Below are 110576 nucleotides of genomic sequence, written 5' to 3' on the forward strand. Positions count from 1 at the left end.
AAAAAAGAAGAAAAAAAGGAACCACCACAACAACAAGCACAAACCACCCCCCTCGCCATGCCCTCCCCCCCCCCCCCCCCCCCCCCCCCCCCCCCCCTGTTTCCCCCCCCTCCCCCCCCCCCCCCCCCCCCCCCCCCCAGGCCGGGGGACAGGGCGGGACGCCGAGGGGGCGGCTCCCCGCCCGTCGGCGGAGGCGGGCGGCTCAGATCATCAGGATGATGCGGCCGGGCCGGTGACCCGCCTCCGCGCGGCGATGGGCCTCCGCGGCCGCCTCCAGGGGCATGACGTCGGCCACCCGGGTGGTCAGCTCGCGGTCCGCGACCTTCTGCAGGCTCTCCCTGAGCCGGACGATGTCCGGCTGGGCCCGCACGGTCTCGACGCGGATGTCCCGCTCGGGGACCGGGACCCGGTCGGGGGCGAGGGCGAGGAAGACGCCGTCGTCCCGCAGCACCGGGAGGAGCGCCTCGCCGACCAGGGCGCCGTCGAAGATCGCGTGGACCCGGTCCGGGTCGCTCTCCAGCACCCGGGCGACGACCTCCTCCGGGGTGCCGCGGGTGATGACGTGATCGGCGCCGAGGACCCTCAGCTCGCTCTCGTCGCCCTCGTGGACGACGGCCACCACCCGCAGGCCGGAGGCCGAGGCGTACTGGACGGCCAGACGGCCCACCACCGCGCTGGCGCCGGTCACGAGCAGGGTCGCGCCCGGCGGGAGCGTGAGGCGGTCCAGCCCCTGCTGCGCCGTGGCGGAGGCCAGGGGGAGCGAGGCGGCGACCGTGAACTCCACGTCGTCCGGGACCGGGGCCAGCCACTCCGGGGCGACCCGCACGATCTCCGCGTAGGTGCCCTCGCCCGTCAGCTCCGTGTACCAGGGCACGAATCCGGCCACACGGGTGCCGGGCTCCAGCCCCGGCACGGGATCGAGCAGCTTGCCCGCGAAGTCCGTCCCCAGCACGAAGGGAGGAGTGAGGGCGCCGACCGCGTCGGCGTAGTGGCCGGCGCGGATGCGCAGGTCGGCCTGATTGACGCCCGCGGCCTTCAGACGGACCCGCACCCGGCCGGGGACGTCACCGGCCTCCGGTTCGGGCCGGCGGGCCATCCTGAGGACCTCAGGTCCACCGTAGGCGGTCACTTCGACGACACGCATGGGGTACTCCTCAGACGGAAGGCCCCCTCGTCGCCATTACACCCACGCTCCACACCCCCGGCAACTCTGGTGACCCACCCGCGCACGACGGGCCGGGAGATCGAGCACGCCTGTACCTGGGGCGGCCGCCGGCCGACTCCCTGACCACCCGCTTCCTCACCTACCTCGTCCGGGGCGGCGGCCAGGACGTCGTCCTGACCCACGGCCACCTGCCCTGCGCCACCCCCAAGGGGCTGCGGATCTGCGGAGACGGCTGAGGCCCCGTCTGGCATGCTCTGACGACGTGGAGCCATTGAGCGCGGAAGACCCGGTCGGCATCGGCCCGTTCCGACTGATCGGCCGCCTCGGCGTCGGGGGCATGGGCCGGGTGTTCCTGGCGCGTTCGGCGGGCGGGCGGACGGTCGCGGTGAAGGTGGTGCACGCGGAGCTGGCCGCCCAGGACGAGTTCCGGCGCCGCTTCGCCCGCGAGGTCGCCGCGCTGGAGCGGGTCGGGGGCACCGGCACCGCGCCCGTGCTGGGCTCGGACACCGCCGCCGCGTCCCCGTGGGTGGCGATCGGGTACGTGCCGGGGCCGTCGCTGCGGACCGTGGTCGGCGACGAGTTCGGGCCGCTGCCGCCGACGACCGTACGGTCCCTCGCCTCGGGTCTCGCCCGCGCCCTCGTCCACATCCACGACGCCGGGCTCGTCCACCGCGACCTCAAGCCCTCCAACGTGCTGCTGACCGTCGACGGCCCCCGGGTCATCGACTTCGGCATCGCCCGCGCCGTCGACACGGTCGCCGACGGCGGCGGCCTGACCAGTACCGGGGCCGTCGTCGGATCGCCCGGCTTCATGTCCCCCGAGCAGGTGCGCGGCGAGCACCTCACACCGGCGTCGGACGTCTTCTGCCTCGGCTCGGTCCTCGTCTACGCGGCGACCGGCCGGGCCCCCTTCGGAACGGCGGACAGCGGCGTCCACGCGACCATGTTCCGCATCGCCCACGACGAACCCGACCTGACGGACCTCCCGCCCGAGCTCTCCGGACTGATCCGGGCCTGCCTCTCCAAGGATCCGGAGGCCCGCCCCTCGGCGGCGGAGATCGCCGAGACCCTCCCGGTCGCCGACCCCTGGCTCCCGGCGGACGTCCTCGCCCCCATCGGCCGCCACGCGGCCCGGCTCCTGGAGGCCGAGGGCAGCGCCCCGGCGTCCGAGACTCCCCCGCCGTCCGCCCCGGCCTCCGCCTCCGGCGCGGGCACGGCCGCGACCACCCCCTCGGCTGCCGCGCCCCGGCGGCGCGGCCGCACCGTGCTGCTCGCCGCCGTCACGGCCCTGGCGGTCGCGGCGGCGGCCGGCGTCGCGTCCACGTACTGGCCCCGCGGCGGCGGGTCCGGCGGCACCGGCGGCCACAAGAACGGCGGCACCAGCGGCGGCCCCGCACCCGGGATCGTGCCGGCCGCCTTCCTCGGCGCCTGGGAGGGCGTCCTGAAGGGCTCGGCGGACGTCCCGTACGAGACCCGCAGGATCGAGGTCACCCAGGGGCCCGCCGGGGCCAGGGCGGCCGTCTACACCCACGTCACCGGGGAACAGCTCTGCATCGGCCGGGCCACCCTGGTCTCCGCCACCGACGGCGAACTCGTCCTCGGCGAGGCGGAGATCACCGCGAGCGTCCCCGCCCAGCGCTGCACCCCGGCGGCCCGCCAGACCCTCACGCTGCGTTCGACCGACGTCGTCGAGTGGGGTTCCGGCGTCGCCAAGGGCACCTTCCGCCGGGTCGAGGCCGGCACGGACGTCGTCCCCGCCGCGTACGTGGGGACCTGGAAGCAGGCGCCCGACACCCTGACCCAGCCCGAGCCCGACCGCTGGTCCTACCGGCTCATCGTCACCCAGGGCCCGGTCGGCGCACCGCTCGTCCGCTTCGAGCAGTCGTACCCGCGCATGGACGACCAGGGCAACCTCCTCGCCGACGACGTCGACTGCGCCTCCACCGCCCTCGTCGGCGGCGCCGGCTCCCTCCTCGTCATCGGCCCCGAGACCCGCGACCCCGACACCTGGGACTCCGACTGCGCCGAGAACGGCTCCAGCAACCTCCGCATCGTCCGCCACCAGGGCAAGGAACGCCTCCAGGTCTACGGCATGAGCGCGGACGGCGAACCGGCGGAGTTCGTCCGCGACTAGGGCGTCCCGTCCGGGTGGGAGGGGACGACCCACGCGGCCCCTCCCGGAGCGGAGGGGACCCCGGGCCGCCCCTCCCGGAGCGGGAGGGGACGGTCCGGTCCGCTCAGCGGGCGAGGAGGTCGAGCGCGGCCCGCACGGAGTCCAGGAGCGGCTGGCCGACCGCGCCGACGGTGGCGGCGATCGCCGCCAGGGCCATCAGCGAGCGGCGCCGGGCCGTCGGCTCGGCGGCCGGCCCGCCGGCGAGGACCGGGAGCGCGTCGTCGAGGGACGCGCGGTCCTCCTCCGGCACCTCCTCCCGCAGCGCCCGCGCCAGTGCCACGACGGCCCGCAGCGTCTCCTCCAGGGTGGGCGGCGGGGCGTGATGGTGGTGGACGATGCCGTGGTTGCCCTGACCGCCGTGCATGTTGACCACGTCGCCGTAGTGGTGGTCCCCCGCGTTCACTTGGACACCCCCGTGTTGCCGCTGCCGCCGTACATGTTCACCGAGTCCCCGAAGAAGTAGTTGCCGTAGTTGGTGACGGCGAGCGTGGACACCGTGGCGCGGAGCTCGGCGTCCGGCTTGTCGATCGCCTCGGCGATCTCGTGGACGAGCCGCTCCAGGTGCTCGCGCCTGCCGGTCACCAGGGCCGTGGACCGCCCGTTCGTCTCGACCGCGAGGACGTCGTGGGACTGGGCGAAGACGACGGAGATCATGTCGACGACGAAGTAGATCAGCGCGCCCACGACGAGGACCTGGACGAAGCCGAGGATGTCGTCGATGTCGCTGCCGCCCGACCCGTACCCGTCGGACGAGTCGGTGAAGCTCATGAGGATCAGGAGCAGGAAGACGGTGGTCCCGCCCCGCTTCAGGAAGCGGACGAACGCCTCGCCCCGGCGGGGCCGGAGCACGAAGGTGTGGACGCGGACGATGTTCTCCAGCGGATAGGCGCCCCCGTGCACCCAGAGCAGCCGCTTGCTGATGACCAGACCGTGCCCGGACGGCGGAACGGCCGGGGCGGCGAGTGCGCGCTCCGGCTCGTTCCACGGCCGCGATGCCCGGGCACCCCGCGCCGCGGGGGGCGTCGGGACCGCGGAATCCGGCGGTGGGCTCGACGCGGCCGGCGGACGATTCGGCTTCGGTGGCGGCGTTCCGTTCGTTCCCATGAGTCCCCCCGAGATGGAACCACTACGACGTGCCCCTCATTACGCAGCCGAACCACCTTTCCCACAAGGCGAGTTCAGGACGCCTGTGCGGCGACCTCGGAGGCCGCGTGGGCGTAGGCGCGGACGAGGGGGCGGGGGTCGTCGGCGCGCCAGGCGAGGGCGAAGCGGCTGGGGGAGACGCCGTGGACGGGGCGGGTGACGACGCCGTCGCGGGTGAGCAGGGGGGCGTTGCCGGCGGCGACCAGGCAGATGCCGAGGCCGCCGACGAGGGCCTCGTAGGTCTCGTCGGCGCTGGCGATCTCGCCGCCGATGACCGGCGGGCGTCCGCCGCGGGCGTCCACGGCCAGCCAGTGGTCGCGGAGTTCGGGGCCGCTGGCCGGCAGGGCGAGGAAGGGCTCGTCGAGGAGGTCGTCGAGGCGCAGGGTGGTGCGGGCGGCCAGTGGATGGGTCTCCGGGAGGGCCACCAGCCGGGGTTCGGTGGCCACCACGACCCAGCGGAAGCGCTCCGCGCCGGCCAGCGGGAGCCAGACGAACGCCACGTCGCTGGTCCCGTCGGCGAGGCCGGCCGTGGGGTCCTCCCAGCCGACCTGGCGCAGTTTCAGCCGGGCCTCGGGGTGGCCGCCGGTGAAGCGGGAGCGGATCGCGGGCAGCAGTCCGCCCCGCCCGGGGCTGGTGCTCATGCCGACGACGACCGTGCTCTCCGCGGCCTCCCGGGCGCGGCGCACGGCCTCGTGGCCCTCCTGCCAGGCGGCGATCGTGGCGCGGGCGTGCGGCACCAGGGCCGTACCGACGGGGGTGAGGGCGACGCCCTGCCGGTCGCGGTCGAAGAGGGCGGCGCCCAGCTGCCGTTCCAGCGCCCGGATCTGTTTGCTCAGCGCGGGCTGCGAGACGTAGAGCCGCTCGGCCGCGCGGGTGAAGTGGAGCTCCTCGGCGACCGCGAGGAAGTAGCGCAGATCCCGCCCGTGCACATCCATAGCCATGGGTTATCACGGGAGATCTTGGACGGGCAAAGCCCTTGCGGCGCAAGCTTGTTGTGTCACCGAGCAGCATCCACGAGGGGGAGTACGCACATGAGCAAGGTCTGGCTGGTCACGGGTGCCAACAGCGGTTTCGGGCGCGCCTTCGCCGAGGCCGCGGTCGCGGCCGGCGACGTCGTGGTCGCCGCCGCCCGCCGCACCGAGACGCTGGACGACCTGGTCGCCGCCCACCCGGACCAGGTGGACGCGGTCGCCCTGGACGTGACGGACGCCGTCGCGGTCGACCGGGTCGTGGCGACGGCGGTCGAGCGCCACGGGCGCATCGACGTCCTGGTCAACAACGCGGGCCGCACCCACGTCGGTTCGGTCGAGGAGACGGACGACGCCGAGCTGCGGTCCCTCTTCGACGTCCACGTCTTCGGCCCCGCGGCCCTCGCCCGGGCCGTCCTGCCGCACATGCGGGCCCGCCGTTCCGGCGCGATCGTGCAGCTCAGCAGCGTCGGCGGGCAGATGTCGATGGCCGGGTTCGGCGCCTACAGCGCGACCAAGTTCGCCCTGGAGGGCATGTCGGAGGCGCTGGCGGCCGAGGTCGGCCCGCTGGGGGTGAAGGTTCTGATCGTGGAGCCCGGCGCCTTCCGCACGGGCCTCTTCGGCAACCACAGCCTCAGCGGGGACGGCATCGCCGACTACGCCGACACCGTCGGCGCGACCCGCGCCTTCGTCGAGACCGGTGGCGGCACCCAGGCCGGCGACCCGGCGAAGGCCGTGGCGGCGGTCGTCCGGGCGCTCGAAGCGGAGGAGACCCCGCTGCGGCTCGCGCTGGGCGACGACTCGATCGACACGATCCTCGCCCACCTGGACCAGGTCCGCGCCGACGTCACCGCCTGGGAGAAGGTCGGCCGCGACACCAGGGTGTCCTGACGCGTCGGGCCCCGGACGCGACCGTGCTCCCTCCCCCGGATCGGTCCGGGGGAGGGAGCACGGCGTGGTGCGCGGTGCGTGCCGCGCGAGGACGTCCTAGAGGAACGAGTTGATCTCGATCGTCTCGGTGCGGCCGGGGCCGACGCCGATCGCGGAGATCGGGGCGCCCGACATCTCCTCCAGGGCCTTCACGTACGCCTGCGCGTTCTTCGGCAGGTCGGCGAAGGTCTGCGCCTTGGTGATGTCCTCGGACCAGCCCGGCAGCATCTCGTAGATCGGCTTCGCGTGGTGGAAGTCGGTCTGCGAGTAGGGCAGCTCCTCGACGCGCTTGCCGTCGATCTCGTACGCGACGCAGACCGGGATCTGCTCCCAGCCGGTCAGCACGTCCAGCTTGGTGAGGAAGAAGTCGGTCAGGCCGTTCACGCGGGTGGCGTAGCGGGCGATGACCGCGTCGAACCAGCCGCAGCGGCGGTCACGGCCGGTGGTGACGCCCCGCTCGCCGCCGATGCGGCGCAGCGCCTCGCCGTCCTCGTCGAACAGCTCCGTCGGGAACGGGCCGGCGCCGACACGGGTCGTGTAGGCCTTGAGGATGCCGATGACCCGGCTGATCTTCGTCGGGCCCACGCCGGCGCCGGTGCAGGCGCCGCCCGCGGTCGGGTTCGAGGAGGTGACGAAGGGGTACGTGCCGTGGTCGACGTCGAGCAGGGTGCCCTGGCCGCCCTCGAAGAGCACGACCTTGTCGTCGTCGAGCGCCTTGTTGAGGATCAGCGTCGTGTCGGCGACGAAGGGCTTGATCTGCTCCGCGTACTGGAGCATCTCCTCGACGATCTGCTCGGCCTGGATCGCGCGGCGGTTGTAGAGCTTGGCCAGGAGCTGGTTCTTGCCCTCCAGCGCCGCCTCGACCTTCTGCTCGAGGATCGACTCGTCGTAGAGGTCCTGGACCCGGATGCCGACGCGGTTGATCTTGTCGGCGTAGGTCGGGCCGATGCCGCGCCCGGTGGTGCCGATCTTGCGCTTGCCGAGGAACCGTTCCGTCACCTTGTCGAGGGTGACGTTGTACGGGGTGATCAGGTGGGCGTTGCCGCTGATCAGGAGCTTCGACGTGTCGACGCCTCGCTCGTTCAGTCCGCTCAGCTCGGAGAGCAGGACCGCCGGGTCGACGACGACTCCGTTTCCGATCACCGGGGTACACCCCGGCGAGAGGATTCCGGAAGGGAGAAGATGCAGCGCGTACTTCTGGTCGCCGACGACGACGGTGTGGCCGGCGTTGTTGCCGCCCTGGTAACGCACTACATAGTCAACGGATCCACCGAGGAGGTCGGTGGCCTTTCCCTTGCCCTCGTCACCCCACTGAGCACCGAGCAGCACAAGTGCGGGCACAGGCGTACACCCCTTCCGGGTGGGGCATGTCCAAGGTCAGGGGGCGTACGCCGCCTCACCGGTGTGCCCCGGAATAGACGAAGCCCCTGGCGCAATAGCGCAAGGGGCTCTTGCACAAAGATGCTACCCGAGGAAGGACCGAGGTGTCGGATCACGACCAGCTGCTGGTCATCGTCGACCCGGTCGCCCGCCGATGTGACGGCGAGTCCGTGCGGATCGCGAAAGATGTCCTGTCCGCGGGCGCGGAGGCGAAGATCTGCCTGCCGGACGGCCCGGAGGAATTCTCCCGCGCCCTGGCCAGGCGCGGTTCCCGGCGCCCCGTGGTGCTCGGCGACGACCGGGCGCTGCTGCGCACGGTGACGCTCCTGCACCGGGAGCGGGAGCTCTCCGGGTCCGCCCTCTCCCTCGTCCCGATCGGCCCGCCGGACGCCCGCGAGGTGGCCCACGCGCTCGGCGTGCCGCGCTCCACGCCGGAGGCGGCCCGGGCGGTCCTGGACGGGTCGGTCCGCCGCCTGGACCTGCTCGTCGACGACAGCGACGGCGTGGTCCTCGGCGACCTGCTGGTGCCGGCCGCCCCCGCGCTGTCCTCGGCGGCCCCGTCGGTCTGGGGCACCTGCCGCTCCCTCGTCCGCACCCTGGTCCGCCCGGCGCCCACCGCCCTCGCGGTCCGCACCCACCGGCTGCGCGTGGAGGCGGACGGGGTGCTCCTCGCCGACGTGGACGATCCGGTGGAGGGGCTGACGGTCCGCTCCGCCGCCGGTACCGCCCGGGTGACCGTCCGCCCGTCGGCCGCGCCGGCGCGGCACGCCTCCGCCCGCACGCTCACGGTGTCCGGCCCCGACTTCCGCTACCGCGCCGACGGCCGGCTCTCCGGTCCCGTCCGCCGCCGCACCTGGACCGTCCGCCCCGCCGCCTGGGGGCTGACCCTGCCCCGCGACCCGGCCCGGGAGCGGCTCACGACGCCCTGACCCCGCCGTCGGGCGGGTCAGACCTCCACGAGGAGCTCGTCGAAGCCGCGGATGACGTAGCCGGGCTTCCGGACGGGTTCGGCGGTCAGGCGGAGGGCGGGGGCCTGCCTCAGGAGTTCGCCGAAGACGGCGGTGAGTTCGAGGCGGGCGAGCGGGGCGCCGAGGCAGTAGTGGATGCCGGCGCCGAAGGTGAGGTGGGGGTTGTCGGCCCGTTCGAGGTCGAGGACGTCCGCGGTGGGGCCGAAGCGGGCGGGGTCGCGGTTGGCGGAGCCGAAGAGCAGGGCGACCTCGGAGCCGCGCGGGACGACCTGGCCGCCGAGCTCGATGTCGTCGAGGACCCAGCGCTCGAACATCTGGAGCGGGGTGTCGTACCGCAGAAGTTCTTCCACAGCTGTGGACAACTTTTCGGGACGCGGACGGACGCCCTGCGCGAGGAGGGTGTGCCAGCCGTTGACCGTGGTGTTCACGGTGGCCTCGTGGCCGGCGTTCAGGAGGAGCACGCAGGTGGAGACCGTCTCCTGCTCGGAGAGACCCTCGACCGCGATCAGGGACGAGAGGAGGTCCGCGCCCGGTTCCCGGCGCCGCCGGGCGATCAGCTCCCGCAGGTAGGCGGAGAACTCGACGGACGCCTGGACCGCCCGCCGGGCCGTCCCGGCCGAGGGGTTCAGCTCGAACATCCCGCAGATCGCCGCCGACCAGGGCCGCAGCATGCCGCGCTCCTCGTCGTCCTCCGGGACGCCCAGCATCTCCGCGATCACCGCGACCGGCAGGGGTTCGGCGACGGCGGACAGCAGGTCCCCGCCGCCCTCGGCCACCAGATCGCCGACCAGGCCGGCGGCCAGCCGCCGTACCGTCGGGGCCAGGTCCTCCACGGTCCGCGGCGTGAACGCCTTCGAGACGAGCCGCCGGATCCGGCCGTGGTCGGCCCCCTCCAGATCCAGCAGCCCGTGGTCGTTGAGCGTGTGGAACGGCTCGTACGCGGCGTCCGGGGCCTCCCGGCCGAACTCCTCGTGCGTGAAGCGGTGGGTGTACGTCCGGCCCAGCCGCCGGTCCCGCAGGAGCGCCGAGACGTCCTCGTGGTGCGGGATCAGCCACTGCCGCGTCGGCGCGTACCAGTGGGCGCGGCCGGCGGCGCGCAGCTCCGCGTAGGCGGGGTAGGGATCGGCGACGAACTGAGGCGACCAGGGGTCGAAGGCGGCGTCCATGACCGGACGCTACCCGCGCCGGTCCCCGGCACCACTCCCCTGCGCGCCCCGCGGCGGTCCCGGGGCCGGTCAGCCGCCGACCCGGACCAGACCCGCCTCGTAGGCGAAGACCGCCGCCTGCGTGCGGTCGCGCAGGCCCAGCTTCACCAGGATCCGGCTGACGTGCGTCTTGATCGTCGACTCGGCGACGACGAGGTGCTCGGCGATCTCGGCGTTCGACAGGCCCTGGGCGATGAGGACGAGGACCTCCGTCTCCCGCTCGGTCAGCTCGCCGATCTGCGCCATCGCGGGCGGGCGCGGCGCGCTGCCCGGCGCCTTGGCGAACTCGTTGATGAGCCGCTTGGTGACGGTCGGCGCGAGGAGCGCCTCGCCGGCCGCGACGACCCGCACGCCGTCGGCGAGCTGCCGGGCCGAGGCGTCCTTGAGCAGGAAGCCGGAGGCTCCGGCCCGCAGCGCCTGGTAGACGTACTCGTCGAGGTCGAAGGTGGTCAGGACGAGGACCTTGGCGTCCGCGTCGGCGGCGACGATCTCCCGGGTGGCGTCGATGCCGTTCAGCTCGGGCATCCGGATGTCCATCAGGACGACGTCGGGGCGGAGGGCGGCGACCTGGGCGATGGCCTCGCGGCCGTTGACCGCCTCGCCGACGACCTCGATGTCCGGCATCGCGCCGAGCAGGACCGAGAAGCCCTCGCGGACCATCATCTGGTCGTCGACGATCAGGACCTTGATGCTCATTCCGCGTTCTCCCCGCGGCTCACGGGGACGAAGGCCGTCACCTCGTAGCCGCCGTCGTCGGTCGCCTCGGCCGTCATCTCCCCGCCGAGCATCGTCACCCGCTCCCGCATGCCGGTGATGCCGTGGCCGGCGCCCGGCGAGGGCTTGACGAGACCGCGCGCGGGGCCGTTGGCGATGCGCAGGCCGAGGCCGCCGAGGACGTAGCTGACCTCGACCTTCGCCGCCGCGCCGGGGGCGTGCCGCAGCACGTTCGACAGGGCCTCCTGGACAATCCGGTACGCGGAGAGCTCCACGCCCTGCGGCAGCTCGCGCACGGCGCCGGTGACCGTCTTCTCGACGTCGAGGCCGGCCTCGGCGACGTTGCGGATCAGCGCGTCCAGGTCGCCGAGGGTCGGCTGCGGGGCGTCGGGCGCCTCGTAGTCCTCGGCCCGGACGACGCCGAGGATGCGGCGCAGCTCGGTGAGGGCGGCGACGGCGTTCTCGCGGATGGTGAGGAAGGCCTGCTCCAGCTCCGGCGGCGGGTTCTCGACGCGGTAGGGCGCGGCCTCGGCCTGGATGGCGACCACCGACATGTGGTGGGCGACGACGTCGTGGAGCTCGCGGGCGATGGTGGTGCGCTCCTCCAGGACGGTCCGCCGGGAGATCTCCTGGGCGGTGACGGTCTGCTGCGCGGTGACCTCGCGGTCGGCCTGGCGGCGGACCTGGAAGACGGTGACGGTGAGCAGGACCATCGCCGACACGAAGATCATGGGGAACGCGTCGCTGCCGCCTCCGCCGCCGAGGAACATCTCGGCGAAGAGGGCGTAGCCGGCCGTCGCGATCCACATCCACAGCGCGGTGCGGGGCCGGGTGCGGGCGGCGACGACGCCGAGGATCACCAGGTGCGCGGCGAAGGAGTTCGCCGCCCAGGGGAAGCCGCTGCCGAAGCCGCCGACGGCCCCGATGAACGGCGCCGACGCGAGGGAGGCCCAGAAGGCGAGGACCGGGCGGACCAGGGTGAGCAGCACGATCGCGGGCGGCACGCAGGTCGCGACCAGCGAGATCGGGCCGAAGCCGCTGTGGACGCGCTCGTAGCCGATCAGGAAGACGATCATCGCCAGGAAGCCGACGACCGCGTGCGGGAACAGGCCGGCGGACTCCCGTATGCGTGAGGGCAGGAAGCGGGCCGGGCCGCCGGTCACGTCCGCGCGTGGCATCGGCCGGTAGGCGAAGGCGTCGTGGAGGAGTTCCTGGCGCAGCCCTCCGAGCGCCACCTGCACCAGGCGGAACTCGGGGCTGCGGCTCGTCTCGGAGAGCGGTGTCTGGGTCACGAGAACAACGGTACGGGGGGAGACGGACGGGGTCGTCCGGCTCCGTACGGATCCTCCCGGGTCCCCCTTGAGGAGGAGGGGGGCGCCGGAGCGCCCCCCTCCGGGGCTCAGGCGAGGTGGTTGAACGTGGTGCCCTCGCCGGCGTAGACCGTGGTGGTCTGGCGGCCGAGGGGGGCGGTGGGGCTGCCGGTGGCGGGGTAGACCGTGGCGCCGGCGGGGCCGTAGGCGACCAGGTCGGGGCGGCCGTCGGCGGTGACGTCGCCGGCGCCGACGAGGTGGGTGAACCCGCCCCATCCGGCGCTGATCCGCACGCGGGCGGAGAAGGTGCCGGCGCCGTTTCCGGGGTAGAGCCACAGCACGCCGGCGGTGTCCCGGGCGAGGAGGTCGCCCGCGGCGGTGCCGGTGACGTCGCCGACGGCGGTGATCTGGTCGAAGCCGTTCCAGCCGGCGCCGAGCCGGGTGCGGGCGGAGTAGGGCGCGGACCAGCTGCCGGTGGCCTTGTAGAGCCACATGACGCCGGCGGTGTCGGTGGCCACGAGGTCGGGCCGCCCGTCGCCGGTGAGGTCGCTGCCGGCGGCGAACTTGTTGTAGCCCTGCCAGCCCGCGCTGATCCTGACGCGGGTGTCGAAGGTCCCGTCGCCCTTGCCGAGGTAGCTCCACAGCACGCCGGCGGTGTCGCGGGCGATGAGGTCGCCCGCGGGCCCTCCGGCGAGGTTCCCGGCGGCCTCGATCTGGTTGTAGATCTGCCAGCCGGCTCCCAGGCGGGTGCGCCGGGCGGGGACGATCTGGCCGTCCACGGGACGGTCCCGCAGGTCGTCGCGCCACAGGACGCCCGCGGCGTCGCGGGCGAGGAGGTCGGTGGCGCCGTTGTCGTCGTAGTCGTGCGGGTTGGCCGTGCGGGTGACGTTCATGAGCCAGCCCTGGTAGGCGGGCTCGCCGGCGCCGCCCGGGAGCGTCGCCTCGGCCTCCACGCCGTACCTGCCGTTCGGCGCGTCCACGCCGTCGATGACGCCGTCCCAGTCGAAGGAGAACAGGGTGCCGGACGCCGGCGCGGTCAGGCGCTTGGTGAACTCCTTGCCCGTGGCGATGTGCGTGAGCGTGACGTCCAGGTAGGCGTCGGCGCGCGACAGCGTCCAGCCCAGGGTCACCTTGCCGCCGGTCTTGTCGAGGTCGACCGCGTCGGGGACGTGGACCTGCTCGATCGCCAGCGGCTTCTCCGCCGGAGGCGGGCCCGTCTCCGCGACCTTGGTGACCTTCGGGGTGCCGTCCGCGGCGGCCGCGATGCGGAACAGCCCCTCGCCCTCGGCGCCTCGGCTGCCGCCCAGCACGGCGGAGCCGTCGGCGGCGGCCACCGCGAAGCCCGAGGCGGAGATGCCGAGTTCACGGATCTCGCCGTCGGCCAGGGAGACGGCCCGGGCGGGCTTGGAGGGGTTGCCGTAGACGAGCCAGGAGCCGACGAGCTGGTGGTACCACTGGTCACCGCGGGGGCCCAGGACGGTCTTCTTCTCCTCGCGCGTCGCGCGGTCGACGGAGGTGACGTAGAGGCCGGTGCCGGCGGCGTAGTCCACCCAGGCGACGTGCGAGGCGGAGCCCATCAGGGTGGTGAAGTCGTATCCGGACTCGACGGAGGCGTACGTCTCCGTCACCGCGCCGGTCGCCACGTCGATCAGGGCCCTGCCGCCGGTCCGGGCGTTCGCCGGGCCCGTCGAGTAGCCGACGAGGACGGAGCCGTCCTGGACCTGCTCGCCGACGAACTCGGCGGCGTCGGCGGGCAGTCCGGAGACCTCGTGGGTCTCCGTCGCGGCGCCGTTCCTGCTCACGACGTGCAGTGCGGTCGTGCCGTCGCCCTTCGTCAGCTGCGCGAGGACGGCGGCCGGGCCCAGCGCGGTCACGTAGGTGCCGTTCAGCGGGCGGAGGTCGATGGCCACGCCCGGGGCGGCCGGGTCCGCCATGTCCTTCAGCGTCAGGGACCGCATCTGGAGGGTCCAGCCGTCGTCGCCGAGGACGACCACGTCGCCGCCGCCCAGGACGGCGGCGCCGTTCTCGGGCTCCTGGATCCAGGTCGGGGCGCTTCCGTCGTACGGCGTCCACAGCGCCTTCCGCTCGCCGTCGCCGAAGACGTGGCTGAGGAAGCCGGTGGTGCCCGCGCCCGCCAGCGACCCGCCCTCGGGGAAGACGGGCAGGCCCTCGGCCTCGGCGGCCGGTGCCGGGGCCGGGGCGGTGGCGGCGAAGGCGGCCGGGGCGGCGGCCAGGGTGCCGGCGCCGAGCGCGGTGACGGCGAGGACGGCGGTCACGGCGGAGGCGAGACGGATGCCGGAGAGACGGGACTGCAAGGTGAAACCCCCACGGGAAGATCGGACACGGGAGAGCCGTGCCTGATGAGACTCGCGACCGGTCCCCAGGGTTGTACGCGCACCCGACATGCGTTCGATCCCGGGTCCGGGCGGGCCGTACCGCTAGAAGGCCAGCTGGGCGATCTCCTCCGCGACGACCGCGCAGGCGTCGGCGGCCGGGTCGATGAGGGGGAAGTGGCCGACCTCCTCCAGGAAGGTGAGGCCGGTCTCCTCGCCCGCCTTGCCGGCGGCCTCCGCGTACGCCTCGGCGACGGCGCGGGGGACGACGAGGTCCTCTCGGCCGTGGACGACGGTGGTCGCGATGCCGGTCGGCAGGAGGCGGGAAGGATCGGCGAGGGCGGCGCGCGCCTCGAACTCGGCCGGATCGCCCAGCAGTTCACCGACGGCTCCGCCGCACACCCCGAGTTCCACCGCGCGGCCGAAGTGGGCGATCGGGGCGAGCGCGACGACCCCGCGGACGGCCGGCGGGGCGGGGAGGTGCCAGGGCGCGCCGGCGGGCAGGCCGTGCCGGGCGGCTGCCCACAGCGCGAGGTGGCCGCCCGCCGAGTGGCCGGTGAGGACCACGCGGCCGACGTCGGCCTGCGGCAGGTGGGCCGCGGCCAGTTCCGGGACGGCGTCGAGCGCGGCGGCGACGTCGTCGAAGGTCTCGGGCCAGCGGCCGGCGACCGGGGCGGTGCCGCCCTGGCGGGGGATGTCACTGCCGCGCCGGTACTCGACGTTCGCCACGGCGAAGCCCCGGCGGGCCAGGAAGTCCACGAAGGGGGTCAGGTGCTGCCGGTCGTACGGGGCGCGCCAGGCGCCGCCGTGCAGGGCGACCACGAGGGGCGCCCGGGTGCTCCCGTCGCGCGGGGCGTAGAAGTCGATCACCTGGTCCGGGTGGTCGCCGTACGCGGCGGAGGCGTCCGGGGGGACGGCCGGGTGCGAGAACGCCGACGCCTCTTCGGCGGCATCACGCGCGGCGGGGTCCGGCATGCTGTTCCACCCTCTCGGATACGCGGCCGCGTCGGCCTGATCTGCGGGGACGGTACCAGCACCGGAGCCCCCGCAGACCAGGTGATCGACGGGCGGTCGATCGAGGCCGGACGCCCGCTACGCGGGGAGGTCGGCCAGGACCTCCGCGAGGACCCTCGCGGCCCTCTCCGCGTCGGCGAAGCCGACGTACAGCGGCGTGAAGCCGAACCGCAGCACGTCCGGGCGGCGGAGGTCGCCGACCACCCCGCGGCGGATGAGCTCGGCCATGACGGCCGGGGCCCCGGCGCACCGCAGGGCGACCTGGCTGCCCCGCTCGCCGTGCTCCTCGGGCGTCGCGGACTCGACCCGGCCCGCGGGGACGTACGCCCGCACGCACTCCAGGAAGAAGTCCGTCAGCGCCAGGGACTTGGCCCGCACGTCCTCGACGTCGACGCCGTCCCAGACGTCCAGCGCCGATTCGAGGGCCAGCATCGACAGGATGTCCGGGGTGCCGACCCGGCCCCGCACGGCCCCCTCGGCCGCCGTGTAGCCGGGGGTCATCGCGAACGGGTCGGCGTGCGAGTTCCAGCCGGGCAGCGGCGAGTCGAAGGCGGCCTGGTGGCGCTCGGCGACGTACAGGTACGCGGGCGAACCGGGGCCGCCGTTCAGGTACTTGTAGGTGCAGCCGACGGCCAGGTCGACGCCGTGGGCGTCCAGCCCGACGGGCAGGGCGCCCGCGCTGTGGCACAGGTCCCAGACGGCGAGCGCGCCCGCCGCGTGGAGGGCGGCGGTGATGCCGGGCAGGTCCTGGAGCCGGCCGCTGCGGTAGTCGACGTGGTTGACGAGCGCGGCGGCCGTGCGCGGACCGGCCGCGCCGGGGATCGCGGCGGGGTCGACGGGCACGATCCGGTGCCCGGTCATCCGCGCCGCCGACTCCGCGATGTATCCGTCCGTGGGGAAGGTCGTCGCGTCGACGAGGATCTCGTCGCGGTCGTCCCCGGCGAGCCGGGCCGCGGCGACGACGGCCTTGAAGACGTTCACGCTGGTCGAGTCGCCGACGACGATCCGGCCGGGGGCGGCGCCGACGATCGGCGCGATCCGGTCGCCGATCCGCTCGGGCGCGGTCCACCAGCCGGACTCGTCCCAGGAGCGGATGCGCAGCTCGCCCCACTCGCGGGTGATGACGTCGGCCATGCGGGCCGGGACGTGGGCGGGCAGCGCGCCGAGGGAGTTGCCGTCGAGGTAGACGGTGCCGGCGTCGAGGGTGAACTTCTCGCGGTGCTTGCCCAGCCCGTCGGCGGCGTCGAGCTCCAGCGCCCTTCCGAGGAGGTCAGACATGGCTGCGGGCCGTCCAGAGCTCGGGGAACACGTTCTTCTGGGCGCGCTTCTCCAGCCAGGCCACGCCGGCCGAGCCGCCGGTGCCGGTCTTGGCTCCCATCGCGCGCCGGGTCGCGACCAGGTGGTCGTTGCGCCAGCGCCAGACGAGCTCGGCGACGTCGCTGAGGGCCTCGCCGAGGCGGACGAGTTCGCCGTTCTGGTCGGCGTCGGCGTAGATCCCGGCCCAGACCGCCTCGACCTCGGGGGAGGGCTCGTACCGCTGCGACAGGTCGCGGCCGAGGACGCCGGCCGGCACGGGCAGTCCGCGGCGGGCCAGGAACGCGAGGACCTCGTCGTACAGGCTGGGCTCGTGGAGCGCCTTCTCCAGCTCGGCGTGGACGCGGGGCGCGCCCCGGTGCGGGACGAGCATGGAGGCGGCCTTGTCGCCGAGCAGGAACTCCATCCGCCGGTACATCGCCGACTGGAAGCCGGAGCCCTCGCCGAGCGCGGCGCGGTAGGCGTTGAACTGGGCGGGGGTGAGCTGGGCCAGCGGCCGCCAGGAGTGGTTGAGCGCCTCCAGCTCGCGCACGGAGCGCTTGAGCGCGTCCATCGCGACGGGGACGCGGTCCTCGCGCAGGGCGCGGCTCGCGGTCTCCCATTCGTGGACGATCACCGTGAACCACAACTCCATGACCTGGGTGGTGACCAGGAAGACCATCTCGCCCGGGTCGTCCGAGCGGAGGTGCTGGAGGTGGGTGAGGACGTCCGCCTGGACGTAGTCCTCGTACGGCGTGGTACCCGCGAAGTCGAGGTTCGGGTCGTCTGCGACCGAACCGGCTCCGGCATCGGGGAAGGTGGACATTGCTGTCTCCTCGATACGTACTACCGGGTAGCGGTCTGCTCCTCCGTGCGGCACGTCGTCCGGCACGGGAGCCCCGGTCCCCTCGGGAGGCGTGCTGCGTCGCGCGCCGTCCCAAGCGCATCATGACACGATCGGACCAGTGATGTAGGTCCCGTCTTCGTTATACGGAAACGCGTTCGAGCGACAGCCGTGGAGACCCTTGATCTGCTGCATCATCGCCGGGGCGGGCCTGCCCGGACCCGGGCAGCCCAGATGGGCGCGGAGTCCTGTCTCGTGGCCGACCTCGTGGTTGATGATCAGGTGCCGGTACTCCTCCGGCGGCCCCGCGAAGGTCGGCGAGCCCAGCATCCACCGCCTGAGGTTCACCACGACGCCGTCGGTGGTCTCGCAGTTCAGCTCGCCGTGGGTCCGCAGCCCCTGGCGGAGGCAGAGCGCGTCCGCGGTGTCCGGGGTGGCGATCCGGATGACGAAGTCGGCGTTCTCCGACACCAGCTGGAAGCGGCCGCGGCCGTGCGCGGCCCAGCTGCGCGGATGGGCCAGGATCCGCTGGATCTCGGCGGCCGTCTCCTGCGCCGACAGGGCGATGCCGTTCTCGACCTGGACCCGGTAGCGGCGCAGGGTGCCGCTCGTGCCGGTCGGCGCCCCGGTGGACTGCGCGGTGGTGAAGGTCCCGGCACCGGACCGCGGCACCGCGGGCTTCTTCGAGGCGGTGCGCCGCGGGGTGGCGGTCGCCGTCGGACGCGGCACGGGCGCCGGCGGAGGCGTGGACCTGGGCGGCACGGGCCTCGCCGGGGGCGCCGGCTGCCCCGTACGGGTGGGCGGCGGGGCGGTCGGCCGGGCGCTCTCGGCCTCCGCCGTCCGGACGGCCGCCGGGGCCGCGGCCTTCCCGTCCGGCGTGTCGTCGAAGTCGGCGAGGGCGGCCCCCGCTCCGAGCACGACGGTCATCAGGACCATGGCGGGCAGCCCGATCCGGGTGCCCGACCGGTGCGTCCCGCCCCTGCGCCGCCGTCCGGCGGGTACGGCTCGTCTCCCCACGACAGACTTCCCCCTCGGTCCTGCGGTTCCGGGGATCGTACCGGGGACGTCGAACGCCCTTTCCCCCGTGCGGGGGAAAGGGCGCGCGAGCGGGGCGGGCGGAGGTCAGCCGAGCGTCTCGGCCGCCGTCTCCGAGGAGTCCCGCAGGAAGGTGGAGCAGCGCTCGTACTCGTCCTTCTCGCCGATCTCGCCGGCTGCGCGGGCCAGGGCGTGCAGGGCGCGCAGGAAGCCGCGGTTCGGCTCGTGCTCCCACGGCACCGGGCCGTGGCCCTTCCAGCCGTTGCGGCGCAGGGCGTCCAGGCCGCGGTGGTAGCCGGTCCGGGCGTAGGCGTACGACTCGACGACCGAGCCGCGCTCGTAGGCGTCGTCGGCGAGCCGGGCCCAGGCGAGCGAGGAGGTCGGGTACTTCGCGGCGACGTCCGCCGGCGCCGTGCCGTTCGCGAGCAGCTCGCGCGGCCCCGGGTCGTCGGGCAGGTGGGTGGGGGCCGGTCCCCCCAGGAGGTTCTCGTGGATGGCCATGAGCCCAGTCTGCCTCAGGCCGCGGGCCCCCGGCCCCGCTCCCCCGGCTCTCCGGAGCGCCTCGGCTCCCCCGGGTCCAGCGGCGGCGAGGTCACGCCGCAGTGCACCCGGCACTCGGGGTGGCAGCCGGCGCGCGGGGCCGGCGTCCGCAGGGTCGTCCAGGCGATGACCGCGCCCGCCACCAGCAGCGCGGCGCACATCGGCATCGCCCGCCGGAAGGTCTCCCCGAACTCCTCCGCCGAGCGGTACGACTCCGGTCCCATCCCGGCGAGCAGCGGCAGCGCGGCCACCGCGAGGAGTCCCGCCGCGCGGGCCGCCGCGTTGTTGATCCCGCTGGCGAGCCCCGCCCGGGCCACGTCCACCGAGGCGAGGACGGTCGCGGTCAGCGGTGCGACCAGCGTCGTCATGCCGAGCCCGAGCACCAGCAGGGCCGGCAGCACGTCCTGGACGTAGTCGGCGTCCTCGCCCACCCGCAGCATCAGCAGCATCCCGGCGGCGCACAGCAGCGGGCCGACCGTGAGCGGGATGCGGGGGCCGATCCGCTCGCCCAGCTCGCCGGACCTGGCCGACAGCAGCAGCATCAGCACGGTCGTCGGCAGCAGGGCCGTGCCGGCGGCGAGCGCCGAGTAGCCGGAGACGACCTGGAGCTGGAGCGCGGCCAGGAAGAAGAACCCGCCGAAGGCCGCGTAGACGCAGAGGGTGACGACGTTGACGGCGGTGAAGAGCCGCGAGCGGAAGATCGACGGCGGCGTCATCGCCGACTCGCCGCGCCGCCGCTCCACCACCACGAACCCGGCCCCCACCAGGACGCCGGCCGCCCCGGCCCACCACGCCTCGCCGATCAGCGCGTAGGTGACGAGGGCGAGCGCCGCCGCGCCGAGGACGGCTCCGAGCACGTCGAAGCGGCCGTGCGCCGTCTCGTCCCGGGACTCCGGGACGTGCCGGAGGGCGACCGGCACGCAGACGGCGGCGAGCGGCACGTTGAGCAGGAACACCCACCGCCAGCCCGGTCCGTCCACCAGCCAGCCCCCGACGAACGGCCCGATGGCCGCGCCCACCCCGCCGAAGCCGGACCACAGCCCGACCGCCCTGGCCCGGTCGTCCTCGTGGAAGCTGGCCTGGATGAGCGCGAGCGAGCCGGGGGTGAGGAGCGCGCCGCCCACTCCCTGGAGGGCGCGGGCCGCGATCAGCACCCCGGTGTCGGGGGCGAGCCCGCACAGCAGCGAGGCGATCGCGAACCACACCACGCCGATCACGAAGACCTTCCGGCGGCCGTAGCGGTCGCCGAGCGCCCCGCCGAGCAGGATCAGCCCGGCGAGGGTCAGCATGTAGGCGTTGACGGTCCACTGGAGCGCGCCGAGGTCGGCGTCCAGGTCCTCGCCGATGTGGGGCAGGGCGACGTTGACGACGGTGGAGTCGAGCAACGCCATCCCGGACCCGAGCACGGTCGTGAACACGATCCACCGGCCCGTGGCCGAGGCCATCCGCACGTCCCGCACACCCATGCCTGCATGGTCCCGCGAAGCGCCCGCCCCCGCCCATCGAACGCCGCCGGGGGCCGCGGGGCGCGGCGCCCGGCCGGCCGGGGCACGCCGGGCCCTCCCGCACGGCCGGGCGGCGGCTCCGTCAGACCCCGCGCGACCGGGCGGCTCCGTCGGCCCCCGCACGGCCGGGCGGCTCCGTCAGGCCGTGCGCAGCCGGTTCGCCGCGCGGACGAGCGCGTCCACGCCCCGCTCGGCCTTGTCGCGGGGGCAGCCCACGTTGAGGCGGACGAAGCCGGGGGTGCCGTAGACCCCTCCGGGCATGATGGCGACCTTCTCGACCGCCACCAGCTCCTCCTGGAGCCGGGCCTCCTCGATCCCCAGCGGCCGCAGGTCGATCCAGGCGAGGTAGCCGGCCTGCGGGGGCGTCCAGTCGACCTCGGGAAGGCCGGCCGCGAGCCGCTCCCGGACCGTGGACATGGTGCCCGCGACGTAGCCGCGCAGGGCGTCCAGCCAGGGGGCGCCCTGCCGGTAGGCGGCGATGTGGGCGGTCAGGGAGAGCACGGCGGGCGAGGCGAGTCCCTCGCCCGTCTCCATCCGCCGGATGAAGGCCGTGCGCTCGTCGGGGTCGCCGATCAGCCCGTACGAGCCGGACAGCGCCGGGAAGTTGAACGCCTTGGTGCCGGAGGTGACCAGGGCCCAGCGGTGGCCCCGGCCCGGCTCGGCGACCCGGGTCCAGGGGATGTGGCGGTGGCCGTCGGTGGTCAGGTCGGCGTGGATCTCGTCGCTGACGACGGCCGCTCCGTGGCGCTCGGCCAGCCGGGCGAACGTGGCCAGTTCCTCCTCGGTCCACACCCGGCCGGTCGGGTTGTGCGGGGAGCAGAGCAGCAGCATCCGGCTGTCCGGGCGGGCCAGCTCCCGTTCGAGGGCGTCGAGGTCTCCGAGGGGGACGCCGCGCAGCTCGCGGCCGAGCCCGGTGACGGCCTTGCGGAAGCCGTCGTAGGTGGGGGTGTGCACGACGACGCCGTCGCCGGGCTCCGTCCACATCTGCACCAGCTGGGAGATCTGGCTGAGCACCGAGGGCGCGTAGACCAGGGTGTCGGTGTCGATGTCGGTGGCGAACCGGGTCGCGTACCAGTGGCGGATCGCCTCGCGGAAGCCGCCGAGCCGCCAGTCGGTGTAGCCGAAGACGCCGTGGTCGACCCGCTCGCGGAGGGCGTCGAGCACCTCCGGCGGGGAGGCGAAGTCCATGTCGGAGATGGTGAACGGAAGCAGGTCGGAGACGCCGAAGCGGTCCGCGATGCCGTCCCACTGGACCGACCAGGTGCCGCGCCGGTCTGTCTCTCGGTCGAAGTCGTACATCAGGCCCCTCTGTCGGTCGACGCACGAGGGCCCGGCACCTCGGGAGGTACCGGGCCCTGCGCGCTCACGATGACTGCGTTACTTCAGCTTCGTGCCGGTCGAGCGCAGCGCGGCGCACGCCTCGGTCACGCGGACGGCCATGCCGGCCTCGGCCAGCTTGCCCCAGGTGCGCGGGTCGTAGGTCGACTTCACGCCCACCTCGCCGTCGACCTTCAGGACGCCGTCGTAGTTCTTGAACATGTGGTTCGCCACCGGACGCGTGAAGGCGTACTGCGTGTCGGTGTCGAGGTTCATCTTCACGACGCCGTTCTCCAGCGCGGTGGCGATCTCCTCGGCCGTGGAGCCCGAGCCGCCGTGGAAGACGAAGTCGAACGGGGAGGCCTTGCCGAACTTCTCCGAGACACCCGCCTGGAGGTCCTTGAGGAGCTCGGGGCGGAGCACGACGTTGCCCGGCTTGTAGACGCCGTGGACGTTGCCGAAGGACGCGGCGAGCAGGTAGCGGCCCTTCTCGCCCAGGCCGAGGGCCTCGGCGGTGCGGATCGCGTCGTCGACGGTGGTGTACAGCTCGTCGTTGATCTCGTGGGTGACGCCGTCCTCCTCGCCACCGGTCGGGGTGATCTCGACCTCAAGGATGATCTTGGCGGCGGCGGCCTTCGCGAGCAGCTCCTGGCCGATGGCCAGGTTGTCCGCGAGGGTCTCGGCGGAGCCGTCCCACATGTGCGACTGGAACAGCGGGTTCTCGCCGCGGGCGACGCGCTCGGCGGAGACGTCGAGCAGCGGACGGACGTAGCCGTCCAGCTTGTCCTTCGGGCAGTGGTCGGTGTGGAGGGCGACCGTGATGTCGTACTTCGCGGCGACGATGTGCGCGAACTCGGCCAGGGCAACGGCGCCCGTGACCATGTCCTTGTTGTACTGACCGCCCAGGAACTCGGCTCCGCCGGTCGAGATCTGGATGATGCCGTCGCTCTCGGCCTCAGCGAAGCCGCGCAGGGCGGCGTGCAGGGTCTGGGACGAGGTCACATTGATGGCCGGGTAGGCGAACTTGCCTGCCTTCGCCCGGTCGAGCATCTCGTTGTAGACCTCGGGGGTTGCGATGGGCATTCGTCCGCTCCTTGTGATGTGCGGGGTGTGTGCGTTTCTGTCCCTGACCTGGGGGCGACGTCATCGTCGACCCCATCCTTTCAGACTCTCGTCCGGGCTCCCATGGGCACGGCACGGCAAGGGGCGGGGTGTTTCACGTGAAACACCCCGCCCCTGAGTAAAAGTGCAGGTCAGAACCGTTTACGCCCCGGTCCAGGACCTAAGTCACGACTTCGCGGCGGTTACGCCAGGTCGAGATCGGCCAGCTGGTAGCCCGTGAGGTAGGTCAGACCGGCCCCGGCGATGGCCTCGGCGGCGCCCCGGTCCACGATCGTGGCGACGGCGACGACCTCGCCGCCGGCCTCGCGTACGGCCTCGACGGCCGTCAGCGGCGAGCCGCCGGTGGTCGAGGTGTCCTCGACCACGAGGCAGCGACGGCCCTTGACGTCGGTGCCCTCGATCCGGCGCTGCATGCCGTGCGCCTTCTGTGCCTTGCGCACGACGAACGCGTCGAGGCGCTCACCGCGTGCGGCGGAGGCGTGCAGCATGGAGGTCGCGACCGGGTCGGCGCCCAGCGTCAGCCCGCCGACGCAGTCGAACTCAAGGTCGGCGGTCAGGTCGAGCATGACCTGACCGACCATCGGCGCGGCCTCGCCGTCCAGCGTGATCCGGCGCAGGTCGATGTAGTAGTCGGCTTCCAGACCCGACGAGAGGGTCACCTTGCCGTGCACCACGGCCTTGTCCTTGATCTGCTGGAGCAGCTCAGCGCGTACGTCAGTCATGGTCAGCAGCTTAGAGCCGTCGCCAGCTCCAGACGCTCTCGACCTCCAGGGGGTCGATCGGGGTGACGAGGCGCGGGTGGGTGTTGAGGCCGTTGGGCGGGCCGGACTGCGGCTCGACGCAGACCGCCTCGGCCGGCTCGTCGTAGATGACGACCCACTCGGCGCGGCTGGTGACCTTCAGTTCCAGCTCGTCCGGCCAGGTCAGGGTGGTGTCGACGCCTCCGGGCATGCCGAAGCAGTCGTCCCAGGGGCCGGGGAGGGGGTCGATCCGCCGGCCGGTGGGGAGGTGGTCCTCGCCGCGCTCCTCCTGCCAGGCGGGGGCGAAGTCCAGCGTCACGTCCTGGCCGCCTTGGCCGAGGTTGCGCAGGAACCAGGGGTGCCAGCCGGCCTGGGCGGGGAACGAGTCGTCGTAGGTCTCGACGCCGAAGCGGAGGGTGAGCGCGTCCTCGGTCAGCTCGAAGACCTGGGTGACCCGGCCCTGGTAGGGCCAGGGGTCGCCGAGGTCGCAGGTGAACACGGCCTCGCCCGCCGAGGTCCGGGCGGTCTTCCAGGCCACGTCGCGGACGGTGCCGTGGATGGCGTGCGGGGCCGCGTTGACCGGCAGCCGGTGGGTGGTGGCGCCGTTGCGGAAGACGCCGTTCCCGGTCCGGCCGCACCAGGGCACCATCGGGAAGCTCCCGAACCGCTCGCCCTGCCGCAGCACCTCGGTGCCGCCGATGCGCAGGCTCTCGATCCGGCACCCGTGCTCGGGGTTGATGGTCAACTCGGCGTCGCCCGCCGTCAGTCGCGTCTGCATCGTCACGCCCCGACCCTAGCCGCGATGGGAGCGTTTCACCGACGGCGGCGCAGGGCCCGTCCGACGACGACGGCGGAGGCCAGGGCGAGCGCCGCGGCGGGGGCGATCCAGCGCAGGGTGGCGCCCGCGCTCGTCGCCTCGGGCGCGGGCACGGGGGCGTACCGGCCGCGCGGCGGAGCGTGGTCGACCTCCTCGGCGCTCCGCCCGATCATGGTGCGGCGGGCGTGGGCGGCCTCGGCGGCGGGCTGCGGGGCGGGGAACTCGATCGGCGTCTCGCCGAACTCCTCGTCGAGGAGCGGGTCGAGCGCGGGCGGCGGGACGGGGGTGTCGAACACGGCGGCGTGGCCGGGCTCCTCGACACCGTCGTCGACCCCGTCGTCATCGTCGGCCGCGCTCCGGGCGCCGCCTTCGGCCCGAGCGTCGGAGCCGGGGCCGGACGCCGCCGCGGGGTCCGACTCGGGGCCGGGAGAGGATGCGGGGCCGGACGCCGCCTCGGGGTCCAACTCGGACTCGGGGGCGGATGCAGGGGCGGATGCGGCCTCGGGGTCGGGGGCGGACGCGGCACCCGTTCCGGCGCCTGCGGAGGCGGCGTCGCGCTCGTCCGCGTCGCCCGGTTCCTCCGCCAGGGCGGCCAGCGCCTCCACGAACTTGTCCAGCAGCCTGGCGCCCGCCAGGGACCGCGCCCCGTCCGACGCCTCGGCGAGCCGGCCCTCGGCCGTGAGGGCGCCCGTGAAGCTCAGGCTGGTGCCCTCGTCCACCGGAGTGAGGACCACGGTGAGCGACAGCTCGGCGGCGCCCTTGCCGCGGACCTCGCTGCCCTGGCCCTCGTAGGTGATGGCACCGTCGCGCTCGACGACCTTCAGGGCGCCGCGGTAGGTGATGGTGTTGCCGCCGACCCGGACCTTGAGCCGTCCCGTGAGGGGGCCCGCCGCCGCGTCGGCGTCGCGCTGGAGGCCGGGTACGCAGCGCACCACCCGGGCCGGGTCCGTGAGCGTCGCACGCAGGGCCTCGGCCGGGACGGGGACGAACACCTCATGCTCCATGGAAGCCGAGCCTACTCAGGCCGGGGCGCGTCGTCGCCTGTTTCACCTTGGGCGCGCGCCCCCGTCCGCCGTCTCAGGAGCCGTACCGGGGGTGGACGAGCGTGGAGGGCGGCAGCGCGGGCCCGCGGGTCCGCTCGGCGCGGCGGGCCGCGCTCGCCAGGGTGTCGGGGGCGAGGGAGCGCAGCCGGGGCGCGTCGGGGGCGAGCCCGAGGACGGGCGGCCGGTCGCCGGGCCGCGCGAGGAGGAAGCCCCAGTCCCCCGGCCCCCGGCCGGCGCCGCTGGTGCGGTCGGCGCGGTCGGGTCCGGCGGCGAAGCCGGGGGTGCGGCCGCTCGCGCTGTAGGGGCGGGTCGCGAAGCCCGCGGCGCGCAGGGTGGCGTCCACGGTCCAGTAGGTGCGGGGGCGGTCGGCGGCCGATCCGGCGTGGACGGCGAACCGCCCGGTGTCGGTGAGGACGCGGGCGGCCAGTCCGTAGAACTCCTCGGAGTAGAGCTTGGTGCTGGGGGTGATGCCGGGGTCGGGCAGGTCGGAGATCACCACGTCGTACCGTTCCTGCGGACGGTCGGCGGCGGCCCGCAGCCAGCCGAACGCGTCCGCGTGGACCACCCGGACGCGCGGGTCGCGGAACGCCTGGGCGTTGAGCGCGGCGAGGGCGGGGTCCGTCCGGGCGAGGCGCACGACGCCGGGGTCGAGTTCGACGACGGTGACGGCGCGGACCCCCCGGTAGCGCAGGACCTCGCGGGCGGCGAGGCCGTCCCCGCCGCCGACGATCAGCACGCGCCGGTGCCGGCCCGTCATCGCGGGGTGGACCAGGGCCTCGTGGAAGCGGTACTCGTCCCGGCCGGCGACGCGGAGCCGCCCGTCGAGGAAGAGGTCGGGCGGCCCCTCGCGGCCGCCCGTCACGACGATCTCCTGGAGATCGGTGTGGACGGCGACCCGGACGCGGTCCCCGTAGACGGCGCGGCGCGCGGCCTGCTCGAAGTCGTCGACGAGGACGGTCGCGGTGGCGAGGACGGCGAGGACGCAGACGTTGACCGTCAGGAGCAGGGCGCGGGAGCGGCGGGTGAGGTCGTGGCGGAAGACCCAGAGGACGAGGCCGCCGCCCGCCACCGCGTTGACGGCGCCGGTGACGAGCGCGCCGGTGAGCTGGCCGAGCCAGGGCAGCAGCAGGAACGGGAAGGCGAGGCCGCCCACCAGCGCGCCCACGTAGTCGGCGGCGAAGAGGTCGGCGACCGTCCCGGCCGCGTCGTCCGGGTCGCCGAGCGCGGCCTTGCGGCCGGCCCGGCCGGGGCGGTCCCCGGGGTCGGAAGAACGATCCGCCTGCCCGGACCGGCCGGCCCGCTGTATCAGCGACATGAGGAGCGGGATCTCCGCGCCGATGAGCACTCCGATGGCGAGCGAGAACGCCACCAGGACGTACCGCGACTCGCCCAGCCAGGCGAAGGCCGCGTACAGCACCATCGCCGAGCAGCCGCCGATCAGCGCGAGCCCGGCCTCGACCAGGCCGAAGCCGACGGCGGCCCGGCAGCGGAGCCGCTTGGCGAGCAGCGAGCCGACACCCATCGCGAAGACCATGACGGAGAGCACGACGGATGCCTGGGTGACCGAGTCGCCGATCAAGTACGAGGCGAGCGCGACCAGTTCCAGTTCGTAGACCAGTCCGCAGGCCGCGCAGACGAACACCACCGCGAGGACCGGGAAGCGGACCGTCTCGCGCGGCCGCGCGGGCCGCCGCTCGGGCGGCCGACGCGCCCTCGTGGGTGGCATGGTCACGGTCGGCTCGATCATGACCGTAACGCTACGTCACGACTGACGGACCCCTTGTCACCCACACGAGTGCATCTGGGGCTCCAGGAGGGCGTATCAGAGCGTGGCGGGCATACGTGCGCCGATCCGGGTCCTGGTCACCACCAACTGCCCCTCCTGGGGGTAGGCGTGCCAGGTGCGCCACCGCACCTGGCCCTCGTGACGCTGCGCCAGCATCGCCGTGAAGGCGTGCGGGGAGCCGGGGAAGGTCCCCGCCAGCCCGTGGGGGTGGTCGGCGACGAGCGCGAGCAGTTCCTGGGCGCGGCCCGCGAAGGAGCCCGTCGAGAGCGTCTCGACGCGCGCGGCGAATTCGTACTCCCATTCGCCGACGTGCTTGGAGACGCCGAGCGGCAGCGGTGTGCTGCTGCCCGGCATGCAGGCCACGGTCTCGGAACAGCTGCGGCCGTCCTCTTCGAGGAGGACCTGATGGGAGGCGCCGAGCAGCCGCAACTGGAGCTTGGCGCCGGAGAGTTCGAGGTCGAGCACGGCGAGGGCGGGCAGCGGCTCGCGTCCGAGGGCCCAGGCCAGGTCGGATGCGCGCGTGTCGGTGTAGGTGGTCTTCAGGGTGGTGAGCATGGGTCGGCTCCGCAAACACGGTTTGACGGGTGGGCCGGGGGCGCCCCGGAGAGGGTCCAACGGGAGTGGGGGATCGCCGGCTCGGTTCCACACACGGTCCGAGGGCTGTCTCTGTCAGGAGCGAGAGAACCACGGACGCCGGGCGACACGCAGCGTTTTTACCCAACTTGCCGTGTTTTCCAACCCCTTCGGGGAACCCACAGTTCAATTGTTCAATCAGAATCGATCGAGATGTCGGCACGTAATGCCAATGTCACGTGCCTCCGGAGCCGTCGGGCGCGGCCGCGGTACCGGCGCGCGCCCCCTTCGCGACCCCGGGCGGTCAGCTGCCGCCGCCGCAGCCGCCTCCCCCGCATCCCGAGCCGCAGGAGCTTCCGCCCCCGCCGCAGCCGCCGCCACTGCCGCCGCTGTCGGCCCAGCCGCCCCGCTTCCGGCCGCCGCGCCCCTTGGCGCGCCCCCGGCCCCGGACGGCGGAGACCAGGCCGATGACGACCAGGGCCCCCATGACCACGATGACGATGTCCATCCGTACTACCCCCGTTCTTCTGTGCGAGGGGGATGCCCTCTACGGGCCCCCGTCAAAGCGGACTTGAGCGAATCGAGAGCTTCAGCTGCACGACGACGACGAGCACGAGGAGGACGAGCAGGAGGAGCTCGAACACGAGGAGGACGAGCAGGAGAACGAGGACGTCGAGCAGGACGAGGAGGACGAGGAAGAGGAGGACGACGAGGAGGACGTGGAGGAGGCCGAGCCCGCCCACCAGCTGTCCCCGCCGCCGGACCGCGCCGCGCCGCCCAGCGACCGCGCGACGACCCACACCACGATCGCGATCACGACCGCGATCCCGAGGATGAAGAGTGCGATGTTCATGCCAGGGCGATCCCCCCGGCGGAACACCGTCAAAGCGCACTTGAGCAACTCCAGAGCTTCCCCCCAGGATGGCCGTCATGACACGACCGCTGCTCAACCGCCGGCTCGCCGAGTTCGGGACGACGATCTTCGCCGAGATGTCCGCGCTCGCCGCGCGGACCGGGTCGATCAACCTCGGCCAGGGCTTCCCCGACACCGACGGCCCGGAGGAGGTCAGGGAGGCCGCGGTCCGGGCGCTGCGGGACGGCCGCGGCAACCAGTACCCGCCCGGCCCCGGCGTCCCCGAACTGCGGACCGCGATCGCCGACCACCAGCGGGAGCGGTACGGCCTGGAGTACGACCCCGAGACGGAGGTGCTGGTCACCGCGGGCGCCACCGAGGCCATCGCGGCGGCCCTGCTCGCCCTCGTGGAGCCGGGCGACGAGGTGATCGCCCTGGAGCCGTACTACGACTCGTACGCGGCGTGCGTCGCGATGGCGGGCGGCACCCGCGTCCCGGTCACCCTCCGCCCGCACGAGGGCGCCTACGTGCTGGACCTGGACGAGCTGCGGGCCGCCGTCACCGACCGGACCCGGCTGATCCTCCTCAACACCCCGCACAACCCCACCGGCACCGTCCTCAGCCGCGCCGAGCTGACCGCGATCGCCGAGCTGGCGGTCGAGCGGGACCTGCTCGTCGTCACCGACGAGGTCTACGAGCACCTGGTGTTCGACGGCGCCGCGCACGTGCCGATCGCCACCCTGCCCGGCATGCGCGAGCGGACGGTCACCATCGGCTCCAGCGGCAAGACGTTCTCGTTCACCGGCTGGAAGGTCGGCTGGGTCACCGCGAGCCCCGCCCTGACCTCCGCCGTCCGCTCGGCCAAGCAGTTCCTGACGTACGTGTCGGCGGGCCCCTTCCAGTACGCGATCGCCGAGGCGCTCCGGCTCCCGGCCGCCTACTTCGACGGCCTGCGCGCCGACCTCCAGGCCAAGCGGGACCTGCTGGTCGAGGGACTCGCCCAGGCCGGCTTCGAGGTCTACCGGCCCGCCGGCACCTACTTCGTCACCACCAACATCCGCCCGCTCGGCGCCGAGGACGGCTTCGCCTTCTGCCGCTCCCTGCCCGAACGCGCCGGCGTCGTCGCCATCCCGAACGCCGTCTTCTACGACCACCGCGAGGCCGGCGCCCCCTTCGTCCGCTTCGCGTTCTGCAAGAAGACCGAGGTCCTGGAGGAGGCGGTCTCCCGCCTCAAGCGCCTGGGCTGACCGCGGGCCCCCCGCCCCCGGACGACGAGAGCCCGGCCCCCGCGAAGGGGGCCGGGCTCTCGGGGCGGGGCGGGGAGGCTCAGGCCTCGTCGTCGCCCGCGGCCTTGTCCTCGGGGGACTCCAGGCCGAACTGCTCCACGATCCACTTGTCGAACTCGATGGAGGCGCGGACCCAGCTGACCGTGGAGGACACGAAGTGCTCCAGGGCGACGCCGGTGCCGATCAGCATCTGGGCCTCGCCGATGAGGCGGAGGGTGGCGGAGCCGTCCTCCTCCTCGTGCAGGTGGGTGTAGACCTTGGGCCACAGGGTGCGGCGGTTCCAGTCGTCGATCGCGTCGAGGATCTTCGCGCGGTCGTCGGCGGAGTGCGGGCGGTCGTAGAACGTCCGGACCGAGAAGACCTGCTGCTCGTCCTCGCCGCGGAACATGAAGTAGGTGCGGAACTCCTCCCACGGCGCCGCGAGGTCACCCTCGTCGTCGACGACGTACTTCAGCTCCATCTGCTCGAGGAGCTGCTTGACGAGGTCCTGGTCGGGGACGACGGGGCCCGCCGGTCCTGCTGCCTGAGGCTGGGGCTGGCCCCCGAAATTCGGAATCGAGGACGGGTCGATGCTCACCGTGTATTTCCCTTCGTACGGATGCCGCCATCCTCTCCCATGCCGGGCGGTACGTGGCAAGCCCCGCCGCCCGCGATCCGCTGCGGGCTGACAAGATCTGGTGCCCATGGGGGAGGAAACGGAGAAGAACGCGAGGCCGGTGCGGCCGCGCGCGCGGACCTGGGTCTGGGTGACGGTGCTCGTGACGCTCTTCTGCGGCGGGCCGGCGGCCCTGCTCGCCTGGTTCGTTGCGGGCCTGGACGAGGTCGGGATGCCGGAGCCGGCCCCCTGCCCGGAGGTCATGTCCTTCGCCCGTGGCGGTCTCCCGGCGGACGCCAGGGACGCCCGGTGCACCGAGGCCCACTTCCAGGACACGACGGTCGGGGCCGAGTTCCGGATGCCGCGCTCCGGGGTCGGGGCGTGGCTGGAAGCGACCTACCCGACGGGTGTGCCGCACGTCGGCTGCGAGGAGGCCCGGTGCGTGGACGTCTCGTACGACGACGCGCTCGTCGTGCGCGTCCGGGTCACGTACGAGGACGGGACCACCGCCCTCGTACGCGTCGAGGCCTTCGACCTCTGAGCTACCGGACCGGGCCCACGATCAGCCCGTCCCCGACGCGGTCCACCCGGACCGTGTCGCCGTCGACGACCTCGCCGGCGAGGATCTCCCTGGCGAGCCGGTCGCCGATCGCCGTCTGGATGAGGCGGCGCAGCGGCCGCGCGCCGTACGCGGGGTCGTTGCCCTCCTCGGCGAGCCACTCCAGGGCCTCCGGGGTGACGTCCAGGGCGAGCCGCCGCTCGGCGAGCCGCTTGCCGAGCCGGTCGATCTGCAGCTGCGCGATCCGGCCCAGCTCGGCCCGGTCGAGGGCGGAGAAGACGACCAGGTCGTCGAGCCGGTTGAGGAACTCGGGCTTGAAGCTGGCCCGGACGACGTCGAGGACCTGCTGCTTCTTCACGTCCTCCGAGGTCGACGGGTCGACCAGGTACGGACTGCCGAGGTTGGACGTCAGGATCAGGAGGGTGTTGCGGAAGTCCACCGTCCGGCCCTGGCCGTCGGTGAGCCGTCCGTCGTCCAGGACCTGGAGCAGGACGTCGAAGACCTCCGGGTGCGCCTTCTCCACCTCGTCGAGCAGGACCACGCTGTACGGGCGGCGGCGGACCGCCTCCGTGAGCTGGCCGCCCTCCTCGTAGCCGACGTAGCCGGGGGGCGCGCCGACGAGCCGGGCGACGGAGTGCTTCTCGCCGTACTCCGACATGTCGATGCGGATCATGGCCCGCTCGTCGTCGAAGAGGAAGTCGGCGAGTGCCTTCGCCAGCTCGGTCTTGCCGACGCCGGTCGGGCCGAGGAAGAGGAAGGAGCCGGTGGGCCGGTCGGGGTCGGCGATGCCCGCGCGGGTGCGGCGCACGGCGTCGGAGACGGCCCGGACGGCCTCGGACTGGCCGATCAGGCGCCTGCCGAGCTCGTCCTCCATGCGCAGCAGCTTCTGCGTCTCGCCCTCCAGGAGGCGGCCGGCGGGGATGCCGGTCCAGGCGCCGACGACGTCCGCGATGTCGTCCGGTCCCACCTCCTCCTTCACCATCGTGTCCTTGCTGGCCTCCTGCTGGGCCTCGGCCTCGCTGGCGGCCTCCAGCTCCCGCTCCAGGCCCGGGATCTCCCCGTAGAGCAGCTGGGAGGCGGTGTCGAAGTCGCCGTCGCGCTGGGCGCGCTCGGCGCGGCCGCGGGCCTCGTCGAGGCGTTCCTTGAGCTCGCCGACCCGGTTGAGGGACTGCTTCTCCTTCTCCCAGCGGGCGGTGAGGCCGCGGAGCTCCTCCTCGCGGTCGGCGAGGTCGCGCCGCAGCTTCTCCAGCCGCTGCTTGCTGGCCGCGTCCGTCTCGTTCTTCAGGGCCAGCTCCTCCATGCGGAGCCGGTCCACGGAGCGCTGGAGCTCGTCGATCTCGACGGGCGAGGAGTCGATCTCCATGCGGAGCCGGGAGGCGGCCTCGTCGACGAGGTCGATGGCCTTGTCGGGGAGGAAGCGGGAGGTGATGTACCGGTCGGAGAGGGTCGCGGCGGCCACCAGCGCGGAGTCGTTGATCTGCACCTTGTGGTGGGCCTCGTACCGGCCCTTCAGTCCGCGCAGGATCGCGACGGTGTCCTCGACGGTCGGCTCGGCGACCAGGACCTGCTGGAAGCGGCGCTCCAGGGCGGGGTCCTTCTCGATCCGCTCGCGGTACTCGTCGAGGGTGGTCGCGCCGACCATGCGGAGCTCGCCGCGGGCCAGCATCGGCTTCAGCATGTTGCCGGCGTCCATGGCGGAGTCGCCGCCGGCGCCCGCGCCGACGACGGTGTGCAGCTCGTCGATGAAGGTGATGATCTGGCCGTCGCTCTCCTTGATCTCGGAGAGGACGGTCTTCAGGCGCTCCTCGAACTCGCCGCGGTACTTGGCGCCCGCGACCATCGCGCCGAGGTCGAGCGAGACCAGCCGCTTGTTCTTCAGCGACTCGGGCACGTCGCCCTTCACGATCCGCTGGGCGAGTCCCTCGACGACGGCGGTCTTGCCGACGCCGGGCTCGCCGATGAGGACCGGGTTGTTCTTGGTGCGACGGGACAGCACCTGCACGACGCGGCGGATCTCGTGGTCGCGGCCGATGACCGGGTCCAGCTTGCCCTCGCGCGCGGCGGCGGTGAAGTCCGTGCCGAACTTCTCCAGCGCCTTGTACTGCCCTTCCGGGTCGGGTGTGGTCACCCGGCGTCCTCCCCTGCTCTTCTCGAACGCGTCGAGCAGCCTGGAAGCGCTCGCGCCCTGCCCGTCGAGGATCTCACCGGCCCGGCCGCCCTTGTCGGCGATGCCGACGAGGAGGTGCTCGGTGGAGAGGTAGTCGTCGCCGAGCTCCTTGGCCCGCCTGTCGGCGTCGGCGATGACCGCGAGGAACTCGCGGTCGGGCTGCGGGGGCGCGACCGTGGACCCCGTGATGCTCGGCAGACCGGCGAGGAGCCGCTCCGCGCCGGCGCGCACGACCGCCTGGTCGGCCTCGGCGGCGGCGAGCAGGTCGGTGATGTTCTCGTTGTCCTGACCGGTCAGCAGCGCGAGCAGCAGATGGGCGGGGGTCAGGTCGGCGTGTCCCGCGGACACGGCGCGGCTGCTCGCCGCGTTGATCGCGTCCCGGCTCCGGTTGGTCAGTTCGGCGTCCACGTGCGGTGCTCCTCCTGGGTTCTCGTGGGTCCTCTCCTCTATGACTTCTCCAGGGTACACAAAGTTGAGTCGAATGCGCTCAAGTTGTCGGAGGGAGCTCCGCCCCGGGTAGTTTCCGGGCATGGCCACAGACCCGAGGAACCCTTCCGACGCGTACATCGGCTTCTGGCGCGAGTACCACATGAGCACCCTGACCACCCCGCGCCCGGACGGCACCCCGCACGTCGTGGCGGTCGGCGTCACGTACGACCCCGGGGCCGGGTACGCGCGCGTGATCACCAACAGGCACAGCCGGAAGGTCGCCAACGTCCTGGCGGCGGGCGAGGAGGGCGCGCGGGTCGCGGTCTGCCAGGTCGACAAGGGGCGGTGGGCCACCCTGGAGGGCGTCGCCCGCATCCGCACCGAGCCGGAGGTCGTCGCGGACGCCGTCGCCCGCTACGCCGAGCGGTACGGCCGCACGCCGGCCCCGAACCCGGACCGGGTCGTCATCGAGATCGCCCTCACCCGGGCGATGGGGCGCGCCTGAGGAGACGCGGACGCCCGCGCCCCGGAAGGGCGCGGGCAGCACAGCGGCGCCATCGCGTTTCAGGTCCGCGATGGCGCCGCTGTGTGGGGGAAGTGCCTGAGCGATCTACAACGACGGGGGAATCGCTCAGGCACTGCGGGGGGTGGCGGTGATGGTCTCGGGTTCGATCAGCTGGTGGTCCCGCTGGTCGAGGTTGACGAAGATCATGCCGTACCGGATGGCACAGCGGATCGGCTGCGGTGCGCCTCGGGGGCGGCGCAGGCAGCGGTAGGCACGGACGTCCTCGTCCTGCTCCCGTGCCACGACGATGGGCTCTCCGAAGAGGGTGACCTTCAGCGCGTCGCCACGGTGGGGGATGGCCGTGGCGAGGTCGACGAAGTGCCATCCGGACCGGTAGGCCGAAGCCATCTCCCGGCGGAACCTGGGGTCGTCCGGCGGGACGCTCATGCTTCCGCGTCCGCCGGGGCGGAGTCCCACACCGGGTCGGTGACCTTCGCCGGGGCGACGTCCCACACCGGGTCGATGGAACGCGCCGGGGCGACGTCCCACACCGGGTCGGGGCGACCCGCCGGCGCGATGTCCCACACCGGGTCGATCGGGGCTGCGACGACCTGGGCGGGCGCGCTGTCCCACACCGGGTCGCTGACGGCCAGCGCTCCTACTGCCGCCGCCCCAATGAAGACGGAAGCAAGTATCGAGCGAAGCATTTTCCTGGACATGAGCGGCTTCGACCTCACTTGATGGTTTCCTCTCCCCCGCGTACTAGACGATGGCTCACTCTTTGCGCGCACACCACCAGGGCAATGCATCATGTTCCTGAAAAGCAGGATCCTGGGGGGTGTGCAAATGGCGCAAAATCACATAGATGGGCCACATCCTCACGGGCATGTCGACCTCTGTGCAGCCGGATCGGACTTGTACGCACGTGCGTTGCGCATCGGGCGAATCACACGGAGTGAGGCAGAAGCCACACCGTGCCTCATGGACCTCGACCTGCTCCATGTCGACCCCGACGATCCGGCCTGGCTCCGTCCGGTCCCGCCGTCCGCGGCCCTCGCACGGCTCGTCCACCCTCTGGAACGCGAGATCCAGGAGCGGCGTTCCCTGGCCATGGGGCTGTCCAGCACGTTCGAGCAGTTCATGGCGATCAGCGCGCAGGACCCCTCGACCACCCACGCCATCACCGTCCTCGAAGGCATCCACCGCATCGACGCGGTCCTGAGCCGGGCCACGGCCGAGTGCTCGAAGGAGCTGCTCACCGTCCAGCCGGGGGGCGCGCGGAGCGAACACACCCTCAACACCGCGCTCAACCGGATCCAGCCACTGCTGGACCGCGGCGTCCACGTCCGCACGCTCTACCAGCACACCGCCCGGCACAGCCCCGGCATGCAGGTCTACCTCGAACAGGCGGGCATGGACCGGCTCCAGGTCCGCACCCTGGAGGAGAGCATCGAGCGGCTCATCATCATCGACCGCTCGGTGGCCCTGATCCCCGCGCGCCAGGACCGGCAGGTCGCCCTGGAGCTGCGGCACCCGGGACTCGTCGAGTACCTGGCCTCCGTCTTCGAGCAGTCCTGGGCGCGGGCCACCCCGTTCGGCGAGCAGCTGCCCAACGCCCAGCCCCGGGACGGGATCAGCGGCGTGCAGCACTCCATCGCCAAGCTCCTCGTCGAGGGCCACGTCGACGAGGCCATCGCCCGCAGGCTCGGCATGAACGTGCGGACCTGCCGCGCCCACATCGCCAAGCTCGCCACCGCGCTCGGCAGCGGCAGCCGCGCCCAGCTCGGCTACCTCATCGCCCAGTCCGGCATCCTCGAACGGGACGACTGACCACCGTGTACGTACAGATCGACCTCGACGGCCCCGCGGGGACGCTGCGGGTCTCCGGCCACGGCCTGCCCGTCGTGGAGCTCGTCCGGGACCCGGGGACCCCCGCGGACGCCCACACGCCCATCGGAAGCCGCCGGAGGGCCCTCCTGGCGCTCCGCGTGGACGGGGTGCCCGCGACCCTCAGGCCGGCCCGGGGACGGCTGCTGCGGCGCTCCTACCGGGTCGACGCCCGCGTCGGCGGCGTCCGGTACCGGCTGATCCCCTGCGGGTACGCGGACAGCGCCCTCTCCCGTGACGGCCGCCGGATCGGCACCCTCCAGTCGTCCGGCGACGGCCGGGTCATGGACGAGTGGAACGGCACGCCCGAACCCCTCGACCGCGTCGTCGGCACCGCCCTCGCCGCCGGCTTCGGGACCGGGGCGGCGCCCTGGTGGGAGACGGTCGGCGACATCGTGGGCGAACTGATCCCCTGACGCGCGCGAGGCCCCGTCCACGGCTGTGGACGGGGCCTCGACGGGAGCGCGGAGGACTACTCGCCGCGCTTGGGACGCCACACCACCAGGGCACTGGCCTGCTGCACGTCCTGGTACGGCACGAGGTCGCGCCGGTAGGAGGCGTGCACCTGGGCCTCGCGCTGGCGCATCGCCGCCGCCGCGCCGTCGACCGCGGCCGACAGCTCGGCGATCCGGCTCTGCAACGCCGCGACCTGGTTCTCCAGTTCGATGATGCGCTTGATTCCGGCCAGATTGATGCCCTCGTCCTGCGACAGCTGCTGCACCTGGCGGAGCAGCTCGATGTCGCGGGCCGAGTAGCGCCGGCCCCGCCCGGCCGTGCGGTCCGGGGAGACCAGGCCGAGGCGGTCGTACTGCCGCAGGGTCTGCGGGTGCAGACCGGAGAGCTGGGCCGCCACCGAGATGACGTACACCGGCGACTCGTCGGTCAGTTCGTACGGATTGCGTCGGCGTCCGTCCATCGGGTCACGCTCCCTTCGCGGCCTGGAACAGCTCCGCCCGGGGGTCCTCGGAGGCGGTCGCCTCGCGGTAGGTCTCCAGGGCCTCGCGTGCCTTGTCGTCCAGTTCCTTCGGCACCGCGACCTCGACCGTGACGAGGAGGTCGCCCCGGGTGCCGTCCTTGCGGACCGCGCCCTTGCCCCGGGCGCGCATGGTCAGACCGTTCGCCGAGCCCGCGGGCAGCTTGAGGGTGACCGCGGGGCCGCCGAGGGTCGGGACCCTGATCTCGCCGCCGAGGGCCGCCTCCGCGAAGGAGACCGGCACCGTGACGGTGAGGTTGTCGTCCTTGCGGCCGAAGACCGGGTGGGCGTCGACGTGCACGACGACGTACAGGTCGCCGTTCTGCCCGCCGCGCTCGCCCGGCGCTCCCTTGCCGCGCAGCCGGATCTTCTGGCCGTCGGAGACGCCCGCCGGGATGCGGACCTGCATGGTGCGGGAGGACTTGGCCCGCCCGCTGCCCTTGCAGACCTCGCAGGGGTTCTCGGCGATGAGGCCGCGGCCCTTGCAGTCCACGCAGGGGTCGGTGAGCGAGAAGCCGCCGCCGCTGCCGCGCGAGACCTGTCCGGTGCCGACGCAGGTCGGGCACACCCGGGGCGTGCCGTTCTTGTCGCCGGTGCCCGAACAGGCGGTGCACGGCTGCTGGCTGGACATCCGCAGCGGTACGGTCGCGCCCTCGATGGCCTCGGTGAAGCTGAGGGTCACCTCGGACTCGACGTCCTGGCCGCGCCGCGGCTGGGTGCGCGTGCCCCCGGCCGCCCCGCGGTTGAACAGGCCGCCGAAGACGTCCCCGATGCCGCCGCCACCGCCGCCGAAGCCGCCGCCCGCGCCGCCCTGGGCGCCCCCGAAGAGGTCGCCCAGGTCGAAGTTGAACGAGCCGCCGCCGGGTCCGCCGGCGCGGAAGCCGCCGTTGCCGAAGAGCGCGCGGGCCTCGTCGTACTCCTTGCGCTTCTTGGGGTCACCGAGGATGTCGTTGGCCTCGGAGATCTCCTTGAAGCGCTCCTCGGCCTTGGTGTCGCCCTTGTTGGCGTCCGGATGGTTCTCGCGGGCGAGCTTCCGGTACGCCTTCTTGATCTCGGCCTCGGTGGCGTCCTTGGGGACGCCGAGGACCTTGTAGTAGTCCTTCTCGACGAAGTCCTTCGTGCTCATCGACGTCCCTCCTTCCGGACGATCGTTGCGTCACCCCTCGTCGGGGGCACCGCTCTCCTCGTCGGCCGACTTCTTCTCGTCCTTGGCCGGGGCCGCGCCCGGCTGGGGCTCGGCGACGGCCACGCGGGCGGGCCGGATGGTCCGCTCGCCGATCCGGTACCCCGGCTGCAGGATCGCCACGCAGGTCGTCTCGGTGACGTCCGGCGCGTACGAGTGCATCAGGGCCTCGTGGATCGTCGGGTCGAAGGGCTCGCCCTCCTTGCCGAACTGCTGCAGACCCATCTTGGCGACGACGGTCTCCAGCGATTCGGCCACCGACTTGAACCCGCCCACGAGCTCGCCGTGGTCCCGGGCCCGGCCGACGTCGTCGAGCACCGGGAGCAGCTCGCTCAGGAGGCTCGCGACGGCGATCTCCTTCACGGTGATCCGGTCCCGCTCCACGCGGCGGCGGTAGTTCTGGTACTCGGCCTGGAGCCGCTGGAGGTCCGCGGTGCGCTCGTCGAGCGCGGAACGGACCTGGTCCAGCTGGGCGGTGAGGCCCGCGGCGGCGGCCGGCTTCTGGTCGCTTGCGTCCCCGGCCGGGGCCGTCGAGTCCTCCTTGGCGGAGTTCTCGACGGCCTCGGCGGCGTCGTCAGGGGTGGCGCCGGAGGGGACGTCGGACTTCTCCTCGAAGCCCGGGGTCTCCTCGGTCACGCCTGACCGCCCTTCTTGGGCTCGTCGTCGATGATCTCGGCGTCGACGACGTCGTCGTCGGCCTGGGCCTGGCCGGCACCGGCGTCGCCGGCGGCCTGGGCGCCCTGGGCGTCGGCGTACAGCGCCTGGCCGAGCTTCTGGGAGACGGCCGCGACCTTCTCGGTGGCGGTGCGGATCTCCGCGGTGTCCTCGCCCTTGAGCTTCTCCTTCAGCTCGCCGAGCGCGGCCTCGACCTCGGCCTTGACGTCGCCGGGGACCTTGTCCTCGTTGTCCTTGAGGAACTTCTCCGTCTGGTAGACGAGCTGCTCGCCCTGGTTGCGGGACTCGGCGGCCTCGCGGCGACGGTGGTCCTCGTCCGCGTACTGCTCGGCCTCCTGGCGCATCCGGTCGACCTCGTCCTTCGGCAGCGAGGAGCCGCCGGTGACGGTCATCTTCTGCTCCTTGCCCGTGCCCAGGTCCTTCGCGGTCACGTGCATGATGCCGTTGGCGTCGATGTCGAAGGCGACCTCGATCTGCGGGACGCCGCGCGGCGCCGGCGGCAGACCGGTCAGCTCGAACATGCCGAGCTTCTTGTTGTACGCCGCGATCTCGCGCTCGCCCTGGTAGACCTGGATCTGCACGGACGGCTGGTTGTCCTCGGCCGTCGTGAAGATCTCGGACCGCTTGGTCGGGATCGTGGTGTTGCGCTCGATGAGCTTGGTCATGATGCCGCCCTTGGTCTCGATGCCGAGGGACAGCGGGGTCACGTCGAGGAGCAGGACGTCCTTGACCTCACCCTTGAGGACACCGGCCTGGAGGGCGGCGCCGATGGCGACGACCTCGTCCGGGTTGACGCCCTTGTTGGCGTCCTGACCGCCGGTCAGCTCCTTGACGAGCTCGGCGACGGCCGGCATGCGGGTCGAACCGCCGACGAGGACGACGTGGTCGATCTCGGAGAGGTTGATGCCCGCGTCCTTGATGACGTTGTGGAACGGCACCTTGCAGCGGTCGAGCAGGTCCGAGGTCAGCTGCTGGAACTGGGCGCGCGTGAGCTTCTCGTCCAGGTGCAGCGGGCCCTCGGCGGAGGCCGTGATGTACGGCAGGTTGATGGAGGTCTCGGTCGAGGACGAGAGCTCGATCTTCGCCTTCTCGGCGGCCTCGCGCAGACGCTGGAGCGCCATCTTGTCCTTGGCGAGGTCCACGCCGTGGCCGTTCTGGAACTGCGTCACCAGGTAGTCGACGACGCGCTGGTCCCAGTCGTCGCCACCGAGGTGGTTGTCACCGTTGGTGGCCTTCACCTCGACGACGCCGTCGCCGATCTCCAGGAGGGACACGTCGAAGGTGCCGCCACCGAGGTCGAAGACGAGGATCGTCTGGTCGTCCTTGTCGAGGCCGTACGCCAGGGCGGCGGCGGTCGGCTCGTTGACGATGCGCAGGACGTTGAGGCCCGCGATCTCGCCGGCCTCCTTGGTCGCCTGGCGCTCGGAGTCGTTGAAGTACGCCGGGACGGTGATGACCGCGTCGACGACCTTCTCGCCCAGGTAGGCCTCGGCGTCGCGCTTCAGCTTCTGCAGGATGAAGGCGCTCATCTGCTGCGGGTTGAAGTTCTTGCCGTCGATCTCGATCTTCCAGTCGGTGCCCATGTGGCGCTTGACCGACCGGATGGTCCTGTCGACGTTGGTGACGGCCTGGCGCTTGGCCACCTCGCCGACGAGCACCTCGCCGTTCTTCGCGAAGGCGACGACGGACGGCGTGGTCCTGGCGCCCTCGGCGTTGGTGATGACGGTGGGCTCGCCGCCTTCCAGAACGCTGACGACGGAGTTTGTCGTGCCCAGGTCGATGCCGACCGCACGTGCCATTTCGATTCCTCCAGCTGACGTACTTGAGTGGATCTGACTCAAGGATGCACGACGACGCCGATCGCGTCAACAGACCTGAGTGGAGTCGACTCAACTCTTCGCCTGCAATCTCACTCAAAGGACGGTCGGGAGCGCGTCGATGCCGGACCGGACGGGGTGCGGCGTGAGAGAGTCCGGATGCCCGTGACCGGGCAAAGCAGGCATATCCCACGAATATCCCATGATTCCTTTCGGATCTCGTCGGAGCACGGAGGCAGGGCGCATGACGGCGAAGCGCACGCTCGACCTGACGGGCGGAGTCACCCTCCTCGCCCTCCTCTCACCCCTGGTCCTCGCCGTCGCCCTCTCGGTCGCGCTCGGTTCGGCCACCCCGGGCCGCGGGGTGCTGCGCCGGCGGACGGTGGCGGGGCTCGACGGCCGGCCCTTCACGATGCTGACCTTCCGCACGAGGAGCCCGCTGGCCGCGCTGCCGCTGCTGCTGCACGTCGTCACCGGCCGGATGTCGCTGGTCGGGCCGTGCCCCCTGACCCCGGCCCACCGCGAGTGCGCGGGCGAGGGCCGCCGCCGTCTCTCGGTGCGCCCCGGACTCACCGGCCCCTGGCAGATCAGCGGACGCTCGGAGCTGCCGTGGGAGGAGCGCGAGCTCCTGGACCTCCACTACGTGGACCACCACTGGCTCGGAATGGACCTGGCGATCCTGGCGCGTACGCTTCCAGCAGTACGCAGGCGTCGCGCGGCAAGGTTTGCCTGAGCGACACACATCACCGCGAGCGCCGCTACAGCGCGGGGCCGCGACCGGGTAATCTCAGCAGGAACTCAATAAGTTACCGCTTAGTAGGCCCGCCCGAGGAGCCCTTCATGCAACTCGCCGCGATCATCGTGTCGATCGCCATCACGGTGGTGGCCGTCGCGCTGTTCGGCCGCGCCACCGTGCAGATCTACCGCTTCGTGCGGCTCGGTCAGCCGGTGCCCGCCGGCACGCGCACCGGTGACCCGAAGCAGCGCACCATCACCCTGGTCAAGGAGTTCCTCGGCCACACCAGGATGAACCGATGGGGCATCGTCGGCTTCGCGCACTGGTTCGTGGCGGTGGGCTTCTTCTCGCTGCTCCTCACGATCGTGAACGCCTTCGGCCAGCTCTTCCAGGCCGACTGGCTGATCCCGATCATCGGCGACTGGCTGCCGTACGAGATCTTCACCGAGTTCCTCGGCCTGATGACGGTCCTCGGCATCGTCACCCTCATCGTGATCCGCCAGCTCAGCAAGCCGACCAAGGCGGGCCGCAAGTCCCGCTTCGCCGGCTCCAAGACCGGCCAGGCGTACTTCGTCGAGGCCGTCATCCTGATCGTCGGCGTCTGCATCATGACGCTGCGCGCCCTGGAGGGCGTCCAGCACCACGTGACGGGCTGGGAGCCCGGCTTCTTCGCCTCGTACCCGCTGATCGCGCTCCTCGACGGCCTGGACCTGAGCACGATCCAGTACCTCACCTACTTCTTCGCGTGCCTCAAGATCGTCACGTCCTTCACCTGGATGATCACGGTCTCGCTCAACACCAACATGGGCGTCGCCTGGCACCGCTTCCTCGGCTTCCCGAACATCTGGTTCAAGCGCAACGCCGACGGCTCCACCGCCCTGGGCGCGCTCCAGCCGATGACGACGGCCGGCAAGGAGATCGACTGGGAGGACCCGGCCGAGGACGCCGTCTTCGGCGTCTCCCAGGTCGAGCAGTTCTCCTGGAAGGGCATCCTCGACTTCTCCACCTGCACCGAGTGCGGCCGCTGCCAGTCGCAGTGCCCCGCCTGGAACACCGGCAAGCCGCTCTCCCCGAAGCTCCTCATCATGTCGCTGCGCGACCACGCGCACGCCAAGGCGCCGTACCTGCTCGCCGGCGGCGGCAAGGACATGGAGGGCAACGAGAAGGCCACCGAGGAGCAGCTGAAGGACGTCCCCGCCTCCGCGATCGCCGAGGCCGAGCGCCCGCTCATCGGCACCGCCGAGGAGAACGGCGTCATCGACCCCGACGTCCTGTGGTCCTGCACCACCTGCGGCGCCTGCGTCGAGCAGTGCCCGGTCGACATCGAGCACATCGACCACATCGTCGACATGCGCCGCTACCAGGTGATGATCGAGTCCGCGTTCCCGTCCGAGGCGGGCACGATGCTCAAGAACCTGGAGAAGAAGGGCAACCCCTGGGGCCTGGCCAAGAAGCAGCGCGTCGAGTGGACCAAGGAGGTCGACTTCGAGGTCCCGATCATCGGGAAGGACGCGGAGGACCTCTCCGAGTTCGACTACCTCTACTGGGTCGGCTGCGCCGGCGCCCTGGAGGACCGGGCCAAGAAGACCACCAAGGCCTTCGCGGAACTGCTGCACATGGCGGGCGTCAAGTTCGCGATCATGGGCGGCGACGAGAAGTGCACCGGTGACTCCCCCCGCCGCCTGGGCAACGAGCCGCTGTTCCAGCAGCTGGCCCAGGAGAACGTCGCGATGCTGAACATGGCGTTCGGCGAGTCCCTCGACGAGGACGGGGGGGTGGACGAGTCGACGAAGAAGCCGAAGTCGGCCAAGAAGATCGTCTCGACCTGCCCGCACTGCTTCAACACCATCGCCAACGAGTACCCGCAGCTCGGCGGCGAGTACGAGGTCATCCACCACACCCAGCTGCTCCAGCACCTCATCGACGAGGGCAAGCTGGTCCCGGTGACCCCGGTCGAGGGCCTCATCACCTACCACGACCCCTGCTACCTGGGCCGGCACAACAAGGTCTACACGCCGCCGCGCGAGATCATGTCCGCCGTCCCCGGCCTGCGCCAGCAGGAGATGCACCGCCACAAGGAGCGCGGCTTCTGCTGCGGCGCCGGCGGCGCGCGGATGTGGATGGAGGAGCGGATCGGCAAGCGCATCAACAACGAGCGCGTCGACGAGGCCCTGTCCCTCAACCCGGACATCGTCTCCACCGCCTGCCCGTTCTGCCTCGTCATGCTGACCGACTCGGTCAACGGCAAGAAGAACGACGGCAAGGCCAAGGAGTCCGTCACGGTCGTGGACGTGGCCCAGCTGCTCCTGGAGTCGGTGAAGGCCCCGGTGGAGCCGGAGGAGCCGGCCGTCGAGCCGGAGCCGGAGCCCGCCTCGTAAGGTCCCGCACGTGAGAAGGGCCGCCCCGCGTCGATCGCGGGGCGGCCCTTTCCGTCTGCTCAGCGGTGCCGGGACACCAGCCGGCCGTGGAAGTCGTAGGTCCCGCTCGCGCCGCCGGGGACGGAGAGCGTGACGTAGGGCCGGCCGTCCTTGCCGGCGAAGAAGGTCGCGGTGTGGCCGTCGGGCAGCTTCACGACCTTGGGCGCCTGCTTCTGGGGCGCGGGCTTCGGGGCGGGCTTGGGCGCGGGCTTCGGGGCGGGCTTGGGCGCGGGCGCCCGGTCCGGCCAGGAGGAGACCGTGCCGTCCGGCCGCAGGACGACGTGCAGCCCGTTGATCTCCCCGTAGGCAGGCTGCCCGTCGGTGCTGGTCAGGGTGGTGAGCAGGGAGCCGCCGCCGTAGAGGTCGGCGGAGAAGCGGCCGGGCCCGTCCTGGTAGACCTTGGCGAGCGAGCCGTCCGCGAGGTCGACGTTCCGCCAGAAGACCGCCTGGTCGCTCCCGGCCGGGGCGGGCGCCGGGTCCCGGTCCGGCCCGTCGGCGGCGAACGCCCCGGCGGCGGGCAGGAGCAGGGCGGCGGCCGCCCCGGTGGCGACGGCGGCGGTACGGACGGAACGACGGGTGACACGCATCGGAAGGACTCCTTGCTCGGGTCGTTGACATCACCGAAGCTACGAGGCCCGTATTGAGGTGATACGTCGGATTCGTAACAGCCCCCCGACGCCTCCCGCACGACCGCGTCACGACCGCGGGGACCCCGGTCCGGCCCGCCCGGCATCCCCTAGGGGATGTCACAGCTCAGTGGCAAGGACCGGCCGGATGAGGGTGTGCACGGCCGGAGCGGGTACGTTCGACGACGTGGCTGGATTCAGGAACGGACGCGGCCGGGACAACCGCCCCCCGCAACAACAACCGCAGCAGGCTCCGTACGGGTACAACGCGGCCCCGCCGCCGTACCCGCAGCAGCAGTGGCAGCAGCCCCCGCAGGGGCAGCCGTACGGGCAGCGGGGACAGCACGGGCAGCAGGGTGAGCAGCCCTACGGCGAGCCGGAGTACTTCGGCGACCCCTACGGCCGTCAGCAGCACCCGCAGGACGCCGCGGCGAACAACCCGGGCCACACCCAGATGTTCAGCGTCGACGACCCGTACGCCCAGGGCGGACCGGCCCCCGCGCCCGTCCCGGTGGGCCCGCGCCTCCCCTGGAAGCAGCTCCTGAGCGGCATCGTGCTCCGCCCGGCGGACACCTTCCTGCGCATGCGGGACCACGCCGTCTGGGGCCCCGCGCTGATCGTCACGTTCCTCTACGGCCTGCTCGCGATCTTCGGCTTCGACGACGCCGGCGACGAGACGCTCGACCCGACCTTCTCGGCCGCGCTGATCACCGCCACCGCCTTCGTGGTCGGCGGCCTGATCCTGGGCGCCGTCACCCACACCCTCGCGCGCCAGCTGGGCGGCGACGGCGCCTGGCAGCCGACCGTCGGCCTCTCGATGCTGATCATGTCGATCACGGACGCCCCGCGCCTGGTCTTCGCCGCCTTCCTGGGCGGCGACAACGGCCTGGTGCAGGTCCTCGGCTGGCTCACCTGGCTCGCCGCCGGCGCGCTCTTCACCTCCATGGTGAGCCGCTCCCACGACCTGCCCTGGCCCAAGGCCCTCGGCGCCTCCGCCATCCAGCTGGTCGCGCTCCTGAGCCTCATCAAGCTGGGCACGCTGTAGGACCGGCCCGCACCCCGGACGCCGAAGGGCCCCCACCGCACGCGGTGGGGGCCCTTCCGGTGCGCAGGGGCCGGGTCAGGCGTCGAGGACCTGGCCCTCGCGCTTGACGACGGGCGGCTCGACCGACCAGGGGAAGTTGATCCACTCGTCGGTCTTCTTCCACACGTACTCGCACTTCACGAGGGAGTGGGACTTCTCGTAGATGACGGCCGAGCGGACCTCGGCGACGTGGTCGACGCAGAAGTCGTGGACGAGCTTGAGCGTCTTGCCGGTGTCGGCGACGTCGTCGGTGATCAGGACCTTCTTGTCGGAGAAGTCGATCGCGCTGGGCACGGGCGCCAGCATGACCGGCATCTCCAGCGTCGTCCCGACGCCGGTGTAGAACTCCACGTTCACGAGGTGGATGTTCTTGCAGTCGAGGGCGTAGGCCAGACCGCCGGCCACGAAGACGCCGCCGCGGGCGATGGAGAGCACGATGTCCGGCTCGTACCCGTCGTCGGCGATGGTCTGCGCCAGCTGGCGCACCGCGGTGCCGAAGCCCTCGTACGTCAGGTTCTCGCGTACCTCACTCATGCCTGCGCCCGCCTCACACCTGGGTCCGATGGAAGTTCATGAACGAGCGGGAGGCCGTCGGCCCCCGCTGCCCCTGGTACCGCGAGCCGTACCGCTCGCTCCCGTACGGGAACTCGGCGGGCGAGCTCAGCCGGAACATGCACAGCTGCCCGATCTTCATACCCGGCCAGAGCTTGATCGGCAGGGTGGCGAGGTTCGACAGCTCCAGGGTCACGTGGCCCGAGAAACCGGGGTCGATGAATCCGGCGGTCGAGTGGGTGACGAGACCGAGCCTCCCCAGGGAGCTCTTCCCCTCCAGACGCGACGCGATGTCGTCCGGCAGGGTGATGACCTCGTAGGTCGAGGCGAGCACGAACTCGCCCGGGTGCAGGATGAACGCCTCGTCGCCCTCCGGCTCGACCTCGCGCGTCAGGTCGAGCTGCTCGACCGCGGGGTCGATGTGCGGGTAGCGGTGGTTCTCGAACACCCGGAAGAAGCGGTCAAGCCTCACGTCGATGCTCGAGGGCTGCACCATGGATTCGTCGTACGGGTCGATGCGCACGCGTCCGGCATCGATCTCGGCCCGGATGTCCTTGTCTGAGAGAAGCACGCCCCCACGATACGCAGAGGGCGCGGACCTGCCCCAATCGGCGGCCGCCCGCGCCCCGGCACCGCCCGGCTCAGCGCCGTCCGGCCTCCACCGGCACCGCGTGCCGCAGCCGCGCGCACCGCGGACACCGGATCAGCCGGCCGGGCCCGATCCGCGCGGCACCCAGCTGCTGCAGCGGGAACGACGCGGTAGTGAACACATGCCCCTCGGCACAGCGGACGACGGTGCGCTCCATGGAACCCATCAAGTCCCTTCCCCTACACATGTGGTGAACGAGACAGCCACATTAGGGGATCAACAGGACACCCTCCACGCGCCGCTCCGCACACGCCGCCGCACGAACTTCGCGCTGAGTGACCCATGGGGTAGAGTGTGCGACGATGCGGCATTGATCAACCAGGCCGCTGCGCGGATGTAGTTTAATGGTAGAACATGAGCTTCCCAAGCTTATAGCGCGGGTTCGATTCCCGTCATCCGCTCTTGAACGAAGCCCCAGGTCGATGACCTGGGGCTTCGTCGTTCTCCTGATCCTTCAGAGCCCATTCGCCGCCCGCATGGATCGCGTACGAGCTGTACGGCAGGTGGAACGTACGGGCACCCACCTGCTCCCCCGGGCGACGCGAACCGCAGCATCCACCGCGAGCGCAGACGGCAGCCCGAGCGCGCCGCCCAGTGGATGGACGAGACCCTCGAAGCGATCGGCCTCGACCGGGTCCACCTCGTCGGCTCCTCGTACGGCGGCCGGCTCGTCCTCAACCAGGCCCACTGGCCCCCCGGACGGCTCGCCCCGCCCCGGTCGACGCACAGGACGCGGCATGAGGACGTCGACCTCCGAACGCCGCATTCGGGGAAACACGAATACCTGTGTTCGCGGCCTGAGATTTTAGCGGCCATCACAGACAGAGTTTTTACCGGTGTCGCGGAGGGAGAAATTTTCGCAGCACACAGGCGTCGGTGACGTGCTACCGTCGAAGTCAGTTGCAGTTTTGGTACCCAAATTTCAAGCGCATCCCGCCGGCCTCACGCCGCACGGAGGCGCTTCGTATTTCCGGTCATCTTCCGGGCAGGGCATCATCGCGGCGACACGGAATCCGTACGGTACGGATTCCGTCGTACTTGCCCAGAGGAGAATGACATGGCTGCTGGCACTGTGAAGTGGTTCAACGCGGAAAAGGGTTTCGGCTTCATCGAGCAGGACGGTGGCGGCCCTGACGTGTTCGCCCACTACTCGAACATCGCCGCGCAGGGCTTCCGCGAGCTCCAGGAAGGCCAGAAGGTCTCCTTCGACATCGCGCAGGGCCAGAAGGGCCCGACGGCCGAGAACATCGTTCCCGCCTGACGCTGACGCGTAAGAGACAGCTGGGGCCCGCATCCCTCGGGGTGCGGGCCCCAGCTTTCGTCGTTTGTTCGACTTTCACCTCACATGCCTCGCCGATACGACTTTCGCGAAGCGACGATTTGCCGTCGATCATTGCCTGTCGAGGCACTCTCCTTCTCATTCCATTCGGCCGTCCCAGTGATTCCAGAGGCTTTTCACCTGCGCTGCCGGAATTCCTCGATACGTGCCGTCTCCAGGAAGGTTCTGAATGAACCCCGCACGCACGGACGGCCGCACCTCCCGCACCCGCCGCAACGGCGGTCAGACGTACGAATCCTCCGCCGGAACGGGTCGGGGCGGCCGCCCCGGTTCATCCGCCGCGAGCCGTTCGGGCGGCCCGAGCCGGTCGGGCGGATACGGCAGGCGTCCCGCCTCCGTGCAGGGGGAGTTCGCCCCGCCGAAGACGATCACTCCGGCGCTGCCCGCCGTCGAGACCTTCGCCGACCTGGTCCTGGACCGGCGCCTCCTGACCGCGCTCACGACACAGGGCCTGTCCGTCCCGTTCCCCATCCAGGGCGCGACCCTGCCGAACTCCCTGGCGGGCCGCGACATCCTGGGCCGCGGCCGGACCGGCTCGGGCAAGACCCTCGCCTTCGGCCTGGCCCTGCTGGCCCGCACCGCCGGACAGCTCGCCGAGTCCCGTCAGCCGCTGGCGCTGATCCTCGTCCCCACCCGGGAACTCGCCCAGCAGGTCAGCGACGCCCTCACCCCCTACGCCCGCGCCGTGAAGCTGCGCCTGACCACCGTCGTCGGCGGAACGCCGATCGGCCGGCAGGCGCACGCGCTGCGAAACGGCGTCGAAGTCGTCGTGGCCACCCCCGGCCGTCTCAAGGACCTCATCGACCGCGGTGACTGCCGGCTGAACCAGGTCTCGATCACCGTCCTCGACGAGGCCGACCAGATGGCCGACATGGGCTTCATGCCCCAGGTCACCGCGCTCCTGAACCAGGTCCGTCCAGAAGGCCAGCGCATGCTGTTCTCCGCGACCCTGGACCGCAACGTCGACCTCCTGGTCCGCCGCTACCTCACCGACCCCGTCGTCCACTCCGTGGACCCCTCTCAAGGCGCGGTCACCACGATGGAGCACCACATCCTGCACGTGCACAGGGCCGACAAGCAGCGGCTGACGGCCGAGATCGCGGCGCGCGACGGCCGTGTGATCATGTTCCTGGACACCAAGCACGCCGTGGACCGCCTCACCGAGGCCCTCCTCCACTGCGGTGTCCGGGCCGCCGCCCTGCACGGCGGGAAGTCGCAGCCGCAGCGCACCCGTACCCTCGACCGGTTCAAGGCCGGGCACGTCACCGTCCTGGTCGCCACGAACGTCGCGGCCCGCGGTATCCACGTCGACAACCTCGACCTCGTCGTCAACGTGGACCCGCCCACCGATCACAAGGACTACCTCCACCGCGGCGGCCGGACCGCCCGGGCCGGTGAGTCCGGCAGCGTCGTCACCCTGATCACTGCCGACCAGCGCCGCGACATGAATCGCCTCATGGCGGCCGCCGGCATCGTGCCCACGACCACCCAGGTCCGCTCCGGCGAGGAGGCGCTGCGCCGGATCACGGGCGCCCGGACCCCTTCCGGCATCCCCGTGACGATCACCGCGCCGCCGGCCGAGCAGCGCACCCGCCGCTCGGCCCCCCGCGGTCGGCGCGGGCCCGCCTCGGCGACGAGGCGCGCCGGCGGGCCGCGTTCCGCCGGCGACGTGGCGGCCTGAGCCCTCGCGTCAACGGCCGAGAGGGCCCGACCGGCACCCGCCGGTCGGGCCCTCTCGCGTATCCGTACCACGCGCCCAGACGATCCGCGGCCCCCCAGTCACCTCTGGAGGTCGACTATCTGCTCAGCGGACACACAAAAATCTATGTCGGCCAAGATAGACATTGGGCATTGGCCTGGTTATGGTTTCTCTCGTAGCCCAGGGAGAAAGAGGGCCTGGCAGAGACGAACTGCCGGCCGGCAGTACAGCTAGTCGCAGGGAGCAGGACGGTGCGGCGGTGGAGTTTCGAAGCCATGGCTTTCGCAGGACGGCAACGGGACTGACGGCCGGACCGGGTGGCCCGCAGTGATCAGAGGCCGCCACCAGCGGGACCGTGGCCATGCCGGTGCGGTGCCCGTGAGAGCAGTGCGCAGTACCCAGCCGGTTCGAACACCGAGGAAGAACGGAGGAACCCGCGCCATCAGGATCGCCCGGGCGTCAGCCAGAGCCCGGGTACCGCAGGACATCGCGACAGTGAGGTGGTCTCCGGTCAAGCAACCGCGATCCCCGCGAACCCGACAGCCACTGGGTCGGATCAGCGGACACAGAAGGCCCGCGCAGTATCAGGGCCGGCAGGTGGTGTAGTAGTTCCTTCGGGGCCCTGGTGCCGGTACGGCACCAGGGCCCCTCAACGCGTTCCCCTGAGAGGTGCAAATGACAGCAGATGACTCGTACGACCGTCTCGACGACGACGACTACCCCGCCTACACCATGGGCAGGGCGGCCGAAATGCTCGGCACCACCCAGGGTTTCCTCCGCGCCATCGGCGAAGCCCGCCTCATCACCCCGCTCCGCTCCGCGGGCGGTCACCGCCGCTACTCCCGCTATCAGTTGCGCATCGCCGCGCGTGCCCGGGAACTCGTCGACCAGGGCACTCCCATCGAAGCCGCCTGCCGCATCATCATCCTCGAGGACCAACTCGAAGAAGCCCAGCGCATCAACGCCGAGTACCGCCGCGCCGCGGAATCGGACCAGCCGCCGGCCTCGGACTGAGACGGGGTCGCCTGCCGGCGATTCCGCCGGGGCTCGACGGAGAGCCACCCACGCGCGCATGCGCGGGCGGGGCCCCCTCCGGTCTCCGTGCCGTGTGGCCCGAAGCCCGCACCGTACCGAAATTCGAAGAACCGCTGGTCAGCGAACCAGATCTGCTGGTTTCGTCGAGCCCCTCCTCGGCTGCCTGGCGCCGCGGACGCGCACGGCCACAGCGAACGGATGTACGCGGGGCGCATACTGGCGGCAATGACAAAGCCCAGTGCACCGAAACGCCATCTGCCCACCAGCCCCTTCAAGGCCCCGGTCACGCCGCCTCCCCGGCAGTTCGCCGTGGGCGACCAGGTCACGCACGACGTATACGGCCTCGGCAGGGTCATCGGCATCGAGGGCGGGATCGCGGCGCTCGTGGATTTCGGCTCGACGCAAGAGCGGGTCCTGAGCCCGTACGCCAAGATGAGCAAGCTGTAGGGCCGCCGCCGTGCCCGTCACGGCATACCGGGGCCGGACGGGCTCATCGGGTACACGACGTCCGGGAGATGGGGCCGTGCCACGACGTGCCGACAGGGGCGGTGAGCAGCGCGTTCGATTCCCGCCATCCGCTCTTGATGAACGAAGCCCCAGGTCAAGGACCTGGGGCTTCGCTCCCTGGGCGGTGTGCCGCCCGCGGCGACGCACGGATCGGAGGGCGTCCTCCCATGCGATCCCGTCGGCGAGCTCTGTGTTCGAGGACCCATCACCCGATCGAGGCTCGGTACGGGACCGGCGGGCTCAGGGCTTGATGTTCTGGTTGAGGTGGAAGAGGTTGTCGGGGTCGTAGGTGCGCTTGACGTCGACGAGGCGGTCGTAGTTGGCGCGGTAGTTGGCGCGGATGCGGTCCTGGTCGTCGTCGGCCATGAAGTTGATGTAGCCGCCTTCCTCGGAGTGGGGGGCGGTGGCGGCGTAGTAGTCGCGGACCCAGGCGATGTTGGCGTCGTTGGCGGTGGGGTCGGGCCACATGCCGGCGATGACGGTGGCGAACGAGGCGTCGCGGTAGGCGAAGGCCGTGGCGTCCGGGGCGACGCGGTGGCAGGCACCGTTGATCGGGTAGATGTGGACGGTCGAGTTCACGGCCGGGAGACGGGGGCCGTACTCCAGGTGGGCGGCGATCGCCGCGTCGCTGAGGTCGGTGACGAAGTTGGCCTTCCAGTAGTGCTGGAGGCCGGGCGGCACGAGTGCGTCGAAGGCGCTGTTGAGCGCGGGGTAGGGCATGGGTCCGACGTGCTCGGCGACCACGGGGGCGAAGTCGTGGAAGGCCTGGAGGGCGCGCGGGCCCTCGTCGAGGGGGCCGGCCCAGCACGCCACGATCAGGACGAAGGGGTCGCCGTGGCGGTCCTCGGGGATGAAGGGGAGCGGCGGGGCCAGCTGGAAGGCCGGGAAGCCGCCGAGCTGCTCGGGGGCGTCGGCGATGTACTCGGCGAAGGAGCGCAGCACGGTCGGGGCGTCCCGGGTCTCGAAGAGCATCGGCCCGCCGTAGACGTCCTTCACGGGGCTGAGCCGGAACTCGAAGGAGGTCACGGCGCCGAAGTTGCCGCCGCCGCCGCGCAGGGCCCAGAAGAGGTCGGCGTTCTCGTCCTCGCTGGCGACGAGGAGCCGGCCGTCGGCGGTGACGACGTCGGCGGAGACCAGGTTGTCGCAGCTCAGGCCGAGGCCGCGGGCGAGGTAGCCGATGCCTCCGCCGAGGGTGAGGCCGCCGACGCCGGTGGTCGAGATGATGCCGCCGGTCGTGGCCAGGCCGAAGGCGTGGGTCGCCGCGTTGAAGTCGCCCCAGGTCGCACCGCCCTCGGCGCGCGCCGTCCGGCGCGCGGGATCGACCCGGACGCCGCGCATGCCGGACAGGTCGGCGACGACGCCGCCGTCGCAGGTGCCGAAGCCGGGGACGCTGTGGCCGCCGCCGCGGACCGCGAGGTCGAGGCCGTTCTCCCGGGCGAAGGCGACCGTGGTGAGGACGTCGCCCGCGTTGGCGCAGTGCACGACGGCGGCCGGCCTGCGGTCGATCATGGCGTTGTTGACGGCGCGGGACGCGTCGTAGCCGGCGTCGTCGGGTGTGGTGACCGTGCCGCGGACCCCGTCGCGCAGCTGCTCGGTCGAGAGCTTGCCCATAGCGAATCGCTCCTCGTGCGTACCCCGCCACGCGGTCTGTTCGGCTCGGCTCCTCCCCACGCTACGCCGGTGGCACGAGGGCTCAACTCGATCTCCGGACGCGCGCGAAGCCCCAGGCCGGCGGCCTGGGGCTTCGGGGGTCGACGGGAGGGTACGGGTGCGCCGGCGGGCTCAGTGGTCGATGTAGCTCACGTCGCCGACGGTCCAGGCGCTGACGTCCGCGATCGCCACGCGGTACATGCCGCCGGTCTCCGGGATGCCGACCGTGCCCTGGAGGATCCGGGCGAGGTGGAAGTGGAGATGGGTGGGGGGCTCGTCCTTGCGGGCGACGGGGCCGAAGACCCCGGAGAACTCGCCCAGCCGGGCCGAGTCGGTGAGGACCTCCGACACGCGTTCCCGCCAGAGCGCTTCCGGGGCGAGCCGACCGGTGAGGACCGCACCCCCCGTGACCACGGTGAGGGACATCTGATTGCTGCGCCCGGACTCCACCGTGGCGGCGATGTCAACGAGCAGCTCGTCAGGCTTCGACATGGAAGCCGATTCTAGGGCGCGCCGTTGCCCCGTGCGCGAGCCCCCGGGTGATCGGGGGCAGCCCCGGACGGGGCAGCCCCTGGACGGGCGGCCCAGGAGCGGGCGGTCCTGGAGCGGGGCGGTCCTTGAGCAGGCGGTCCTGGAGCGGGCGGTCCTAGAGCGGGGCGGTGGCGTCGGCGGGGAAGGCCGGGCCGTGGCCGGGGACGATGACGTCGGCGGTGGCGAGGACGCGGAGGCGGGAGGCGCGCTGGACGGCGTGGTCCGGGGCGACCGGGTCCTCGACGGGGCCGTCGGGCCGCCACCAGAGGTCGCCGACGAAGGCGACGACGCCGGAGCCGGTGCCGGCGAGGAGGGTGATGTCCTCGGGGCTGTGGCCGGGGGTGCGGATGAGGCGCAGCGAGGGGGTGAGTTCGTGGCCCTCGGCGTCGCGGTCGGTCCACTGGTCGTTCTCGTAGATCGCCTTGTGGTCGTGGACGCGGGCGTGGCCGAAGAGGCCGACGTTCATGGTGTTGTCGGGGTGGTGGTGGCTGAGGACCACGTCGGTGATGTCCTCGGGGCGGAGGCCGAGTTCGGCGAGCGGGCCGAGGATGCGGTCGCGGCCGGCCACCATGCCGGGGTCGACGATCACGTGCCGGTCGCCGTCGTGGACGTACGACACGGTGGCGGCGACCCCGGGGCCGGTGGAAAGGGTGTAGCCGGTGGTCAGGACGGTGTGGGTGGCGGTGCGGCCGCGGGGGGCGTCGGTGGTGTTCCTCGTCGTCGTCATGTCCCCAAGTCTTCTGTCCCGGGGGCCTCTTCACGAGTGGCCGTGCTGCCACCGATCGCGGGAATCGTGCCACCCGTGGCCGACGGCCCCGGGCGCCGCCGTGCCAGACTCGCCGCATGCCGCCCTTCACGACCGTCGCCGCGTACGCCCCCGCCGGTGTCGGCATGCTCGGCGCCGGGATCGTCTCGGAGGTGTTCGACTGGCGCGGCGAGGGCCTGCCTCGGTTCGACTTCGCGCTGTGCACGGACCGGCCGGGCACGGTCCGCACGGACGTGGGGCTGCCACTGGTCGTCGAGCACGGTCTCGACCGGCTGGCCGCGGCCGACCTGGTGATCGCCCTGCCCTGGGCCGGTTTCCGGACGCCGCCGGGGCCCGCGGTGCGGGAGGCGCTGACCGCCGCGCACGCGCGCGGCGCGCTGGTCGCGGCGCACTGCGTCGGGGCGTTCGCGCTGGCGGCGGCCGGGCTGCTCGACGGGCGGCGCGCCACCACGCACTGGCGGTTCGCGGGGCTGCTGGCGGAACGTCACCCGGCCGTCTTCGTCGAGCCGGACGCGCTCTACGTCGACCAGGGCGCGGTCGTCACGGGCGCGGGCGCCGCCGCGGGGTTCGACCTGTGCCTGCACCTGCTGCGGCGGGAGTACGGGGCGGCCACGGCCAACGCCGTCGCCCGGGACCTGGTGCTCCCGTCGCACCGCGAGGGCGGCCAGGCCCAGTACCTGGCGACCCCGGTGCCCGAGGACAGCCGGGACGAGCGGCTCACCGAGGTCCTCGCCTGGGCCCGGGAGCACCTCGACGAGCCGCTGCCGGTCGCGGAGCTGGCCCGCAGGGCGCTGATGAGCCGGCGGTCCTTCGCCCGCCGGTTCGCCGCCTCGACCGGCACCACCCCGCACGCCTGGCTGCTGGGGCTGCGCCTCGGCCGTGCCGAGGAGCTCCTGGAGACCACCGACCTCCCGGTCGAGGAGATAGCCCGCGCGGTGGGGTTCGGCAGCGCGGCGGTGCTCCGCGCCCAGTTCGTGCGCCGCCGGGGCGTCCCCCCGCGCGCGTACCGGCGCTCCTTCACCCGGGTCCCCTGACGGGGGCGTTCCCCCACCCGGACGACCCCGGGGTCCGCCCGGCCCTCACCCGTCCGGCCGCGGGCATCGCCCGGCCCTCACCCGTACGTCCTCGGGCGACGCCCGCCCCTCACCCGTCCGGCCTTCTGCGGTTGCCCGGTGGGGTGGGTCCGCCGAGCGTGGGGGGATCGCGCGACCCCCCAGGGAGGGCTGATGAGCAGTCTCGACACCCCGGCCGAGGTACCCAGACCGCGGGCGGCGCAGATGGCCGCGCCGAACACGATGACGTGGGTGACGCTGGCGCTGATGACGACGGCGTCGGTGGCGAGCCTGCGGGCCGCGCCCACGATGGCCGTCTACGGCCTGGCCTGCGTGTTCCTCTACCTCGTCCCGGCGATCGTGTTCCTGCTGCCGACCGCGCTGGTCTCGGCGGAGCTCGCCTCCGGCTGGAACGGCGGCGTGTACCGCTGGGTCGCCGAGGGGCTGTCGAAGCCGCTGGGGTTCCTCGCGGTCTGGTGCCAGTTCGCGATGACGATCTTCTACTACCCGAGCCTGCTGGCGTTCGTGGCGTCGACCATCGCGTACGTCATCGATCCCTCGCTCGCCTCGAACGGCGTGTACACCGCGATCGTCATCATGGTCCTGTACTGGACCGGCGTCTGGGTGTCCTCGCGGGGCACCAAGGCGCTGGCGGGACTGTCCAGTTGGGGCCTGATCATCGGCACGCTGGTGCCGGGCACGATCCTCGTCGTCCTCGGCATGGTCTTCCTCGGCCAGGGCAACGCCTCGGCCGCGCCGATGAACGCCGACCACCTGCTGCCGCAGTGGACGGGTCTGGCGAGCCTGGTCCTGATCGTCAACAACTTCCTGTCGTACTCCGGCATGGAGATGAACGCCGTGCACGTCTCCTCGCTGAAGGACCCGGCGAAGGAGTACCCGAAGTCGATGTTCCTGGCGATGGGCCTGGTGCTGCTGATCTTCATCCTGCCCGCCCTGGCCATCAGCTGGGTCGTGCCGGCCGACCAGCTCAGCCTGACCGCCGGCGTGATGCAGGCCTTCGACGCCTTCTTCGCGTACTTCGACGTCCAGTGGATGACCCCGATCGCCGCCGTGATGCTGATCTCCGCCTCGCTCGCGGGCATGCTGACCTGGCTCGCCGGCCCGTCGAAGGGCCTCCTGGAGATCTCGCGCGCCGAGGGCTACCTGCCGCCGTTCCTGCAGAAGCTGAACAGGTTCGGCGTCCAGCAGAACATCCTGGTCACCCAGGGTGTGGTGACCTCGGTCATCGCGCTGATGTACGCGCTCGTCCCGAACGTGTCGAGCGTGTACTGGATCTTCTCCACGATCACCACGCAGGTGTACCTGATCGTGTACCTGCTGATGTTCGCCGCGGCGATGCGGCTCCGGAAGACCCATCCCGACCATCCCCGCGGCTACCGGGTGCCCGCCCTGGGCCTGGTGTGCACGGTGGGCCTGCTGGCCTCGCTCGCGGCGCTCGCGATCGGCTTCGTGCCGCCCTCGCAGTTCGGCGGCGGCAGCGTGCTCGGGTACGTCCTCTTCATCGCCTGCGGTCTGGGCGTGCTGGGCCTGCTGATCCCGTGGCTCTTCCTGAAGTTCCGCAAGCCGAACTGGCGCGCCGCGGGCGCCAGCCTGTCGAGCGAGGGAGACCGGACATGAGTCCCACGCGCTTCGCCTCGGAGCACAAGGTGATCTACTGGGGCACGATCGTCATCCTCATCGGCCTCGTCGTCACCGGACTCATCCGCTACGAGAGCGTGAAGACGAGCAACAAGACGCTCTCCAAGGCGAACCAGCTCCAGGAGGAGCTGGTGAAGGCCGGCTACCCGTCGCCCGACACCGACACGATCGAGCGCCTGCTCGGCACCGACGGCGGCCAGGTCTGCGAGCAGCCCGGCAACGCCCTGAAGACGGCGCTGTGGAAGATCCAGCAGGCGAACGGGGCGACCGGGCCCGGCATGCGGCCCGTCATCTCGGACACCAAGGCCGTCGAGGCGGAGCGGATCGTCCTCCAGGTCTACTGCCCGGACAAGGTCGACGAGTTCGACGAGGCGGTGGACGACCTGGACACCGACAGCACCGTGCGCCGGTGAGGAGGGGGTGACCCCTCCCCGCCCCGCGGCGGACCCCGGGCCCGGCGCCTCCGGCGCCCCCGACGCCCTCGACGCCCTTCATGAATTCCTCCGCGAACTCACCCGGTTCATGCTGGAGTCCAGCGGGGAGGGCGCCGAGGGTGTCGACCGCGTCGTCCGGGGGCTGGCCCGGGCGTACGGCGGCCGGGCCGAGACCGTGCTCGTGGCGGACGGCGCCGTGCTCTCCGTGACGGTCGGCGGCCGCACCCGCACCTCGGCCGTCCGCGCCTTCCCCGACCTCGCCCGGCTCGACCGGGTGGTGGCGCTGAAGGAGTTCGTCGAGCGCGTACGGGACACCCGGCCGCCGCTGGCCGAGGCGGCGGCCGGCCTGCGGCGGGTGGAGGAACTGCCCTCGTCGGTGCCGCGCTGGGCGCGCGGCGCCGGCATCGTGCTGTTCTCCGTCGGCTTCGCACCCGCCGTCCAGCCGACCTGGTACGAGATCGCCACCACGGCGCTCCTGGCGACTCCGGTGGCGGTGCTGACCGTGCTGGCGGAGCGACGGCCCCGGCCGGCCCGGGTGCTGCCGCTGCTCGCGGCCGCGCTGGTCGCCCTGGTGACCCTGGCGCTGCTGCGGCCGGGCGACGGTCACGGCGGCCCCGTCCTGATCATGCTGCCGGCGCTGTTCTTCTTCGTGCCCGGCGACCTGCTCAGCGCGGCCACCGCCGAGATCGTCGGCGGGTTCCTGTCCACCGGCGCCGTCCGGCTCGTCTACGCCCTCGTCCTGCTCCTCCAGCTGTACGTGGGCGTGCTGATCGGCGTGGCCGTCACCGGCACCCCGACGGACGCGCTCTTCGACACCGCGCGGGACGCCGACCTGTCCCGGTGGGTGATCGTCGGCAGCTGGGCGGTGTTCACGGTGGGGCTGATCCTGGCCTTCGAGGTGCCGTGGCGGACCGCGGGCTGGGTGGCGGGGCTCGTCTACCTGTCGCTCGGCGTGCAGGCGGCGGGCACGGCGCTGGTCGGCGACGTCGCCGGCACCTTCGTCGCCGCCCTGGCCCTCGCGGCCGCCGCGGACCTGCTCGCCCGGCCGGCCGGGCGGCCTCCCCGGCTCGTCCTCTTCCTGGGCGGCTTCTTCACCCTCACGGTCGGCTCGCTGGGTCTGCGGGCGCTGACGTCCCTGGAGGGCGGGCACGTCCTGCACGGCTTCCACGACCTGATGGACTTCGTCACGATCGTCACGACCATCGCGGTCGGGCTGCTCGCCGGCGCGGCGCTCGTCCCGGGCCGCGCGGAGAAGGAGTTCCCCGCCGCCCGTCAGCGGGACCGGGAAGCGTGACGGGGCGGCCGGCCCGGTGGGCCGGCCGCCCCTCGCGCCGTCGCTAGGGGGTGCCTCCCACGGCGGGCGGGGGAGGCGCGTCGGCGGGCGGGGGCGGGCCTCCGGCGGGCGGCGGGGGCGGGCCGGCCGGGGGCGGGGGCGGGCCCTCGGGCGGCTTCCCGGCCGGGTGGCGCTCGGCGGGGGGCCGCTCGGCGGGCTCCTCCGCCAGGAAGGCCACCACCGCCAGGACGAAGAGCAGGGTGAGGGCGATGCCCACGACGACCGCGCCGGTGGGGTAGGACCAGAAGACGAGGGCGGCGGCCGCCCCGGCGACGAGGATCCAGGTGATCCAGCCGCGGTGGCGGCGGACGAACGGGCCGACCGGGCCGAGCCGCATGCCCGCGTGGTCGGCGGTGGCCCGGGTCGCGGTGATGCCGGAGTGCCACAGGCCCCGGACGAGGACGGCGGGGCGGCTCGGGCCGGAGAGCCAGGCGGCGAGGGCGATGAGGATGCCCAGGGTCGCGAACACCCGGACCGAGGTGCGCAGGAAGCGGATCAGCGTGTCGTAGACGGAGCCCGCCGCGGCCGGGGAGACGGTGGCCGGCAGGGCGTTCAGGTAGACCGTGCGGAAGACCGTGAGGGCGACGCCCAGGACGATCGCCGCGAAGGCGACGCCGAGGGCGGCGGCGACGAGGGTGCGGCGGCGCTTCACCGCGAGGAGCACACCGCCGACGACCAGCAGGACGGCGATCACCGGCAGCCACACGCCCATCGCCTGGAGCAGGCCGAACAGCGTCTTCACCTTGCCGATGTCGTCGGACTTGACCACGGTGAAGTCGGTGTGGATCTCCGGGATCTTGGCGGCGACGTCCATGCCGGACTCGACGAGCCGCTGCTTGACCCGCTCGATGACCGGCGCCAGGTCGATGGTGACCGTGTCCGACTCGATCTTCACCGCGCCCTCGTCGCTGCCGGTCAGGGCCCGGTCGAGCGAGGTGTGGATGGCCCGGTTGGCGTCGGTCCAGATGGTCTCGAACGCCGGGGAGGCCACGATGTCCTGCGCCCGGTCGTGGACGAAGCTGCTGACCGCGCTCTCCAGGGAGCCGCCCAGCTTGCCGAGGGCCTTCTCGGCCAGGGGCCGGTCCTCGGGCGCGACGCCCTCCAGGAGCGCGGGCAGGTCGATGTGCTCCATGAGGGCGTTCGTCACCCGGTTGGCGACGGCGGCCTGGACGTCGGGGTCGGAGGCGAGCGGGGTGACCGTCTGCACGTAGCGGTCGGTGTCGCCGACGATGTCCGCGGTCCATGAGGCGACGATGCCCAGCGGGAGGAGCACGCAGCCGAGGACGATGAGCAGGGCGGAGAAGAAGGAGCGGACGCGGTGGTGGGGCGGCCTGGCGGCCGCCTTGTCGGCCTCCAGCGCGGCCACCCTGGCCCGGAGGACGGCAAGCTCGTCGGCGCTGTCACCCGCAGCCATGGCACCCACTCCTCGATTCGTGACAATGCAGGGCAATTCTGCGAGCCGCGGCGGTGTCTGTCGCCCTGGGCGGGCCAGTGGGGTGTACGCGATCATGCGGTCATGAAGCTGCGCTGTGCCGTACTCGACGACTACCAGGGCGTCGCCCTCTCCTCCGCCGACTGGAGCCCGCTCGCCGACCGCGTCGACGTCCGGGTCCTGCGGGAGCACCTCGACGACCGGGACGCGCTCGTCGCCGCCGTCGGGGACTGCGAGATCCTCGTGATCATGCGGGAGCGGACGCCCGTCGACGCCGCCCTGCTCGACCGCCTCCCGCGGCTGCGGCTGCTCGTCACCTCCGGGCTGCGCAACGCGTCCGTGGACGTCGCCGCCGCCCGCGCGCGGGGGATCGCCGTCTGCGGGACCGCCAGCAGCTCCACGCCGCCCACCGAACTGACCTGGGCGCTCCTGCTCGGCCTGGCCCGCCACGTGCGGACCGAGGCGCAGGCCGTGCGCGACGGCGGTCCCTGGCAGTCCACCGTCGGCACCGACCTGGCCGGCCGCACCCTCGGCCTGGTCGGCCTCGGCAAGATCGGCTCGCGGGTGGCCGCGATCGGCCGGGCCTTCGGCATGGACGTCGTCGCGTGGAGTCCGCACCTGACGGAGGAGCGGGCCGCCGAGCACGGCGCGAGGTGCGCGAAGGACCGGCACGAGCTGTTCGCGGCGGCCGACTTCGTCTCGCTCCACCTGGTCCTGTCCGACCGGACCCGGGGACTGGTCGGGGAGGCCGAGCTGCGGTCGATGCGTCCGTCCGCGTACCTCGTGAACACCTCGCGGGCGGGCCTGGTGGACGGCGGGGCGCTGCTCCGGGCGCTGCGGGAGGGCTGGATCGCGGGCGCCGGACTCGACGTGTACGAGACCGAGCCGCTGCCGGCCGGCGATCCGCTGCGGACCCTTCCGAACGTCCTCGCCCTCCCCCACCTCGGCTATGTCACGGAGGACAACTACGCCCGCTACTTCGGCGAGGCGGTGGAGGACATCGCGGCCTTCCTGGCGGGGGCGCCGGTGCGGGAGCTGTCCTGATCCGGCCTGATCGACAAGACACCCCCTAGGGCCTGTCGTCACAATCCCCTCTGCCCCGCGCCGCCCTTCGGGCAACGAGGGGATGGTGACGACAGGCCCTAGCCGAGGCTGGTCCGGGCCAGTTCCAGGAACTCGTCGTCGGTCAGGCCCAGTTCGCGGGCGTCCGCCGCCGCCTCCCTGAGCCGGGAGACGAGGCGGGCGCGGTCGGGGGCGGTGGCGCCGGGGACGATGAGGGCGCCGCGGCCGCGGCGAAGCTCGATCAGCCCCTCCTCGCGCAGCCGCTGGTAGCCGCGGAGGACGGTGTGGACGTTGACGCCGAGGGAGTCGGCGAGTTCGCGGGCGGCCGGGAGCCGCTCGCCGGGGACGGCGGAGCCGTCGGCGAGCGCGCCCCGGACGCAGCCGGCGATCTGGTCGCCGAGGGGCACGGGGGAGGCGGGGTCGACGCGGAAGAGCACGGTCAGACCTTCCCATGCCGTTCGGCGAGCGCGTTGAGGAGCGCGGCGGCGGTGGCCGCGTCGGGGACGGTGACCGCGAACTCCCGGCCGCTGTCGCGCCGGACGACGAGGGCCTCGCCGGAGCGGAGCACCACGCCCGTGCGGTGGGCCCGGACCCGGTAGCCCCAGCCGCCGAACTCGCTGAGGGCGTCGACGTCCCGGGTGTCCGCACCGGCGATCTCGTCGAGGGCGATCCGGACGCGGGGCCGGGGCAGGACCCCGGACCGGACGGTGAGGCCGTGCCGGTCGACGGTGACCCGGACCCGGGCGAGGGCGAGCCCCGGCACGCCGATGACCAGCCCGAGCAGGCCGAGGAGGGCGTCCGGCCACCGGACGACGAGCAGGACGACCGGGGCGGCGGCGAGGGCGAGGAACGCGAGGACGGTCAGGGTCGGGGAGCCGGTGGAGCGCGACCAGCCGGCGACCTCGCTCGCGCCGAGCGCGAGCCGCGGGCCGTCGGGAGTCCCGGCCCGGCCGGCCGGTTCCTCCTCGGGGACGAGCGAGGTCAGCGCCCAGCCGGCGAGGCCGGCGGCGGCCGCCGCCGTCCCGGCCACGGCGAGGTCGACGGCCGGCGCGGAGACCTGGGTCCCGAACGCGTCGGCCAGGTTGGTGCGGAGCAGCCGGACGAACACCCCGCCGAGGAAGCCCGCGAGGGCCCATGCCGCCCACAGGGTCCGGCGCCGGACGAACGCGGCCCACCCGCCCGCGAGGCCGGCGATCAGCGCCGTGCTGGTGACGAGGTAGTCCGTCCGGCCCGTCCACCCGTCGGCCCGGCCTCCGTCGCCGAGCGCGAAGTGGGTGGCGAGCGGGTCGGGCAGCGCGTCCCGCCAGCGGGCGAAGAGCAGCAGGTGGACGGCGAGCGCGAGGACGAAGGGGAGCGCGGCGAGCGCGCGCAGTCGAAGCGTGGCACGGTTCATGAAAACCTCCCTTGTTTGCACTCTACTAGAACAATGAGGGTGGTTGTCGAGAGGTACGACAGGGCCGGGAGGCGCACGGACCCCCGGTCCCGTCCGGTCCGGTTGCCCGCGAAGGACTTCGAGCCGGTGCCGGCGGCGGCGCCGAGGCCGGCCGCGAGGGCCGCCCTGGCCCTGCGCCCGGCCTCCGCATGACGGAACGAATCAACAATACGAGACGTCTCGTCTTGTCAAATGCTCCGCCGTGCCGTACGGTCGAGCCTGCGAGACGAACCGTCTCGCCACTCCCCGACGGCAGGAGGTGGCCCCCCTTGTTCCATGTCCGATTCAGCGAGGTCGGCAAGCGCTACGACGACCGGTCCGGGCGGAACAGGACCGTGCTCGACCGGGTCTCGTTCGCCGTCCGCTCCGGCGAACGGCTCGGGATCGTCGGGGACAACGGCTCGGGGAAGTCGACCGTGCTGCGGCTCCTCGCCGGGCTGGAGGCCCCCGACGACGGCACCGTGACCGTCGACTCCCCCGGCGGGACCGGCCACCTCGCCCAGACCCTGGACCTCCCCGGGACGGCCACCGTCGGCGACGCCGTCGACCGGGCCCTCGCGGACGTCCGGGAGCTGGAGCGGGCGATCGCGGCCGCCGAGGCGGAGCTCGCCGTCACCGGTGACCTCGCCGGCTACGCGGAGCTGCTCGCCGCCCACGAGGCGCGCGGCGGCGCCGGGGCCGACCGGCGGGTGGAGACGACGCTGCGGCGGCTCGGGGAGCCCGGCCCGCTGGACCGGGACCGGCCCCTCGGGACGCTCTCCGGCGGGCAGCGCTCCCGGCTCGCGCTCGCCGCCGTCCTCGCCGCCGAGCCCGGACTGCTGCTGCTCGACGAGCCGACGAACGACCTCGACGACGAGGCCGTCGCCTGGCTGGAGGACCGGCTGCGCGCCCACCGCGGCACGGTCGTCGCCGTCTCCCACGACCGGGTCTTCCTCGACCGGGTGGCCACCGCCGTCCTGGAGGTCGACGAGGACCGCCACACCGTGCGCCGCTACGGCGACGGGTACGCCGGCTACCTGGCCGGGCGCGCCGCCGAGCGGGCCCGCCGCCGATGCGCGTACGAGGAGTGGAGGAACGAGCTCGCCCGGTACACGGCCCTCGCGGACCGTCACATCGACCGCTTCTCCGCCATCCCCCGCAAGGCCCCCGCGGCCTTCAGCGGGGCGGGCGCCTTCCGTGCCCGGTCGCGGGCGCACGGGGCGATGAGCCGCATCCGGGCGGCCCGCGAGCGGCTCGCCCGGCTCACCGCCGACCCCGTCCCCGCGCCTCCCGAACCGCTGCGGTTCCGGGCGGAGCTCGTGGGCGAGGGAGCCCCGGTCGACCTGGCCGACGTGCGGGTGGAGGGCAGGCTGCGGCTGGACGCCCTCCGCCTCGACCCGGGCGAACGGCTCCTGGTCACCGGTCCGAACGGCGCCGGGAAGACCACCCTCCTGAAGGTCCTCGCGGGCGAACTCGTCCCGGACGCGGGCACGGTGCGGACACCGGCCCGCGTCGGGACGCTCCGCCAGGAGACGGCCCCGCCCACCGACCCCCGTACGGTGTGCGAGGCCTTCGGGGAAGACCGCGCGGACGAACTGCTCGCCCTCGGGCTCTTCTCCGCCCGGGACCTGACGACCCCCGTCCGGTACCTGTCGACCGGACAGCGGCGGAAGCTGGAGCTGGCCCGGCTGGTGGCGTCACCGGCCGACCTGCTCCTCCTCGACGAGCCGACCAACCACCTCGCACCGGCTCTGGTGGAGGAGATCGAGGCCGCGCTCGCGGGGTACCGGGGCACGCTGGTCGTGGTCAGTCACGACCGGCGGCTCAGGAGGGGCTTCCGGGGCCGCCGCCTCGAACTGGCCCCGGCCCTCGTGCCGTCCGGGGGATGACACCCCCGGACACCCCCTAGGGGGTGTCGTCACCATCCCCTCGTTGCCCGGAGGGCGGCCCTGCGGCGTCTGGTGCGTGCTCTCGGTGTGCCGGGGGGAAGTGCTCGTACGGGGCGTACTCGCGCTTTCGCCCGGTGCGGCGAGAGCGCGTGCCAGGCGTCGCGGGGCAGAGGGGATGGTGACGACAGGCCCTAGTCCTCGTCCGGGCCCTCCAGGTCGCCCTCGGTCTCCAGGTACACCTGGCGCAGGGCGGCCAGGGTCTCCGGGTCCGGCTTCTCCCACATGCCGCGGGACTCGGCTTCCAGGAGCCGCTCGGCGATGCCGTGCAGGGCCCAGGGGTTGGCCTCCTTGAGGAAGGCCTGGTTCTCCGGGTCGAGGACGTACTCCTGCGTCAGCTTGTCGTACATCCAGTCGGCGACGACGCCCGTCGTGGCGTCGTACCCGAAGAGGTAGTCGACGGTGGCCGCCAGCTCGAAGGCGCCCTTGTAGCCGTGGCGGCGCATGGCCTCGATCCAGCGCGGGTTGACCACGCGGGCCCGGAAGACCCGGGAGGTCTCCTCGACGAGGGTGCGGGTGCGGACGGTCTCGGGGCGGGTCGAGTCGCCGATGTACGCCTCGGGGGCGGTGCCCTTGAGCGCGCGGACGGTCGCGACCATGCCGCCGTGGTACTGGAAGTAGTCGTCGGAGTCGGCGATGTCGTGCTCGCGGGTGTCCGTGTTCTTCGCGGCGACCGCGATCCGCTTGTACGCCGTCTCCATCTCGGCCCGGGCCGGGCGGCCTTCGAGACCGCGGCCGTAGGCGTACCCGCCCCACACCGTGTACACCTCGGCGAGGTCGGCGTCGGTGCGCCAGTCCCGCGAGTCGATCAGCTGGAGGATGCCCGCGCCGTACGTGCCGGGGCGGGAGCCGAAGATGCGGGTGGTGGCGCGCCGCTCGTCGCCGTGCTCGGCGAGGTCGGCCTGCGCGTGCGCCCGGACGTAGTTGTCCTCGGCGGACTCGTCCGCCAGGCCGGCGACGAGCCGGACGGCGTCGTCGAGGAGGCCGATGACGTGCGGGAACGCGTCCCGGAAGAAGCCGGAGATGCGCAGGGTGACGTCGACGCGCGGGCGGCCGAGCTCGGCGAGCGGGATCGGCTCCAGGCCGTTGACGCGGCGGGACGCCTCGTCCCACAGCGGGCGGACGCCGAGCAGCGCGAGGGCCTCGGCGACGTCGTCGCCCGCCGTCCGCATCGCGCTCGTGCCCCACAGGGAGAGGCCCACCGAGGTCGGCCAGGTGCCGTTGTCGGTGCGGTAGCGCTCCAGGAGCGAGTCGGCGAGCGCCTGGCCGGTCTCCCAGGCGAGCCGGGACGGCACGGCCTTGGGGTCGACCGAGTAGAAGTTCCGGCCGGTCGGCAGGACGTTGACCAGACCGCGCAGCGGGGAGCCGGACGGCCCGGCGGGGACGAAGCCGCCGTTCAGGGCGTGTACGGCGTGCGCCAGTTCGTCGGTGGTGGCGGCGAGGCGCGGCACGACCTGCTCGCAGGCGAAGCGCAGGACGGACCGGACCTCCGGGCCGTGGGCGGCGGCGACCGTCCCGACGGCGTCCGCCGACCAGTCGGCCGCCTCCATCGCCTCGACCAGCGCGCGGGCCGCGGCCTCCGCCTCGTCGGCGGTGGTGCGGGTGGCGGCCGACTCGTCCAGGCCGAGGGCCTCGCGTAGGCCGGGCAGCGCCTGGGTGCCGCCCCAGATCTGGCGGGCGCGCAGGATGGAGAGGACCAGGTTGACCCGGGCCTCGCCGGCCGGGGCGCCGCCGAGGACGTGCAGGCCGTCGCGGATCTGGGCGTCCTTGACCTCGCACAGCCAGCCGTCGACGTGCAGCAGGAAGTCGTCGAAGCCGTCGTCCTCGGGGCGCTCCTGGAGGCCGAGGTCGTGGTCGAGCTTGGCGGCCTGGATCAGCGTCCAGATCTGGGCGCGGATCGCGGGCAGCTTCGCCGGGTCCATGGAGGAGATCTGCGCGTACTCGTCGAGCAGCTGCTCCAGCCGCGCGATGTCGCCGTACGAGTCGGCGCGGGCCATCGGCGGCACCAGGTGGTCGACGAGCGTGGCGTGGACGCGGCGCTTGGCCTGGGTGCCCTCGCCGGGGTCGTTGACGAGGAAGGGGTAGACGAGCGGCAGGTCGCCGAGGGCCGCGTCGGGGCCGCAGGCGGCGGACAGGCCGGCGTTCTTGCCGGGCAGCCACTCCAGGTTGCCGTGCTTGCCGAGGTGGACCATGGCGTCGGCGCCGAAGCCGCCGTCCTCGGCGCGGGCGGCGATCCAGCGGTAGGCGGCCAGGTAGTGGTGGGAGGGCGGGAGGTCGGGGTCGTGGTAGATCGCGATCGGGTTCTCGCCGAAGCCGCGCGGCGGCTGGATGAGGACCAGCAGGTTCCCGCGGCGCAGGGCGGCGAGGACGATGTCGCCCTCCGGGTTGCGGGAGCGGTCGAGGAACATCTCGCCGGGCGCGGGGCCCCAGTGCTCCTCGACGTGGGTGCGCAGCTCCTCGGGCAGGGTCGCGTACCAGCGCTTGTAGTCGGCGGCGGGGATGCGCACCGGGTTCTTGGCGAGCTGTTCGTCGGTGAGCCAGTCGCGGTCGTGGCCGCCGGCCTCGATGAGGGCGTAGATCAGCTCGTCGCCGTCGCCGGAGACCACGCCGGGGAGGTCCTCCTCCGGTCCGAAGTCGTAGCCCTCCTCGCGCAGCCGGCGGAGCAGGGCGACGGCGGAGGCGGGGGTGTCGAGGCCGACCGCGTTGCCGATGCGGGAGTGCTTGGTGGGGTACGCGGAGAGGACGAGCGCCAGCTTCTTCTCGGCGTTGGGGATGTGGCGCAGCCGGGCGTGCCGGACGGCGATCCCCGCGACGCGGGCCGCGCGTTCGGCGTCGGCGACGTACGCGGGCAGGCCGTCCTCGTCGATCTCCTTGAAGGAGAACGGGACGGTGATGAGCCGGCCGTCGAACTCGGGCACCGCGACCTGGCTGGCGGCGTCCAGCGGGGAGAGGCCCTCGTCGTTCTCCTCCCACGCGGACCGCGAGCCGGTCAGGCAGAGCGCCTGGAGGATCGGCACGTCGAGCGCGGCGAGCGCGCCCGCGTCCCAGGCCTCCTCGTCGCCGCCGGCCTGGGCTTCGGCGGGCTTGGTGCCGCCGGCGGCGAGGACGGTGGTGACGATGGCGTCGGCGGTGCGCAGGGTGTCGACGAGTGCGGCCTCGGGGGCGCGCAGGGAGGCGACGTAGAGCGGCAGGGCGCGGGCGCCGGCGTCCTCGATCGCCTCGCAGAGGGCGCCGACGAAGGCGGTGTTGCCGCTCATGTGGTGGGCGCGGTAGTAGAGCACGGCGACGGTCGGGCCGTCGGTGCGGCGCGGGGTGCGGTCCAGCGCGCCCCAGGTGGGGGCGGCGGCCGGGGCCTCGAAGCCGTGGCCGGTGAGGAGGACCGTGTCGGAGAGGAAGCGGGCCAGCTGCTCCAGGTTGGCGGGGCCGCCGTGCGCCAGGTAGGCGTGCGCCTCGGTGGCGACGCCGACGGGGACGGTGGACGCCTCCATCAGCTGGGCGTCGGGGGCCTGTTCGCCGCTGAGGACGACGAGCGGCTTTCCGGTGGCCCGGATCGCGTCGAGCCCCTCCTGCCAGGAGCGGAGGCCGCCGAGGAGGCGGACGACGACGAGTTCGGCCTCGTCGAGGAGGCCGGCCAGGTCGGCGAGGGGAAGGCGGGAGGGGTTGGCGAAGCGGTACTCGACCGGGCCGCCGGCGGATCCGGCGTTCGCCGCGCGGGCGCTGAGCAGGTCGGTGTCGGAGTGCGACAGCAGCAGAAGCATGGCGTGCGCAGGCCTTCCTCGGGGTTGTCCGCGCCCCGGGTGGTCGTGTGGATGGCGGGAGTTCCTGACTCACCCGTCCCGGGTGGTGCCGAGGCACGACCGGTACGGGCTCACAGTGGCGGGACCGCGCCGGATTCTCACCGGGCTTCCTCCCCGGGGTCCTGGGACCCCATGCCGTCTGCATAGTAGATCGTGCCGTCGGGGGGCCGAAGGGTCGGCAGGATCACACCCGGTGGTCGGCCGGTTTCCCGTGGGTATGCTCGCCGCCATGCCGCCCACCCCACCCCCGCCGCCCGAACCGGGCGAACCTCGCATACGGGACCGTGGCGACGCCTGCCCCGGGGCGCTGCGCCTGCACGCGGCCGACGACGGCCGGCTGGCCCGACTCCGGCTCCCCGCAGGCCGCCTGACGTCACGTCAGGCACATGTGCTGGCCGACGCGGCGGAGACCCTCGGCGACGGGCGGATCAGCGTCACCTCGCGCGGCAACGCGGAGCTGCGCGGCCTTCCGGAGGGGTGCGGGGCCCGGCTCGCGGAGCTGCTCGCCGCGGCCGACCTGCTGCCCTCCCCGACCCACGAACGCGTCCGCAACGTCATCGCCTCGCCCACCGCCGGACTCGGCGGACTCGGCCGCGCCGACGTGCAGTTGTGGGCCCGCGGGCTGGACGCCGGCCTCTGCGCCGAGCCCCGGGCCGCGTCCCTTTCGGGACGGTTCCTGTTCGTCCTCGACGACGGCCGCGGCGAGGTGGCCGGACTCGGCGGCGATGTGAGCTTGGTCGCAGAGCCCGCCGGGACCGCCCTGCTGCGGCTCGGCCCCGCGGCCTTCCGGATCGACGCCGCCGACGCCGTCCGCGCCGCCCTCGCCGCCGCCCTCGCCTTCCTCGACGCCGCCGAGGCGGCCGGCACCGGGGCCTGGCGGCCGCGGGAACTGCCCGACACCCACGTACCGCGGTGGGCCGGGGCCCTGGCCCGCGCCGGGGTCGGGGCGGAGCCCGTCCCCGTACCGCCGCCGCTCACCGTCTCCCCGCCGCCCGCCCCCGGGGCGCTCCCCGGCGGCCTGCACGTCCTCGCGCCGCTCGGCCGGCTGACCGCCGCCCAGCTGCGGGCCCTGGCGCCGGCCGCCGAACTCCGCCTCACCCCCTGGCGCGGAGTGGTCGTCGTCGACCCGGAGCACCCGGCCGGCCCGACGCCCCCGACCGCCGAAGAGAGGCTGCGGGAGCTGGAGCGGCACGGACTCGTCACCCGGCCCGGGGCACCCGGGGCGGGCGTCACCGCCTGCACCGGCCGGCCCGGCTGCGCCAAGTCCCTCGCCGACGTCCGGGCGGACGCGCTCGCCGCGCCGCCGGGGCCGCTGCCCGTGCACTTCTCGGGGTGCGCGCGCCGCTGCGGGCACCCGCACGGCGACTGGGTCGAGGTCCTCGCCACCGGCGAGGACGCCTATCTGGTGGACGGCCTCCCCACCCCCCGCACCTCCCTGACCGAAGCGGTCGCCACCGCCCGCACGAACCCGACGAGATGAGCGAGAGCACCAGGATGTTCGACTACGAGAAGGACGGGGCGGAGATCTACCGCCGGTCCTTTGCCACGATCCGCGCCGAGGCGGATCTGGCGGGCCTGCCCGCCGACGTCGCCCAGGTGGCGGTCCGGATGATCCACGCCTGCGGCATGACCGACCTCGTACGCGATATCGCCTACTCGCCGCAGGTCGTCTCCCGGGCCCGCGAGGCCCTCCGGGCCGGCGCGCCGATCCTGTGCGACGCCCAGATGGTCGCCAGCGGCGTCACCCGCAAGCGGCTGCCCGCCGACAACGAGGTGATCTGCGCGCTCTCCGACCCGGCCGTGCCCGCGCTCGCCGCCGAGCTCGGCACCACGCGCTCGGCCGCCGCCCTCGAACTGTGGCGGGACCGCCTCGAAGGCTCCGTCGTCGCCATCGGCAACGCCCCCACCGCCCTCTTCCACCTCCTGGAGATGGTCGCGAAGGGCGCGCCGAGGCCCGCCGCCGTCCTCGGCATACCCGTCGGGTTCATCGGCGCCGCCGAGTCCAAGGACGCGCTCGCCGACCAGGACCTCGGCCTCGACTACCTCGTCGTCCGCGGCCGGCGCGGCGGCAGCGCCATGACGGCCGCCGCGATCAACGCGATCGCCCACGAAGCGGAGATCCAGGCATGACCACCGTGACCGGAAAGCTGTACGGCGTCGGCCTCGGCCCCGGCGACCCGGACCTCATGACCGTCGCCGCGGTGAAGGCCATCGCCGCCGCCGACGTCGTCGCCTACCACTCGGCCCGCCACGGCCGCTCCATCGCCCGCTCGATCGCCGCGGAGCACCTCCGCGAGGACCAGATCGAGGAGCGGCTGATGTACCCGCTCACGGTGGAGACCACCGACCACCCGGGGGGCTACCGGGGCGCCCTGAACGACTTCTACGAGGAGGCCGCGGCCCGCCTCGCCGCCCACCTCGACGCCGGCCGCACCGTCGCCGTCCTCGCCGAGGGCGACCCGCTGTTCTACGGCTCGTACCAGCACATGCACAAGCGGCTCGCCGACCGCTACGACACCACCGTCATCCCCGGCGTCACCTCGGTCAGCGCCGCCGCCGCCCGGCTCGGGGAGCCGCTGTGCGAGGCGGAGGAGGTCCTCACGATCATCCCCGGCACCCTGCCGGAGGACGAGCTGACGGCCCGTCTCGCGGGCACCGACTCGGCGGTCGTGATGAAGCTCGGCCGCACCTTCCCCACCGTGCGCAGGGCCCTGGAGCGGGCCGGCCGCCTCGACGACGCGCGGTACGTGGAGCGGGCGTTCATGCCCGGCGAGCGGACCGGCGCCCTGGCCGGGGTGGACCCGGAGTCCGTCCCGTACTTCTCCGTCGCCGTCCTGCCCTCCCGCGTCGACGAGGAACCCCCCGCGCGGGAGCGCGGCGAGGTCGTCGTCGTGGGCACCGGCCCCGCCGGCGCGCCCTGGCTGACCCCCGAGTCGCGCGGCGCGCTCGTCAACGCGGACGTCCTCGTCGGCTACACCACCTACCTCGACCGGGTGCCGGTGCTCCGGCCCGGCCAGATCCGCCACGGCTCCGACAACAAGGTCGAGTCCGAGCGCGCCGAGTTCGCCCTCGACCTGGCGCGCCGCGGCCGGAAGGTCGCGGTCGTCTCCGGCGGCGACCCGGGCGTCTTCGCCATGGCCACCGCCGTCCTGGAGGTCGCCTGCGAGCCGGAGTACGCGGACGTCCCCGTCCGGGTCCTCCCCGGGGTGACCGCCGCCAACGCGGCGGCCGCCGCAGCGGGCGCCCCCCTCGGCCACGACTACGCCACGATCTCCCTCTCCGACCGGCTCAAGCCGTGGGACGTCATCGAGGCCCGGCTCCGCGCCGCCGCCTCCGCCGACCTGGTCATCGCCCTCTACAACCCGGGCTCCCGCTCCCGCACCCACCAGGTGGCCGCCGCCCGCGACCTCCTGCTCGAACTGCGCTCCCCGGAGACCCCCGTGGTCGTCGCCCGCGACGTCGGCGGCCCCGAGCAGTCCGTCCGGGTCCTCACCCTGAAGACCCTGGAACCCTCCGAGGTCGACATGCGCACCCTCCTCCTCGTCGGCTCCTCCCAGACCCGCGCCGTCACCCGCGCCGACGGCCACACCATCGCCTGGACCCCGCGGCGGTACGGCTGAGCGAGCCCGCCGCTAGGAGGACGTGCGGGTGAAGGTGCCCAGCCCCTCCTGGTCCAGGTACTCGACGCGGACGGTCCTCCCGTCGGGGGAGAACGTCACGCCGGTGAGACCGACGGCGTTCTCCCCTCGCGTCGGGAAGCTGAACGTGTCGCCGGAGTAGTGCGTCAGCCGGTACGTCTGGGGCTCCGGCCCCAGACGCAGCACCAGGCCGCCGTCGTCCTCGGCCACCGTCATCCGCCCGTAGTAGTCATTGGTGTACGTGCCGGCGTACGCGTCGGCGGACTTCGCGGCGGAGGCGTCGGCCGGCGGATGGGCGTAGTCCGTCGGCGACCGGCCGGCGTCCGCCTCCTGCTCGTAGAGCGCGTTGACGAGCGGCATCCAGTCCCGGCTGGGCTTCCCCTCCTGCGCGGTGTCGAAGAAGTCCAGGGCGACCGCGTCCGCGACGCCGACCGGCGACCCGTTCGTGAGGACGACGATCCCCAGCTCCTCGCCCGGCAGCATCGTCACGTTGGTGTGGGCGCCCTCCGCGAACGCGCCGGTGTGCGACAGCCTCAGCCGGCCCTCGTCGTCGTACGACACGTTCCAGCCGAGTCCGTAGAAGCCGGTCCTGCCCGCCGGCGCCCGTGCCGGGGAGGACACGGCCTCGGGGTGATGGGTCAGTTCGAGCGCCTCCGCGTCGACGATCCGCCGACCGTCCAGCGTCCCGTCCCCCAGCTGCAGCCGCAGCCACACCGCCATGTCCCGCGCCGACGAACTCACCCCGCCGGCCGGCGACTGGGCGTCCGGGTCCCGCACGTAGCGCGCCTTCCACGTCCCGTCGGGCTCCTTCACGTGCCCCACGGCCCGGTCGGGGTTCTCCTCGAAGTCCCGGAAGCTCGAACTGGTGTCGTTCATCCCCGCCGGCCGGTACAGCGTGTCCTCGGCGAGCTTCTCCCACGCCACGCCCTTCTCCGCGGCGACGGCCTCCGCCGCCCCCGTCAGACCGAAGTTCGTGTACGCGTAACTCGCCCGGAACGGCGCCAGCGGCTCGTACCGCAGGTGCGCCAGGACGTAGTCCCGGTCGTACCCCAGGTCCTCCAGCAGGTCCCCCGCGTGGTCCGGCAGCCCGCTCCGGTGGGAGAACAGGTCCGCGACCGTCATGTGCGAGGTCACCCACGGGTCCTTCAGCCGGAACTCCGGCAGCTCCGGCGCCACCGGCTTCTGCCAGCCCTCCGTCCCCACCGCACCCGACACGATCGTCGACGCGATCGGCTTCGAGACGGACGCCAGCTGGAACACGGTGTCCGCGTCCACCCGGGCCGGCTTGCCCGCCTCCCGCACCCCGTAGCCCTTGAGGTGCACCACCTTGCCCTGGTACACCACCGCGACGGACACCCCCGGTACCCCGGTCCGTTTCATCATCGCCGCGACGTCCGCGTCGAGCCGCCCGACGGCCCGTTCCACGTCCGCCCGGTCGAGGACCGGTGGCGGCTGCGCGGGGGGCGGCTCGGGCGTCGGCGAGGGGGAGGGGCCCGGAGCGGCGCCCATCAGCGCCACGAGCCCCGCCGTGGCCAGCCACCGGACGGTACCCACCCCCTCATTGAACGCCCGGCGGAACCCGCTGTCGCGTCGGGGAACCGGCCGGGCGGCCCCGGGCCGGGACGGGCCGAGGTCAGCGGATACGGCGCTCCCGCCACTGGGTGGCGACCCACGCGGCGGCCTCCTCGGGGGTCGTCGCCGTCGGGATGCCGTGTGGGACCGGGGGGCGGCGGACGAGGACGACCGGGAGGCCGGCCTCGCGGGCTGCGGTGAGTTTGGGGGCGGTGGCGGCGCCGCCGCTGTCCTTGGTGACCACGACGTCGATCCGCCGGCGGGCGAGGACGTCCCGTTCGCCGTCCAGGGTGAAGGGGCCCCGGTCGAGGAGGATCTCGCTGCGGGCCGGGGCCGGGGTGTCGGGGGCGTCGACCGAGCGGACGAGGAACCACTGGGGGCAGGCGGCGAAGGCCGCGAGGCCCATGCGGCCGGTGGTGAGGAAGACCCGGTCGCCCAGGCCGTCGAGGGCCCGGGCCGCCTCCTCCAGGGAGGCGACGGAACGCCAGTCGTCGCCCTCCCCCGGGACCCAGCCGGGACGCCGGAGCGCCAGCAGGGGAACATGGGCGGTGGCGGCCGCCCGGGCCGCGTGGAAACTCATGCGCTCGGCGAAGGGGTGGGTGGCGTCGATGACCGTGTCCACGGCGTGCTCGGCCAGCCACGCCGCCAGCCCGTCGGCGCCGCCGAACCCGCCGATCCGCACCTCCCCCTCCGGCAGCCGGGGGTTCGCCACCCGCCCCGCGAGGGAACTGGTGACGCGGACCCGGCCGTGCAGCAGCCCGGCGAGCGCGCGGGCCTCGGAGGTCCCGCCGAGAATGAGTACGTGCACAGGAGCCTCTTCGTGACTTCAGGCGGCGGGCGTGAGGCCCAACTCAAGCACACCGGTCTCCGCCCGGGCTGGACGACCGGTGCCTGCGCGACGGCGGCGACGACGGCCGCGTACACGGCCCTGCTCACCGGCGACTTCCCGGACCCGGTGACGATCACGCTGCCGAAGGGGCAGACCCCGGCGTTCGCGCTCGCCGGCGAGCGGCTCACGGAGGGGACGGCGATGGCGGCCGTGGTCAAGGACGCCGGCGACGACCCGGACGTCACCCACGGCGCCGTGATCCGCTCGACGGTGCGGCTGCTGCCGCCCGGCTCGGGCGTCGTCTTCCGGGCGGGCGAGGGCGTCGGCACGGTCACCCTGCCGGGGCTGCCGCTGGAGGTCGGCGAACCCGCCATCAACCCCGTGCCCCGGCAGCTGATGCGCGAGCACGTGGCCGCGGTGGCCGCCCGGCACGGCGCGCCCGGCGACGTCGAGGTCACCGTCTCCGTGGACGACGGCGCCGAGATCGCCCGCTCCACCTGGAACCCCCGGATCGGCATCCTCGGCGGCCTGTCGATCCTCGGCACCACGGGCGTCGTCGTGCCGTACTCGTGCTCCGCCTGGATCGACTCGATCCGCCGCGGCGTGGACGTGGCCCGCGCCGGCGGCCTGACCCATGTCGCCGGCTGCACGGGCTCCACCTCCGAGCGCACGGTCGCGGGCCTCTACGACCTGCCGGAGATCGCCCTCCTCGACATGGGCGACTTCGCGGGCGCCGTCCTGAAGTACGTCCGCCGCCATCCCGTCGACCGGCTGACCCTCTGCGGCGGCTTCGCCAAGCTCTCCAAGCTGGCCGCCGGCCACCTCGACCTGCACTCCGCCCGCTCGCAGGTCGACAAGCCGTTCCTGGCGGACCTGGCCCGCACGGGCGGCGCGCCGGAGGCGCTCGCCGCCGAGGTCGCCGGGGCCAACACCGGCCTCGCGGCCCTGCGGCTCTGCGAGGCCGCCGGCGTCCCCCTCGGCGATCTGGTCGCCGCCCGCGCCCGCGACGAGGCCCTCGCCGTGCTCCGCGGCGCCCCGGTCGCGGTCGACGTCGTCTGCATCGACCGCGCGGGCGCGGTGGTGGGCCGCGCGGCGCCGAAGGGGCCGGGCGGCGGGTGAGTCAGGCGGCGGGGTAGCCGATCTCGGCGATGTCCTCCGCGAGGTCGGCGAGGGTCACAGCGGGGTTGAGGGCGGCGACGACCTCGGGCGTGAGGGGCCGCAGGGCGAGGACGTGGCGGACGGCTCCGAGGTCGACGGGGGTCTCGTAGCAGTCGGACGCCCAGGTGGCGTAGGCCGTCGCCGAACGGTCCGTGAGCAGCCGGAGGAACACGCCGGAGCCGTCCGGGTCGGTGCGGCCGTCCACGTCGGGGTACTCGACGGGGCCGGTGCGCCAGGCGGTGTCCGCGGTCTCGCGCCACAGGCAGGCGGTGGTCACGTGGACCCCGTCCTCGTCGGTGAAGGCGGGCTCGGTCAGGTACTCGCGGAAGACGTCGGGGACGCCGTCGAGCACGCCGGGCCAGGTCGTCCCGTCGGCGAGCGGCCCGTAGGGGCTGAGCGGGGACTCGTGGTCGAAGACGCGGGCGAAGGCCCCGGCGGGGGAGAGGACGATGGTGTACTCGCCGCCCGAGCCGTCCTTCATCGACGCCAGCTGCTCGTGCTCCGACCAGTGGGCGTCGAAGGAGTAGGCGCGGCTCTCCCACTCGGGGCAGAGCACGGCTTCCAGCATCGCGAGCCCTCGGCTGTGGTCGCGCAGTTCCTCGATGCCCGGCAGCGCCCGGGCGACGTCGTAGACGGTCACGGGTCCATTCAAGACGGTGGCACCGACATGCGCGTCCCCGCCCCCGAACCTAGGCTCGACAGCGCAGGGACCCCCACGGAAAGGGAGGAATCGCCATGGCGAAGCGCGGCAACAAGAAGCGGGCGCGCAAGAAGAAGAAGGCGAACCACGGCAAGCGGCCGAACGCCTGAGTCGTGACGGTGACGGAGGCCGGACCCGTGTGGGGGTCCGGCCGTCGTCGTGCCGGGGTGCGGGGCCCGGTCAGCAGGCGTGGCGGTCGCGGGCCGGGTCGTAGAGGTGGCTGTCGCGGAACTCGGAGGCGGCGAGGGTGCGGCCGACGAGGATGACGGCCGTCCTGGTGATGCCGGCGTCCTTCACCTGGCCGGCGATGTCCTCCAGGGTGCCGCGCAGGACGAGCTCGTCGGGGCGGCTGGCCATGGCGACGACGGCGGCGGGGCAGTCGGTGCCGTAGTGCGGGACGAGCTCGGAGACGATCCGGTCGACGTAGCGGGCGCCGAGGTGGAGGACGAGCAGGGCGCCGCTGCGGCCGAGGGTGGCCAGGTCCTCGCCCTCGGGCATGGGCGTGGCCTGCTGGGCGATGCGGGTGAGGATGACGGTCTGGCCGACGGTGGGGACGGTGAGTTCCCGCTTGAGCGCGGCGGCGGCGGCCGCGAAGGCCGGGACGCCGGGGACGACCTCGTAGGGGATGCCGAGGGCGTCGAGGCGGCGCATCTGCTCGGCGACCGCGCTGAAGACGGACGGGTCGCCGGAGTGGAGCCGGGCCACGTCGTGGCCGGCGGCGTGGGCGGCGGCGATCTCGTCGACGATCCGGTCGAGGTCGAGGTCGGCGGTGTCGACGAGCGTGGCGTCCGGGGGGCACTCGGCGAGCAGTTCGGCGGGGACGAGGGAGCCGGCGTAGAGGCAGACGCCGCACGCCGCCAGGGTCCGCGCGCCGCGGACGGTGATGAGGTCGGCCGCGCCGGGGCCCGCTCCGATGAAGTAGACGGTCATGCTTCCTCTTCCTGCGGCACGGATTCGTGCGTCACGGGTTCCTTGGTCACGGACCACTGGGTGACGGGCATCGCCTGGCGCCAGCCGGTGAAGCCGCCGACGGGCACGGCGGCGGAGACCGCGAGCCGGATCAGTTCGCCGCCGTGGCGGCGGTACCGGTCGGCGAGCAGCGCCTCGGACTCCAGGGTCACGGTGTTGGCGACGAGCCGGCCGCCGGCGGGGAGCGCGTCCCAGCAGGCGTCGAGCAGGCCGGGGGCGGTCAGGCCGCCGCCGATGAAGACGGCGTGGGGGGTGGGCAGCCCGGCGAGGGCGGCGGGCGCGGGCCCGGTGACGACGCGCAGGGCGGGGACGCCGAGGGCGTCGGCGTTGCGGGTGATGCGGGCGGCGCGTTCCGGGGACCTCTCGACGGCGATCGCCCGGCAGGAGCGGTGGGTGCGCATCCATTCGACGCCGATGGAGCCGGAGCCGCCGCCGACGTCCCAGAGGAGTTCGCCGGGGGCGGGGGCGAGGGCGGCGAGGGTGGCGGCCCGCACGTACCGCTTGGTGAGCTGGCCGTCGTGGTCGTACGCGGCGTCGGGGAGGCCGGGGGCGGCGCCGAGCCGCAGGGTGCCGGGGTCGCGCACGCAGTCGAGGGCGAGGACGTGGAGGGCGTCGGTCCGTTCGTGGGGCCAGTCGGCCGCGGGGGCGTCGAGGATCCGTTCGCGGGGGCCGCCGAGCTGTTCCAGGACGCGGACGCGGGTGCCGCCCCAGCCGGTGGTGCGGAGGTACGCGGCGACGTCGGCGGGGGTGCCGGGGCCTTCGCCGAGGACGAGGACCCGGCGGCCGGGGTGGAGGACGGCGGCGAGGGCGGCGAGGGGCCGGGCGACGAGGGAGACGGTCTCGACGTCCTCCAGGGCCCAGCCGAGGCGGGCGCAGGCGTGGGAGACGGAGGAGGGGTGGGGGTGGACGCGGAGGCGGTCGGCGCCGGCGGTCTCGGCGAGGGTGCGGGCGATGCCGTAGAAGGAGGGGTCTCCGCTGGCGAGGACGGCGATCGCGCGGCCTTCGTGGGCGGCGAGGAGGCCGGGGACGGCGGGCCGGAGGGGCGAGGGCCAGGCGATCCGTTCGCCGGGGCAGTCGGCGGGGTCCAGGAGGGCGAGCTGGCGGGGGGCGCCGAGGAGGACCTCGGCGGCGCGCAGGACGCGGCGGGAGGCTTCGGGGAGCCCGTCCCAGCCGTCCGCGCCGATTCCGACGACCGATATCGCACTCGCACCGTTCACGCCGCCGAACTCTACGGGAGTGGCCGGCGGGGCCTGCCGCGCGGTCGCTCCGGGCGGAATAGGGGGAGGGGGTGCACCGTTGGACGTGATGGTTTAAGATTCAACCAACAAGCCGCGAGGCACCGCACCGCGAGAGGTGAGCACGATGCAGTTCGGGATCTTCACCGTCGGCGACGTGACGACCGACCCCACCACCGGCCGCACCCCCACCGAGCACGAGCGCATCAAGAACACCGTCGCCATCGCGCTCAAGGCCGAGGAGGTCGGCCTGGACGTCTTCGCGACCGGCGAGCACCACAACCCGCCGTTCGTGCCGTCCTCCCCCACCACCCTCCTCGGGCACATCGCGGCCCGCACCGAGAACCTGATCCTCTCCACGTCCACGACGCTGATCACCACCAACGACCCGGTGAAGATCGCCGAGGACTACGCGACCCTCCAGCACCTCGCCGACGGCCGCGTGGACCTGATGATGGGCCGCGGCAACACCGGCCCGGTCTACCCGTGGTTCGGCCAGGACATCCGGCAGGGCATCCCGCTCGCCATCGAGAACTACGCGCTCCTCCACAGGCTGTGGAGGGAGGACGTGGTCGACTGGGAGGGGAAGTTCCGCTCCGCGCTGCAGAGCTTCACCTCCACGCCCCGCCCGCTCGACGGCGTCCCGCCGTTCGTCTGGCACGGCTCCATCCGCTCGCCCGAGATCGCCGAGCAGGCCGCGTACTACGGCGACGGCTTCTTCGCGAACCACATCTTCTGGCCCAAGCAGCACACCGAGAAGATGGTCCGCCTCTACCGGCAGCGGTACGCGCACTACGGCCACGGCACCCCCGAGCAGGCCGTCGTCGGCCTCGGCGGCCAGGTCTTCCTGCGCAGGAACTCGCAGGACGCCGTACGCGAGTTCCGCCCCTACTTCGACAACGCCCCCGTCTACGGCCACGGCCCGTCCCTGGAGGAGTTCTCCCGGGAGACGCCGCTGACCGTCGGCTCCCCGCAGGAGGTCATCGAGCGCACCCTCTCCTTCCGCGACTACGTGGGCGACTACCAGCGCCAGCTGTTCCTGGTCGACCACGCCGGGCTGCCCCTCAAGACCGTCCTGGAGCAGCTCGACCTCCTCGGCGAGGAGGTCGTCCCGGTGCTGCGCAAGGAGTTCGCCGCCCTGCGTCCGGCCGGAGTGCCGGAGACCGCCCCGCTCCACCCCGCCGTCACCCGCACCACCGAGGAGGTCTGAACCATGCAGACGTTGAAGCTGGTCGCCGTCTCCGCCGGACTCAGCTCGCCCTCCTCCACCCGGCTGCTCGCCGACCGGCTGCTCCAGGCGGCCCGCTACCGGCTCGCCGAGCAGGAGTACGCCGTCGACGTCCAGGTGGTCGAACTGCGCGACCTAGCCCTCGACATCGCGAAGAACCTCGTCACCGGCTTCCCCTCGGAGCGGCTCCAGGAGGCCGTCGACGCGGTGACCGGCGCGGACGGGGTCGTCGCGGTGACCCCGGTCTTCACGGCCTCGTACAGCGGGCTGTTCAAGTCGTTCTTCGACCTGATCGACCCGGCCGCGCTGACCGGCACCCCGGTCCTGATCGGGGCGACCGGCGGCACCGCCCGCCACTCGCTGGTCCTGGACCACGCCCTGCGCCCGCTCTTCGCCTACCTGCGCGCGCTGACCGTGCCGACCGCCGTCTACGCGGCCTCGGAGGACTGGGGTTCGGACGGCGACGCGTACACCCAGGGCCTGCCCGCCCGGATCACACGGGCCGGCCAGGAGCTGGCCGACGCGGTCGCGGCGCGGCCGGCGCGGCCGTCCGACGAGGACGAGGTCGTCCCCTTCGAGCGGCAGCTGGCCGACCTTCGCCTTGATTGATCCCTTTTGTTACGTTGGGGGCGGATCGTTTTGATGTGCCGTACAACGAACGGAGGTCGGCGATGGCCGGCAGGATCGTGGTGGGCGTCGACGGATCGGCGCCCTCCCTCAAGGCGCTGAGGTGGGCGGCCGCACAGGCCGCCCTGACCGGGGACTCGCTGCAGACGGTGATCAGCTGGGAGTACCCGGCCTCCTGGGCGACGCTGATGCCGGGCCCGATCCCGGAGTTCGACCCGGAGCAGCTCGCCCGGCAGATCCTCGCCGAGTCCCTGGACAAGGTCCTCGACCCGGCGGTCGCCGCCGCGGCCACCCGGACGGTCGTCGGCGGGAACGCCCCGCAGGCTCTCCTCGACGCGGCGAAGGGCGCGAGCCTGCTCGTCGTCGGCGACCGCGGCTACAGCGGCTTCAGGGCGGCGATGCTGGGCTCGGTCTCCTCCCACGTCACCCAGCACGCGACGTGCCCGGTGGTGGTCGTGCGCGGCGAGACCGACGGCGCCGACGAGTCCGCCTGACCGGCGGGCGGGACGCCGCGCCCGGGCACCCGCACACCGTGCGCCGGTCCGCCGCCGGGAGCATGATGCCCTCATGGACATCAAGCTGGAACTGATCGGCGTGCCCGTCACCGACATCGACCGGGCCAAGGCGTTCTACGAGCGGGTCGGGTTCCACACCGACCACGACATCCCGGTGAGCGAGGACATCCGCTTCGTGCAGATGACCCCGCCGGGCTCGGCCTGCTCGATCGCCTTCGGCAAGGGCATCACGGAGATGGCCCCGGGATCCCTGGACAACATGCAGGTCGTCGTCGCGGACATCGAGGAGGCCCATGCCGACCTCACCGCCCGGGGCGTGGAGGTCGGCGCGATCGACGACCAGCCCTGGGGGTCGTTCGTCTACTTCGCCGACCCGGACGGCAACCGATGGGCGGTCCAGCAGACCACCCCGCGGGGCAAGTGACCCCGCCCTACCTGCGGTTGTAGAGCCGCATCGTCACCGCGCCGAAGACGGCCACGAAGAGCGCGGACCAGCCCAGGGTCCAGGCGACCTCGACGCCCGGCCACTCCCCCGCCATCAGTTCCCGCACCGCCGTGGCGAGGTGGGTGACCGGGTTGTTGTTGACGAACGCCTGGAGCCAGCCCGGCATCGTGCTCGGGTCGACGAAGACGTTCGACAGGAACGTCAGCGGGAAGATCACCATCATCGAGACGCCCATGACGGACTTCTCGCTGCGCAGCAGCAGCCCGAACATGGTCCAGATCCACGAGAACGAGAACGAGAACACCAGCAGCAGCACGACCCCGAGCGCCACGCCGACGACCCCGCCGTCCGGCCGGTAGCCGATGAGGATGCCGACCGTCAGCATCACGGCCGAGGCGATCAGATAGCGCACGACGTCGCCGAGGAGGTAGCCGACCATCGGCGCGGGCCGCCAGATCGGCAGCGTCCGGAAGCGGTCGAAGACGCCCTTCTCGATGTCGGTGTTGACGGAGATACCGGTGTACATCGTGATCATCACGACGCTCATCACCAGGATGCCGGGCAGCAGGAACTGGATGTACGAGGAGACCGAACCGGCCAGCGCGCCCCCGAAGAGGTAGGTGTACATCACCACCATCATGATCGGGAACGCCGTCACGTCGAACAGCTGCTCCGGCACGTGCTTGATCTTGAGCATGGCCCGCCAGCCGAAGGTCATCGAGGCGGAGAGGGCGCTCGGGCGCGGCGGGCGGGAGCGTCCCACGAGCAGCGCGGCCAGTTCGTCGGCCCGGGGGGCGACGAACTCCGCGGTGTCGGCGGCCCGTTTGTCCTTGCCGGTGGTGACGGTGGTCATGCCGTCGTTCCCTTCCTGTCCGTCAGCGCCAGGAACACCTCGTCGAGGCTGGGCTGTCCGAGCGCGAAGTCGTCGACGGTGATCCCGGCGCGGGCGAGTTCCGCGAGCGCCCGGGCGGCCTGTTCGGCGGCTCCGAGGTCCGTGCCGTGGCCGTCGACGGTGGCGGTGAGCGCGACCGGGTCGGGGTCGAGCTGGACGCCGGACCCGAGCGCCGCCCCGAGGACCCGCTCGGCCGCCGGCCGCTGTCCGGCGTCCCGCAGCCGCACGTGGACCGATCCGGAGCCGACGGACGCCTTCAGCTCGCCCTTGGTGCCCTCCGCGATCACCTTGCCGTGGTCGATGACGGCGATCCGGGAGGCCAGCCGGTCCGCCTCGTCGAGGTACTGGGTGGTGAGCATGACGGTGGTGCCCTGGGCGACCACCGCGCGGACGATGTCCCAGACCTGGTTGCGGCTGCGCGGGTCGAGCCCGGTCGTGGGTTCGTCGAGGAAGAGCAGGTCGGGGGTGTTGAGGATGGACGCGGCGATGTCGATGCGGCGCCGCATGCCGCCCGAGTAGTTCTTGACCTGCCGGTCGGCGGCCTCCTCCAGGCCGAAGGCCGTGAGCAGCTGCGCGGAGCGTTCGCGGGCGGCGGGGCGGCCGTGGCCGAGGAGCCGGCCCAGCAGGACGAGGTTCTCGGTGCCGGTCAGGTCCTCGTCGACGGAGGCGTACTGGCCGGTGAGGCTGACGCGGCCGCGCACGGCGTCGGCGTCGGCGACGACGTCCTGGCCGAAGACGCGGGCCCGGCCGGCGTCGGGGCGGAGCAGGGTCGCGAGCATCTTCACCGCGGTGGTCTTCCCGGCGCCGTTGGGCCCCAGGACCCCGTAGACGCTGCCGGCGGGGACCCGCAGGTCGACGCCGTCGACGGCGCGGTTGGTGCCGAAGACCTTGACCAGGCCCTCGGTCTCGATGGCGAGGTCGGTCATCCCGTCTCCTCCCGGAGGCCGCTCCTCCCAGTCTCCGTCGGCCCGCACGGTCCCGCCAGGCCGGATGCGGCGGGGCGGGGCCGGGCGGACGCGGCGGGGGAGGGGCTCAGTAGGGCGCGGGGCGGCCCTGGGCGTCCTCGTGCGTGTAGTAGACGTAGTAGGCACCGACCGCGTTGACCGCGCCGAACGCGAGGCCGAGGCCGCTGGAGGACAGGATGCTGGCGTCGGAGAGGCTGAAGAGGAACCCGACCGCGACGCCGGACAGGACGCCCCACGCGGCGGCGTGCAGTTCGCGGGGGAGGCGGCGGCCGTGCCGGTGGAGCGTGCGGATCCCCACCGCGAGGACGATCGCGGAGATCAGGCCGAGCCACAGCTGGCCCAGCGTGGTCGGGCCGCCGTGCCGGGCGACGGTGGCGGCGTAGAGGCCGTAGAGGACACCGACGGCGACCGGACCGGCCCAGCCGTGGGTGGTGATCCGGCGCCCGGCGGGCGCCGCTGCGTGTGCGGCCATGGCAGGAGCTCCTTCGTCTCTCGCCCCCCTGGTCCCGCACCCTCCAGGGCACACCCGCGCCCGGCGGCCCGCAAGTGGATCAGCCGGGGGGCGCGCCGGGTTCGTCCGCCAGCGCCGCGAGCCGGGCGAGGGCCGCGTCGAGGACCTCGCGGGGCGGCGAGGCGAGGCCGACGCGGACGGCGTCCGGGGCCGATCCGGGGCCGACGGCGAAGGCGCTGCCCGGGGTGACGGCGACGCCCGCGCGGGCGGCCGCGGCGGCCGCGAAGGTCTCGGCCCGCCAGGGTGCGGGCAGCTCCCACCAGCAGAAGTAGGCGTGCGGCGAGGTGCGCACCGCGTGGCCGCCGAGCCGGCGCCGGACGAGGGCGTGCCGGGCGCGCGTCTCGGCCCGTTTGGCGGCGGCGGCCTCGGTGACGGTGCCGTCGTCCGCCCAGCGGGTGGCGGCCGCGAGGGCGAGGCCGCCGGCGGTCCAGGCCCCGGAGCGCAGGGCGTCGGCGACGGCGGCGCGCAGGGGCCCGGGGACGACGAGGTAGCCGACGGTGAGGCCGGGGGCGAGGCGCTTGGAGAGGCTGTCCACGAGGAGGACGCGTTCGGGGGCGTGGGCGGCGAGCGGGGCGGGCGCGTCGGGCAGGAGGAAGGCCCAGGTGGTGTCCTCGACGGCGGTCAGGTCGAGGCCGCGGAGCCGTTCGGCGAGTGCGGCCCGGCGCTCCTCGCCCGCGGTGGCGGAGAGCGGGTTGTGCAGGGTCGGCTGGAGGTAGACGGCGGCGAGCGGCGTGGCCCGGTGGGCGGCCGCGAGCGCGTCGGGGCGGACGCCCTCGTCGTCGAGGGCGAGCGGCACGAGCCGGATGCCGAGGCGTTCGGCGACGGCTTTGACCAGCGGGTACGTGAGGGCTTCGACGCCCAGCCGGCCGCCGGGCGGAACGAGGGCGGAGAGCGCGGCGGCGAGGGCCTGCCGGCCGTTGCCGGCGAAGAGGACGCGCTCGGGGTCGGGCGTCCAGCCGGGCCGGGCGAGGACGCCGGCGGCGGCCTCGCGGGCCCGGGGGGTGCCGGTGGCGGCGGCGGGTCCGGAGACGGCCTCGGCGAGGACGTCGGGCCGGGAGAGTGCGGTGAGCGCGCGGGCCATCAGCTCCGACTGGCCGGGCGCGACGGGGTAGTTCAGCTGGAGGTCGACGGGGGCGGTGCCGGTCGCCTCGGCGAGGGCGGGTCCGGGCAGCGGGGGCGCGGCGCGGACGAAGGTGCCGCGGCCGACCTCGCCGACGACCAGGCCGCGGCGGGCGAGTTCGCCGTAGACCCGGATCGCGGTGGAGTTGGCGATGCCGTGGCGGCGGGCGAAGACCCGCTGCGGCGGGAGCCGGTCGCCGGGCCGCAGCCGCCCGTCGCGCACGGCGGCCTCGACGCGGTCCGCGATCCTGCGGTACTCGTCCACCGGGAACCTCCCCATTGCACCGAGAGCAAAGATCTTATTGCACCGATCCGATGGCGCTGCCTAGCCTTTCCGCATGCCCCCCTTCCCCACCGCCCACGCCGGGACCCACTACGAGGACCGGGGCTCGGGCCCCGCCCTCCTGCTGGTCCACGGCCACCCCTTCGACCACACCATGTGGCGGCCGCAGATCGACCGCTTCTCCCGCACCCACCGGGTCGTCGCCCCCGACCTGCGCGGCTACGGCGCCACCCCGCTGGGCCCGTCGACCGGCCGCACCGGCCTCGACGACTTCGCCGAGGACCTCGTCGCCCTCCTCGACCGCCTGGGCATCGAGGAGTGCGTCCTCGCCGGCCTCTCCATGGGCGGCCAGATCGCCATGGAGTTCTACCGCCGCCACCCGGGCCGGGTCCGCGGCCTCGTCCTCGCCGACACCTTCCCCGCCGCCGAGACCGAGGACGGCAGGAAGGCCAGGAACGCCATGGCCGACCGGCTGCTCGCCGAGGGCATGCGCGGATACGCCGACGAGGTCCTGGACCGGATGGTCGCCCCGTACAACCCGCACGCCGCCGGCCACGTCCACCGCATGATGTGCGCGACCGACCCGGTCGCCGCGGCCGCCGCCCTGCGCGGACGGGCCGAGCGCCCCGACTACCGCGAGACCCTCGCCGCGGCGGCCGTGCCCGCACTCGTCGTGGTCGGCCGGGACGACACGTACACCCCGGTCGCGGACGCGGAGGAGATGCACGCCCTGCTCCCTGACGCGACGCTGGTCGTCGTCGAGCGGGCCGCGCACCTGCCGAACCTGGAGCGGACCGAGGAGTTCGACGCGGCGCTCGACCGCTTCCTGCGTTCACTCGACCGGCCCAGCTGAACGGTCGCGACCGCGCGCGTGCTCCCACGATGGGGACATGAGCCAGAACACCGCGCCCCGCCCGCCGGGGACCAAGCAGAGCACCTCGGGGGCCTGGGCCGCCGGCGGCACCCTCTTCGCCGGCGTCCTCATGCTCGTCACCGGATTCATGGACATCTTCCAGGGCATCGCCGGTATCGCCGAGGACGACGTCTACACCCGGGTCGGCGACTACGTCTTCAAGTTCGACCTCACCACCTGGGGCTGGATCCACCTCTGCCTCGGCGTCGTCATCGCCGTCGCGGGCTTCGGCATCCTCAAGGGCGCCGAGTGGGGCCGCGTCGCCGGCATCGCGCTCGCCTCGCTCAACGTCCTCTTCCAGTTCCTCTTCCTGCCCTACCAGCCGTGGTGGGCGCTCTTCTCCATGGCCGTCTCGATCTTCGTGATCTGGGCGCTCGCCACGGACGAGGCGTACGGCACGGACGAGACCCTCTGAGGGGCGGCACGTGAACCGCACGAGACGCACCACCGCCCTCGCGCTCGCCGCCGCCGCGCTCCTCGCGATCAGCGGCTGCGACTCCGCCAAGGAAGCGGCCGGCGACATCGTCTCCTCCGCCACGGCGGCGGCCGCCTCCGCCGCCCAGGAGAAGATGAACGAGGTCAAGGACGGGGTGAACGCCACCGGCGACGTCAGCGCCGGCACCCCCACCGCCGACGGGGACCGCACGGTCGCCGAGATCACCGCGACCAACCCCAAGGACAAGGCCGCCGACTACACGGTCATGGTCAACTTCCGTGACGCCGAAGGGAACCTGCTCGACGCGGTCGTCCTGAACATCGACGGCGTCGAACCGGGGAAGTCCAAGTCCGGTACCGCGCGCAGCAACCGGACCCTCGACGGTGCCACCAAGGCGGAGATCTCGCAGGCCCTGCGACACTGAGGGACGTGGACCGAGTCCTTGCCGCCATACCCGCGCCCGAGCCCGCACCCGAGCCCGGGGCCGTACGCCCGCACGGGCCCCTGCCGGACACCGCGTCCCCGGCCCCCGGGCCGCCCCTCCGGCCCAGGCACCGCCTCCTCGCCTGGGCCGCCGGGCTGCTCCTGGCCGCACCCGCCCTCGTCGCCGGCAGCCGGCTGCTCGACACCGACGCGACCACCCCCGTCACCCAGCTCCTCTCCCTCCTCCCCTGGCTCGCCGTCCCCGCCGGCCTCGCGCTGCTCCTCGCCGCCGCCGCCCGCCGCCGCGGGCTCTCCCTCGCCGCCGCCGTCGTCCTCGGCGCCGTCGCCTGGAGCTCACTGCCCTCCCCGCCGCGGCCCGCCGTCCCCGAGGGGCCGGCGCTCGCGCACGTCAGGGTCCTCGCCTCCAACGTCGAGTTCGGCCAGGGCACCCGGTCGCTGGCCGCGCTGGTCCGGCGGGAGCACCCCCAGCTCGTCTTCGTCTCGGAGTGCGACCGCGCCTGCCGCCGGACCCTGATCACGGCCTTCGCCGACGAACTCCCCCACTACGCGGCCGTGGAGGCCGAGGGCTCCGAGGGCTCCGTGGTGCTCAGCGCCTTCCCGCTGCGGGACTGGCGGATGATCCCGGCCACCATGGGCATGCCCGGCGCGACCGCCGACATCGCCGGCGTCCCCGTCGACGTCCAGCTCGCCCACCCGATGCCGCCCCTCCCCCACCAGGTGTCCCTGTGGAAGCGGGAACTCGGCCGGGTCGCGGACGTCGCCGCGCGGCGGACCGGCCCCGCCCTGATCGCCGGCGACTTCAACGCCTCCCAGGACCACGCCGCCTTCCGCGCCGTCCTCGCCGCCGGACGCCTGAGCGACGCGGCCCGGTCGACGGGCGCGAGCCGCACCCCCACCTGGCCGATGGAAGGCCCCCTGCCGCCCTTCGTCCAGATCGACCACGTCCTGGTCAGCGACGACTTCGCCGTCCGCGACGTGCGCTTCCTCGGCGTCGCCGGCTCCGACCACCGCGCCGTCCTCACCGATCTCGACCTGCGCGGCGGGCGCTGATCCGCCACGCTGGAAGGCATGGACAACGAGGACATCCTGGACGACATCGGCGCCCTCGTCGAGGAGGAACGCACCCTGCGCCGGCGCACGGGCGGTCTCCTCCCCGAGGAACGCGCCCGCCTCGCCGACCTGGAGGTGCGCCTCGACCAGTGCTGGGACCTGCTGCGGCAGCGCCGCGCCAAGGCCGAGTTCGGCGAGGACCCGGACACCGCCGCGCTGCGCCCCGCCTCCGAGGTCGAGTCGTACCGGAACTGAGCCCCGCCCGGCCCGCGACCACGCCTGACGGGCCGCCGCGGCCCAGTACGTTGGGCGCATGGCACGCCCCGACCGGTCCGTACGGCTCACCCCGCCCGCCTGGCTCACCGCCGGGCTGAAGCCCGCCCCGACGCCCGTCCCGTGGGCCGCCGTCGTCCGCTCCTCCGTCGCCCTCTCCGCCCCCCTGGCCGTGGGACTGGCCGCCGGGCAGCCCGCGTACGGCGCGCTGGTCTCCATGGGCGCCCTGTCCGGGGTCATCGGGGACACCGCCGACGCCTACCGGATGCGGATCTTCAACATCGCGGTGCCCCAGCTCTTCGGCGCGCTCGGCGTGACCCTGGGAACCCTCGTCTTCGGCCACGGCTGGGTCGCCGTCGGCGTGCTCACCCTCGTCGCGCTCGTCTCCGGGATGATCTCGTCGATCGGCGCCGTCGCCTCCGTGTCCGGACTGCTGCTCCTGCTCAACTGCGTGGTCGGCGCGGGCCTCCCGATGCCGGGCCCCTGGTGGAAGGCGCCGCTGCTGCTCACCCTCGGCGGCCTGTTCGTCCTCGTCCTCACCCTCCTCGGCTGGCCCCTGCGCCGTGCCGCCCCCGAACGCGCCGCGGTCGCCGCGACCTACCGCTCCCTCGCCGCGCTGTACGAGGCCACCGGAACCCCCGCGTACGACGAGCGGCGGCAGGACGTCACCGCCTCCCTCAACCAGTCCTACGACCTGGTCCTGGCCCGCCGGGCCCGCCAGCACGGCCGCGCGGCCCACCTGGTCAGGCTGCTCTCCCAGCTCAACGTCCTCATCCCGCTCCTGGAGGCCGCCCCCGCCGCCCACCTGCGCGCCCGGCTGATCGGACCGCTGCCCCCGGCGGTCCCGGCGGCCGTCAGGGAACTGGCCGACGCCGTCGAGGACGGGCGCACCGGCGCCGCCGACCTCGACCTCCCGGTGCCCGAGCGGCCCGCCGAGAAGGCCGTGGACCACGCCCTGCGTCACGCGGCGGCCGTCGTCCACAAGACCGACCCCGACCCGTACAACGTGGACGACCGGCTCGGACGGCCCGCCGCGCTCCGCGTCCGGGTCCGCAGGACCGCCCGCGCCGTGCTGTTCTCCGAGGCGTCCTGGCGGTACGGCCTGCGGCTGGCCCTCTGCATCGGCCTCGCGCAGGCCCTCGTGTCGCTGATCGCGGTGCCCCGCTCGTACTGGGTGGCGCTCACCGTCACCTTCGTCATGAAGCCCGACTTCGGCTCGGTGTTCTCCCGGGCCGTGCTCCGCGCCGCCGGCACCGCCGCCGGGCTCGTCCTCGCCGCGTTCGTCCTCTCCGAGGTGCCGCGCGGCTGGTGGGACGTGCCCGTGATGATCGTCCTCGCCGCCTTGATCCCGGCCTTCTCCGCGAAGGGGTACGCCTTCCAGACCGCGGCCATCACCCCGGTCATCCTGCTGCTCTCCGACACCCTCAACCACCAGGGCTTCCACCTGGTCATGCCGCGGCTGTACGACTCGCTCATCGGCTGCGGGATCGCCCTGGTCGCCGGCTACCTGCTGTGGCCCGAGTCCTGGCACACCCGCATCGGGGACAAGCTCGCGGACGCCGTCGCCGACACCGCCGCCTACGTGGCGCGGGCCTTCGGCGGCGAGGGCGACCGGGCCGGGCGCCACCGGGCGCGGCGCAAGCTCTACCGGGACCTGTCGTCCGTCCGCTCCGAGTTCCAGCGCGCGCTCACCGAACCGCCGCCCACCGGCACCCGGGCCGCCGCCTGGTGGCCGCTGGTCGTGGCGGTCGAGCGGATCGTGGACGCGACGACCGCGGCCCGCATCCGCGTGGACCACGGGGCGCCGGCCCCCGAGGCCGCCGAGGTCAGCGCCGTGGAGCGGGAGTTGCGCGAGCTCGCGGACGGACTGCGGGCCTCCGAGACCCTCGTGGAGGTCCGCTCGGAGCTCCCCGGAGACGAGAGCGGAGTCCTCGAACCGCTCCGCCAGGAGGTGCGCGCCGCCCGGGCCATCGCCGGGCCCGACCTGCGGTAAACCTCACCGAGGGGGCGCACGGGAGAACTTACCGGCGGTCACGGAACGGAACCTTCCCCGCCGCCGTTACCGGAATCCACCCGGGCGACTACGATGCGCTCGAATTCACCGTGATCCGCACCCGCCCCCGGCAACCGGCGCGGCCCACGGGCCACTTCGCCCCGCCCCCGCTCCGCACCGCCGCACACGCCCCGCCTCACCCCCCGCGTTCCCGAGGTCCCGCCATGCGCACCACCACGAACAGAGGGCTCCAGCCCAATGTCCTCGGCACCTTCGACACCATCGTCATGGCCGTCGCCGGCAGTGCCCCGGCGTACTCCCTCGCCGCGACGACCGCCGTCCTCTTCGGCGCCGTCGGCTACGCCGGCCCCGCGGCCCTGCTCTACTGCGCGATACCCATGCTCGGCATCGTCCTCGCCTACGCCCGCCTCGGCCGGATCGACGTCAACGCGGGCGCCGGATACTCCTGGGTGGGCCGCACCCTCCACCCGTTCCTCGGCTTCCTGTCCGGCTGGGCCCTCGTCTTCGCCGCCACCGTCTTCATGGTCGCCGGCTCCCTGCCGGCCGGCTCCCTCACGCTCTCCCTGATCGACCCCGGCCTCGCCGCGAACACCCCGCTCGCGGCCGCCGTCGGCGCCGGCTGGTTCCTGCTGATGCTGCTCGTCGTCCTCGGCGGCGCCCGGCTCACCGTCCGGGCGCAGCTGGTCATGTCCGGCGTCGAGATGCTGATCCTGGTCGGCTTCGTCCTCGCCGCCGTCGCCCACCGCGGCCGGGCCACCGCCTTCGACTGGTCGTGGTTCGGCCTCGCCCGCTTCGACGGCCCCGAGGGCTTCGCCGCCGGCGCGCTGATCGCCGCCTTCTACTACTGGGGCTGGGACGTCACCAGCAACCTCAGCGAGGAGACCCGGAACAGCCGCCGCACCGCCGGTCTCGCCGCCCTCGTCGGCGTCGGCTTCGTCTTCGTCCTCTTCGAGGCGTTCACCGTCGCCGTCAACGTGCTGCTGAGCGCCGAGGAGATCCGCACCGCCGGACCCAACGTCCTCGCCGTCCTCGGCCAGGAGATCTGGCCCGGCGTCGGCGGCAAGCTCCTCGTCGTCGCCGTCATCCTGTCGACCGTCGCCACCCTGGAGACCACCCTCCTCCAGGTCACCCGCTCCCTCTTCGCGATGGGCCGCGACCGGACCCTGCCCGCCGCGCTCGGCGCCGTGCACCGCCGCTGGAACACCCCCTGGGTCGCGATCGTCGCCGTCGGTGCCGCCGCCCTCCTGATGTTCGGCGCCGCCGCGGCCGCCGGCTCCGTCCAGCGCATCCTCCGCGACGCCGTCGCCGCGATCGGTCTCCAGATCGCCTTCTACTACGGCCTCGCCGGCATCGCCGCCGCCGTCGCCTACAAGTCGCTGCTGCTGCGGTCCGTCCGGAACCTGCTCCTCGGCGGGGTGTGGCCGCTGCTCGGCTCCGGGTTCATGCTGTGGGCCTTCGTCGAGTCCCTCGGCGAACTCTCCACCACCGCCCTCGCCATCGGCCTCGGCGGACTGCTCCTGGGCGTCGTCCCGCTCGTCGTCTACTGGCGCAAGGGCAGCGACTACTACCGCCCCGCCCGCCTCGACGCCGTCCGCGCCCTCGCCGCCACCCGCGACTCCGGCCCGGCGACGCCCCGCGCCCGCACCGGCGACCACGAGAAGAGCTACGCGACCGACTTCTGACCGGCCGCCGGCCCGCGGGACACCAGCCGCCGGCCCCGGCACCCCCGACTTCTGACGGCAGCCGAACCCGAAGGAGGCCCCCGATGGCCGTACGCCGCCGCTCCGTGCGACCGTCGCGCCAGGAGCGCTTCGCGCCCGACTTCGACCCGGACTTCGGGGACCGCGCGCTGACCGAGGCGCGCCACGACATCGTCATCGGCCGCTGGCAGGGCGTACGGAACCTGCTCGCCGCCACCGGGACGGACTGGGCGCGCCGCACCCACCGGCTGCGCCTGCTCTCGCACGCCGCCGCCGGCAGCTCCACCGTCGAGACCTGGCGGGCCGCCGAACCCGGCAACCCCGACGCCGCCGTGCTGCGCGCCGCGACCGAGGTGGTGCGCGTCTTCGACGCGGCCATCGCCGCGGGCCGGGGCGCCGCCGTCGAACGGGGCCGCGTCGACGCCGCCGTCGACGCCTGCCGGGGCGCCGCCGAGGCCGCCCCCGCCGACCCCATGCCGTGGGTCTCGCTGCTGTCGGTGGCCCGGCTCTACGAGGGCGGCGTGCCCCGCCGCGAACTGCGCCACTGGTTCGACGAGTTGCGGCGGCGCGACCCGTACAACACCGAGGGCCACATCCAGGTGCTGCGGTACTGGTCGGCGCGGTGGCACGGCACCCACGGCAGCATGTACGACTTCGCCCGCGACGCCGCGGGCGTCGCCCCGCCCGGCTCCCCGCTGCCGGTCCTCGTGCAGGTGGCCCGCGTCGAGGAGTACCGGTACATCGCCGACGGGGCGCTCGGCCGCGGCCCGGTCCGCGGCTTCGACCAGCACTGGAAGCACGAACTGGCGGTGACCGAGCTGCGCCGCACGCACGCCCGCTGGATCGGCGGCCGCGACCCGGAACGGCCGGTGGCCCCCGAGGAGGTCGCCGACCTCAACTTCCTGGCCCACGCCGCCTGCTACGCGGGCCAGGTGGAGATCGCCCGGGAGCTGCTGGGCATGCTCGGCACCCGGGCCGCCTGGGTGCCCTGGGCGTACACGGGCGACCCGGAGGAGCAGTTCGTTCGGTTCAGGGAGGGCCTGGGGGTGGCGTGACGCGCCCGCCCCCGGGCCCCTCCGGCATCAGACGCCGATGTCGCGGCCGTCCACCCGCCAGACCGAGACGACCGAGGGACGGACGATCTTCCCGGGCCCGTCCGGCCACACCGAGGCGGGCTTCTCGACGGACGCGCCGTCGATCTCGCCCGGGTGCTGGACGGCGACCAGGACCCGGCGGTCCTGGACGATCGGACCGCAGGTCTCGGCGCCCCTCGGCACGGTCAGGAACTGCTTGAGCTCACCGCGCCGCTCACCGCGCGTCGCCACGCCGAACAGGCCGTCGTGCGAGCCGAGCTGGTTGCCGTCCGTGGAGATCCACAGGTTGCCGTGCGGGTCGAAGGCCACGTTGTCCGGGCAGGAGATCGGGGAGACCTTCTCCTTCGGGAAACCGGCGAAGTAGGTCGACGGGTCGTTCGGGTCGCCCGCCACGAGGAACAGCCGCCAGGCGAAGCCGTCGCTCGACGGGTCGTCCCAGTGCTCGGCGAGTTCGAGGATCTGCCCGTGCTTGTTGAGGTTGCGCGGGTTCGCCTCGTCCGCCGCAGCCTTGCCGGCCTTGCCGCGGTCGGTGTTGTTGGTCAGGGCCACGTACACCCGGCCGCTGCGCGGCGACGGCTCGACGTCCTCGGGACGGTCCATCTTGGTGGCGCCGACCTTGTCACCGGCGAGGCGCGTGAAGACGTACACCTCCTCGGCCGTCATGCCCGGCACGTGCGACACGTCGCCGGTGGCCAGCGGGATCCACACGCCGGAACCGTCGAACTCCCCGTCGTTCGGGAGCTTCCCCGTGCCGTCGATCTCGGCGGCCGGCGAGTCGCCGGTCAGCTTCGCGACGTACAGCGTGCCCTCGTCCAGCAGCGTCAGGTTGTGCTCGCGGGCCGCCCGCGAGGAACCCTTCTTCATGCGCTTGCTCGACACGAACTTGTAGAAGTAGTCGAAGCGCTCGTCGTCGCCCATGTAGACGACCGGACGGCCGTCCTCGGTGAGCCGGGGCTGCGCGGCCTCGTGCTTGAAGCGGCCGAGGGCGGTGCGCTTGCGGGGCGTCGACTCGGGGTCGTACGGGTCGAGCTCGACGACCCAGCCGAAACGGTGGACCTCGTTCGGCTCCTGCCGGAGGTCGAAGCGCTTGTCGAACCGCTCCCACTTGCGCTCGGTGGCCCCGGTGCCGACCCCGTACCGCTTGTCGGTCGCCGAGCTGCCGTTGGCGAAGTACTGGTTGAAGTTCTCCTCGCCGTGCAGCGTCGTGCCCCACGGGGTGGTGCCGCCGGCGCAGTTGTTCAGCGTGCCCAGGACCTTGCGGCCCGTCGGGTCGGCGGAGGTCCTCAGCAGGGCGCTGCCGGCCGCGGGGCCGGTCACCCGGAACTCGCTCGTCGTGTGCAGACGGCGGTTCAGGTGGTGGCGGGTGACCGGGGTGAGCTTCCCGGTGCGGTGCTCCTCCTGCACGACCACGACCGACAGGCCGTGCGCCGCCCAGGCGATCTCCACCTGCTCGCGGGTCGGGTTCGCGGCGTCGTAGCCGCGGAACATCAGCACCTCGTCGGTGTACTCGTGGTTCGCCACGAGCACCTGGCGTCCGTGCTCGCCGTGCAGCGGCAGCAGCGACAGGAAGTCGTTGTTGTATCCGAACTGGCCGGCCTGCGCCTTCGCCGTCTGCTTCTCCGAGTCGAACGCCGGCGCGCCGCGCAGGATCGGCTCGCCCCAGCGGATCACCACGTTCTGCGCGTACCCCTCCGGGACCGTCACCCGGTCCGCGGTGTTCGGCGCGACGGGCGCGAAGCGCAGGCCGCGGGCGCCGTCGACCGGCTGCGGCTTGCCCGGCCACTGCGGCTTCGCCTCCGCGGCGGGGGCGTTGCCCAGGGCCACGGCCCCGCCCGCGGCCGACGCCACGGTCACGACCGCGGCGGCGCGCAGCGCCGAACGGCGCGACAGCACCCCGGCTATGACGTCGCCGACGTAGGCGTTGTCGCTGGTGTTCGGCACCTCGTGGAAGCAGGCGTCACCGCACCGGTAACGGCAGGTGAGAGCGGAACGGCCGCCTCCGTGGGGGTTCGTGCTCAGCAGCGGCAGCAGTTTGCGCACTTCGTCCTCCTCCGGCGCACACTGCGCCGACAAGCTGTCGGGATTCCTTCGGCGGCGACGCTATGTGCGCACCTCGGCACCGGGACGGCCGCCGTGTGAACGCCGAATGAATGCGCGGCAACCGGGGGCGACCGGGTCATCGGGGAGGCGGAGGGGGGCCGCTAACCTTACGTGTCCGCCCTGGCCAGGGATGAACGTCCCGAAACGCCCAGTACGGACATTCACACTGCACCCCCACTCATGCGAAAGGGTTCGCCCATGGGTATTCGGAGCATGCTGCGCAAGGTGTTCGGCCGGGACCGCGAGGAAACACCGGCAACCTCCGTCCCGCCCCAGACGCGTGAGACCTCCTCCACGTCCCCCGACACCCCCGAGGACGCCGCTCGTCGCAAAGCCGACGAACTGGTCGCCGAGGCTTTCGACAACCCCCAGGTCCCCAAGGCCCGCACGGCCCCGGCCGACCCGGCCGTGACCGGGCCCGCGGCCGTCCCCGCGCCCGCCGCGGAGCCGGAGCCGGTGGCCGCCGACGCCACCGAGGAGCTGGAGCAGGCCGCGACCGAGGCGGTCGCCCCCGAGGCGACCGAGCCGGAGCCGACGGCCGCCGACGCCGAGGAGCCGACTGCCGCCGTCGCGGACGAGCCGCTCGTGGCCGAGGTCACGGCCGAGGCCGCCGGGCCGACGGCCGACGCCGAGCCGGCCGCCGGCGCGACCGAGACCGAGCCGGAGGCCGACGAGGCCGCGGAGCAGCCGGCCGTCGCCGAAGCCCCGGCCGGCGCCGTGACCGAGGAGCCGGTCGTCGTCGCCGAGGTGACCGAGCCGGGGGCCGACGAGGCAGCGGAGCAGCCGGCCGCGGACGCCGCACCGGCCGGCGGGACCCCGGGCGAACCGGAGCCGACGGGCGACGCCGAGGAGCCGGCCGCGGCCGACGAGGCCGTCGAGCCGACCGTCGCCGCCGAGGTCGCGAGCCCGGCGGAGCCGACGGACGAGACCGAGGCCGACGCCGCCGAGCCGGTCGTCGCCGCAGAAGCCGACGCGGACGCCGACGCCGCCCGGCCGGAGACCGACGAGGCCCTCGCGACCGCCGAGACCGCCGACGTGACCGAGGCCGTCGTCGCGGACGACGCGGGCACGGGCGAGGGTGACGAGGAGCCGGTGGCGGCCGTCGCCGTCGAGGCGGCCGTCGCGGACGACGCGGGCACCGCCGAGGAGGTGCCGGCTGAGGCCGGCGCCGGGGTGCCGGAGGGCAGGCCCGCGGTCACCGCGGCCAGGGTGAAGGCGGCGGCGCCGCACCTGGCGGAGGCGTACAGGGCGGCGGGGGCGGCCCTGAAGAAGGAGGGGCTGGCCGGGGCGCGGGCCGCGGTGTACCTGGTGGTGGACCGGTCCGGTTCGATGCGCGGGTACTTCAAGGACGGCTCGGTGCAGCGGCTGGCCGAGCAGACGGTGGCGCTGGCGGCGCACCTCGACGAGGACGCGTCGGTGACGACCGTGTTCTTCTCGACGGACATCGACGGCACGGTCGAGCTGACCCCTGCCGGGCTGACGCCGTCCCGCGTCGAGGAGATCAACGGGACGCTCGGCCGTCTGGGCCGGACGAACTACCACCGCGCGGTGGAGGAGGTCCTGGCCCACCACGAGAAGGGCGACCCGGCCCGCCCGGCCGTGGTGGTCTTCCAGACGGACGGCGCGCCGGAGTCGAAGACGGCGGCGGCGCAGGCGCTGGCCGAGGCGGCGGACCGGCCGCTGCGGTGGCGTTTCGTGGTCTGGGGCGAGGAGGAGAACAAGGCGTTCGACTTCCTGCGCAAGCTCGACGGCACGCCGGGCACCGGGGTGCACTTCGCGGGCGTGACCCCGGTGGAGACGGCGCACGCCGCCTTCTACCGCGGACTGCTGGCCGGCCTGGAGCTCTGACCGCCGGAGGTGGTGGCGGCGACCGGCAGGGTCACCGTCACCACGAGGCCGCCGCCGTCGTCCGCGTGCCGTGCGACGGCGGTGACGGCGCCGTCGTGGGCGGCGGCGATCGAGCGGACGATGGAGAGCCCGAGGCCGGCGCCGGGGCCGGTCCGGTCCCGGCCCCCGCCGCGCCGGAAGGGTTCGAAGAGGCCCTCGACGTCGGCGGCGCGGACGACGGGCCCGGTGTTGAGCACGGTGAGGACGCCGGCCTCGACGCGGACGTCGACGAGGCCGCCGGGCACGTTGTGGGTGACGGCGTTCGCGACGAGGTTGCGGACGAGCAGGCCGAGCAGGACCCGGTTCCCCCGGACCGTCCCGCCCCCGGCGACCACGCGCGCGTCGGGGTGCTCCTCGATGACGACGTCCCCGAGGGACACGTCCTCCCGTTCCGGCAGGCCGCCCTCGCCGCGGGCGAGGAGCAGCAGTCCGTCGAGGAGGCGTTCGCTGCGGCGGTTGGTGTCGAGGAGGAGCTCGCGGACCTCGCAGGTGTCGTCGAGTCCGATCTGGATCGCGGCGCGCTGGGTGGCGAGCGGGGTGCGCAGTTCGTGGGAGGCGTTGGCGACGAACAGGCGGCGGCTGTCGAAGGCGCTCTCCAGGCGGTCGAGGAGCGCGTCGAGGGTGTCGCCGAGTTCCTTGAGTTCGTCGTCGGGGCCGCGGACGGCGAGCCTTCCCCAGGGTCCGTCCGGGGGGACGCCCACGTGGTGGGTGTGCGCGGAGAGCCTCCGTGCGCGGGCGGTCATCTCGTGGACGGGCCGCAGGACGCGCCCGGCGGTCCACCAGCCGACGACGACGGCGCCGCAGGCGACGACGAGCAGGGAGAGGGCCGACCACATGAGCATCTGTTCGCCGGCGGCCCGGCTGATGTCGTCGCCGAGCCGGTCGGCCCGGACGACGGCGACGGCGTCCGCCCGGGCGACGATCGCGTCGGCCTCGCCGTGGGTCCCGGCTCTGACCAGCACGTTCACCAGGAGGAGCAGGACGGCTCCGAGGACCAGGAAGACGCCTCCGTAGACGAGGGCGATCCGGGTGCGGATGGTGGACCCGGGGCCGAGGACGCCGCCGTTCACAGGACGTACCCGACGCCCTGGACGGTCCGGACGGGTCCCGGCTCGCCGAGTTTGGCGCGCAGCTTGCTCATGCAGACGCGGACGGCGCCGGTGAAGGGGTCGGCGTGGGCGTCCCAGGCGCGTTCGAGGAGCTCCTCGGCGGAGACGACGGCGCCGTCGGCCTCCAGGAGGATCTGGAGGACGGAGAACTCCTTGGGGGTGAGGTCGAGGTCCCGTCCGTCGCGGGTGGCGGTCCGGCGGACGGTGTCCACGAGCAGGCCGTCCCGGGCGAGGAGCGGGGGGAGCGGGGGGCGGGCGGCCCGGCGGCGCAGGGCCCGGACGCGGGAGACGAGCTCGGGGAACTCGAAGGGCTTGCCGAGGTAGTCGTCGGCGCCGAGGTCGAGTCCGCGGACGCGGTCCTCGACGGCGGTGGCGGCGGTGAGCATGAGGATCCGGACGGGGGCGCCGGCGGCGACGAGCCGCCGGGCGACGTCGTCGCCGTGGACGCGGGGCAGGTCGCGGTCGAGGACGAGGACGTCGTACGCGTGGAGGGCGAGCCGTTCCAGGGCGTCGTGGCCGTCGTGGGCGGTGTCGACGGCGAAGCCGGCCCGCCGCAGGCCGGTGGCGAGGAGGGCGGCGAGGTCCCGCTCGTCCTCGGCTACGAGTACACGCATGGACTCCATCCTCCCCGCGTCGCCCCCGGCCCCGGTGGCGGGGGTTTATCGATGTGAAGGGAGCTTCGTCGGCCCGTTAGGATTTCGGCCATGGCGGCCACTGGATCCGAGAAGCAGGGGACGAAGGCGTACTACGTCACGACCCCCATCTACTACGTCAACGACGCTCCTCACCTGGGCCACGCCTACACGACCGTCGCAGGCGACGTGCTCACGCGCTGGCACCGTCAGCGCGGCGAGAAGGTGTGGTTCCTCACCGGCACGGACGAGCACGGTCAGAAGATCATGCGCACGGCCGAGGCGAACGACGTCACGCCCCAGGCATGGTGCGACAAGCTCGTGGAGGAGGCGTGGAAGCCCCTCTGGGAGCACCTGGACATCGCGAACGACGACTTCATCCGCACCACGCAGAAGCGTCACACGGACCGCGTGCAGGAGTTCGTCCAGGACCTGTTCGACAAGGACGAGATCTACAAGGGCGGGTACGAAGGCCCGTACTGCGTGGGCTGTGAGGAGTACAAGCTCCCCGGCGACCTCATCGAGGCCGAGGACGGCACGAAGCTGTGCCCGATCCACAAGAAGCCGGTGGAGATCCTCAAGGAGGAGAACTACTTCTTCAAGCTGAGCGAGTACGGCCCGAAGCTGCTGGAGTTCTACGAGGCGAACCCGGGCTTCATCCAGCCGGAGTCGGCCCGCAACGAGGTCGTGAACTTCGTCAAGCAGGGCCTGCAGGACCTCTCCATCTCGCGCTCGACGTTCGACTGGGGCATCCCGATCCCGTGGGACGACAAGCACGTCATCTACGTGTGGGTCGACGCGCTGCTGAACTACGCGACGGCCGTCGGCTACAACGAGAACCCGGCGAAGTTCGACGAGACCTTCCCGGCGAACGTGCATCTGGTCGGCAAGGACATCCTGCGCTTCCACGCGGTGATCTGGCCGGCGATGCTGATGGCGCAGGGCCTGCCGGTCCCCGGCCGGGTCGCGGCCAACGGCTGGCTGATGGTCGGCGGCGAGAAGATGTCGAAGTCGAACCTGACGGGCATCAAGCCGCAGGACCTGACCTCGCACTTCGGCGTGGACGCGTACCGCTGGTACTTCCTGCGCGCCATCGCGTTCGGCAGCGACGGCTCGTTCTCGTGGGAGGACTTCTCCGCCCGCTACACCTCCGAGCTGGCCAACGACTACGGCAACCTCGCCTCGCGCGTGGCGGCGATGGTCGGCAAGTACTTCGGCGGCGCGCTGCCGGCCTCCACGGCCGACGGCGACGCGGAGAAGGCGATCCACGAGGGCCTGGCGAAGGCCGTCGCGACCGCCGACGCGAAGATCGGCGAGGAGCTGGACTTCCAGGGCGGCATCCTGGCGATCTTCGACTTCGTGAAGCAGGTCAACGGCTACATCACGGAGCAGGAGCCGTGGAAGGTCGCGAAGGACGAGTCGGAGGCGGGCAAGGCGCGCCTGGCGACCATCCTCTACACGGCCGCCGAGTCCCTCCGCGCCGTCGCGGTCCTGCTCAACTCGATCATGCCCGAGACCTCCCAGGCCCTCTGGGACTCCCTCGGCGCCGAGGCGTCCCTGGGCGCCCTGGCCGCCCAGCCGGTCCAGGACGCCGCCACGTGGGGTCAGCTCCCCGCGGGCGCCACGGTGACGAAGGGCGCGGTGCTCTTCCCGCGCCTGGAGGAGAAGAAGGACTGACGTCCGTCCGTCGTACGGCGAAGGCCGCCGCCCCGGTGCTCGGGGCGGCGGCCTTCTCGTCGTCCTCCCAGGTCACCAGGTCAGGGCGAGGGCCGCGGCGGCCGGCGCCATGTAGATCAGCGGGAAGGCCGCGTGCCCGTACGCCTTGGCCCGCAGCACCGTGATCACGGCGCCGGCGAAGTAGAGGACCAGCCCGATCGCGGCCAGGACGCCGATCACCGGGACCCAGAACCCGACGACGAGCCCGACGGCCCCGGCCGCCTTGGCCGCCCCCAGCCAGTTCCACCACGAGCGCGGCACCCCGTACTCGGCGAGCGGCTCGACCACGAACTTCGCCCTGAAGAAGATCGACGCCCCCGAGAACCCGGCCATGAACGCGGCGACAGCGGTGACGACTACGGCGGTGGTGGACATCTCGGCGACCATCTCTTCGGCTCCCTCGGCCTGCTCCGTGTCCGCCCCGACCGGGCCGGACACCCCACTGACGGAGCGGGGCCGGGAAGTGTGACCACCGGTGCGGGACCCTCAGCCGACCCAGTTCTTCAGCGGCTCCGTGTCGAGCTCCATCCCCACCGGCTCCGGCAACGTGACCGTCTTGCCGAAGGGCACGGTCACGACCATCTCGTACCGCTCCCCGTCCGGCTGCGAGTGGACCTTGACCTCGCCCGCGGTCCTGTCGATCAGCAGGTACACGGGGATGCCGGTCTCGGCGTAGGCACGCGGCTTCTCGACACGGTCGCGCCGCCCGGTGTCCGAGTCGCCGGAGGTGACTTCGACCGTCATGAGAACGCCGTCGGGAGCGGCCCAATCGCCCTGGCCCACGAAGGTGTCACTGGGCGCGAGACAACCGTCGGGACGAGCGTTGCCCTTGCGGTACTTCTCGATCCGCAGCCCTTGATCGGGGTAGAGCCACCAGCCGGCGTCGACCTGAATGCACAGGCGCGTGAGCCACTCGATGATCCGCCCGTGGTCGCCGTCCGGCAACGCCTTCTCCTCGATCCTGCCGTCGATGAACTCAAGGCGCAGGGACTCGTCCACCCGCTCGCCGAGACGGGCGAGTTCCTCGAACCCCTCCTGAGTCAGAACGCTCACGGCAGACTCCTCCCGGATCGGTGGTGCCTCCCACGGTACGTGCTCCCCGGTCCGCGGGACCGGGTTCGTCGCTGTCGCCATGAAAGCCACGCTGGCATATGCCACAGCCGGCGCAGCGGGAAATCCTCGGCCTTCACCCCTGGGGGTGACACGGCCGTCCGACGCGGAGCCGCCCGGCGGTGTTCCCGCCCACGTGCACCTTTGACCTGCCATGGACGGGAGGGGGGATCAGCCGCCGGTCGCGTAGGCGACGAACCCGGCCCAGCATCCGGCGGAGACGGCGAACTGCGGCCCGGTGACGTCCTTGGAGTCGCGGACGTGGACGGTGCCGGGAGTGGTGGCGACCTCCACGCAGGAGTCACCCTCGTTACCGTCGCTGTAGCTGCTCTTGAACCAGACCAGTTCGGCAGCGTCCCCGGCAGAGGACTTGCGGATCATGTCTCTCCCAGCAGTGTCTCAATGAAGGCCAGTGACTCCCGGGGCGGGAGAGCCTGAGCCCGGATGGTGCCATACCGCAGCTCAATGATCCGCACCTGCCTCGGATCCATGACAGGTCGACCGTTGAACGCTCCGTCGGAGCGACCCGTCGCCGTACCATCCGCGAACTTCAGCAGCTCGATCTTGCCGTCCAGACCGGGATGGACCTCTACGTGCGTAGGCATCACCTGGAGAGCGACATGGCGCAACCGGCCCACCTCCAGCAAATGTTCGAGCTGACCTCGCCACACCAGTGTGCCTCCGAGCGGCCGCCGCAGCAGCGCCTCTTCCAGGACGAAGCCGAGCGACGGCGCCGGATCCCGTTCGAAGATTGACTGCCTGGCCATCCGAGCGGCCACCAGCCGCTCCACTTCGTCCCGGGGGTAGGGAGGCTGCCGCGACTCGAATACGACACGAGCGTGTTCCGGCGTCTGCAACAACCCACTGATGCTGTTGCAGACGTATACGCCGATCTCAACGGCTCTCTCCTCGACCCCTGCCAGATCCCGCACCTTCTTCGGGTAGCGGACCTTGGCCACGTCCTCCTTCATGGCCGAGATCAGCCCGTTCGCCTCCAGCACCGCGTCCGACCTGTCCAGGAACTCGGGACGGGGAATCCGCTTCCCGCCCTCGATCTTGTAGACCATGTCCTCGCCGTAGCCGACCGCGACGGCGAAGTCGGCGGCCCGCATGCCCACCGCCTCCCTCCGCAGCCTCAACTGCCGTCCCACGGTGGCGATGACGGCGACACCCCAGTCGTCGTCCGGGTCCACCTCCCAGCTGGGCTCCTCCACCGACATGGCGCACCTCTCCGTCTGTCCTGTCCGGCCGCGACGCCCCTACCCGTCGCAAGGGTTCGGACAGTCCGGACAGCGGTGGACAAGCGCCGGACAGTCACCCTACGTACCGGTGGAGTCACTTCCGACGCTAGCCAGTCACGGCCACGCTCGGTGACGTGACTCAGAAGAACACCACTCAAGTACCCCTCTCACCAGGCCACTTCGGCGTCCTCCTCTCGCCCACCCCCCGTGGGGCACGGCTCGCACGGCTGCTGGCGGTGGAGTGGCTGCGGGACAGGGAGTTGCCGTACGGAGTGAGCGAGGCGGCGCCTCAGGTCGTAGCCGAACTGGCGGCGAACGCGGCGACGCACGGCAGGGTCGGGGGCAGGAACTTCCGTCTGGCGCTGGGAATGTCGCCACGGAGCCTCCGGATCGAGGTGACGGACACGCGGGCGGAGGTACTTCCGCGGCTCCTCACGCCGTCGCCGGACGACGACGGCGGGCGCGGGATGCGGCTGGTGGAGGCGCTCGCGGACCGGTGGGGCGTGAGGCTCGGGCCGGTACCGCAGAAGACGGTGTGGGCCGAGTTCGACGTCACCGGATCACCGGGGTCCAAGGGCCTGGTCACCGGTGCCGTGGTCGGTCTCCATAAGTAACCCGAGAGAGAAAGAAACCCTTCCAAGCCCCACCCTTTCCCTCCCGGAAGCGGGCTCTCACTCACACGGGTGAAGAAGGCCAACTCGGCTGGCGGAGAGGTGGGTTGTTTGATCTACGCTCTGCCCAACAGAGCCGAACGCAGACATGCGTCGGCCCTCGCCGGGACGGCCATCCCAGTGCGAGGGCCTGACCACCAAGGAAGAGAACACCTTCCCGATGGATAGCCAGAACCCTAGCGCCCAGGCGCCCGCCACGTCCCGCAACGAGGCCAAGAACCATCCTTCCCGGGGGACTTCGACCGGAGTGGTGCACGAGAACACGCCTCACTCCACTCACTTCACGGTCGTCGGCAACCACCTCGCCCAGCACGAGGCGCTCTCGCTGACCGCGATCGGCCTTGCGACGCACATCCAGTCGCTGCCGGCCGGATCACCCGTGGACATCCGCTCCCTCGCCCGCCGCTTCCCGGAGGGCACGACCCGCATCTCCGCCGCCCTGCGGGAACTGGAGGCCCACGGCTACGTGCGGCGCGCCAGGGAACGCACCCCGGCGGGCCGCGTCGTGACCCGCACGATCTCCTGCAACAGCCCCGGCCGAGGCGCCGCCCGCACCGCCGGCCACACCGCCGCCGGGCCCCGCCCGAGGCCCGAACCTCCACCCTCGCCCCGCCGACGGGAGACGCAGGAGCCCCCGCCCCGCCGACGCGACCAAAGGGATGCGCAGGCCCCCCTCCGACGCGAGCAGCGGGAGCAACGCGAGGCGCAGGCACCCCGCCGCAGGGCGGCCCTACCGGCCGTGCCGCAGCCCGCCTACCCCACGCCCGACCTCATCCAGACGGCAGTCGGGGTCCTCTCGGGCCTCCGCAGGACCGACCCCCGCCTCCTGATCTCCGCCACAGACGCCGAACACCTCGCACCGGGCGTCGTCACCTGGCTGGAGCGCGACTTCACTCCCGACGCCGTCCACCGCGCCCTGACCACCACGCTCCCCCCGGAGCCCCTCCACCGCCCCGCCGCCCTCCTCGCCCACCGCCTCACCGCCCAGCTCCCCCCGCTCCCACCCTTCCGCCCCACCCGCCCCGCCACCCCCCACCCCCTCCAGAACTGCGACCTCTGCGACCGCGCGTACCGCTCCCCCGAACCAGGCACCTGCGGCACCTGCGCGACCCGCACAGAATCGGACACCCATGCGTTGCTGCTGTGAACATGCGCATGGCAGCATGCCCGTGAAGGAAAACGGGGACGAATCGGCGCGGGCGACTGAGCCGACGAGGGAAGCCTGGCTGCACCGCATGAGCGTCACGGCCTGACGGTCTCCGAGGAGCCGGCGCCCGAGAACGTCCCCCTCTGTTGACGAGGCGATGCCGAGTGTCTCCAACTGGGAGGTGCAGCCGGTCGGCAAGGTCCCCCTGAGCCACCCGGCCGCCCACCAGGAGGAGCTACGCACCATGATCAGGATGACGTTCAGCGTGCGCCCCGGGCAGGGGGAGGCCAGCGACTTCGACCTCGGGGACATCGAGTGCGAGGGGGAGAGCGGGACGGTGGGATCGGCGGGGCGTGTTCCCGACCAGGGAATGATGATCTACCTGTCGGTGCCGCTTCTCCTGGACGCGCTGCGACCTCTTCTCACCGGGGAAAGGAAGGCAGCCTCGTTCGTGGGCACCGACTCCTCGTTCCGGCTCGACTTCCGGCGTGACCGCAAGGGGGGCGTCTCGGTGTCGGCGAACGGGACGGTCGTGGGGACGTGCGGTCCCGGCGAGCTGGCAGAGTCCGTGCTGCGGCCGGCAGTAGAGCTGGAGAGGGATCTCCTCTCGCGGATCCCGGCCGGAAGCGGCGCAGCCCGTGACCTCGCCTCCTCGCTGGAAAGGTTCCGCGCCGCGGCGACCTGACCGCACGCAAGGACGCAATGGGCCCGGAAAACTTCGGAATTCCGGGCCCTTTCATCGAGTGGCGGGCCACTTGGCACGCCACGTCCGGCAGGGAGGATCCTGTACCGATGACCGCCCGTTCGATCTTGGTGAATTCCGAGGCCCTCAAGGTCCTCTACGGAGTGGATCCGCCTCTGGACACCTTTCGGCTGCGTTCTCTGCATGTGGACTGGAGGGGGCCGACTGTCACTCTCCGCGTGGACCTTTCCTCGTTTCCCGCATCGGTTTCTCCGGAATGGGAGAAGGCCGGGGTGGATACGATCCAGTGCCACCTGCAGTTCCTCGCGGTGGAGGATCTCTCGCTGACGGAGTGGGAACCGCCCGTGTGCGGTGCCGCCTTCGCCGTGGATCCTCAGGGGGAAAATCGGAGGATGCGGGTGCGGGTGACAGGGGACGGGGTGGACCTCGGGTTCACCAGTAGTGACTCCGTGGTGGTGGGGCATCTGAGCGCGTTCAAGGCATCGACCGACGGCGGTGACGGCGATCGTCATCTGTTCTCTCGAAGGATCGACGGCTTGCGCTTCGAGACCATCCCGGCAACAGAGGAGAACACTTTCCATGGACGCCTCTGATTGGACGTCGTTCATCGAATCGGCCGAGGGGATCACCGACATCTATGCGGCGCCTCCGAGTCTGAGCGGAGGTGCATGCGAGCTGTTCTATGTGCAGATCGACGAAAGAGAAACGTCGGTGACGTTGGGGTTCGAAACGTCCGCCGTACCCTCGAACCCGCCCACCGCGTGGGCGGACAAGGAGTACAACACGCTGGAGTTCTACGTGAAGTTCACGGGGGTGAAAGGGCTCCGGATTGCCGGTTGGGATTCCAGTGCCCGCCACGCGACGGTCGGTTTGAGCCGTGGCGCGGGCGACGCCGGCCTCATGGTCTCCCTTGAGGGGGCAGGGTCACACCTCGGTTTCACGGCATCCGCGTCCTGCTTGACTCGGGTACGCCCTTACCTTGCTGCGAAGGGGCACTGACCAACGACGATCCGCCCAGAAGAGGGGTGCACCATGAGCAATGCCCTTGCCCGTCTTCTCGGCATCGCCCCAGCGCCGGGCGAGCCCCGCACCAAGGACTGGGACGAGGCGGAGCGCACGATCGGTGTCGTGCTTCCCGGCGACTACAAGGAGCTCGTCGGCGTCTACGGCGGAAGCAACTGGGACGACTACCTGTACGTCCTCGAACCCGGCTGCCCGAACGACGACTACGACCTCGTCGAATGGGCCAGGAACCAGGCCGAGGACCTGGAGGACCTCTGGGAGTTCGAGAAGAAGCCGGTGGAGCTGGAGGCTGAGGGGTCCCGCGTCGTCCCGTGGGCGGTCACGGACAACGGAGAGTGTCTCGCGTCGCTCGGCCGAGCCGCACCGCACCGATCTACGAAACGGGAGAACCGGCCGTGAACGGCGTCGCATTTCTCGCCTCCTTCATCACCGGCGGAGAGCCGCACGGCCTCCGCATCGGCTCGACGCTCGACGAGGTCGACCGGGCGTTCCGGCTTGCCTTCGTCGACGTCGTCGGCGAGGGGAGGGAGTGGCTGCGGCGGGACTACGGACTCGTCGAGTTCGCTTTCAACCCGGAGCCGGGGCCGGAGTGGGTCATGGCCACCGCGTCAATCCAGTTGCACCGTCTCGCGTCGGACGACGACCTGGCGCGCGCCTGGGCACGGGGCACGGGCGTCGAGTTTCCCCGCTACACCTCCTGGGAGGAGTTGCGCGACGAGCTCGCCCGTACGTACGACGTCCCGGAGCTGGAGATCACCGACCAAGGCGGATTCCTCCAGTACCGGGCCGCTTCCTCGAACGTCTCCGTGATCGTCGTGGACGACGAGGACGAGGAGCGCGGTTACCAGGTCGGCGACGGTGACGTGTGGAGTCTCGATCTGTGGGCGCCGTACCGGCCGGGCTGACGGGTCGACGGAAAGCCGAAGGGCCCGGAATCCGAGGGGATTCCGGGCCCTGCGTGCTGCTTAGGGCGAGGGACTACCGCGCCGCGTCCGGGTGGACGGCGTCCGTGATGTCGGTGGTCTTCTTCTCGACGGGCTTGCGGAGCTGGATGTTCAGCTCGCGGAGGCGGGACTCGTCCAGCTCGGTGGGGGCGCCCATGAGGAGGTCCTGGGCGTTGCCGTTGAGCGGGAAGGCGATGGTCTCGCGGATGTTGGGCTCGTCGGCGAGGAGCATGACGATGCGGTCGACGCCGGGGGCGATGCCGCCGTGCGGCGGGGCGCCGTACTCGAAGGCGCGGAGCATGCCGGCGAACTCGTGCTCGACGGTCTCGCGGGAGTAGCCCGCGATCTCGAACGCCTTGAACATGATCTCGGGCTCGTGGTTCCGGATGGCGCCGGAGGAGAGCTCGATGCCGTTGCAGACGATGTCGTACTGCCAGCCGAGGACGTCCAGCGGGTCCTGGGTCTCCAGGGCCTCCAGGCCGCCCTGGGGCATGGAGAACGGATTGTGCGAGAAGTCGATCTTGCCGGTCTCCTCGTCCCGCTCGTACATCGGGAAGTCGACGATCCACGCGAAGCGGAAGACGTTCTCCTCGAACCGGCCGGCGCGCTTGGCGGCCTCGACCCGGACCGGGCCCATGATCTTGGAGACCTCGTCGAACTCGCCGGCGCCGAAGAAGATCGCGTGGCCGGGGAGCAGGCCGAGGCGCTCCGTCAGGACCTTGACGTTCTCCTCGGTGAGGAACTTGGCGATGGGGCCGGTGAGGGCGTTCTCCTCGCCGACGCGGACCCAGGCGAGGCCCTTGGCGCCGAGGGAGACGGCGAAGTCGCCGAGCTGGTCGAAGAACTTGCGCGGCTGGTCGCCGGTGTCCGGGACGGCGAGGGCACGGACGTGCTTGCCGGCGAACGCCTTGAACTCGGAGTTCTCGAAGACGTCGGAGATGTCGACGAGTTCGAGGTCGGTGCGCAGGTCGGGCTTGTCGTTGCCGTACTTGAGCATCGACTCGCGGAAGGGGATCCGCGGGAAGGGGGAGGTGACGTGGCGGCCGCCGCCGAACTCCTCGAAGAGCTCGGTCATGAGCTTCTCGATGGGCTGGAAGACGTCCTCCTGCTCGACGAAGCTCATCTCGACGTCGAGCTGGTAGAACTCGCCGGGCGAGCGGTCGGCGCGGGCGTCCTCGTCGCGGAAGCAGGGCGCGATCTGGAAGTAGCGGTCGAAGCCGGAGATCATCAGCAGCTGCTTGAACTGCTGGGGCGCCTGCGGGAGCGCGTAGAACTTGCCGGGGTTCAGGCGGGAGGGGACGACGAAGTCGCGGGCGCCCTCGGGGGAGGTCGCGGCGAGGATCGGGGTCGCCATCTCGTTGAAGCCGAGGGCCACCATCTTGGAGCGGATGGAGGCGATGACGGCGGAGCGCAGCATGATGTTGCGGTGCATGCGCTCGCGGCGCAGGTCGAGGAAGCGGTACTCCAGGCGCCGCTCCTCGTTGACGCCGTCGTCGGCGTTGATGGTGAAGGGGATCTGCTTGGCGGCGCCCAGGACCTCGACCGTGGCGGCCTCGATCTCGATCTCGCCGGTCGACAGCTCGGAGTTCACGTTCTCCGCGCCGCGGGAGACGACCTTGCCGTCCACGCGGACGACGGTCTCCTTGGTCAGCTTGTCGAGGACCTCGGCGGCGGCGGTGCCGGGGCGGGCGACGAGCTGCGTGATGCCGTAGTGGTCGCGCAGATCGATGAAGAGGATGCCGCCCAGGTCGCGCCGATTGTGCAGCCAGCCGCTCAGCCGGACGTCGGTGCCGACGTCAGAGGCGCGGAGCTCGCCGCAGGTGTGGGACCTGTACCGATGCATCGTCGTTCATCCAGTCTTCGGGATCTCGGGTGGTGGGCCGCCGCCCCTGTGGCCCCTGTCACGGTTGTCACAGGACACGAGGGCAGACCCACCCAGAGTACCGGCCGGGCCACGGTCGGATTTCGAATACTCTCGGTGGCGACCTGGAGTCCGATATTCATAAAGTGGGGCAATGCGCACCGAGGACGTCCTGGCCGCGATCGCGACCGGCCTGTGGCGCTGGGACAACGCGTCCGGGATCGTCTCGCTCGACGCCGAGGCCGCCCGGCTGCTCGGGCTGCCCGCCGAGCCCGTGCGGCTCAGCGAGGCGGCCGTGCGGTCCCGTTTCCATCCGGTCGACTGGAACGAGATCGACGGCGTGGTGAACCTGGCCGTCGCCGAGGGCACCCTCGCCGAGGCCCGGCTGCGGATCATGGACGGGCACGGACGGGTGATCCGGACCGTACGGAGCAGGTCGAAGCCGCTCGTCGAGGGTGACGACTACCAGCTGGTCGGCACCCTCCAGGAGGTCGCCGAACAGCAGCCCGGCACGGCCGCGCGGACGCCGATCACCGGCGACTGGCGCCGCTCCCGCGAGGCGTTCCTGCTGGACGCGGGACGGGCGCTCGCCGAGGCTCGGTCGACGGCGGAGGTGCTGCGGGTGGCGGCCTCGCTGTCGATGCCCGGTTTCTCGCCGGACGGGCTCGCCGTCTTCGGCGTGGCGGGCGACCGGCTGACGGTCATCGGGCACCACGGGCACGGCGAGGGCGACGAGGGGCCCTTCACGTCGATGTCGCTCGGCACGGACTATCCGGCGGCGGAGGTCGTACGGACCGGGCGGGCGATCTATCTGCCGACGCCGGACGAGTACGTGCGCCGCTTCCCCATGACGTGGCCGCTGGCGCAGCGCTTCGGGCGCGAGTCCTGGGCCTTCGTGCCGCTGGTGGTCGCCGGGCGGACGATGGGCGCGTGGATGGCGGCCTTCAAGCATCCGGTCGCGTTCACGCCCGACGAGCGCTCGGTGCTCACGACGGTGGCGCGGATGCTGGCGCAGGCGCTGGCACGCGCGGGCGTGGCCGAGTCGGAACGGGAACTGTCGCTGGGGCTCCAGCGGACGATGATGCCGGTCCTGGGTCCGGGCATCCCGGGCATCCGGGTGGCCGCCCGGTACGTGCCGACCGGCGGCGGCCTCCAGGTCGGCGGCGACTGGTACGACATGATCCGGCTGCCCGGCGGGACCAGCCGCTCCGGCGGGCGGGGCGCGGGGCGCATCGCCCTGGTCATCGGCGACGTCCAG

At 72.9% G+C, this 110576-nt stretch carries 108 protein-coding genes, 1 tRNA gene, 1 pseudogene and 1 riboswitch (1 of these 111 running past the window's edge); of the genes and pseudogenes, 50 read left to right on the forward strand and 60 right to left on the reverse strand.

Going from position 1 to position 110576, the window contains the following annotated elements:
• Nucleotides 1-202 precede the first annotated feature (202 nt).
• On the reverse strand, nucleotides 203-1144 hold the full coding sequence (locus tag ACZ60W_RS04860; protein WP_469753938.1) for an NADP-dependent oxidoreductase: 942 nt from the start codon (nucleotides 1142-1144) through the stop codon (nucleotides 203-205).
• 283 nt (nucleotides 1145-1427) lie between these two features.
• On the opposite strand from ACZ60W_RS04860, the gene ACZ60W_RS04865 reads away from it, so the two are divergent.
• Nucleotides 1428-3299, forward strand: a complete 1872-nt coding sequence (locus tag ACZ60W_RS04865) for a serine/threonine-protein kinase (protein WP_469753939.1) — start codon at nucleotides 1428-1430, stop codon at nucleotides 3297-3299.
• Between the two features lie 103 nt (nucleotides 3300-3402).
• Here ACZ60W_RS04865 and ACZ60W_RS04870 read toward each other — a convergent pair whose 3' ends face one another.
• The 3 genes from ACZ60W_RS04870 to ACZ60W_RS04880 form a co-directional block, all read right to left on the reverse strand.
• On the reverse strand, nucleotides 3403-3741 hold the full coding sequence (locus ACZ60W_RS04870; RefSeq protein ID WP_469753940.1) for a hypothetical protein: 339 nt from the start codon (nucleotides 3739-3741) through the stop codon (nucleotides 3403-3405).
• Nucleotides 3738-4442, reverse strand: coding sequence for a DUF6232 family protein (locus ACZ60W_RS04875; protein ID WP_469753941.1), 705 nt, complete (start codon nucleotides 4440-4442; stop codon nucleotides 3738-3740). The genes ACZ60W_RS04870 and ACZ60W_RS04875 overlap by 4 nt, the downstream gene beginning before the upstream one ends.
• 74 nt (nucleotides 4443-4516) lie before the next feature.
• Complete coding sequence (locus ACZ60W_RS04880; RefSeq protein WP_469753942.1) at nucleotides 4517-5422, reverse strand: LysR family transcriptional regulator; 906 nt, start codon at nucleotides 5420-5422, stop codon at nucleotides 4517-4519.
• 90 nt (nucleotides 5423-5512) lie between these two features.
• Between ACZ60W_RS04880 and ACZ60W_RS04885 the strand changes: the two genes are divergently transcribed.
• A complete protein-coding gene (locus ACZ60W_RS04885; RefSeq protein WP_469753943.1) occupies nucleotides 5513-6340 on the forward strand; it encodes an oxidoreductase in 828 nt (275 codons plus the stop codon).
• A 96-nt stretch (nucleotides 6341-6436) separates the two neighbouring features.
• On the opposite strand, the gene ACZ60W_RS04890 is transcribed toward ACZ60W_RS04885, so the two are convergent.
• Nucleotides 6437-7720 carry an adenylosuccinate synthase gene (locus ACZ60W_RS04890; RefSeq protein ID WP_469753944.1) on the reverse strand — a complete coding sequence of 428 codons (1284 nt, stop codon included), beginning with the start codon at nucleotides 7718-7720 and terminating at the stop codon, nucleotides 6437-6439.
• Between the two features lie 143 nt (nucleotides 7721-7863).
• Between ACZ60W_RS04890 and ACZ60W_RS04895 the strand changes: the two genes are divergently transcribed.
• The gene (locus ACZ60W_RS04895; protein WP_469753945.1) at nucleotides 7864-8688 is read left to right on the forward strand and encodes a diacylglycerol kinase family protein; all 825 of its coding nucleotides are present in this window, start codon (nucleotides 7864-7866) and stop codon (nucleotides 8686-8688) included.
• 17 nt (nucleotides 8689-8705) lie between these two features.
• Here ACZ60W_RS04895 and ACZ60W_RS04900 read toward each other — a convergent pair whose 3' ends face one another.
• The 19 genes from ACZ60W_RS04900 to ACZ60W_RS04990 form a co-directional block, all read right to left on the reverse strand.
• Nucleotides 8706-9893, reverse strand: a complete 1188-nt coding sequence (locus ACZ60W_RS04900; RefSeq protein WP_469753946.1) for a cytochrome P450 — start codon at nucleotides 9891-9893, stop codon at nucleotides 8706-8708.
• A 69-nt stretch (nucleotides 9894-9962) separates the two neighbouring features.
• Nucleotides 9963-10628, reverse strand: a complete 666-nt coding sequence (locus tag ACZ60W_RS04905) for a response regulator (RefSeq protein ID WP_469753947.1) — start codon at nucleotides 10626-10628, stop codon at nucleotides 9963-9965.
• A complete protein-coding gene (locus ACZ60W_RS04910) occupies nucleotides 10625-11938 on the reverse strand; it encodes a sensor histidine kinase (protein WP_469753948.1) in 1314 nt (437 codons plus the stop codon). Before ACZ60W_RS04910 ends, ACZ60W_RS04905 begins: the two co-directional genes overlap by 4 nt.
• Before the next feature lie 107 nt (nucleotides 11939-12045).
• Nucleotides 12046-14271 (reverse strand): FG-GAP repeat domain-containing protein, encoded by a 2226-nt coding sequence (locus ACZ60W_RS04915; protein WP_469753949.1) that lies wholly within the window; start codon nucleotides 14269-14271, stop codon nucleotides 12046-12048.
• A 123-nt stretch (nucleotides 14272-14394) separates the two neighbouring features.
• The gene (locus tag ACZ60W_RS04920; RefSeq protein WP_469753950.1) at nucleotides 14395-15264 is read right to left on the reverse strand and encodes an alpha/beta hydrolase; all 870 of its coding nucleotides are present in this window, start codon (nucleotides 15262-15264) and stop codon (nucleotides 14395-14397) included.
• Nucleotides 15265-15381: 117 nt separating this feature from the next.
• Nucleotides 15382-16581 carry a kynureninase gene (gene kynU / locus ACZ60W_RS04925; RefSeq protein ID WP_469753951.1) on the reverse strand — a complete coding sequence of 400 codons (1200 nt, stop codon included), beginning with the start codon at nucleotides 16579-16581 and terminating at the stop codon, nucleotides 15382-15384.
• The gene (locus ACZ60W_RS04930; protein ID WP_469753952.1) at nucleotides 16574-17422 is read right to left on the reverse strand and encodes a tryptophan 2,3-dioxygenase; all 849 of its coding nucleotides are present in this window, start codon (nucleotides 17420-17422) and stop codon (nucleotides 16574-16576) included. Before ACZ60W_RS04930 ends, kynU begins: the two co-directional genes overlap by 8 nt.
• A 120-nt stretch (nucleotides 17423-17542) precedes the next feature.
• Complete coding sequence (locus tag ACZ60W_RS04935) at nucleotides 17543-18457, reverse strand: DUF3152 domain-containing protein (RefSeq protein ID WP_469753953.1); 915 nt, start codon at nucleotides 18455-18457, stop codon at nucleotides 17543-17545.
• Nucleotides 18458-18562: 105 nt separating this feature from the next.
• On the reverse strand, nucleotides 18563-18976 hold the full coding sequence (locus ACZ60W_RS04940; protein WP_469753954.1) for a DUF3151 domain-containing protein: 414 nt from the start codon (nucleotides 18974-18976) through the stop codon (nucleotides 18563-18565).
• Between the two features lie 14 nt (nucleotides 18977-18990).
• Nucleotides 18991-20481: an MFS transporter gene (locus tag ACZ60W_RS04945; RefSeq protein WP_469753955.1), complete on the reverse strand. Its 1491-nt coding sequence runs from the start codon at nucleotides 20479-20481 to the stop codon at nucleotides 18991-18993.
• Between the two features lie 177 nt (nucleotides 20482-20658).
• Entirely contained in the window at nucleotides 20659-21819 is a 1161-nt protein-coding gene (locus tag ACZ60W_RS04950; RefSeq protein ID WP_469753956.1) for a MalY/PatB family protein, read from the reverse strand.
• Between the two features lie 78 nt (nucleotides 21820-21897).
• The gene (gene fbaA / locus ACZ60W_RS04955; protein ID WP_469753957.1) at nucleotides 21898-22920 is read right to left on the reverse strand and encodes a class II fructose-bisphosphate aldolase; all 1023 of its coding nucleotides are present in this window, start codon (nucleotides 22918-22920) and stop codon (nucleotides 21898-21900) included.
• 221 nt (nucleotides 22921-23141) lie between these two features.
• On the reverse strand, nucleotides 23142-23681 hold the full coding sequence (pyrE, locus tag ACZ60W_RS04960; RefSeq protein WP_469753958.1) for an orotate phosphoribosyltransferase: 540 nt from the start codon (nucleotides 23679-23681) through the stop codon (nucleotides 23142-23144).
• A gap of 10 nt (nucleotides 23682-23691) precedes the next feature.
• The gene (locus ACZ60W_RS04965; protein ID WP_469754124.1) at nucleotides 23692-24477 is read right to left on the reverse strand and encodes an aldose epimerase family protein; all 786 of its coding nucleotides are present in this window, start codon (nucleotides 24475-24477) and stop codon (nucleotides 23692-23694) included.
• Between the two features lie 35 nt (nucleotides 24478-24512).
• Nucleotides 24513-25520 (reverse strand): SRPBCC family protein, encoded by a 1008-nt coding sequence (locus ACZ60W_RS04970; protein ID WP_469753959.1) that lies wholly within the window; start codon nucleotides 25518-25520, stop codon nucleotides 24513-24515.
• Between the two features lie 73 nt (nucleotides 25521-25593).
• The gene (locus ACZ60W_RS04975) at nucleotides 25594-27306 is read right to left on the reverse strand and encodes a polyamine aminopropyltransferase (protein ID WP_469753960.1); all 1713 of its coding nucleotides are present in this window, start codon (nucleotides 27304-27306) and stop codon (nucleotides 25594-25596) included.
• A 75-nt stretch (nucleotides 27307-27381) separates the two neighbouring features.
• The gene (locus ACZ60W_RS04980) at nucleotides 27382-27900 is read right to left on the reverse strand and encodes a DUF2617 family protein (RefSeq protein WP_469753961.1); all 519 of its coding nucleotides are present in this window, start codon (nucleotides 27898-27900) and stop codon (nucleotides 27382-27384) included.
• Between the two features lie 322 nt (nucleotides 27901-28222).
• Nucleotides 28223-28426, reverse strand: a complete 204-nt coding sequence (locus ACZ60W_RS04985) for a hypothetical protein (RefSeq protein ID WP_469753962.1) — start codon at nucleotides 28424-28426, stop codon at nucleotides 28223-28225.
• A 52-nt stretch (nucleotides 28427-28478) separates the two neighbouring features.
• On the reverse strand, nucleotides 28479-28718 hold the full coding sequence (locus tag ACZ60W_RS04990; RefSeq protein WP_469753963.1) for a hypothetical protein: 240 nt from the start codon (nucleotides 28716-28718) through the stop codon (nucleotides 28479-28481).
• A gap of 121 nt (nucleotides 28719-28839) precedes the next feature.
• On the opposite strand from ACZ60W_RS04990, the gene ACZ60W_RS04995 reads away from it, so the two are divergent.
• Nucleotides 28840-30018 (forward strand): pyridoxal phosphate-dependent aminotransferase, encoded by a 1179-nt coding sequence (locus tag ACZ60W_RS04995; RefSeq protein ID WP_469753964.1) that lies wholly within the window; start codon nucleotides 28840-28842, stop codon nucleotides 30016-30018.
• A 79-nt stretch (nucleotides 30019-30097) separates the two neighbouring features.
• Here ACZ60W_RS04995 and ACZ60W_RS05000 read toward each other — a convergent pair whose 3' ends face one another.
• Nucleotides 30098-30634, reverse strand: coding sequence for a type III secretion system chaperone family protein (locus ACZ60W_RS05000; RefSeq protein ID WP_469753965.1), 537 nt, complete (start codon nucleotides 30632-30634; stop codon nucleotides 30098-30100).
• A 106-nt stretch (nucleotides 30635-30740) separates the two neighbouring features.
• Here ACZ60W_RS05000 and ACZ60W_RS05005 point away from each other — a divergent pair, with 106 nt between their 5' ends.
• On the forward strand, nucleotides 30741-31193 hold the full coding sequence (locus ACZ60W_RS05005; protein ID WP_469753966.1) for a hypothetical protein: 453 nt from the start codon (nucleotides 30741-30743) through the stop codon (nucleotides 31191-31193).
• Between the two features lies 1 nt (nucleotide 31194).
• Here ACZ60W_RS05005 and clpB read toward each other — a convergent pair whose 3' ends face one another.
• Nucleotides 31195-33786 (reverse strand): ATP-dependent chaperone ClpB, encoded by a 2592-nt coding sequence (clpB, locus tag ACZ60W_RS05010; protein WP_469753967.1) that lies wholly within the window; start codon nucleotides 33784-33786, stop codon nucleotides 31195-31197.
• Nucleotides 33787-33907: 121 nt separating this feature from the next.
• Between clpB and ACZ60W_RS05015 the strand changes: the two genes are divergently transcribed.
• Nucleotides 33908-34312 carry a pyridoxamine 5'-phosphate oxidase family protein gene (locus ACZ60W_RS05015; RefSeq protein ID WP_469753968.1) on the forward strand — a complete coding sequence of 135 codons (405 nt, stop codon included), beginning with the start codon at nucleotides 33908-33910 and terminating at the stop codon, nucleotides 34310-34312.
• Nucleotides 34313-34438: 126 nt separating this feature from the next.
• Here the strand turns inward: ACZ60W_RS05015 and ACZ60W_RS05020 are convergent, their stop codons facing one another.
• Together ACZ60W_RS05020 and ACZ60W_RS05025 are read right to left on the reverse strand one after the other, a co-directional pair.
• The gene (locus ACZ60W_RS05020; protein ID WP_366302744.1) at nucleotides 34439-34759 is read right to left on the reverse strand and encodes a (2Fe-2S)-binding protein; all 321 of its coding nucleotides are present in this window, start codon (nucleotides 34757-34759) and stop codon (nucleotides 34439-34441) included.
• Nucleotides 34756-35019 carry a 5'-nucleotidase gene (locus ACZ60W_RS05025; protein ID WP_469753969.1) on the reverse strand — a complete coding sequence of 88 codons (264 nt, stop codon included), beginning with the start codon at nucleotides 35017-35019 and terminating at the stop codon, nucleotides 34756-34758. Before ACZ60W_RS05025 ends, ACZ60W_RS05020 begins: the two co-directional genes overlap by 4 nt.
• Before the next feature lie 139 nt (nucleotides 35020-35158).
• On the opposite strand from ACZ60W_RS05025, the gene ACZ60W_RS05030 reads away from it, so the two are divergent.
• Nucleotides 35159-36142: a helix-turn-helix transcriptional regulator gene (locus tag ACZ60W_RS05030; RefSeq protein WP_469753970.1), complete on the forward strand. Its 984-nt coding sequence runs from the start codon at nucleotides 35159-35161 to the stop codon at nucleotides 36140-36142.
• Between the two features lie 5 nt (nucleotides 36143-36147).
• The gene (locus ACZ60W_RS05035; protein WP_469753971.1) at nucleotides 36148-36615 is read left to right on the forward strand and encodes a hypothetical protein; all 468 of its coding nucleotides are present in this window, start codon (nucleotides 36148-36150) and stop codon (nucleotides 36613-36615) included.
• Between the two features lie 56 nt (nucleotides 36616-36671).
• Here ACZ60W_RS05035 and ACZ60W_RS05040 read toward each other — a convergent pair whose 3' ends face one another.
• Genes ACZ60W_RS05040 through dnaK form a run of 4 tightly spaced genes read right to left on the reverse strand, consistent with a single transcriptional unit; the run spans nucleotide 36672 to nucleotide 40829 of the window.
• Nucleotides 36672-37115 carry a heat shock protein transcriptional repressor HspR gene (locus ACZ60W_RS05040; RefSeq protein WP_015034631.1) on the reverse strand — a complete coding sequence of 148 codons (444 nt, stop codon included), beginning with the start codon at nucleotides 37113-37115 and terminating at the stop codon, nucleotides 36672-36674.
• 4 nt (nucleotides 37116-37119) lie between these two features.
• Complete coding sequence (gene dnaJ / locus ACZ60W_RS05045; RefSeq protein ID WP_469753972.1) at nucleotides 37120-38298, reverse strand: molecular chaperone DnaJ; 1179 nt, start codon at nucleotides 38296-38298, stop codon at nucleotides 37120-37122.
• A gap of 30 nt (nucleotides 38299-38328) precedes the next feature.
• Nucleotides 38329-38991 (reverse strand): nucleotide exchange factor GrpE, encoded by a 663-nt coding sequence (grpE, locus tag ACZ60W_RS05050; protein ID WP_469753973.1) that lies wholly within the window; start codon nucleotides 38989-38991, stop codon nucleotides 38329-38331.
• The gene (dnaK, locus tag ACZ60W_RS05055; RefSeq protein WP_469753974.1) at nucleotides 38988-40829 is read right to left on the reverse strand and encodes a molecular chaperone DnaK; all 1842 of its coding nucleotides are present in this window, start codon (nucleotides 40827-40829) and stop codon (nucleotides 38988-38990) included. Before dnaK ends, grpE begins: the two co-directional genes overlap by 4 nt.
• Before the next feature lie 262 nt (nucleotides 40830-41091).
• On the opposite strand from dnaK, the gene ACZ60W_RS05060 reads away from it, so the two are divergent.
• Both ACZ60W_RS05060 and ACZ60W_RS05065 read left to right on the forward strand, forming a co-directional pair.
• Nucleotides 41092-41580: a sugar transferase gene (locus ACZ60W_RS05060; protein WP_366302752.1), complete on the forward strand. Its 489-nt coding sequence runs from the start codon at nucleotides 41092-41094 to the stop codon at nucleotides 41578-41580.
• Between the two features lie 107 nt (nucleotides 41581-41687).
• On the forward strand, nucleotides 41688-43961 hold the full coding sequence (locus ACZ60W_RS05065) for a (Fe-S)-binding protein (protein WP_469753975.1): 2274 nt from the start codon (nucleotides 41688-41690) through the stop codon (nucleotides 43959-43961).
• Between the two features lie 59 nt (nucleotides 43962-44020).
• Here ACZ60W_RS05065 and ACZ60W_RS05070 read toward each other — a convergent pair whose 3' ends face one another.
• Nucleotides 44021-44587: a hypothetical protein gene (locus tag ACZ60W_RS05070; protein WP_469753976.1), complete on the reverse strand. Its 567-nt coding sequence runs from the start codon at nucleotides 44585-44587 to the stop codon at nucleotides 44021-44023.
• A 226-nt stretch (nucleotides 44588-44813) separates the two neighbouring features.
• On the opposite strand from ACZ60W_RS05070, the gene ACZ60W_RS05075 reads away from it, so the two are divergent.
• Complete coding sequence (locus tag ACZ60W_RS05075) at nucleotides 44814-45671, forward strand: Yip1 family protein (protein ID WP_469753977.1); 858 nt, start codon at nucleotides 44814-44816, stop codon at nucleotides 45669-45671.
• 75 nt (nucleotides 45672-45746) lie between these two features.
• Here the strand turns inward: ACZ60W_RS05075 and ACZ60W_RS05080 are convergent, their stop codons facing one another.
• The 3 genes from ACZ60W_RS05080 to ACZ60W_RS05090 form a co-directional block, all read right to left on the reverse strand.
• Complete coding sequence (locus ACZ60W_RS05080; RefSeq protein ID WP_469753978.1) at nucleotides 45747-46244, reverse strand: phosphoribosyltransferase; 498 nt, start codon at nucleotides 46242-46244, stop codon at nucleotides 45747-45749.
• Between the two features lie 13 nt (nucleotides 46245-46257).
• Nucleotides 46258-46833 (reverse strand): dCTP deaminase, encoded by a 576-nt coding sequence (gene dcd / locus ACZ60W_RS05085; RefSeq protein WP_017240230.1) that lies wholly within the window; start codon nucleotides 46831-46833, stop codon nucleotides 46258-46260.
• Nucleotides 46834-46903: 70 nt separating this feature from the next.
• Nucleotides 46904-47077: a hypothetical protein gene (locus ACZ60W_RS05090; protein ID WP_469753979.1), complete on the reverse strand. Its 174-nt coding sequence runs from the start codon at nucleotides 47075-47077 to the stop codon at nucleotides 46904-46906.
• A 164-nt stretch (nucleotides 47078-47241) separates the two neighbouring features.
• Here ACZ60W_RS05090 and ACZ60W_RS05095 point away from each other — a divergent pair.
• The 6 genes and pseudogenes from ACZ60W_RS05095 (at nucleotide 47242) to ACZ60W_RS05120 (ending at nucleotide 51431) form a co-directional block, all read left to right on the forward strand.
• Nucleotides 47242-47312, forward strand: a tRNA-Gly gene (locus ACZ60W_RS05095).
• Nucleotides 47313-47443: 131 nt separating this feature from the next.
• Nucleotides 47444-47620, forward strand: a pseudogene (locus ACZ60W_RS05100) (alpha/beta fold hydrolase); the annotation flags it as partial.
• Nucleotides 47621-47968: 348 nt separating this feature from the next.
• Complete coding sequence (locus ACZ60W_RS05105) at nucleotides 47969-48172, forward strand: cold-shock protein (RefSeq protein ID WP_042817427.1); 204 nt, start codon at nucleotides 47969-47971, stop codon at nucleotides 48170-48172.
• A gap of 247 nt (nucleotides 48173-48419) precedes the next feature.
• Nucleotides 48420-49931: a DEAD/DEAH box helicase gene (locus ACZ60W_RS05110; protein ID WP_469753980.1), complete on the forward strand. Its 1512-nt coding sequence runs from the start codon at nucleotides 48420-48422 to the stop codon at nucleotides 49929-49931.
• Between the two features lie 693 nt (nucleotides 49932-50624).
• Complete coding sequence (locus tag ACZ60W_RS05115) at nucleotides 50625-50963, forward strand: MerR family transcriptional regulator (RefSeq protein WP_469753981.1); 339 nt, start codon at nucleotides 50625-50627, stop codon at nucleotides 50961-50963.
• Nucleotides 50964-51209: 246 nt separating this feature from the next.
• Nucleotides 51210-51431, forward strand: coding sequence for a hypothetical protein (locus ACZ60W_RS05120; RefSeq protein WP_469753982.1), 222 nt, complete (start codon nucleotides 51210-51212; stop codon nucleotides 51429-51431).
• A 300-nt stretch (nucleotides 51432-51731) separates the two neighbouring features.
• On the opposite strand, the gene ACZ60W_RS05125 is transcribed toward ACZ60W_RS05120, so the two are convergent.
• The 3 genes from ACZ60W_RS05125 to ACZ60W_RS05135 all read right to left on the reverse strand — a co-directional run bounded on the left by ACZ60W_RS05125 (nucleotide 51732) and on the right by ACZ60W_RS05135 (nucleotide 54399).
• Nucleotides 51732-53102 carry an FAD-binding oxidoreductase gene (locus ACZ60W_RS05125; protein ID WP_469753983.1) on the reverse strand — a complete coding sequence of 457 codons (1371 nt, stop codon included), beginning with the start codon at nucleotides 53100-53102 and terminating at the stop codon, nucleotides 51732-51734.
• A 171-nt stretch (nucleotides 53103-53273) separates the two neighbouring features.
• Complete coding sequence (locus tag ACZ60W_RS05130) at nucleotides 53274-53633, reverse strand: hypothetical protein (protein ID WP_469753984.1); 360 nt, start codon at nucleotides 53631-53633, stop codon at nucleotides 53274-53276.
• Nucleotides 53634-53787: 154 nt separating this feature from the next.
• Nucleotides 53788-54399 (reverse strand): MBL fold metallo-hydrolase, encoded by a 612-nt coding sequence (locus ACZ60W_RS05135; protein WP_469753985.1) that lies wholly within the window; start codon nucleotides 54397-54399, stop codon nucleotides 53788-53790.
• A gap of 116 nt (nucleotides 54400-54515) precedes the next feature.
• Between ACZ60W_RS05135 and ACZ60W_RS05140 the strand changes: the two genes are divergently transcribed.
• The 4 genes from ACZ60W_RS05140 (at nucleotide 54516) to ACZ60W_RS05155 (ending at nucleotide 58877) form a co-directional block, all read left to right on the forward strand.
• Nucleotides 54516-55472, forward strand: coding sequence for a GlxA family transcriptional regulator (locus ACZ60W_RS05140; RefSeq protein ID WP_469753986.1), 957 nt, complete (start codon nucleotides 54516-54518; stop codon nucleotides 55470-55472).
• A 192-nt stretch (nucleotides 55473-55664) separates the two neighbouring features.
• Nucleotides 55665-57128, forward strand: coding sequence for an APC family permease (locus tag ACZ60W_RS05145; RefSeq protein ID WP_469753987.1), 1464 nt, complete (start codon nucleotides 55665-55667; stop codon nucleotides 57126-57128).
• Nucleotides 57125-57562, forward strand: a complete 438-nt coding sequence (locus ACZ60W_RS05150; protein WP_469753988.1) for a hypothetical protein — start codon at nucleotides 57125-57127, stop codon at nucleotides 57560-57562. The genes ACZ60W_RS05145 and ACZ60W_RS05150 overlap by 4 nt, the downstream gene beginning before the upstream one ends.
• A 7-nt stretch (nucleotides 57563-57569) precedes the next feature.
• Nucleotides 57570-58877 (forward strand): threonine/serine exporter family protein, encoded by a 1308-nt coding sequence (locus tag ACZ60W_RS05155; protein WP_469753989.1) that lies wholly within the window; start codon nucleotides 57570-57572, stop codon nucleotides 58875-58877.
• 43 nt (nucleotides 58878-58920) lie between these two features.
• On the opposite strand, the gene ACZ60W_RS05160 is transcribed toward ACZ60W_RS05155, so the two are convergent.
• Nucleotides 58921-60330: a hypothetical protein gene (locus tag ACZ60W_RS05160; protein ID WP_469753990.1), complete on the reverse strand. Its 1410-nt coding sequence runs from the start codon at nucleotides 60328-60330 to the stop codon at nucleotides 58921-58923.
• Between the two features lie 102 nt (nucleotides 60331-60432).
• On the opposite strand from ACZ60W_RS05160, the gene ACZ60W_RS05165 reads away from it, so the two are divergent.
• The gene (locus tag ACZ60W_RS05165) at nucleotides 60433-61392 is read left to right on the forward strand and encodes a D-2-hydroxyacid dehydrogenase family protein (protein ID WP_469753991.1); all 960 of its coding nucleotides are present in this window, start codon (nucleotides 60433-60435) and stop codon (nucleotides 61390-61392) included.
• 98 nt (nucleotides 61393-61490) lie between these two features.
• On the opposite strand, the gene ACZ60W_RS05170 is transcribed toward ACZ60W_RS05165, so the two are convergent.
• On the reverse strand, nucleotides 61491-61847 hold the full coding sequence (locus ACZ60W_RS05170) for a GntR family transcriptional regulator (protein WP_469753992.1): 357 nt from the start codon (nucleotides 61845-61847) through the stop codon (nucleotides 61491-61493).
• Between the two features lie 2 nt (nucleotides 61848-61849).
• Entirely contained in the window at nucleotides 61850-62803 is a 954-nt protein-coding gene (locus tag ACZ60W_RS05175; protein ID WP_469753993.1) for a hypothetical protein, read from the reverse strand.
• A 308-nt stretch (nucleotides 62804-63111) separates the two neighbouring features.
• On the opposite strand from ACZ60W_RS05175, the gene abc-f reads away from it, so the two are divergent.
• Complete coding sequence (abc-f, locus tag ACZ60W_RS05180; protein WP_469753994.1) at nucleotides 63112-64710, forward strand: ribosomal protection-like ABC-F family protein; 1599 nt, start codon at nucleotides 63112-63114, stop codon at nucleotides 64708-64710.
• Nucleotides 64711-64901: 191 nt separating this feature from the next.
• On the opposite strand, the gene cobN is transcribed toward abc-f, so the two are convergent.
• On the reverse strand, nucleotides 64902-68525 hold the full coding sequence (gene cobN / locus ACZ60W_RS05185; protein WP_469753995.1) for a cobaltochelatase subunit CobN: 3624 nt from the start codon (nucleotides 68523-68525) through the stop codon (nucleotides 64902-64904).
• A gap of 39 nt (nucleotides 68526-68564) precedes the next feature.
• Nucleotides 68565-68716, reverse strand: a riboswitch (cobalamin riboswitch).
• Between the two features lie 65 nt (nucleotides 68717-68781).
• Between cobN and ACZ60W_RS05190 the strand changes: the two genes are divergently transcribed.
• Genes ACZ60W_RS05190 through ACZ60W_RS05200 form a run of 3 tightly spaced genes read left to right on the forward strand, consistent with a single transcriptional unit; the run spans nucleotide 68782 to nucleotide 72184 of the window.
• The gene (locus ACZ60W_RS05190; RefSeq protein ID WP_469753996.1) at nucleotides 68782-70044 is read left to right on the forward strand and encodes a cobalamin biosynthesis protein CobG; all 1263 of its coding nucleotides are present in this window, start codon (nucleotides 68782-68784) and stop codon (nucleotides 70042-70044) included.
• Nucleotides 70041-70694: a precorrin-8X methylmutase gene (locus tag ACZ60W_RS05195; protein WP_469753997.1), complete on the forward strand. Its 654-nt coding sequence runs from the start codon at nucleotides 70041-70043 to the stop codon at nucleotides 70692-70694. Before ACZ60W_RS05190 ends, ACZ60W_RS05195 begins: the two co-directional genes overlap by 4 nt.
• Nucleotides 70691-72184: a precorrin-2 C(20)-methyltransferase gene (locus ACZ60W_RS05200; protein WP_469753998.1), complete on the forward strand. Its 1494-nt coding sequence runs from the start codon at nucleotides 70691-70693 to the stop codon at nucleotides 72182-72184. The genes ACZ60W_RS05195 and ACZ60W_RS05200 overlap by 4 nt, the downstream gene beginning before the upstream one ends.
• Before the next feature lie 12 nt (nucleotides 72185-72196).
• On the opposite strand, the gene ACZ60W_RS05205 is transcribed toward ACZ60W_RS05200, so the two are convergent.
• Both ACZ60W_RS05205 and ACZ60W_RS05210 read right to left on the reverse strand, forming a co-directional pair.
• Complete coding sequence (locus ACZ60W_RS05205) at nucleotides 72197-73711, reverse strand: serine hydrolase (protein ID WP_469754125.1); 1515 nt, start codon at nucleotides 73709-73711, stop codon at nucleotides 72197-72199.
• Nucleotides 73712-73835: 124 nt separating this feature from the next.
• On the reverse strand, nucleotides 73836-74582 hold the full coding sequence (locus ACZ60W_RS05210) for a cobalt-precorrin-6A reductase (protein WP_469753999.1): 747 nt from the start codon (nucleotides 74580-74582) through the stop codon (nucleotides 73836-73838).
• A 12-nt stretch (nucleotides 74583-74594) separates the two neighbouring features.
• Here ACZ60W_RS05210 and ACZ60W_RS05215 point away from each other — a divergent pair, with 12 nt between their 5' ends.
• Nucleotides 74595-75722, forward strand: a complete 1128-nt coding sequence (locus ACZ60W_RS05215; RefSeq protein WP_469754000.1) for a cobalt-precorrin-5B (C(1))-methyltransferase — start codon at nucleotides 74595-74597, stop codon at nucleotides 75720-75722.
• Nucleotide 75723: 1 nt separating this feature from the next.
• Here ACZ60W_RS05215 and ACZ60W_RS05220 read toward each other — a convergent pair whose 3' ends face one another.
• Nucleotides 75724-76401 (reverse strand): hypothetical protein, encoded by a 678-nt coding sequence (locus ACZ60W_RS05220; RefSeq protein WP_469754001.1) that lies wholly within the window; start codon nucleotides 76399-76401, stop codon nucleotides 75724-75726.
• Between the two features lie 95 nt (nucleotides 76402-76496).
• Here ACZ60W_RS05220 and ACZ60W_RS05225 point away from each other — a divergent pair, with 95 nt between their 5' ends.
• Entirely contained in the window at nucleotides 76497-76571 is a 75-nt protein-coding gene (locus ACZ60W_RS05225; protein ID WP_099895366.1) for a 50S ribosomal protein bL37, read from the forward strand.
• Nucleotides 76572-76641: 70 nt separating this feature from the next.
• Here the strand turns inward: ACZ60W_RS05225 and cobM are convergent, their stop codons facing one another.
• Nucleotides 76642-77391, reverse strand: coding sequence for a precorrin-4 C(11)-methyltransferase (cobM, locus tag ACZ60W_RS05230; RefSeq protein ID WP_469754002.1), 750 nt, complete (start codon nucleotides 77389-77391; stop codon nucleotides 76642-76644).
• Complete coding sequence (gene cbiE, locus ACZ60W_RS05235; protein WP_469754003.1) at nucleotides 77388-78647, reverse strand: precorrin-6y C5,15-methyltransferase (decarboxylating) subunit CbiE; 1260 nt, start codon at nucleotides 78645-78647, stop codon at nucleotides 77388-77390. Before cbiE ends, cobM begins: the two co-directional genes overlap by 4 nt.
• Before the next feature lie 145 nt (nucleotides 78648-78792).
• Here cbiE and ACZ60W_RS05240 point away from each other — a divergent pair, with 145 nt between their 5' ends.
• The 4 genes from ACZ60W_RS05240 to ACZ60W_RS05255 all read left to right on the forward strand — a co-directional run bounded on the left by ACZ60W_RS05240 (nucleotide 78793) and on the right by ACZ60W_RS05255 (nucleotide 81459).
• Entirely contained in the window at nucleotides 78793-79875 is a 1083-nt protein-coding gene (locus ACZ60W_RS05240; protein WP_469754004.1) for an LLM class flavin-dependent oxidoreductase, read from the forward strand.
• Between the two features lie 3 nt (nucleotides 79876-79878).
• Entirely contained in the window at nucleotides 79879-80502 is a 624-nt protein-coding gene (locus tag ACZ60W_RS05245) for an FMN reductase (protein ID WP_469754005.1), read from the forward strand.
• 62 nt (nucleotides 80503-80564) lie between these two features.
• Nucleotides 80565-81014 (forward strand): universal stress protein, encoded by a 450-nt coding sequence (locus ACZ60W_RS05250; protein ID WP_469754006.1) that lies wholly within the window; start codon nucleotides 80565-80567, stop codon nucleotides 81012-81014.
• Between the two features lie 73 nt (nucleotides 81015-81087).
• The gene (locus tag ACZ60W_RS05255) at nucleotides 81088-81459 is read left to right on the forward strand and encodes a VOC family protein (protein ID WP_469754007.1); all 372 of its coding nucleotides are present in this window, start codon (nucleotides 81088-81090) and stop codon (nucleotides 81457-81459) included.
• A gap of 7 nt (nucleotides 81460-81466) precedes the next feature.
• On the opposite strand, the gene ACZ60W_RS05260 is transcribed toward ACZ60W_RS05255, so the two are convergent.
• From ACZ60W_RS05260 to ACZ60W_RS05275, 4 genes are all read right to left on the reverse strand, one after another.
• Nucleotides 81467-82333, reverse strand: coding sequence for an ABC transporter permease (locus ACZ60W_RS05260; protein ID WP_469754008.1), 867 nt, complete (start codon nucleotides 82331-82333; stop codon nucleotides 81467-81469).
• On the reverse strand, nucleotides 82330-83298 hold the full coding sequence (locus ACZ60W_RS05265; protein WP_469754009.1) for an ATP-binding cassette domain-containing protein: 969 nt from the start codon (nucleotides 83296-83298) through the stop codon (nucleotides 82330-82332). The genes ACZ60W_RS05260 and ACZ60W_RS05265 overlap by 4 nt, the downstream gene beginning before the upstream one ends.
• A 106-nt stretch (nucleotides 83299-83404) precedes the next feature.
• Entirely contained in the window at nucleotides 83405-83809 is a 405-nt protein-coding gene (locus tag ACZ60W_RS05270; protein ID WP_469754010.1) for a hypothetical protein, read from the reverse strand.
• 79 nt (nucleotides 83810-83888) lie between these two features.
• A complete protein-coding gene (locus ACZ60W_RS05275; RefSeq protein ID WP_469754011.1) occupies nucleotides 83889-85232 on the reverse strand; it encodes an aminotransferase-like domain-containing protein in 1344 nt (447 codons plus the stop codon).
• A 73-nt stretch (nucleotides 85233-85305) separates the two neighbouring features.
• Here ACZ60W_RS05275 and ACZ60W_RS05280 point away from each other — a divergent pair, with 73 nt between their 5' ends.
• The 8 genes from ACZ60W_RS05280 (at nucleotide 85306) to ACZ60W_RS05315 (ending at nucleotide 93135) form a co-directional block, all read left to right on the forward strand.
• Nucleotides 85306-86103: an alpha/beta fold hydrolase gene (locus ACZ60W_RS05280; RefSeq protein WP_469754012.1), complete on the forward strand. Its 798-nt coding sequence runs from the start codon at nucleotides 85306-85308 to the stop codon at nucleotides 86101-86103.
• Between the two features lie 37 nt (nucleotides 86104-86140).
• Nucleotides 86141-86578 (forward strand): DUF7144 family membrane protein, encoded by a 438-nt coding sequence (locus ACZ60W_RS05285; RefSeq protein WP_469754013.1) that lies wholly within the window; start codon nucleotides 86141-86143, stop codon nucleotides 86576-86578.
• 10 nt (nucleotides 86579-86588) lie between these two features.
• The gene (locus tag ACZ60W_RS05290) at nucleotides 86589-87023 is read left to right on the forward strand and encodes a hypothetical protein (protein ID WP_469754014.1); all 435 of its coding nucleotides are present in this window, start codon (nucleotides 86589-86591) and stop codon (nucleotides 87021-87023) included.
• 5 nt (nucleotides 87024-87028) lie between these two features.
• Nucleotides 87029-88093 (forward strand): endonuclease/exonuclease/phosphatase family protein, encoded by a 1065-nt coding sequence (locus ACZ60W_RS05295; RefSeq protein WP_469754015.1) that lies wholly within the window; start codon nucleotides 87029-87031, stop codon nucleotides 88091-88093.
• Nucleotides 88094-88111: 18 nt separating this feature from the next.
• Nucleotides 88112-88348: a DUF2630 family protein gene (locus ACZ60W_RS05300; RefSeq protein ID WP_469754016.1), complete on the forward strand. Its 237-nt coding sequence runs from the start codon at nucleotides 88112-88114 to the stop codon at nucleotides 88346-88348.
• Nucleotides 88349-88406: 58 nt separating this feature from the next.
• Nucleotides 88407-90359 (forward strand): FUSC family protein, encoded by a 1953-nt coding sequence (locus ACZ60W_RS05305; protein WP_469754017.1) that lies wholly within the window; start codon nucleotides 88407-88409, stop codon nucleotides 90357-90359.
• 224 nt (nucleotides 90360-90583) lie between these two features.
• A complete protein-coding gene (locus tag ACZ60W_RS05310; RefSeq protein WP_469754018.1) occupies nucleotides 90584-92062 on the forward strand; it encodes an APC family permease in 1479 nt (492 codons plus the stop codon).
• An 83-nt stretch (nucleotides 92063-92145) separates the two neighbouring features.
• Nucleotides 92146-93135: a hypothetical protein gene (locus tag ACZ60W_RS05315; RefSeq protein WP_469754019.1), complete on the forward strand. Its 990-nt coding sequence runs from the start codon at nucleotides 92146-92148 to the stop codon at nucleotides 93133-93135.
• Between the two features lie 27 nt (nucleotides 93136-93162).
• On the opposite strand, the gene ACZ60W_RS05320 is transcribed toward ACZ60W_RS05315, so the two are convergent.
• Complete coding sequence (locus tag ACZ60W_RS05320) at nucleotides 93163-95214, reverse strand: PhoX family protein (protein ID WP_469754020.1); 2052 nt, start codon at nucleotides 95212-95214, stop codon at nucleotides 93163-93165.
• 258 nt (nucleotides 95215-95472) lie between these two features.
• Here ACZ60W_RS05320 and ACZ60W_RS05325 point away from each other — a divergent pair, with 258 nt between their 5' ends.
• On the forward strand, nucleotides 95473-97122 hold the full coding sequence (locus ACZ60W_RS05325) for a VWA domain-containing protein (protein ID WP_469754021.1): 1650 nt from the start codon (nucleotides 95473-95475) through the stop codon (nucleotides 97120-97122).
• Here ACZ60W_RS05325 and ACZ60W_RS05330 read toward each other — a convergent pair.
• Nucleotides 97089-98231, reverse strand: coding sequence for a sensor histidine kinase (locus ACZ60W_RS05330; RefSeq protein WP_469754022.1), 1143 nt, complete (start codon nucleotides 98229-98231; stop codon nucleotides 97089-97091). The genes ACZ60W_RS05325 and ACZ60W_RS05330 overlap by 34 nt on opposite strands.
• Nucleotides 98228-98884, reverse strand: coding sequence for a response regulator transcription factor (locus ACZ60W_RS05335; RefSeq protein ID WP_469754023.1), 657 nt, complete (start codon nucleotides 98882-98884; stop codon nucleotides 98228-98230). Before ACZ60W_RS05335 ends, ACZ60W_RS05330 begins: the two co-directional genes overlap by 4 nt.
• A 90-nt stretch (nucleotides 98885-98974) precedes the next feature.
• Between ACZ60W_RS05335 and metG the strand changes: the two genes are divergently transcribed.
• Nucleotides 98975-100579, forward strand: coding sequence for a methionine--tRNA ligase (metG, locus tag ACZ60W_RS05340; protein WP_469754024.1), 1605 nt, complete (start codon nucleotides 98975-98977; stop codon nucleotides 100577-100579).
• Between the two features lie 72 nt (nucleotides 100580-100651).
• On the opposite strand, the gene ACZ60W_RS05345 is transcribed toward metG, so the two are convergent.
• The 4 genes from ACZ60W_RS05345 to ACZ60W_RS05360 all read right to left on the reverse strand — a co-directional run bounded on the left by ACZ60W_RS05345 (nucleotide 100652) and on the right by ACZ60W_RS05360 (nucleotide 102948).
• A complete protein-coding gene (locus ACZ60W_RS05345) occupies nucleotides 100652-100993 on the reverse strand; it encodes a DoxX family protein (protein WP_469754025.1) in 342 nt (113 codons plus the stop codon).
• Between the two features lie 111 nt (nucleotides 100994-101104).
• Nucleotides 101105-101671, reverse strand: a complete 567-nt coding sequence (locus ACZ60W_RS05350; RefSeq protein WP_469754026.1) for a Uma2 family endonuclease — start codon at nucleotides 101669-101671, stop codon at nucleotides 101105-101107.
• Between the two features lie 228 nt (nucleotides 101672-101899).
• Nucleotides 101900-102109, reverse strand: coding sequence for a DUF397 domain-containing protein (locus ACZ60W_RS05355; protein WP_469754027.1), 210 nt, complete (start codon nucleotides 102107-102109; stop codon nucleotides 101900-101902).
• Nucleotides 102106-102948, reverse strand: coding sequence for a helix-turn-helix domain-containing protein (locus ACZ60W_RS05360; protein WP_469754028.1), 843 nt, complete (start codon nucleotides 102946-102948; stop codon nucleotides 102106-102108). The genes ACZ60W_RS05355 and ACZ60W_RS05360 overlap by 4 nt, the downstream gene beginning before the upstream one ends.
• A 155-nt stretch (nucleotides 102949-103103) precedes the next feature.
• Between ACZ60W_RS05360 and ACZ60W_RS05365 the strand changes: the two genes are divergently transcribed.
• The 7 genes from ACZ60W_RS05365 (at nucleotide 103104) to ACZ60W_RS05395 (ending at nucleotide 107418) form a co-directional block, all read left to right on the forward strand.
• On the forward strand, nucleotides 103104-103583 hold the full coding sequence (locus ACZ60W_RS05365; RefSeq protein ID WP_469754029.1) for an ATP-binding protein: 480 nt from the start codon (nucleotides 103104-103106) through the stop codon (nucleotides 103581-103583).
• A 217-nt stretch (nucleotides 103584-103800) separates the two neighbouring features.
• Nucleotides 103801-104787: a helix-turn-helix domain-containing protein gene (locus tag ACZ60W_RS05370; RefSeq protein WP_469754030.1), complete on the forward strand. Its 987-nt coding sequence runs from the start codon at nucleotides 103801-103803 to the stop codon at nucleotides 104785-104787.
• A 244-nt stretch (nucleotides 104788-105031) separates the two neighbouring features.
• Entirely contained in the window at nucleotides 105032-105472 is a 441-nt protein-coding gene (locus ACZ60W_RS05375; protein WP_469754031.1) for a hypothetical protein, read from the forward strand.
• A gap of 107 nt (nucleotides 105473-105579) precedes the next feature.
• A complete protein-coding gene (locus ACZ60W_RS05380) occupies nucleotides 105580-106083 on the forward strand; it encodes an Imm50 family immunity protein (RefSeq protein ID WP_469754032.1) in 504 nt (167 codons plus the stop codon).
• On the forward strand, nucleotides 106070-106489 hold the full coding sequence (locus ACZ60W_RS05385; protein ID WP_469754033.1) for an Imm50 family immunity protein: 420 nt from the start codon (nucleotides 106070-106072) through the stop codon (nucleotides 106487-106489). Before ACZ60W_RS05380 ends, ACZ60W_RS05385 begins: the two co-directional genes overlap by 14 nt.
• A gap of 33 nt (nucleotides 106490-106522) precedes the next feature.
• On the forward strand, nucleotides 106523-106912 hold the full coding sequence (locus ACZ60W_RS05390; RefSeq protein ID WP_469754034.1) for an SMI1/KNR4 family protein: 390 nt from the start codon (nucleotides 106523-106525) through the stop codon (nucleotides 106910-106912).
• Complete coding sequence (locus ACZ60W_RS05395; RefSeq protein WP_469754035.1) at nucleotides 106909-107418, forward strand: hypothetical protein; 510 nt, start codon at nucleotides 106909-106911, stop codon at nucleotides 107416-107418. The genes ACZ60W_RS05390 and ACZ60W_RS05395 overlap by 4 nt, the downstream gene beginning before the upstream one ends.
• Before the next feature lie 73 nt (nucleotides 107419-107491).
• On the opposite strand, the gene aspS is transcribed toward ACZ60W_RS05395, so the two are convergent.
• Complete coding sequence (aspS, locus tag ACZ60W_RS05400; protein ID WP_469754036.1) at nucleotides 107492-109300, reverse strand: aspartate--tRNA ligase; 1809 nt, start codon at nucleotides 109298-109300, stop codon at nucleotides 107492-107494.
• A 172-nt stretch (nucleotides 109301-109472) separates the two neighbouring features.
• On the opposite strand from aspS, the gene ACZ60W_RS05405 reads away from it, so the two are divergent.
• Nucleotides 109473-110576, forward strand: the 5' portion of a protein-coding gene (locus ACZ60W_RS05405) for an ATP-binding SpoIIE family protein phosphatase (protein WP_469754037.1). 1017 nt of this gene lie beyond the right edge of the window; the window shows 1104 of its 2121 coding nt (coding positions 1-1104); its start codon is at nucleotides 109473-109475; the stop codon falls past the right edge of the window.

The sequence above is a fragment of the Streptomyces sp. NPDC104202 genome (assembly GCF_055584185.1).

Excerpts from the sequence above, each read along its gene's own strand:
- ACZ60W_RS04860 (WP_469753938.1), bottom strand. The coding sequence starts at position 1,144 with ATGCGTGTCGTCGAAGTGACCGCCTACGGTGGACCTGAGGTCCTCAGG.
- ACZ60W_RS04875 (WP_469753941.1), bottom strand. The coding sequence starts at position 4,442 with ATGGGAACGAACGGAACGCCGCCACCGAAGCCGAATCGTCCGCCGGCC.
- ACZ60W_RS04880 (WP_469753942.1), bottom strand. The coding sequence starts at position 5,422 with ATGGCTATGGATGTGCACGGGCGGGATCTGCGCTACTTCCTCGCGGTC.
- ACZ60W_RS04885 (WP_469753943.1), top strand. The coding sequence starts at position 5,513 with ATGAGCAAGGTCTGGCTGGTCACGGGTGCCAACAGCGGTTTCGGGCGC.
- ACZ60W_RS04900 (WP_469753946.1), bottom strand. The coding sequence starts at position 9,893 with ATGGACGCCGCCTTCGACCCCTGGTCGCCTCAGTTCGTCGCCGATCCC.
- ACZ60W_RS04905 (WP_469753947.1), bottom strand. The coding sequence starts at position 10,628 with ATGAGCATCAAGGTCCTGATCGTCGACGACCAGATGATGGTCCGCGAG.
- ACZ60W_RS04920 (WP_469753950.1), bottom strand. The coding sequence starts at position 15,264 with ATGCCGGACCCCGCCGCGCGTGATGCCGCCGAAGAGGCGTCGGCGTTC.
- kynU (WP_469753951.1), bottom strand. The coding sequence starts at position 16,581 with ATGTCTGACCTCCTCGGAAGGGCGCTGGAGCTCGACGCCGCCGACGGG.
- ACZ60W_RS04930 (WP_469753952.1), bottom strand. The coding sequence starts at position 17,422 with ATGTCCACCTTCCCCGATGCCGGAGCCGGTTCGGTCGCAGACGACCCG.
- ACZ60W_RS04940 (WP_469753954.1), bottom strand. The coding sequence starts at position 18,976 with ATGGCCATCCACGAGAACCTCCTGGGGGGACCGGCCCCCACCCACCTG.
- ACZ60W_RS04945 (WP_469753955.1), bottom strand. The coding sequence starts at position 20,481 with ATGGGTGTGCGGGACGTGCGGATGGCCTCGGCCACGGGCCGGTGGATC.
- ACZ60W_RS04950 (WP_469753956.1), bottom strand. The coding sequence starts at position 21,819 with ATGTACGACTTCGACCGAGAGACAGACCGGCGCGGCACCTGGTCGGTC.
- fbaA (WP_469753957.1), bottom strand. The coding sequence starts at position 22,920 with ATGCCCATCGCAACCCCCGAGGTCTACAACGAGATGCTCGACCGGGCG.
- pyrE (WP_469753958.1), bottom strand. The coding sequence starts at position 23,681 with ATGACTGACGTACGCGCTGAGCTGCTCCAGCAGATCAAGGACAAGGCC.
- ACZ60W_RS04965 (WP_469754124.1), bottom strand. The coding sequence starts at position 24,477 with ATGCAGACGCGACTGACGGCGGGCGACGCCGAGTTGACCATCAACCCC.
- ACZ60W_RS04970 (WP_469753959.1), bottom strand. The coding sequence starts at position 25,520 with ATGGAGCATGAGGTGTTCGTCCCCGTCCCGGCCGAGGCCCTGCGTGCG.
- ACZ60W_RS04975 (WP_469753960.1), bottom strand. The coding sequence starts at position 27,306 with ATGATCGAGCCGACCGTGACCATGCCACCCACGAGGGCGCGTCGGCCG.
- ACZ60W_RS04980 (WP_469753961.1), bottom strand. The coding sequence starts at position 27,900 with ATGCTCACCACCCTGAAGACCACCTACACCGACACGCGCGCATCCGAC.
- ACZ60W_RS04985 (WP_469753962.1), bottom strand. The coding sequence starts at position 28,426 with ATGGACATCGTCATCGTGGTCATGGGGGCCCTGGTCGTCATCGGCCTG.
- ACZ60W_RS04995 (WP_469753964.1), top strand. The coding sequence starts at position 28,840 with ATGGCCGTCATGACACGACCGCTGCTCAACCGCCGGCTCGCCGAGTTC.
- ACZ60W_RS05005 (WP_469753966.1), top strand. The coding sequence starts at position 30,741 with ATGGGGGAGGAAACGGAGAAGAACGCGAGGCCGGTGCGGCCGCGCGCG.
- ACZ60W_RS05015 (WP_469753968.1), top strand. The coding sequence starts at position 33,908 with ATGGCCACAGACCCGAGGAACCCTTCCGACGCGTACATCGGCTTCTGG.
- ACZ60W_RS05020 (WP_366302744.1), bottom strand. The coding sequence starts at position 34,759 with ATGAGCGTCCCGCCGGACGACCCCAGGTTCCGCCGGGAGATGGCTTCG.
- ACZ60W_RS05025 (WP_469753969.1), bottom strand. The coding sequence starts at position 35,019 with ATGCTTCGCTCGATACTTGCTTCCGTCTTCATTGGGGCGGCGGCAGTA.
- ACZ60W_RS05030 (WP_469753970.1), top strand. The coding sequence starts at position 35,159 with ATGGCGCAAAATCACATAGATGGGCCACATCCTCACGGGCATGTCGAC.
- ACZ60W_RS05040 (WP_015034631.1), bottom strand. The coding sequence starts at position 37,115 with ATGGACGGACGCCGACGCAATCCGTACGAACTGACCGACGAGTCGCCG.
- dnaJ (WP_469753972.1), bottom strand. The coding sequence starts at position 38,298 with ATGAGCACGAAGGACTTCGTCGAGAAGGACTACTACAAGGTCCTCGGC.
- dnaK (WP_469753974.1), bottom strand. The coding sequence starts at position 40,829 with ATGGCACGTGCGGTCGGCATCGACCTGGGCACGACAAACTCCGTCGTC.
- ACZ60W_RS05060 (WP_366302752.1), top strand. The coding sequence starts at position 41,092 with ATGACGGCGAAGCGCACGCTCGACCTGACGGGCGGAGTCACCCTCCTC.
- ACZ60W_RS05065 (WP_469753975.1), top strand. The coding sequence starts at position 41,688 with ATGCAACTCGCCGCGATCATCGTGTCGATCGCCATCACGGTGGTGGCC.
- ACZ60W_RS05070 (WP_469753976.1), bottom strand. The coding sequence starts at position 44,587 with ATGCGTGTCACCCGTCGTTCCGTCCGTACCGCCGCCGTCGCCACCGGG.
- ACZ60W_RS05080 (WP_469753978.1), bottom strand. The coding sequence starts at position 46,244 with ATGAGTGAGGTACGCGAGAACCTGACGTACGAGGGCTTCGGCACCGCG.
- ACZ60W_RS05090 (WP_469753979.1), bottom strand. The coding sequence starts at position 47,077 with ATGGGTTCCATGGAGCGCACCGTCGTCCGCTGTGCCGAGGGGCATGTG.
- ACZ60W_RS05105 (WP_042817427.1), top strand. The coding sequence starts at position 47,969 with ATGGCTGCTGGCACTGTGAAGTGGTTCAACGCGGAAAAGGGTTTCGGC.
- ACZ60W_RS05110 (WP_469753980.1), top strand. The coding sequence starts at position 48,420 with ATGAACCCCGCACGCACGGACGGCCGCACCTCCCGCACCCGCCGCAAC.
- ACZ60W_RS05115 (WP_469753981.1), top strand. The coding sequence starts at position 50,625 with ATGACAGCAGATGACTCGTACGACCGTCTCGACGACGACGACTACCCC.
- ACZ60W_RS05120 (WP_469753982.1), top strand. The coding sequence starts at position 51,210 with ATGACAAAGCCCAGTGCACCGAAACGCCATCTGCCCACCAGCCCCTTC.
- ACZ60W_RS05125 (WP_469753983.1), bottom strand. The coding sequence starts at position 53,102 with ATGGGCAAGCTCTCGACCGAGCAGCTGCGCGACGGGGTCCGCGGCACG.
- ACZ60W_RS05130 (WP_469753984.1), bottom strand. The coding sequence starts at position 53,633 with ATGTCGAAGCCTGACGAGCTGCTCGTTGACATCGCCGCCACGGTGGAG.
- ACZ60W_RS05135 (WP_469753985.1), bottom strand. The coding sequence starts at position 54,399 with ATGACGACGACGAGGAACACCACCGACGCCCCCCGCGGCCGCACCGCC.
- ACZ60W_RS05140 (WP_469753986.1), top strand. The coding sequence starts at position 54,516 with ATGCCGCCCTTCACGACCGTCGCCGCGTACGCCCCCGCCGGTGTCGGC.
- ACZ60W_RS05145 (WP_469753987.1), top strand. The coding sequence starts at position 55,665 with ATGAGCAGTCTCGACACCCCGGCCGAGGTACCCAGACCGCGGGCGGCG.
- ACZ60W_RS05150 (WP_469753988.1), top strand. The coding sequence starts at position 57,125 with ATGAGTCCCACGCGCTTCGCCTCGGAGCACAAGGTGATCTACTGGGGC.
- ACZ60W_RS05160 (WP_469753990.1), bottom strand. The coding sequence starts at position 60,330 with ATGGCTGCGGGTGACAGCGCCGACGAGCTTGCCGTCCTCCGGGCCAGG.
- ACZ60W_RS05165 (WP_469753991.1), top strand. The coding sequence starts at position 60,433 with ATGAAGCTGCGCTGTGCCGTACTCGACGACTACCAGGGCGTCGCCCTC.
- ACZ60W_RS05175 (WP_469753993.1), bottom strand. The coding sequence starts at position 62,803 with ATGAACCGTGCCACGCTTCGACTGCGCGCGCTCGCCGCGCTCCCCTTC.
- cobN (WP_469753995.1), bottom strand. The coding sequence starts at position 68,525 with ATGCTTCTGCTGCTGTCGCACTCCGACACCGACCTGCTCAGCGCCCGC.
- ACZ60W_RS05190 (WP_469753996.1), top strand. The coding sequence starts at position 68,782 with ATGCTCGCCGCCATGCCGCCCACCCCACCCCCGCCGCCCGAACCGGGC.
- ACZ60W_RS05195 (WP_469753997.1), top strand. The coding sequence starts at position 70,041 with ATGAGCGAGAGCACCAGGATGTTCGACTACGAGAAGGACGGGGCGGAG.
- ACZ60W_RS05200 (WP_469753998.1), top strand. The coding sequence starts at position 70,691 with ATGACCACCGTGACCGGAAAGCTGTACGGCGTCGGCCTCGGCCCCGGC.
- ACZ60W_RS05205 (WP_469754125.1), bottom strand. The coding sequence starts at position 73,711 with ATGGGCGCCGCTCCGGGCCCCTCCCCCTCGCCGACGCCCGAGCCGCCC.
- cobM (WP_469754002.1), bottom strand. The coding sequence starts at position 77,391 with ATGACCGTCTACTTCATCGGAGCGGGCCCCGGCGCGGCCGACCTCATC.
- ACZ60W_RS05240 (WP_469754004.1), top strand. The coding sequence starts at position 78,793 with ATGCAGTTCGGGATCTTCACCGTCGGCGACGTGACGACCGACCCCACC.
- ACZ60W_RS05245 (WP_469754005.1), top strand. The coding sequence starts at position 79,879 with ATGCAGACGTTGAAGCTGGTCGCCGTCTCCGCCGGACTCAGCTCGCCC.
- ACZ60W_RS05250 (WP_469754006.1), top strand. The coding sequence starts at position 80,565 with ATGGCCGGCAGGATCGTGGTGGGCGTCGACGGATCGGCGCCCTCCCTC.
- ACZ60W_RS05255 (WP_469754007.1), top strand. The coding sequence starts at position 81,088 with ATGGACATCAAGCTGGAACTGATCGGCGTGCCCGTCACCGACATCGAC.
- ACZ60W_RS05260 (WP_469754008.1), bottom strand. The coding sequence starts at position 82,333 with ATGACCACCGTCACCACCGGCAAGGACAAACGGGCCGCCGACACCGCG.
- ACZ60W_RS05265 (WP_469754009.1), bottom strand. The coding sequence starts at position 83,298 with ATGACCGACCTCGCCATCGAGACCGAGGGCCTGGTCAAGGTCTTCGGC.
- ACZ60W_RS05270 (WP_469754010.1), bottom strand. The coding sequence starts at position 83,809 with ATGGCCGCACACGCAGCGGCGCCCGCCGGGCGCCGGATCACCACCCAC.
- ACZ60W_RS05280 (WP_469754012.1), top strand. The coding sequence starts at position 85,306 with ATGCCCCCCTTCCCCACCGCCCACGCCGGGACCCACTACGAGGACCGG.
- ACZ60W_RS05285 (WP_469754013.1), top strand. The coding sequence starts at position 86,141 with ATGAGCCAGAACACCGCGCCCCGCCCGCCGGGGACCAAGCAGAGCACC.
- ACZ60W_RS05300 (WP_469754016.1), top strand. The coding sequence starts at position 88,112 with ATGGACAACGAGGACATCCTGGACGACATCGGCGCCCTCGTCGAGGAG.
- ACZ60W_RS05305 (WP_469754017.1), top strand. The coding sequence starts at position 88,407 with ATGGCACGCCCCGACCGGTCCGTACGGCTCACCCCGCCCGCCTGGCTC.
- ACZ60W_RS05310 (WP_469754018.1), top strand. The coding sequence starts at position 90,584 with ATGCGCACCACCACGAACAGAGGGCTCCAGCCCAATGTCCTCGGCACC.
- ACZ60W_RS05315 (WP_469754019.1), top strand. The coding sequence starts at position 92,146 with ATGGCCGTACGCCGCCGCTCCGTGCGACCGTCGCGCCAGGAGCGCTTC.
- ACZ60W_RS05325 (WP_469754021.1), top strand. The coding sequence starts at position 95,473 with ATGGGTATTCGGAGCATGCTGCGCAAGGTGTTCGGCCGGGACCGCGAG.
- ACZ60W_RS05335 (WP_469754023.1), bottom strand. The coding sequence starts at position 98,884 with ATGCGTGTACTCGTAGCCGAGGACGAGCGGGACCTCGCCGCCCTCCTC.
- metG (WP_469754024.1), top strand. The coding sequence starts at position 98,975 with ATGGCGGCCACTGGATCCGAGAAGCAGGGGACGAAGGCGTACTACGTC.
- ACZ60W_RS05345 (WP_469754025.1), bottom strand. The coding sequence starts at position 100,993 with ATGTCCACCACCGCCGTAGTCGTCACCGCTGTCGCCGCGTTCATGGCC.
- ACZ60W_RS05355 (WP_469754027.1), bottom strand. The coding sequence starts at position 102,109 with ATGATCCGCAAGTCCTCTGCCGGGGACGCTGCCGAACTGGTCTGGTTC.
- ACZ60W_RS05360 (WP_469754028.1), bottom strand. The coding sequence starts at position 102,948 with ATGTCGGTGGAGGAGCCCAGCTGGGAGGTGGACCCGGACGACGACTGG.
- ACZ60W_RS05370 (WP_469754030.1), top strand. The coding sequence starts at position 103,801 with ATGGATAGCCAGAACCCTAGCGCCCAGGCGCCCGCCACGTCCCGCAAC.
- ACZ60W_RS05375 (WP_469754031.1), top strand. The coding sequence starts at position 105,032 with ATGATCAGGATGACGTTCAGCGTGCGCCCCGGGCAGGGGGAGGCCAGC.
- ACZ60W_RS05380 (WP_469754032.1), top strand. The coding sequence starts at position 105,580 with ATGACCGCCCGTTCGATCTTGGTGAATTCCGAGGCCCTCAAGGTCCTC.
- ACZ60W_RS05385 (WP_469754033.1), top strand. The coding sequence starts at position 106,070 with ATGGACGCCTCTGATTGGACGTCGTTCATCGAATCGGCCGAGGGGATC.
- ACZ60W_RS05390 (WP_469754034.1), top strand. The coding sequence starts at position 106,523 with ATGAGCAATGCCCTTGCCCGTCTTCTCGGCATCGCCCCAGCGCCGGGC.
- aspS (WP_469754036.1), bottom strand. The coding sequence starts at position 109,300 with ATGCATCGGTACAGGTCCCACACCTGCGGCGAGCTCCGCGCCTCTGAC.